Annotated in this window: 93 protein-coding genes and 6 pseudogenes (2 of these 99 only partly in view); 54 read left to right on the plus strand and 45 right to left on the minus strand. The window is 58.3% G+C overall.

The window, feature by feature from the left end; all coding sequences use genetic code 11:
* Together ACA048_RS10915 and gspG are read right to left on the minus strand one after the other, a co-directional pair.
* Nucleotides 1-791: the 5' portion of a type II secretion system F family protein gene (locus ACA048_RS10915; protein WP_497629106.1), read on the minus strand. The gene continues 397 nt to the left of window position 1, outside the view; 791 of the gene's 1,188 nt are visible here — the first part of the coding sequence; it begins with the start codon at nucleotides 789-791; the stop codon falls past the left edge of the window.
* A 12-nt stretch (nucleotides 792-803) separates the two neighbouring features.
* On the minus strand, nucleotides 804-1,238 hold the full coding sequence (gene gspG, locus ACA048_RS10920; protein ID WP_497629107.1) for a type II secretion system major pseudopilin GspG: 435 nt from the start codon (nucleotides 1,236-1,238) through the stop codon (nucleotides 804-806).
* A gap of 195 nt (nucleotides 1,239-1,433) precedes the next feature.
* Between gspG and ACA048_RS10925 the strand changes: the two genes are divergently transcribed.
* The 20 genes from ACA048_RS10925 (at nucleotide 1,434) to ACA048_RS11020 (ending at nucleotide 23,967) form a co-directional block, all read left to right on the plus strand.
* Nucleotides 1,434-2,042: a lytic transglycosylase domain-containing protein gene (locus ACA048_RS10925; RefSeq protein WP_497629108.1), complete on the plus strand. Its 609-nt coding sequence runs from the start codon at nucleotides 1,434-1,436 to the stop codon at nucleotides 2,040-2,042.
* A 206-nt stretch (nucleotides 2,043-2,248) separates the two neighbouring features.
* Entirely contained in the window at nucleotides 2,249-8,080 is a 5,832-nt protein-coding gene (gene mnxG, locus ACA048_RS10930; protein ID WP_497629109.1) for a manganese-oxidizing multicopper oxidase MnxG, read from the plus strand.
* 134 nt (nucleotides 8,081-8,214) lie between these two features.
* Nucleotides 8,215-10,167 (plus strand): YncE family protein, encoded by a 1,953-nt coding sequence (locus tag ACA048_RS10935; RefSeq protein ID WP_497629110.1) that lies wholly within the window; start codon nucleotides 8,215-8,217, stop codon nucleotides 10,165-10,167.
* A 13-nt stretch (nucleotides 10,168-10,180) separates the two neighbouring features.
* The gene (locus ACA048_RS10940) at nucleotides 10,181-10,837 is read left to right on the plus strand and encodes an SCO family protein (RefSeq protein ID WP_497629111.1); all 657 of its coding nucleotides are present in this window, start codon (nucleotides 10,181-10,183) and stop codon (nucleotides 10,835-10,837) included.
* On the plus strand, nucleotides 10,834-11,454 hold the full coding sequence (locus tag ACA048_RS10945) for an SCO family protein (protein ID WP_497629113.1): 621 nt from the start codon (nucleotides 10,834-10,836) through the stop codon (nucleotides 11,452-11,454). The genes ACA048_RS10940 and ACA048_RS10945 overlap by 4 nt, the downstream gene beginning before the upstream one ends.
* Before the next feature lie 9 nt (nucleotides 11,455-11,463).
* Nucleotides 11,464-13,014, plus strand: coding sequence for a cytochrome c/ABC transporter substrate-binding protein (locus ACA048_RS10950; RefSeq protein WP_497629114.1), 1,551 nt, complete (start codon nucleotides 11,464-11,466; stop codon nucleotides 13,012-13,014).
* Between the two features lie 13 nt (nucleotides 13,015-13,027).
* Complete coding sequence (locus ACA048_RS10955) at nucleotides 13,028-13,981, plus strand: peptidylprolyl isomerase (protein ID WP_497629115.1); 954 nt, start codon at nucleotides 13,028-13,030, stop codon at nucleotides 13,979-13,981.
* Between the two features lie 219 nt (nucleotides 13,982-14,200).
* Nucleotides 14,201-14,734 carry a response regulator gene (locus ACA048_RS10960; RefSeq protein ID WP_497629116.1) on the plus strand — a complete coding sequence of 178 codons (534 nt, stop codon included), beginning with the start codon at nucleotides 14,201-14,203 and terminating at the stop codon, nucleotides 14,732-14,734.
* An 85-nt stretch (nucleotides 14,735-14,819) separates the two neighbouring features.
* Nucleotides 14,820-16,526, plus strand: coding sequence for a GspE/PulE family protein (locus ACA048_RS10965; protein ID WP_497629117.1), 1,707 nt, complete (start codon nucleotides 14,820-14,822; stop codon nucleotides 16,524-16,526).
* Nucleotides 16,507-17,310, plus strand: a complete 804-nt coding sequence (locus tag ACA048_RS10970) for a hypothetical protein (RefSeq protein ID WP_497629118.1) — start codon at nucleotides 16,507-16,509, stop codon at nucleotides 17,308-17,310. Before ACA048_RS10965 ends, ACA048_RS10970 begins: the two co-directional genes overlap by 20 nt.
* A 1-nt stretch (nucleotide 17,311) precedes the next feature.
* Nucleotides 17,312-17,857, plus strand: coding sequence for a PilN domain-containing protein (locus ACA048_RS10975; RefSeq protein WP_497629119.1), 546 nt, complete (start codon nucleotides 17,312-17,314; stop codon nucleotides 17,855-17,857).
* On the plus strand, nucleotides 17,844-18,392 hold the full coding sequence (locus ACA048_RS10980) for a GspMb/PilO family protein (RefSeq protein ID WP_497629120.1): 549 nt from the start codon (nucleotides 17,844-17,846) through the stop codon (nucleotides 18,390-18,392). Before ACA048_RS10975 ends, ACA048_RS10980 begins: the two co-directional genes overlap by 14 nt.
* Nucleotides 18,392-18,907 carry a hypothetical protein gene (locus tag ACA048_RS10985; RefSeq protein ID WP_497629121.1) on the plus strand — a complete coding sequence of 172 codons (516 nt, stop codon included), beginning with the start codon at nucleotides 18,392-18,394 and terminating at the stop codon, nucleotides 18,905-18,907. Before ACA048_RS10980 ends, ACA048_RS10985 begins: the two co-directional genes overlap by 1 nt.
* Nucleotides 18,904-20,892: a secretin GspD/PilQ domain-containing protein gene (locus ACA048_RS10990; protein WP_497629122.1), complete on the plus strand. Its 1,989-nt coding sequence runs from the start codon at nucleotides 18,904-18,906 to the stop codon at nucleotides 20,890-20,892. Before ACA048_RS10985 ends, ACA048_RS10990 begins: the two co-directional genes overlap by 4 nt.
* 2 nt (nucleotides 20,893-20,894) lie before the next feature.
* A complete protein-coding gene (locus ACA048_RS10995; protein ID WP_497629123.1) occupies nucleotides 20,895-21,368 on the plus strand; it encodes a type II secretion system protein in 474 nt (157 codons plus the stop codon).
* A 4-nt stretch (nucleotides 21,369-21,372) separates the two neighbouring features.
* Nucleotides 21,373-21,747 carry a type II secretion system protein gene (locus tag ACA048_RS11000; protein WP_497629124.1) on the plus strand — a complete coding sequence of 125 codons (375 nt, stop codon included), beginning with the start codon at nucleotides 21,373-21,375 and terminating at the stop codon, nucleotides 21,745-21,747.
* Entirely contained in the window at nucleotides 21,722-22,261 is a 540-nt protein-coding gene (locus ACA048_RS11005) for a type II secretion system protein (RefSeq protein WP_497629125.1), read from the plus strand. The genes ACA048_RS11000 and ACA048_RS11005 overlap by 26 nt, the downstream gene beginning before the upstream one ends.
* Complete coding sequence (gene csgE, locus ACA048_RS11010; RefSeq protein WP_497629126.1) at nucleotides 22,258-22,650, plus strand: curli production assembly/transport protein CsgE; 393 nt, start codon at nucleotides 22,258-22,260, stop codon at nucleotides 22,648-22,650. Before ACA048_RS11005 ends, csgE begins: the two co-directional genes overlap by 4 nt.
* Nucleotides 22,647-23,066 carry a curli assembly protein CsgF gene (locus ACA048_RS11015; RefSeq protein WP_497629127.1) on the plus strand — a complete coding sequence of 140 codons (420 nt, stop codon included), beginning with the start codon at nucleotides 22,647-22,649 and terminating at the stop codon, nucleotides 23,064-23,066. The genes csgE and ACA048_RS11015 overlap by 4 nt, the downstream gene beginning before the upstream one ends.
* A gap of 31 nt (nucleotides 23,067-23,097) precedes the next feature.
* Complete coding sequence (locus ACA048_RS11020) at nucleotides 23,098-23,967, plus strand: CsgG/HfaB family protein (RefSeq protein ID WP_497629128.1); 870 nt, start codon at nucleotides 23,098-23,100, stop codon at nucleotides 23,965-23,967.
* A 956-nt stretch (nucleotides 23,968-24,923) separates the two neighbouring features.
* Here the strand turns inward: ACA048_RS11020 and ACA048_RS11025 are convergent.
* Genes ACA048_RS11025 through ACA048_RS11040 form a run of 4 tightly spaced genes read right to left on the minus strand, consistent with a single transcriptional unit; the run spans nucleotide 24,924 to nucleotide 30,547 of the window.
* On the minus strand, nucleotides 24,924-26,372 hold the full coding sequence (locus tag ACA048_RS11025; protein ID WP_497629129.1) for a curlin: 1,449 nt from the start codon (nucleotides 26,370-26,372) through the stop codon (nucleotides 24,924-24,926).
* A gap of 27 nt (nucleotides 26,373-26,399) precedes the next feature.
* On the minus strand, nucleotides 26,400-26,861 hold the full coding sequence (locus ACA048_RS11030; RefSeq protein ID WP_497629130.1) for a curlin: 462 nt from the start codon (nucleotides 26,859-26,861) through the stop codon (nucleotides 26,400-26,402).
* Nucleotides 26,862-26,921: 60 nt separating this feature from the next.
* Nucleotides 26,922-29,165 carry an Ig-like domain-containing protein gene (locus ACA048_RS11035; RefSeq protein WP_497629131.1) on the minus strand — a complete coding sequence of 748 codons (2,244 nt, stop codon included), beginning with the start codon at nucleotides 29,163-29,165 and terminating at the stop codon, nucleotides 26,922-26,924.
* A 35-nt stretch (nucleotides 29,166-29,200) separates the two neighbouring features.
* A complete protein-coding gene (locus tag ACA048_RS11040) occupies nucleotides 29,201-30,547 on the minus strand; it encodes a hypothetical protein (RefSeq protein WP_497629132.1) in 1,347 nt (448 codons plus the stop codon).
* Between the two features lie 290 nt (nucleotides 30,548-30,837).
* Here ACA048_RS11040 and ACA048_RS11045 point away from each other — a divergent pair, with 290 nt between their 5' ends.
* From ACA048_RS11045 to ACA048_RS11065, 5 genes are all read left to right on the plus strand, one after another.
* Entirely contained in the window at nucleotides 30,838-32,286 is a 1,449-nt protein-coding gene (locus ACA048_RS11045; protein ID WP_497629133.1) for a sensor histidine kinase, read from the plus strand.
* A 185-nt stretch (nucleotides 32,287-32,471) separates the two neighbouring features.
* Nucleotides 32,472-35,279 carry a multicopper oxidase domain-containing protein gene (locus ACA048_RS11050; RefSeq protein WP_497629844.1) on the plus strand — a complete coding sequence of 936 codons (2,808 nt, stop codon included), beginning with the start codon at nucleotides 32,472-32,474 and terminating at the stop codon, nucleotides 35,277-35,279.
* 44 nt (nucleotides 35,280-35,323) lie between these two features.
* Complete coding sequence (locus ACA048_RS11055) at nucleotides 35,324-36,337, plus strand: SCO family protein (RefSeq protein ID WP_497629845.1); 1,014 nt, start codon at nucleotides 35,324-35,326, stop codon at nucleotides 36,335-36,337.
* Nucleotides 36,338-36,441: 104 nt separating this feature from the next.
* Entirely contained in the window at nucleotides 36,442-37,935 is a 1,494-nt protein-coding gene (locus ACA048_RS11060) for a sensor histidine kinase (protein ID WP_497629134.1), read from the plus strand.
* On the plus strand, nucleotides 37,904-39,334 hold the full coding sequence (locus tag ACA048_RS11065) for a sigma-54-dependent transcriptional regulator (protein ID WP_497629135.1): 1,431 nt from the start codon (nucleotides 37,904-37,906) through the stop codon (nucleotides 39,332-39,334). The genes ACA048_RS11060 and ACA048_RS11065 overlap by 32 nt, the downstream gene beginning before the upstream one ends.
* 3 nt (nucleotides 39,335-39,337) lie before the next feature.
* Here the strand turns inward: ACA048_RS11065 and ACA048_RS11070 are convergent, their stop codons facing one another.
* Nucleotides 39,338-39,724 (minus strand): hypothetical protein, encoded by a 387-nt coding sequence (locus ACA048_RS11070; RefSeq protein WP_497629136.1) that lies wholly within the window; start codon nucleotides 39,722-39,724, stop codon nucleotides 39,338-39,340.
* A gap of 168 nt (nucleotides 39,725-39,892) precedes the next feature.
* Between ACA048_RS11070 and ACA048_RS11075 the strand changes: the two genes are divergently transcribed.
* Nucleotides 39,893-40,702 carry a class I SAM-dependent methyltransferase gene (locus tag ACA048_RS11075; protein WP_497629137.1) on the plus strand — a complete coding sequence of 270 codons (810 nt, stop codon included), beginning with the start codon at nucleotides 39,893-39,895 and terminating at the stop codon, nucleotides 40,700-40,702.
* Nucleotides 40,703-40,713: 11 nt separating this feature from the next.
* On the opposite strand, the gene ACA048_RS11080 is transcribed toward ACA048_RS11075, so the two are convergent.
* From ACA048_RS11080 to ACA048_RS11095, 4 genes and pseudogenes are all read right to left on the minus strand, one after another.
* A complete protein-coding gene (locus tag ACA048_RS11080) occupies nucleotides 40,714-41,022 on the minus strand; it encodes an addiction module antidote protein (RefSeq protein ID WP_007949238.1) in 309 nt (102 codons plus the stop codon).
* Between the two features lie 2 nt (nucleotides 41,023-41,024).
* Nucleotides 41,025-41,310 (minus strand): annotated as a pseudogene (locus tag ACA048_RS11085) (type II toxin-antitoxin system RelE/ParE family toxin).
* A 235-nt stretch (nucleotides 41,311-41,545) separates the two neighbouring features.
* Nucleotides 41,546-42,238 carry an N-acetyltransferase gene (locus ACA048_RS11090; RefSeq protein WP_497629138.1) on the minus strand — a complete coding sequence of 231 codons (693 nt, stop codon included), beginning with the start codon at nucleotides 42,236-42,238 and terminating at the stop codon, nucleotides 41,546-41,548.
* A gap of 14 nt (nucleotides 42,239-42,252) precedes the next feature.
* On the minus strand, nucleotides 42,253-43,047 hold the full coding sequence (locus tag ACA048_RS11095; RefSeq protein ID WP_497629139.1) for a ChbG/HpnK family deacetylase: 795 nt from the start codon (nucleotides 43,045-43,047) through the stop codon (nucleotides 42,253-42,255).
* Between the two features lie 335 nt (nucleotides 43,048-43,382).
* Between ACA048_RS11095 and ACA048_RS11100 the strand changes: the two genes are divergently transcribed.
* The 5 genes from ACA048_RS11100 to ACA048_RS11120 all read left to right on the plus strand — a co-directional run bounded on the left by ACA048_RS11100 (nucleotide 43,383) and on the right by ACA048_RS11120 (nucleotide 48,678).
* On the plus strand, nucleotides 43,383-44,051 hold the full coding sequence (locus ACA048_RS11100) for an ABC transporter ATP-binding protein (protein ID WP_497629140.1): 669 nt from the start codon (nucleotides 43,383-43,385) through the stop codon (nucleotides 44,049-44,051).
* 1 nt (nucleotide 44,052) lies between these two features.
* Nucleotides 44,053-46,524: an ABC transporter permease gene (locus tag ACA048_RS11105; protein WP_497629141.1), complete on the plus strand. Its 2,472-nt coding sequence runs from the start codon at nucleotides 44,053-44,055 to the stop codon at nucleotides 46,522-46,524.
* Nucleotides 46,514-47,578: a lipocalin-like domain-containing protein gene (locus tag ACA048_RS11110; RefSeq protein ID WP_497629142.1), complete on the plus strand. Its 1,065-nt coding sequence runs from the start codon at nucleotides 46,514-46,516 to the stop codon at nucleotides 47,576-47,578. The genes ACA048_RS11105 and ACA048_RS11110 overlap by 11 nt, the downstream gene beginning before the upstream one ends.
* Before the next feature lie 62 nt (nucleotides 47,579-47,640).
* Entirely contained in the window at nucleotides 47,641-47,883 is a 243-nt protein-coding gene (locus ACA048_RS11115; protein ID WP_497629143.1) for a hypothetical protein, read from the plus strand.
* 210 nt (nucleotides 47,884-48,093) lie between these two features.
* Nucleotides 48,094-48,678, plus strand: coding sequence for a hypothetical protein (locus ACA048_RS11120; protein ID WP_497629144.1), 585 nt, complete (start codon nucleotides 48,094-48,096; stop codon nucleotides 48,676-48,678).
* Between the two features lie 316 nt (nucleotides 48,679-48,994).
* Here ACA048_RS11120 and ACA048_RS11125 read toward each other — a convergent pair whose 3' ends face one another.
* The 7 genes and pseudogenes from ACA048_RS11125 to ACA048_RS11155 form a co-directional block, all read right to left on the minus strand.
* Nucleotides 48,995-49,264 carry a hypothetical protein gene (locus tag ACA048_RS11125; RefSeq protein WP_497629145.1) on the minus strand — a complete coding sequence of 90 codons (270 nt, stop codon included), beginning with the start codon at nucleotides 49,262-49,264 and terminating at the stop codon, nucleotides 48,995-48,997.
* Between the two features lie 17 nt (nucleotides 49,265-49,281).
* Nucleotides 49,282-49,515: pseudogene (locus tag ACA048_RS11130) on the minus strand (DUF6124 family protein); the annotation flags it as partial.
* A 644-nt stretch (nucleotides 49,516-50,159) separates the two neighbouring features.
* Nucleotides 50,160-50,474 (minus strand): hypothetical protein, encoded by a 315-nt coding sequence (locus ACA048_RS11135; RefSeq protein WP_497629146.1) that lies wholly within the window; start codon nucleotides 50,472-50,474, stop codon nucleotides 50,160-50,162.
* A gap of 1 nt (nucleotide 50,475) precedes the next feature.
* Nucleotides 50,476-50,754 (minus strand): hypothetical protein, encoded by a 279-nt coding sequence (locus ACA048_RS11140; RefSeq protein ID WP_497629957.1) that lies wholly within the window; start codon nucleotides 50,752-50,754, stop codon nucleotides 50,476-50,478.
* Between the two features lie 33 nt (nucleotides 50,755-50,787).
* Nucleotides 50,788-52,889: pseudogene (locus ACA048_RS11145) on the minus strand (RHS repeat-associated core domain-containing protein); the annotation flags it as partial.
* Nucleotides 52,875-53,609, minus strand: a pseudogene (gene tssI, locus ACA048_RS11150) (type VI secretion system tip protein TssI/VgrG); the annotation flags it as partial. The pseudogenes ACA048_RS11145 and tssI, both read right to left, overlap by 15 nt.
* A 132-nt stretch (nucleotides 53,610-53,741) precedes the next feature.
* Entirely contained in the window at nucleotides 53,742-54,257 is a 516-nt protein-coding gene (locus ACA048_RS11155; protein ID WP_007948242.1) for an Hcp family type VI secretion system effector, read from the minus strand.
* 415 nt (nucleotides 54,258-54,672) lie between these two features.
* Here ACA048_RS11155 and ACA048_RS11160 point away from each other — a divergent pair, with 415 nt between their 5' ends.
* On the plus strand, nucleotides 54,673-55,350 hold the full coding sequence (locus ACA048_RS11160; RefSeq protein ID WP_497629147.1) for a type 1 glutamine amidotransferase domain-containing protein: 678 nt from the start codon (nucleotides 54,673-54,675) through the stop codon (nucleotides 55,348-55,350).
* A gap of 46 nt (nucleotides 55,351-55,396) precedes the next feature.
* Here ACA048_RS11160 and hglS read toward each other — a convergent pair whose 3' ends face one another.
* The 3 genes from hglS to ACA048_RS11175 all read right to left on the minus strand — a co-directional run bounded on the left by hglS (nucleotide 55,397) and on the right by ACA048_RS11175 (nucleotide 59,324).
* Nucleotides 55,397-56,782 carry a 2-oxoadipate dioxygenase/decarboxylase HglS gene (gene hglS / locus ACA048_RS11165; RefSeq protein ID WP_497629148.1) on the minus strand — a complete coding sequence of 462 codons (1,386 nt, stop codon included), beginning with the start codon at nucleotides 56,780-56,782 and terminating at the stop codon, nucleotides 55,397-55,399.
* Nucleotides 56,783-56,899: 117 nt separating this feature from the next.
* On the minus strand, nucleotides 56,900-57,847 hold the full coding sequence (locus ACA048_RS11170) for an alpha/beta fold hydrolase (RefSeq protein ID WP_497629149.1): 948 nt from the start codon (nucleotides 57,845-57,847) through the stop codon (nucleotides 56,900-56,902).
* 22 nt (nucleotides 57,848-57,869) lie between these two features.
* The gene (locus ACA048_RS11175) at nucleotides 57,870-59,324 is read right to left on the minus strand and encodes a flavin-containing monooxygenase (protein WP_497629150.1); all 1,455 of its coding nucleotides are present in this window, start codon (nucleotides 59,322-59,324) and stop codon (nucleotides 57,870-57,872) included.
* A 192-nt stretch (nucleotides 59,325-59,516) separates the two neighbouring features.
* On the opposite strand from ACA048_RS11175, the gene ACA048_RS11180 reads away from it, so the two are divergent.
* Nucleotides 59,517-60,587 carry a diguanylate cyclase gene (locus ACA048_RS11180; RefSeq protein ID WP_497629151.1) on the plus strand — a complete coding sequence of 357 codons (1,071 nt, stop codon included), beginning with the start codon at nucleotides 59,517-59,519 and terminating at the stop codon, nucleotides 60,585-60,587.
* Nucleotides 60,588-61,016: 429 nt separating this feature from the next.
* Nucleotides 61,017-61,319 carry a hypothetical protein gene (locus ACA048_RS11185; protein WP_497629152.1) on the plus strand — a complete coding sequence of 101 codons (303 nt, stop codon included), beginning with the start codon at nucleotides 61,017-61,019 and terminating at the stop codon, nucleotides 61,317-61,319.
* Nucleotides 61,320-61,444: 125 nt separating this feature from the next.
* Here the strand turns inward: ACA048_RS11185 and ACA048_RS11190 are convergent, their stop codons facing one another.
* The 8 genes from ACA048_RS11190 to ACA048_RS11225 all read right to left on the minus strand — a co-directional run bounded on the left by ACA048_RS11190 (nucleotide 61,445) and on the right by ACA048_RS11225 (nucleotide 69,792).
* On the minus strand, nucleotides 61,445-62,314 hold the full coding sequence (locus ACA048_RS11190; protein WP_497629153.1) for an isocitrate lyase/PEP mutase family protein: 870 nt from the start codon (nucleotides 62,312-62,314) through the stop codon (nucleotides 61,445-61,447).
* A gap of 273 nt (nucleotides 62,315-62,587) precedes the next feature.
* Nucleotides 62,588-63,622 carry an arginine N-succinyltransferase gene (gene astA / locus ACA048_RS11195; protein ID WP_497629154.1) on the minus strand — a complete coding sequence of 345 codons (1,035 nt, stop codon included), beginning with the start codon at nucleotides 63,620-63,622 and terminating at the stop codon, nucleotides 62,588-62,590.
* 61 nt (nucleotides 63,623-63,683) lie between these two features.
* Nucleotides 63,684-64,700 carry an arginine N-succinyltransferase gene (locus ACA048_RS11200; protein ID WP_497629155.1) on the minus strand — a complete coding sequence of 339 codons (1,017 nt, stop codon included), beginning with the start codon at nucleotides 64,698-64,700 and terminating at the stop codon, nucleotides 63,684-63,686.
* A 119-nt stretch (nucleotides 64,701-64,819) separates the two neighbouring features.
* Nucleotides 64,820-66,169: an APC family permease gene (locus ACA048_RS11205; RefSeq protein ID WP_497629156.1), complete on the minus strand. Its 1,350-nt coding sequence runs from the start codon at nucleotides 66,167-66,169 to the stop codon at nucleotides 64,820-64,822.
* Nucleotides 66,170-66,226: 57 nt separating this feature from the next.
* Nucleotides 66,227-66,979 carry an N-formylglutamate amidohydrolase gene (locus ACA048_RS11210; protein ID WP_497629157.1) on the minus strand — a complete coding sequence of 251 codons (753 nt, stop codon included), beginning with the start codon at nucleotides 66,977-66,979 and terminating at the stop codon, nucleotides 66,227-66,229.
* The gene (locus ACA048_RS11215; protein WP_497629158.1) at nucleotides 66,963-68,294 is read right to left on the minus strand and encodes a glutamine synthetase family protein; all 1,332 of its coding nucleotides are present in this window, start codon (nucleotides 68,292-68,294) and stop codon (nucleotides 66,963-66,965) included. The genes ACA048_RS11210 and ACA048_RS11215 overlap by 17 nt, the downstream gene beginning before the upstream one ends.
* Entirely contained in the window at nucleotides 68,291-68,935 is a 645-nt protein-coding gene (locus ACA048_RS11220) for a cysteine hydrolase family protein (RefSeq protein ID WP_497629159.1), read from the minus strand. The genes ACA048_RS11215 and ACA048_RS11220 overlap by 4 nt, the downstream gene beginning before the upstream one ends.
* A 2-nt stretch (nucleotides 68,936-68,937) precedes the next feature.
* Nucleotides 68,938-69,792, minus strand: a complete 855-nt coding sequence (locus ACA048_RS11225) for a MurR/RpiR family transcriptional regulator (RefSeq protein WP_489336876.1) — start codon at nucleotides 69,790-69,792, stop codon at nucleotides 68,938-68,940.
* A 341-nt stretch (nucleotides 69,793-70,133) separates the two neighbouring features.
* On the opposite strand from ACA048_RS11225, the gene ACA048_RS11230 reads away from it, so the two are divergent.
* Both ACA048_RS11230 and cobF read left to right on the plus strand, forming a co-directional pair.
* Nucleotides 70,134-70,706 (plus strand): histidine phosphatase family protein, encoded by a 573-nt coding sequence (locus tag ACA048_RS11230; RefSeq protein ID WP_497629160.1) that lies wholly within the window; start codon nucleotides 70,134-70,136, stop codon nucleotides 70,704-70,706.
* Nucleotides 70,706-71,461 (plus strand): precorrin-6A synthase (deacetylating), encoded by a 756-nt coding sequence (gene cobF, locus ACA048_RS11235; protein WP_497629161.1) that lies wholly within the window; start codon nucleotides 70,706-70,708, stop codon nucleotides 71,459-71,461. Before ACA048_RS11230 ends, cobF begins: the two co-directional genes overlap by 1 nt.
* Before the next feature lie 136 nt (nucleotides 71,462-71,597).
* On the opposite strand, the gene ftrA is transcribed toward cobF, so the two are convergent.
* The gene (ftrA, locus tag ACA048_RS11240) at nucleotides 71,598-72,572 is read right to left on the minus strand and encodes a transcriptional regulator FtrA (protein ID WP_497629162.1); all 975 of its coding nucleotides are present in this window, start codon (nucleotides 72,570-72,572) and stop codon (nucleotides 71,598-71,600) included.
* 101 nt (nucleotides 72,573-72,673) lie between these two features.
* On the opposite strand from ftrA, the gene ACA048_RS11245 reads away from it, so the two are divergent.
* Entirely contained in the window at nucleotides 72,674-73,108 is a 435-nt protein-coding gene (locus ACA048_RS11245) for a rhodanese-like domain-containing protein (RefSeq protein WP_497629163.1), read from the plus strand.
* Nucleotides 73,109-73,223: 115 nt separating this feature from the next.
* On the opposite strand, the gene ACA048_RS11250 is transcribed toward ACA048_RS11245, so the two are convergent.
* Nucleotides 73,224-73,868, minus strand: coding sequence for a type 1 glutamine amidotransferase (locus ACA048_RS11250; protein ID WP_497629164.1), 645 nt, complete (start codon nucleotides 73,866-73,868; stop codon nucleotides 73,224-73,226).
* A 245-nt stretch (nucleotides 73,869-74,113) separates the two neighbouring features.
* Here ACA048_RS11250 and ACA048_RS11255 point away from each other — a divergent pair, with 245 nt between their 5' ends.
* The 3 genes from ACA048_RS11255 to ACA048_RS11265 all read left to right on the plus strand — a co-directional run bounded on the left by ACA048_RS11255 (nucleotide 74,114) and on the right by ACA048_RS11265 (nucleotide 77,096).
* Nucleotides 74,114-74,893 carry an ABC transporter substrate-binding protein gene (locus tag ACA048_RS11255; RefSeq protein WP_497629165.1) on the plus strand — a complete coding sequence of 260 codons (780 nt, stop codon included), beginning with the start codon at nucleotides 74,114-74,116 and terminating at the stop codon, nucleotides 74,891-74,893.
* A gap of 200 nt (nucleotides 74,894-75,093) precedes the next feature.
* On the plus strand, nucleotides 75,094-76,206 hold the full coding sequence (locus tag ACA048_RS11260) for a succinylglutamate desuccinylase/aspartoacylase family protein (protein ID WP_497629166.1): 1,113 nt from the start codon (nucleotides 75,094-75,096) through the stop codon (nucleotides 76,204-76,206).
* Between the two features lie 173 nt (nucleotides 76,207-76,379).
* Nucleotides 76,380-77,096, plus strand: a complete 717-nt coding sequence (locus tag ACA048_RS11265) for an alpha/beta hydrolase (RefSeq protein WP_497629167.1) — start codon at nucleotides 76,380-76,382, stop codon at nucleotides 77,094-77,096.
* 3 nt (nucleotides 77,097-77,099) lie between these two features.
* Here the strand turns inward: ACA048_RS11265 and ACA048_RS11270 are convergent, their stop codons facing one another.
* From ACA048_RS11270 to ACA048_RS11290, 5 genes are all read right to left on the minus strand, one after another.
* Complete coding sequence (locus ACA048_RS11270; protein ID WP_497629168.1) at nucleotides 77,100-77,672, minus strand: DcrB/PsbP domain-containing protein; 573 nt, start codon at nucleotides 77,670-77,672, stop codon at nucleotides 77,100-77,102.
* A gap of 79 nt (nucleotides 77,673-77,751) precedes the next feature.
* The gene (locus ACA048_RS11275) at nucleotides 77,752-78,078 is read right to left on the minus strand and encodes a putative quinol monooxygenase (RefSeq protein ID WP_497629169.1); all 327 of its coding nucleotides are present in this window, start codon (nucleotides 78,076-78,078) and stop codon (nucleotides 77,752-77,754) included.
* Nucleotides 78,079-78,121: 43 nt separating this feature from the next.
* Nucleotides 78,122-78,793 (minus strand): glutathione S-transferase family protein, encoded by a 672-nt coding sequence (locus ACA048_RS11280; protein ID WP_497629170.1) that lies wholly within the window; start codon nucleotides 78,791-78,793, stop codon nucleotides 78,122-78,124.
* An 82-nt stretch (nucleotides 78,794-78,875) separates the two neighbouring features.
* Nucleotides 78,876-79,799 carry an aromatic amino acid exporter YddG gene (gene yddG / locus ACA048_RS11285; protein ID WP_497629171.1) on the minus strand — a complete coding sequence of 308 codons (924 nt, stop codon included), beginning with the start codon at nucleotides 79,797-79,799 and terminating at the stop codon, nucleotides 78,876-78,878.
* A gap of 57 nt (nucleotides 79,800-79,856) precedes the next feature.
* A complete protein-coding gene (locus ACA048_RS11290; protein WP_497629172.1) occupies nucleotides 79,857-80,651 on the minus strand; it encodes a hypothetical protein in 795 nt (264 codons plus the stop codon).
* A 164-nt stretch (nucleotides 80,652-80,815) separates the two neighbouring features.
* Here ACA048_RS11290 and ACA048_RS11295 point away from each other — a divergent pair, with 164 nt between their 5' ends.
* From ACA048_RS11295 to ACA048_RS11305, 3 genes and pseudogenes are all read left to right on the plus strand, one after another.
* Nucleotides 80,816-81,349, plus strand: coding sequence for a chalcone isomerase family protein (locus ACA048_RS11295; RefSeq protein ID WP_497629173.1), 534 nt, complete (start codon nucleotides 80,816-80,818; stop codon nucleotides 81,347-81,349).
* 10 nt (nucleotides 81,350-81,359) lie between these two features.
* A complete protein-coding gene (locus ACA048_RS11300; RefSeq protein ID WP_497629174.1) occupies nucleotides 81,360-81,884 on the plus strand; it encodes a DUF3833 domain-containing protein in 525 nt (174 codons plus the stop codon).
* Between the two features lie 76 nt (nucleotides 81,885-81,960).
* Nucleotides 81,961-82,999 (plus strand): annotated as a pseudogene (locus ACA048_RS11305) (Nramp family divalent metal transporter).
* Nucleotides 83,000-83,091: 92 nt separating this feature from the next.
* On the opposite strand, the gene ACA048_RS11310 reads toward ACA048_RS11305, so the two are convergent.
* Complete coding sequence (locus ACA048_RS11310; protein ID WP_497629175.1) at nucleotides 83,092-83,985, minus strand: LysR family transcriptional regulator; 894 nt, start codon at nucleotides 83,983-83,985, stop codon at nucleotides 83,092-83,094.
* A gap of 113 nt (nucleotides 83,986-84,098) precedes the next feature.
* Between ACA048_RS11310 and ACA048_RS11315 the strand changes: the two genes are divergently transcribed.
* Nucleotides 84,099-84,701: an NADPH-dependent F420 reductase gene (locus ACA048_RS11315; protein WP_497629176.1), complete on the plus strand. Its 603-nt coding sequence runs from the start codon at nucleotides 84,099-84,101 to the stop codon at nucleotides 84,699-84,701.
* Nucleotides 84,702-84,801: 100 nt separating this feature from the next.
* On the opposite strand, the gene ACA048_RS11320 is transcribed toward ACA048_RS11315, so the two are convergent.
* Genes ACA048_RS11320 through ACA048_RS11330 form a run of 3 tightly spaced genes read right to left on the minus strand, consistent with a single transcriptional unit; the run spans nucleotide 84,802 to nucleotide 87,395 of the window.
* The gene (locus tag ACA048_RS11320) at nucleotides 84,802-85,983 is read right to left on the minus strand and encodes an acetyl-CoA C-acetyltransferase (RefSeq protein WP_497629177.1); all 1,182 of its coding nucleotides are present in this window, start codon (nucleotides 85,981-85,983) and stop codon (nucleotides 84,802-84,804) included.
* 11 nt (nucleotides 85,984-85,994) lie between these two features.
* Complete coding sequence (locus ACA048_RS11325) at nucleotides 85,995-86,660, minus strand: CoA transferase subunit B (RefSeq protein WP_497629178.1); 666 nt, start codon at nucleotides 86,658-86,660, stop codon at nucleotides 85,995-85,997.
* A gap of 36 nt (nucleotides 86,661-86,696) precedes the next feature.
* A complete protein-coding gene (locus ACA048_RS11330; RefSeq protein ID WP_223512949.1) occupies nucleotides 86,697-87,395 on the minus strand; it encodes a CoA transferase subunit A in 699 nt (232 codons plus the stop codon).
* Between the two features lie 150 nt (nucleotides 87,396-87,545).
* Between ACA048_RS11330 and ACA048_RS11335 the strand changes: the two genes are divergently transcribed.
* Entirely contained in the window at nucleotides 87,546-88,448 is a 903-nt protein-coding gene (locus ACA048_RS11335; RefSeq protein ID WP_497629179.1) for a LysR family transcriptional regulator, read from the plus strand.
* Nucleotides 88,449-88,485: 37 nt separating this feature from the next.
* Here ACA048_RS11335 and ACA048_RS11340 read toward each other — a convergent pair whose 3' ends face one another.
* Complete coding sequence (locus tag ACA048_RS11340) at nucleotides 88,486-89,328, minus strand: NAD-dependent protein deacetylase (RefSeq protein WP_497629180.1); 843 nt, start codon at nucleotides 89,326-89,328, stop codon at nucleotides 88,486-88,488.
* An 88-nt stretch (nucleotides 89,329-89,416) separates the two neighbouring features.
* Nucleotides 89,417-90,463 (minus strand): class I SAM-dependent methyltransferase, encoded by a 1,047-nt coding sequence (locus tag ACA048_RS11345; protein WP_497629181.1) that lies wholly within the window; start codon nucleotides 90,461-90,463, stop codon nucleotides 89,417-89,419.
* 500 nt (nucleotides 90,464-90,963) lie between these two features.
* On the opposite strand from ACA048_RS11345, the pseudogene ACA048_RS11350 reads away from it, so the two are divergent.
* The 3 genes and pseudogenes from ACA048_RS11350 to ACA048_RS11360 all read left to right on the plus strand — a co-directional run bounded on the left by ACA048_RS11350 (nucleotide 90,964) and on the right by ACA048_RS11360 (nucleotide 94,021).
* Nucleotides 90,964-92,293: pseudogene (locus tag ACA048_RS11350) on the plus strand (acetamidase/formamidase family protein).
* Between the two features lie 143 nt (nucleotides 92,294-92,436).
* The gene (locus ACA048_RS11355) at nucleotides 92,437-93,273 is read left to right on the plus strand and encodes an HvfB family MNIO-type RiPP peptide maturase (RefSeq protein WP_497629182.1); all 837 of its coding nucleotides are present in this window, start codon (nucleotides 92,437-92,439) and stop codon (nucleotides 93,271-93,273) included.
* Nucleotides 93,266-94,021 (plus strand): HvfC family RiPP maturation protein, encoded by a 756-nt coding sequence (locus ACA048_RS11360; RefSeq protein WP_497629183.1) that lies wholly within the window; start codon nucleotides 93,266-93,268, stop codon nucleotides 94,019-94,021. The genes ACA048_RS11355 and ACA048_RS11360 overlap by 8 nt, the downstream gene beginning before the upstream one ends.
* Nucleotides 94,022-94,164: 143 nt before the next feature.
* On the opposite strand, the gene ACA048_RS11365 is transcribed toward ACA048_RS11360, so the two are convergent.
* The 3 genes from ACA048_RS11365 to ACA048_RS11375 are packed head-to-tail and all read right to left on the minus strand — an operon-like array spanning nucleotide 94,165 to nucleotide 95,789.
* Nucleotides 94,165-94,341, minus strand: coding sequence for a hypothetical protein (locus tag ACA048_RS11365; protein WP_497629184.1), 177 nt, complete (start codon nucleotides 94,339-94,341; stop codon nucleotides 94,165-94,167).
* Nucleotides 94,342-94,377: 36 nt separating this feature from the next.
* Nucleotides 94,378-95,019 carry a transposase gene (locus ACA048_RS11370; RefSeq protein ID WP_497629185.1) on the minus strand — a complete coding sequence of 214 codons (642 nt, stop codon included), beginning with the start codon at nucleotides 95,017-95,019 and terminating at the stop codon, nucleotides 94,378-94,380.
* Nucleotides 95,016-95,789, minus strand: a complete 774-nt coding sequence (locus tag ACA048_RS11375) for a hypothetical protein (protein ID WP_497629186.1) — start codon at nucleotides 95,787-95,789, stop codon at nucleotides 95,016-95,018. Before ACA048_RS11375 ends, ACA048_RS11370 begins: the two co-directional genes overlap by 4 nt.
* Nucleotides 95,790-97,067: 1,278 nt before the next feature.
* Between ACA048_RS11375 and ACA048_RS11380 the strand changes: the two genes are divergently transcribed.
* The 6 genes from ACA048_RS11380 to ACA048_RS11405 form a co-directional block, all read left to right on the plus strand.
* Entirely contained in the window at nucleotides 97,068-97,403 is a 336-nt protein-coding gene (locus tag ACA048_RS11380; RefSeq protein WP_497629187.1) for a phage holin family protein, read from the plus strand.
* 317 nt (nucleotides 97,404-97,720) lie between these two features.
* Complete coding sequence (locus ACA048_RS11385; RefSeq protein WP_497629188.1) at nucleotides 97,721-100,681, plus strand: RHS repeat-associated core domain-containing protein; 2,961 nt, start codon at nucleotides 97,721-97,723, stop codon at nucleotides 100,679-100,681.
* 554 nt (nucleotides 100,682-101,235) lie between these two features.
* Nucleotides 101,236-104,571: a Tc toxin subunit A gene (locus ACA048_RS11390; RefSeq protein ID WP_497629189.1), complete on the plus strand. Its 3,336-nt coding sequence runs from the start codon at nucleotides 101,236-101,238 to the stop codon at nucleotides 104,569-104,571.
* A gap of 35 nt (nucleotides 104,572-104,606) precedes the next feature.
* Entirely contained in the window at nucleotides 104,607-108,386 is a 3,780-nt protein-coding gene (locus ACA048_RS11395) for a Tc toxin subunit A-related protein (protein WP_497629190.1), read from the plus strand.
* Nucleotides 108,387-108,929: 543 nt separating this feature from the next.
* Nucleotides 108,930-111,659, plus strand: coding sequence for a Tc toxin subunit A (locus tag ACA048_RS11400; RefSeq protein WP_497629191.1), 2,730 nt, complete (start codon nucleotides 108,930-108,932; stop codon nucleotides 111,657-111,659).
* A gap of 33 nt (nucleotides 111,660-111,692) precedes the next feature.
* Nucleotides 111,693-115,343: the 5' portion of a Tc toxin subunit A-related protein gene (locus ACA048_RS11405; RefSeq protein ID WP_497629192.1), read on the plus strand. It continues 117 nt past the right edge of the window; only the first 3,651 of its 3,768 coding nucleotides appear in the window; it begins with the start codon at nucleotides 111,693-111,695; its stop codon lies beyond the right edge, outside the window.

The raw sequence follows: 115,343 nt of genomic DNA on the forward strand, positions 1-115,343 counted from the left end.
CGCGCCAGTTCGTACATGAAGATGCGTTGATGGATCGCCGGGAGTTTTTCGATCAGACGGTCAACGCTCCGACGAAAGGCCGGTTGGCGCTGGAGGAAGGTGAGGGCGACGATGATCGCCAGCAGCCCGCCGAAGAATTCGCCCTGATGCGCGTGGAGGAACATGCCGCTGGTCATCAACACTTGTGACAGCCAAGGCAGGTTCGACCCCAGGCCTTCAAACACCAAGCTGAAGCGCGGCACCACATAGCCCATCAAAAACAACACCACGCCACCGCCCACCACCAGCAACAGCATGGGGTAGATCGAAGCGCTGACGATTTTTTGCCGAACTTCGTCCATGCGCTGGCGATAGCTGACATACCGACCCAGGGCTTCGCCCACGGCACCGGTCTTCTCGCTGGACTGCACCAGCGCCACATACAAAGGGGGAAACACGGCCGACAACTGGCCCAATGCCTGGGAAAACGATTTGCCCTCATAAAGCAAGCGCACCAGCTCACTCAAGGTTTTACGGGCTTGTGGCGCGGATTCTTTTTCGGCCAGGCTTTCCAGCGCATCGATCAACGGTAGGCCCGCATTGAGCAATGTGGTCAGTTCCTGGCTGAATAAAACCAGGTTGAAGGTTTCCCGCTTTTGAAGACGCAAGGCACGCCAATGCCGCTCGGCATGCAGGCTGACCACCCGCATACCCTGGTCTTCGACGATTCGCCGGGCTTCGCTGTGGCCGGGGGCCTCGACGGTCATCGAGACCACACCGGCCTTGCCCACGGCTTTGAGATGAAAGCGCATGGTCTTCCCCCGTTATTGCCAGCTGGTGACTTCGGCGTTCTCGCCTTCGCCGCCGGGCTGCCCGTCTTTGCCCATGGACAGTAAATCGTACTCACCGTTTTCGCCGGGATAGCGGTAGGTGTAGTTACGGCCCCATGGGTCCTGAGGCAATTTTTTCTGCAAGTAAGGACCGGTCCAGTGGGTTTCGTCGCTTGGTGCAGTGACCAGCGCCTGCAAGCCCTGTTCGGTCGACGGGTAATGGCCGACCTCCAGGCGATACAAATCCAGTGCCTTGCCCAGGCCTTCGATTTGCGCCTTGGCAACTTTGACTTCGGAACGGCCCAGTTGGGCGAAATATTTCGGCGCGACGATACCGGCCAACAGCCCCAGCACCACCAGCACCACCAACAGTTCGAGCAGGGTAAACCCGCGCTGAGTACGCCGGGCAAGAAATAGACGTTGTTTCATGATGACCTCACACAATCGGCAGAAGGGTCGCAATAAAGGCTTATGCAATTGCCATGCTCAGCTTTGGGCAACCTTCTGGACTCCCCGTGCCATGGGCCTTCGCGCTTACGGCGCAGAGCTTGCATATGGCTGATTCACGATCGGCCACTGGGGCAATACCCCCAATTTTCGGGGCCGACCAGGGGAGGTAGAACAATGAAAACACTCACCACTGGATTACTCGGATGTCTGCTGCTGACCAGCGTTGCACAGGCCGACGTATTCGTTTCCGTGGACGCCAAGGGCAGCTACGTGCTGTCCAACGTTCACCGTCCCGGCCGCATCTATGAACGGGTCATTCACGAGCCTGCTGCTGCGCTCGTCAGCCTCGATCAGCAGCCCCAGATGATCGCCGCGCAACCCTATGCCGAGCTGGTCTCAGCGGCCGCCACGGCCAATGAAGTGCCGGCTGCGCTGTTGCATGCGGTCATCCGCGCCGAGTCCCGTTACAACGCCGATGCAACGTCCCCCAAGGGCGCTGGCGGGCTGATGCAATTGATGCCCGACACCGCGCGGGAGATGGGCGTCAAGGATGTCTACGATCCCAAGGCCAACATCCAGGGCGGGGCGAAATACCTCAAGCGTCTGTTGACCCTGTTTGACAACGACATAGCCCTTGCGGTGGCGGCCTACAACGCCGGGCCGCAAGCGGTGCTCAGCCGTGGCGGGGTGATCCCGCCGTTCGCCGAAACCCAGCGTTACGTACCGGATGTTTTGCGCCAGTACCGCCGCTTGCAGGGCCTGGCCGTGGATGCGCCGTTGTAATCGAAAACGGCGTGCAGGCATCCCCCAATAGTGGGGAATGATTGCCCCGGCAGAAAAGTGGGGAATAAGTGGGGGATATCCCCCCGACTTATCAAGTCCTCAATCTAACTAACTGAAAAACAACAAAATTATTTGTGGCATGGGGATTGCTGTACCGCACTTGTCGAGAATTATTCCTGTGAGCACCTATCGCGAGGCCCGTGATTATGTCCGGCATACCCCACGCTCATCACTTGGTTAATCTGTTGTTGTTTTTTGCGCCACTGTTTGGCATCGAGATGGCCGAGGCTGCCGCGCGTTGCGAACGCAATCTGGTGGCGAACGTCGTGGCGCTGGATCAGCCGCTGATGTTCAACCGCCTGGGTGCACAGAACGCTAATGGCATGATGTTCGCCCTGCGCCGCGACGTGGTCGATGACAACAATATGTCTTTGGCCCGGGGCGGGGCGGCGGTGCCGGGCAAAGTCTCGCTGCGCCCCGACAAGCGTCCGCGCCCATTGGTGCTGCGTGTGGCCGCCGGTGATTGCCTGACGATCAACCTGCAAAACCTGCTGGCGTATCAAGCCAACCCCGGCAAACACGAAGGCACCGAAGTCGAGGGTGAAGAAGAGGCGGAAGTCGGCAATACCGATGAATTCAAGGTTGATGAACAAGTCACCGACCGCCACGTCGGCTTTCAGGTCAACGGCCTGCAAGCGGTCAACAGCATTGACGACATCGCCTCCTTTACCGGGCGCAACGCCAACACATTGATTCCGCCTGGCGCCACCCGTTCCTACACCTTGTACGCCGAGCGCGAAGGCGCGTTTGCCGCCAGCAGCCGTGGCGCCACCTTCGGCGGTGAAGGCGATGCGGGCAACGTGGCCAACGGTCTGTTCGGCGAAGTGGTGGTGGTACCCAAGGGCGGCCGTACCTATCGCAACACCGTGACCGAAGAAGAGATGCGCCTGGCCAGCGCTGGCCGTACTCCGGCCGGCCAGCCAATTGTCGATTACCAGGCGCGCTACCCGCAGCGTGAGCCATGGATCCGTGAAGGCAAGGCCGGCACGCCGATCATCAACATGGTCGACGGCAATGAAATCATCTCCAGCGAGAGCGACGCGATCGTGATGGGCAGCAACGCTGACGGCAGCTTCCCGCCCTCGACCTATCCGCTGGAAGCCATCGGCAAACGCAACCCGGCGCTGCCAAACCGGCTGGAACCGTTCCGCGATTTCGCTTCGCAGTTCCAGGATGAAACCGCCGCGACTCAGGCATTCCCTGCGTATTGGGCTGACCCGGTGATGGCCCACGTGCTGGAACCGACCCGCGACTCGTTCATGATCAACTACGGCTCTGGCGGCATGGGCGCCGAAGTGGTGGCCAACCGTTTGGGCGTCGGGCCGATGCACGATTGCCTGTCCTGCGCCTATGAAGAATTCTTCCTCAGTTCCCACACCGTGGGGGACGTGGCGATGCTGGTGGACATACCGGCCAACGTCGGCCTGGAAAACATTCGTCCGGGGGAAACGCCACGCGCCGATCAGGTCGGGGTCAAGGCGACCATGGCGCTGTATCCATCCGAGCCGTCGAACGTCAACCACAGCTACATCGGTGACTTCGTCAAATTCCGCAACACGCACAACGGCCACGAGCAGCACATCTTCCACCTGCATGGCCATCAATGGCTGTTCAACCCCAACGACGATAACTCCGACTATGTAGACGCCCAGGGCATTGGTCCGGGCGCCGGTTACACCTACGAAATCGCCAACGGTGGTTCGGGCAACCGCAACCGCGTGGCGGGCGATGCGATCTATCACTGCCACTTCTACCCGCACTTTGCCCAAGGCATGTGGGCCATGTGGCGAGTGCACGACGTGTTTGAAGAAGGCACCAAACTCGAAGTCTCCCAACAAGGTAACGACGGCTATCACAGCAAACCTTACGCCCTGCGCAGCGGTAAACCGGCGGCGGGCGCACGGGCCTTGCCTGATGGCGAGATCATTGCAGGCACGCCAATTCCAGCGGTCGTGCCGCTGCCGGGCAAAGCCATGGCGCCGATGCCGGGCAAAGTGGCAGTCGTGCCGAAGATCAGCCAAACCCTGGTGGCCGGTAATGGCGATGACGATGACGATGACGATGACGATGACGACGGCGAACATCACGGTGGCAGCGGTGGCGCTCAAGCCATCGGCTCCCTGGCCCTGGTCGACCGCAGCGAAGCCAATCGCAATGCCGACGGCAGCCTGAAAAACCCTGGCTATCCGTTCTGGATCGGCGGCATGGAAACATCGGTCGGCCAACGTCCGCCAACCCCGCCGTTGGACATGCTCGACGCCGCCAAGGCGCAATCCCTGAAAACCAGCGGCAATGCCTTGTGGGCCAACCTCGACCCGGCGCAGTCCGGTGGCTGGGATGGCGGTTTGGGGCGCCACTCGCTGGATGGTTTCTCATCCGGTGGTGAGGCGCACACCGTGACCACTTCGCTGGATTTCTCCAAGGAAGTGACCCGGGCCAAACCGATTTACATGCCTGAAGAAGGCACCGAAGTCGAACAGGCGGCCATGGCCTTTCACGCCAAAAAAGAACACGCGAGCTTCGCCGTGCTGCCGGGCAATCAAGTGGTGGCGCGCAACTTCCGCACCAACGGCGCCTTGCCGATGGCGGGTGCGCCGTACTACGAACCGTGCATGGACGACCGGCAAAAACGCCTGACCGCCAGCGCCGGCACGGGCGAGTTCAACAGCGGCGAACGGATCGATGGCCTGTCGTTCACCGGTTCGTCGACCTTCACTGCCGACCGTCCACGCATCTACAAAGCGGCAAACATCCAGTTTGATGCGGTGTACAACAAGGTCGGCTACCACTTCCCGCAAGCGCGCATTCTGGCGCTGTGGGAAGACGCCTGGCCGGTGATCACCAAACAACGTCCGCCAGAGCCTCTGGTGATGCGCATGAACACCTTTGACTGCGTGCAGTACCAGCAAACCAACCTGGTGCCGGCCATCTACGAGATGGACGACTATCAGGTGCGCACACCGACCGACGTGATCGGCCAGCACATTCACCTGCCTAAATGGGACCTGACCGCCGCTGACGGCTCGGCCAACGGCTGGAACTATGAAGACGGCGTGCTTTCCCCCGGTGCCGTGCAAGAGCGCATCCACGCCATTCGTCTATTCAACCAGTGCGAAGGCACCGACCCGCGTGACGGCACGCCGGTCTGCCCGGTTGCCAAGGCGCATCCATTCTTTGGTCAATATGGCCGGGCTGACTGGGTGGGCGCGCGCACGGCGATGCAGCGCTGGTTTGTCGATCCGGTGGTGAACAGCAAAGGCGTCGACCGTGGCCTGGGGACCATTTTCACCCACGACCACTTGGGCCCATCGACGCACCAGCAGATCGGTCTGTACGCCACGGTGCTGGCAGAGCCGGCCGGTTCCACCTGGTTCCACGCCGAAACCGGCGAGCCGTTGTACAGCGGCGCACGCCAGGACGGCGGGCCGACTTCGTGGCAAGCGGTTATTTCTACTGGTGACCTGGACGGCGACGGCAAGAACGACAGCTTCCGTGAGTTCTTCCTCGAATACAGCGACTTCCAGCACGCATATGAAGCCGGTGTGTACGTCGGCGCCGGCCCCAATGGCGTGCCGGATGCGCAAGCCTTCCCGGCCACCGCTGACAGCTTCCGCTACGCGATCAACCCGCCGGTGCGCAACAACGCCAGCAACCTGTTGGAGGGCGTGGTAGAAGTTCAGGGCGGGATGGTTCCGGGCTGCCCAAGCCGGCCTTGCCCACAGGCGATCTCTGTGGATGATCCGGGCATGTTCGTGGTCAATTACCGCAACGAGCCGCTGGCCCTGCGGGTGTACGACCCGAACAAGGTCGGGCCGGACGGCAAGCGCGGCATGCAGACCGATGGCCTCGGCGGCGACCTTTCGTACGCCATGCAAAGCCGTACCGATCGTGCGATTCCAGCGATGAACCTGGCGCCCAACCTGATCACTGCCGCCACCGGCCCCACCGGCGGCACCACGCTGTTCCCGCCGCACATCAACCGTGGCGGTGCGGAGCCGGGTGACCCGTTCACCCCGATGCTGCGCACTTACACCGGTGACAATGTGCGGCTGCGGGTGCATGCCGGCGGTCATGAAGAAGAGCACAACGTGACCCTGCACGGTGTGAAATGGCTGCAAAGCGGTTCCGGCTTCGGCAACAGCTCCAACTCCGGCTGGCGCGCGTCGCAAATGATCGGGATCTCCGAGCAGATGGGCTTCATTGCGCCGGTCTCGATGCTGTCCAGTTCGGCGGCGACCACCGGGGACTATCTGTACTCGATGGACGCGTCCCTGGAAGGTTACTGGAGCGGGATCTGGGGCGTGATGCGCAACTACACTGCGCAACGCAACGATCTGTTCGCACTGCCGAACAACCCGAAACCGGCCGGCATGCGCAACACCGTGGCCTTTGATGGCTCTTGCCCGCGAATCAGCGCCAACCCCAATGGCATCGGCACTCGGCCTACCGTGCAACGCAACTATGAAGTGGTGGCGGCACTGGCCAACGACATCCTCGGCAATCCGCTGAACCTGTCCATAGCGGATCCGGCGGGGCTCGGCCAGCACGTCGGCGGGCCGTTGAACCCGGCGGGTGGCACTCTGGTTTACAACTCCAGAACGGTGAACATTCCTCAGGTCACCGTGACCGATCCTGAAGATGGCGAGACCTTCACCATCGGCGGGCAAAGTGGGCCGCTGCATGATCCGACCGCGATTCTGTATGTGCGCAAAGCCGATCTCGACCCGGCCACCGGCAAGCTGAAACCCGGTGTACCTGTCGAACCGCTGGTGCTGCGTGCAGCGGCAGGTGACTGCATCAACATCACTCTGGAAAACCGCTTGCCAGTGGTCATGCCGGACTTGACCCAGACGGCGGTGATGCAAGGCATGGTCAAGCGTGATCGCAACAGCGGCCAGGGCGCGACCACCTTCAGCAACAACCTCATGCGGCCGTCCAGCCACGTTGGCCTGCACGCGCAACTGCTGGCGTACGACATCACCAAATCCGACGGCGCCAACGTCGGCGCCAACCCGATCCAGACCGTGCCACCGCGCGTGGGTAGCAGCGGTGCGTACCCGACTCGTACTTATCAGTACTACGCCGGGCACCTGGAGCGTGAAGGCAAACCGATCACGCAACTGGGCCGCAGTGTCGACAACATCAACGCCACGGCGGTGGAGTTCGGCGGGTTGAATTTCACCCCGGCGGACGTGATCAAGCAGCCACAAAAAGGCCTGGGTGGTGCAATGAGCATCCTGCCGGTCGGCGCCACCTGGGTTGAGGACGCGCGCAAAGTCAATGCGACGGTCACCGCACCTGGGCAAACCACCTACCGCGACTTCGCGATGGTCTGGCAGAAAGCCTTGAACATTCGCTGGGCCAATGGTCGGCCGGTGGAAGGCATTGCAGCTGAAGGTCAGGGGGTGCCGACCGATCCACAGGACAACTCCAGCATGGCCATCAACTACAAGACCGAGCCGATGTGGTTCCGTTTCGGCCTGGCGCCGGACGCGCCATTCGGTCACGCCAACGGTTACGGTTACGGCGACGTGCCCAACGCGCACATGGCCTACAGCAACGCGCTGGTGGGGGGCGATCCGCAGACGCCGGTGCTGTATGTCAAACCGGGGCAACCGTTCCGCACACACATCTTGATGCCGACCGGTGGCAGCCGCGGTTCGACCTTCCAGCTTGACGGTCACGTTTGGTCGGTCAACCCGTTCCAGTCGGAGAAGAGCGACACCGGCGGTTATCCGATGTGGACGCCTGGCGTGGGTTCGGTGCGGTTTGGCTACAACCCGATGTCGATGTACATCGGCGCCCACGAAAGCATCCTGCCGGCGGCGCACTTCAGCTTCATGCACCCGAGCGCCGGGGGCAGCAATGCGATACCGGGCGACTACCTGTTCCGTGATTACGCGGCTTACGGCAATACCGCAGGGCTTTGGGGCTTGCTGCGGGTGACCAACGAACCAGAACCGGCCCCGAATCCGTAGAAGGATGGCTTGCCTAAACGCCAGCCAGTAAAGAGAAAGAACGAGCGATGAGTCATCTGTGGCAAGGGAGCAAGCTTCCTCGCCACAGGATTAGTGTTCGAAGGCAGGCGCAGATCTGTAAGGGGAGAAGTGGTATGAACAGGACCATCAAAATCAGCGGTTGTGTGGTGGCAGTCGGGGTCGCATTGATTTGCCTCGGCGTCTGGCGCACCGCGCCGCCCAATATGCTGAGCAAAGACGCCCTGCCGGACACCTGGAGCAGCCAGAATCTCTCCCGTGACGGTATTTCGGTGGCGCTTGAAGTCAAGCCGTTGGCCAAGGACGGTGTGCTGCGCGAAGGTGAATTCGCCGACGTGCAGTTCCGGGTTAACGACAGTGCCTCGGGCCAGCCGTTGTCGGGCGTCAATCCCGGCGCCTGGCTCGACCCCGAAACTGTCGCCGCCGACCAGGCTCAGGGCCGCGAGCAAAGCTGCAAGTCGCGGGTCGGGGTGTTCCTCAAATCCAGCATTGGCGCGCGGCCGTTGCTGGACCTCAACAGCTATTTCCTGCTGGTGATGAATCGCGATGCCAGCGTTTCGGTGGTCGACCCGTCGGTGTCGGTGGGGGGCATCACCAGCACCATGACACGGATCAACCTCAAACAGCCGCCGATGGATTGGGTGACCCCGAAGGACAACAAACGGGTGTTTGTGTCGATGCCGACGGCCGGGGAAGTGGCGGTGATCGACAGCGAGCAGTTCAAGTTGCTGGAGTCGGTGACTGCCGGCAGCAACCCGGTGCGTGTGGCCCTGCAACCGGATGAACGTCTGCTGTGGGTCGGCAACAACGCGTCGAAAGCCGACGAGTCCGGCGTCACGGTGATCGACACCCACAGCCTCAAGACCCTCAAACACCTGGCCACCGGGGCCGGGCATCACGAAATTGCCTTCAGCAAGGACAGCCGCTTTGCCTTCGTCACCAACCGCGACGACGGCACATTGAGCATCATCGACATTGCCAGCCTGACCGTGAGCAAACAACTCAAGACCGGCTCGCACCCGCTGTCGGTGGCGTACTCGCCGCTGTCCCAGGCGGTGTATGTCGCCGACGGTAAGGACGGCACCGTGACCGTGGTCGACAGCGCCAGCCTGGCGGTGCGCCGGGTGATCCAGGTGAAGCAGGGCCTTGGGCCAATGGGGTTCAGTGCTGACGGTCGATTCGGCATTGTGCTCAACACGCTGGAGAACCAGGCCTCGGTGATCGACGCGGCCACCGACTCGCTGATCCATGAAGTGGACGTGTCGGCCGAGCCGTACCAAGTGGTGTTTACCAAAGCGTATGCCTATGTCCGCGGACTGGCGTCGGCCAAAGTCACGATGATCAACCTGTCGTCGCTGGGCCAGGGTCGCACGCCGATCAGCCAGGGTTTCGAAGCCGGGCCGCAGCCGCCACGACTGGCCGGTGATCTGCCGCTGGCGTCGAGCCTGGCGGTGTCGCGGGACGACAACGCGGTGTTCGTGGTCAATCCGGTCGACAACACCACCTATTTCTACGCCGAAGGCATGAATGCGCCGATGTCCGGCTACCCCAATCGCGGGCAAGTGGCACGGGCGGCGATGGTCATCGACCGCAGCCTGCGCGAGGTCGAACCGGGGCTGTACAGCGCGCGGATCAAGCTGCCCTCGGCCGGGCGTTTCGACGTGGCGTTTCTGCTCAATCAACCGAACATCATCCATTGCTTCACAGCATTGGTTGAGCCTGACAAACAACTCGTCCAGCACGCTGGCGTGCCCAAAGTGGAGTTCATGCTCGACAAGGCAACGACCGCCATCGGCAGTCCTTACGTGGTGCGCTTTCGCATTGTCGAGGGCAAGCAGAAGGCCCAGCGCAGCGGGGTCAAGGACGTGCAGGTGCGCTACTTCCTCGCCCCGACTTCACGGGTTCAGGAAGTCGCCGCCCTCGACGTGGGCAACGGCATCTATGAAGCTCCGGTGACCCTGGACCAGAACGGCGCGTGGTACTTGCACGTCCGTGCGGCGTCGCTGGGTGCGAATTTTGACGACAAGACTTTTGCCAGCGTGCGGGTTCTGCCCGGCAATACGAACTGAAGAGGACACTGACATGAACCGTTTCGCAAATCGTGGATTGCTGACGTTCTGCCTGTTGACTGCCGGTATCGGTCAAGCCCTGGCGCACTCGGCGGATGAGCATGCCGGGCACGACATGCCGGCCAAAAGCGCCAGTTCCGAAAGTGCCCAGGTCAAATTCGCCGATGTGGCACTGGTGGACCAGGACGGTAAACCGGTGCGCCTGGAAAAGGACCTGATAAGCAACAAAATCGTGGTCATGAGCTTCATCTACACCAGTTGCACCACGGTGTGCCCGGTAGTGTCCTCGATCATGGGCAAGGTGCAAAAGCAGCTCGGTGCGCGGGTCGGCGGCGAAGTGCAACTGGTGTCGATCAGCGTCGACCCGCAGCGCGACGACGCCAAACGCCTGAACGACTACGCCCGCAACTTCCAGAAAGGCCCGGGCTGGAGTTGGCTGACGGGCAGTTCGCAGTCGATCAATGAAACCCTCAAAGGTCTCGGCTCGTTCAGCGGTGACTTTAAGAACCATCAGCCATTGATCCTCGTCGGCGACGGCAACAGCCGTCACTGGACACGCTATTACGGGTTCACCGACCCGACGGTGCTGACCCGTGAAGTCGAGAAACTCAGCGGCCAGCGCAATGCCCACGCCAAACACACCGCCATTGCCATGGAGCAACAGCCATGAGAACACTCACCTTGACCCTCATGTCGATGTGCTTTGGCCTGTTCAGCTTGACGGCGTTTGCCCACGAAGGGCACGAAGAAACCGCGCCGGCAGTGGATGCCGCGCAACCGGCGACTGGCACGCACGACGCACAAACCTGGTTCACCGACACGCCGTTGCAGGACCAGAACGGCGAGACCTTGCGTTTCTACAGTGACGCGCTGCAAAACCGCGTGGTGCTGCTGAACGTGATTTTCACCAGTTGCAACGATGCCTGCCCACTGATCACCCGCAAGCTCAGGGAAGTGCGTGAGTTGCTGGGCGACAAGGCGGATGGCATCACCTTTATCTCCCTTACCAGTGATCCGCTGCGTGATACACCGGCGGTGCTCAAGGCCTATACCTTGAAGCAGGGCGTCGATGGGCCCCACTGGCTTTTTCTTACCGGCGACAAGGCGCAAATGGACCTTGTCCTGGGGCGCATCGGCCAGATTGTGCCGACCCCCGAACAGCATTCAACGCAGTTGATCGTCGGTGATGTGGCAAACAAGCGCTGGAGCAAAATCCGTCCCGATGCCCCGGCCGCCGCCATTGCTCAGCGCTTGCAGTTGCTGACCATGCCCGTGGCCGGTCGCTGAGTGCGCGCCATGAAAACCGCCCTCGTCTTCGGCCTTCTACTGCTTGGCGGCATTCCTTTCGCCACCCATGCGTTAGCGTTGAACCCCAGCGAAAGTGCAGGCAAACGCCTGTACCGCGAAGGTGTGTCAGGGAGTGGTGAAACGGTCATGGCACGGGTCGGCGCCGCCGATATGCTGCTGCCGGCCAGTAGCTTGCCGTGCGCCAACTGTCATGGCGCTGACGGTCAGGGGCGGCCGGAAGGCGGGGTGCGTCCCCCGGACATCAGTTGGTCGCGCCTTTCCAGCCGCTATGGCCAAGAGCAAATCAACGGCCGCGACTACCCGGCTTACACCGAGGGCACGCTGGCCCGCGCCATTGCACAAGGTCGCGACTCAGCCAACAACCGACTCGACCCGGCGATGCCGCGGTTCGTGCTGTCGATGAAAGATCAACGCAACCTCACGGCCTACCTCAAGCGTGTGGCCGAGGACCGCGACCCCGGTTTGACCGCCGACAGTTTGCGCTTGGGTACGTTGTTGCCCAGTCAGGGACCCTTGGCCGACGAGGGCGCCACCGTAGCGGCAGTGCTCAAGGGCAGCGTGGCGCGGATTAATGCGGCGGGTGGCATTCATGGTCGGCAATTGCGCCTGACCATTCTCGATCCTGGCCTGGACCGCGCCAGCGCCGAGTGGGCGCTGGACCAATTGATCGAGAAAGAACAGGTGTTCGCCTTGATCGCACCGCTGGCACCGGCGCTGGACGCGGACCTGGCGGTGCGTCTGGAACAGGCGAGGATTCCGCTGATCGGGCCGCTTTCGTTGCAGGGCTCGGCGCAGGCCAGTCGGCAAATTTTTGAGCCGTTGCCGGGGCTGCGCGAACAGCTGATCGCCCTGGCCAACTACGCCGCGGCCAGTTTGCGTGTGCTCCAGGGGCCGACGCTGATTACCTACCCGAACGAACCGAGCCAACGGCTGGCGGCGCAAAACCTTGGTCAGTACTTGCAAGATAACGCCTGGAAACAGGTGCGTCTGCAAGCCTACGACGAGGCACAAGACGAACTGCCGCTGGGCTCGCGGTCGGTGTTTTACCTGGGCAGTGGCAGCGGCTTCAGTCGACTGGCCGAACGTCTGCAAACGGCGGGGCAGCTGCCTTATCTGTTCGCTACGTCGAATCAGGTGGCCGGTGAGGTGTTGCAAGTGCCCAGTGGATTTTCCCGTCGGTTGTTTTTGGCCTACCCGTTCGTGCCCAGTGACTGGACGCTGGCCGGACGCCTGGCGCTGACGCAGTTGCGCGAAAAACAGGGGCTTGGCGCTCAGCACGCGGTGCTGCAAGTCGGCGCCTTCAGCTCGATGCAACTGTTGAGCGAAGGCATGAAGCAGGCCGGGCGCGACGCCAGCCGCGAGAAGCTCATCAGTGCCCTGGAGGGCCTGCACGATTTCGATACAGGGCTGACCCCGCTGCTCAGCTTTGGCCCGGGTCGACGCCTGGGCTTGAGTGGAGCACATGTCGTGACGGTAGACCTGCCCGACCAGCGCTTTTTCCTGGTTGCCCCCTACAAACCCATTGCTGTCATGCCTTGACCGGAGGCCGATCATGAAACTCAACACTGTGCTGATACTGCTGACACTGTGGGCCCCGGTGGCGTTCTGCAGCAATGGGCCGGCCGCTGCGCGGGTCAATGGAGAAGAGATTTCCGAGTTTCGCCTGGAGCGCTATTTCGCCGAATTCCTCGAAGATCAGGGCAGGGCTGTGGGCAACATTCGTAACCCCAAGGCCTACAAGCAACTGCGTCAGAAGGCGCTGGATGCATTGATCGACAAGGAGTTGTTGTGGCAGGAAGCGGTCAAGCGCGGCGTGGTGATCAGCGATGCCGACGTGCAAAACCAAGTCGCCCAGACCCGGCAAGCGATCGGCGGGCCCGACGTGTTTGCACGCCGGCTCCAAGACGCCGGTTTCGATGAAGCCAGTTTTACCGAATACACCCGCCGTGAGTTGGCGGCCCAGCAGGTCTTTGCTGACCTGATCCAGGTGGGCAAGCCGGATGAAAAACAGGTCAGGGCATTTTACGAGCAACACCGCGCCGACTTGAGCCGGCCGGAAGAAATCCAGGCCCGGCACATCCTGATCAAGGTGCCCCAGGGGGCCGATGCCGCCACAGTTGAAGCGGCACGGCTACGCTTGATAGAAATGCGCGTGAAAATTAGCCAGGGCGAAGACTTTGCCAGCGTTGCCCAGGCCGGCTCCGAAGACGCGACTGCCAGCGAAGGCGGGGACCTGGGCACTTTCCCTCGTGGGCGCATGATGCCGGAGTTCGAAGCAGCGGCTTTTGCTCTGGCGCCGGGTGACGTCAGTGAGCCGGTGCGCACGCCACTGGGTTGGCATTTGATTTATCTAAACAACCACTGGGATGCGGCCGATGTCACAGAAACGCAGGGGCTTGAAATGGTACGGGCGTACCTTGACCGACAGGAACAGACTCAGGCTCGCCAGCAAGTTTTGGCGCAGCTTCGATCAAGCAATCGAATCGAACGGATTGATGATGATTAACGCTTGCCCCCCCAATAGTGGGGAAAGCATCATTGCAAATCCTGGCGCTTCCCCGTTTTTGGGGGACGGGGATCGTGAGCGAAAAAGTTTTATCATGAAAATCAAAGAGATGTTCCGGTCGAAAACCGGCTCTCAGTCTGGCATGAAGTGTGCATTAGCCTAATTAGGGCGCGTACTCCCAGGCACGAATATCTGACCTGTGGTTACAAGGAGTCGACCTTGTTGAACAAAATACTGGTTGTTGAAGACGAAAAGCTGCTTGCACAAAACCTCCAGGATTATCTGGCGGCGCAAGGGCTGGAAGTCCTGGTAGCGAACGACGGTGCGAAGGCTATCGGCGAAGTCGAAAGATTTGCACCCGATGTGATGGTGTTCGATTACCGCTTGCCCGATATGGAAGGCTTTGAGGTGCTTGATGCCGTCCGCCAAAACAGGAAGTGCCACTATGTGCTGATTACCGGGCACCCAACCGCTGAAGTATGTGAGCGGGCCCGGCAACTGGGAGTCAGCCATATCCTGTTCAAACCGTTTCCTTTGGCGGAATTGGCCCGTGCAGTCTGTGACCTTTTAGGGATGAAGCGCGAACCCAAAACGGGCGTAAGCACTTCCGAAGGATTCGTCGAACGACGCCAGAGCAGGACCGAGAGTTTCCCGCTGCAGTTGTACGACGGTAGTTGGGTGCTTGCCGATCGCCGAAAAAAAACTTCGGCCTCCATGGCGCCAGACGACGAACAACTGCTCACCGGGGAGTAATTGGCGCGACAAGACGTTCCGGCACACGCCGCAATGACTCGCCGCGCCGACAGGGCTTAAAGCCCCGGGTGTTGGAGAGCATTTCATGGACCGTCTATCCCTTGCCGTCGAACCGGCGTTGTTGGACTGCGTACCGTCTCGTTTTTCCAGTGAGCAATTAGCCCAGGCCCGCGCCCGCGCCGCCAGTTCCGGCGAACGGGTACTGGAAGCCCTTGGGGTATTGTGCGAACTGGCCCCGATGCCCTTCATCCAGTGCCTCGGCACAACCCTGCATTATCCGGTGCTCGACACCGACAGCCTGTTCAAGGCCATCCCGGTATTCGACCGGGTCACCCTGGCCCAATGCCTCAAGCGCGAATTCATCCTGCTGCGTCACGAGGATGCGGTCATTGGCGTGTTTGCCGACCCCTTTGAAACGGCGCGCCTGGCCTGGATCGACGACTGTCTGCACGGTGCTCCGCTGTACCTGGTGCATGCCGACGACCTGAAAGCCTACCTGGCGCGTCACGAAGAGAGCTTCCACGCGGTGGAGTCGCTCAACGCCCAATCCGACACCGGCGTCGAAATCGACAACCTGCAAAGCCTGTCCCTGACCAGCATCAGCGAAGACGCCAGCGTCGTCGTCAAACTGGTCAACTCGACCCTCTACGATGCCTTGAAAATGCACGCCAGCGACATCCACTTGGGCACCACCGGCAGCGGCCTGGTGATCAAGTACCGGATCGATGGCGTGCTGAACAACATCAGTAAAATCCAGGGCAACGAATTCGCCGAGCAGGTCATCTCCCGGGTCAAGGTCATGGCCGAACTGGACATCGGCGAAAAACGCGTGCCGCAGGACGGTCGCTTCAAGATCGGTATCAGCGGCCGGCAGATCGACTTCCGGGTGTCGATCATGCCGAGCATTTTCGGTGAAGACGCGGTGCTGCGGGTCCTCGACAAACAGGACCTGGCCGACAAGGTCAGCGGCGTGCAGTTGCAGGCGCTGGGCTTCGAAGAGGAAACCCTGCGCCAGTTGCGGCGCCTGGCGGCCGAACCTTACGGCATGGTGCTGGTGACCGGGCCGACCGGTAGCGGCAAAACCACCACGCTGTACGCGATGATCACCGAGATCAACCACGGCGTGGACAAGATCATCACCATTGAAGACCCCGTGGAATATCAACTGCCGGGCGTGCTGCAAATCCCGGTCAATGAAAAGAAAGGCCTGACTTTTGCCCGTGGTTTGCGCTCGATCCTGCGCCATGACCCGGACAAGATCATGGTCGGTGAAATCCGCGACCCGGACACCGCGCAAATTGCCGTGCAATCGGCACTCACCGGGCACTTGGTGTTTACCACCATCCACGCCAACAACGTGTTCGACGTGATCGGTCGTTTCACCCAAATGGAAATCGACCCTTACAGCCTGGTGTCGGCCCTCAACGCAGTGCTGGCGCAGCGCTTGATCCGTCTGGTCTGCGCCAGTTGCAGTGCACCGGTCACCCCCACCGACGACGAGTTGCAGGCGTCGGGTCTAGATCCAAAAGAAGTCGGGCACTACCACTTTGTGCATGGCAAGGGCTGCGGCCACTGCCGGGGTACCGGTTATCGCGGGCGCAGTGCGATCGCCGAGCTGCTGCACCTGGACGATGAGTTGCGGCAAATGATTGTAGAGCGCCAACCCATTTCGAAAATCAAGGCCCACGCGTGCAAACGCGGCCTGCGCCTGCTGCGCGAGTCGGCACTGGAACTGGTGCAACAGGGGCGGACTACGCTCGAGGAGATCAATCGTGTCACTTTTGTCTCGTGATCGTTATGTCGCCGTCCTCGGCGCCAGTGGTGTCGGCCTGGGCCAGCGCAAGGGCAGCGAAACCCTGTGGCTGGGCAGTGTCGGCTTTATTGACGAAGGCTTCCATGCCTGGGCAGTCGCCCTCGAAACCCTCGACCGTTTGCTGGGTGAACACGCTCATGCCGGTGCGGAGTTGAGTGTGGTGATTTCCGGGCACTTCAGCCGTTTCTGCCTGGTGCCCTGGAGCGAAGCGATCAGCACCCCCGACGAATTGCTCGGGTTCGCCCAACTGTGCTTCGAAGACCTTTTCGGTGTCCCGGCTCAACCCTGGAGCATCGTGCTGTCGGCCGAGCCTGCGGGTTACGACCGGATCGCCACAGCGCTGCCGCAAGACTTGCTGACGCGCCTGCGCAGCCTGGTCAGCGGTCGCGGCCTGCGTTTGCGTTCGGTGCAGCCGTACCTGATGACCGCATTCAACCACTTCGACAAGAGCTTTGACGGTGGCGACTTTCTGTTTGTGGTTGCCGAGCCGGTGCGCAGTGTGTTGCTGCTGGCACGGGAAGGGCGTTGGGTGGCGGTGCGTTCGGTGGGCAGCAGTGACAGCGATGCCGCTCTGACCGCACTGATCGGCCGTGAAAGCCAATTGCAGGCCTCCACCAGCGAACGGCCGTTCAATCTCTACCTGCATGCCCCGGCGCGCATCGACTCACACCCTGACGTGCCCGGTGTGCAGTTGCGCACCCTTGAAGAAGACCAGACATCCGTACGCGACAGTTTGTACGTCATGTCTCGGGCGGTGGCCTGACATGCGCCCGCTGATGCTCGACTTCCAGCCGCGTCGCCGTTCCGGCCCATTGGGCTGGAGCTTGCTGGGCAGTGGCGTGGTACTGGCGCTGGTGTGTTTCGTCGCCCAGCAGCACCTCGACGAACAGGCCTCGCAACAGCAAGGCCATTTGCAGCACGCCCAGCGTGCGCTCACCGGCGACACCGGCAGCAAAGTCACCTTGACCCCCGCCGAAATCCGCGAACAGGCACAGAACCTGGCCGAAATGCGCAAAGTCTCCCAGCAACTGCGTCGGCCTTGGGAGCGCTTGTTCGCCATGCTCGAAGCCATGCCGCGGGAAAACGTCGCCTTGCTGACCCTGACCCCGGATGCTCGCAAAGGTCAGGTGCGCATCAGCGCCGAGGCGCGGGATCTGGAAGCCATGCTCGAATTCCACCAACGCCTGGAAGCCAGCGACGAGCTGTCCGACGTGTCGTTGCTCAGCCACGAAATCGTCGCCAACGTGCCGGAACACCCGGTGCAATTCAACCTGTCGGCCAGTTGGGAGATCGGCGATGCGAATCCCTAAATTGATCATCCACGAATACCTGCAAGGTCTGGGGATTCCCGGCCTGGCTGGTATGGCGCTGCTGCTGGTAGCCCTGGTCTATGGCCTGGGCGGCTTGATGCCGGATTGGCAAACGCTGCAACAGCTAAGCCAGCAGACCCGTGAAGCCGGCGAGTACCTGGCCAAGGTTGAAGACGGCAGCGTCGCTGCCCCGGTAGTGCCGCAACGTCAGCTCGACGACTTCCGCAGCAAATTGCCGGCGCAACCTCAGGCCACCGTGGCCATCGACAAGATCTACGCATTGGCCGCCCAGGAACGCATCACCCTGTCCCGTGGTGAGTATTCGCTAGGCATCGACCCCAAGACGCACCTGGCCCGCTACCAGATTCTGCTGCCGGTGCGCGGCAGCTATCCGCAACTGCGGCGCTTCCTGCACGCCTTGCTTGGCCAATTGCCGGCGGTGGTCGTGGAAGACATGGAGTTCCAGCGTAAAAAAATCGCCGACACCGACCTGACCGGGCGGATCCGCATGACCCTTTACCTGTCGAGGTCATGATGAATACCAAGCGCGTATTGAGTTGGGTGGCGTTCTTCGGCGTGGCCGCGGGGCTGGCCTGGGGACCTCAATACTTCCAGCAAACGGAGGAGGGTGAGGGGACTGCTGACGTGACCACCCCGGCCAAAGGCAAAACCGGCGGCGCGCTGCCGGCGGTATCTGCCAAAGGCAAACCGGCAGCGATCAAGGACCTGAGCCCGTCCGGGGACCTGTTCGGTGCCCGCAGCTGGAAGCCGGCACCGACCCTGGCCAGTGTCACCGAACAACCCGTCAACCAAACCCCGGTGGTCCAGGCCCCCAGCGTACCGCCGATGCCTTTCCAGTTTATTGGCAAGCTTGATGACCATTCCGACTTGCAAGTGTTTTTGCAGAGCGGCGAAAAAATATACGTCGTACGCAAAGGGGATGTGATCGACGACATCTGGCGGATCGAGCGGATTTCCGATGTGGAACTGAGCTTTGTCTATTTGCCTCTGCATTTGTCCCAGACTTTGTCTGTGGGGAGCGAGCAATGAACCAATCCCGTTTGCTGTTGAGCGTCTGCATCGCTGCAGCGCTGGCCGCGTGCAGTTCGGCGCAGATCGCGAACAAGGAAGGCTCCGAGCTGATCGAGTCGGGGCAGTACGAAGCCGGCCTGGCGCGTATTGAAGAAGGGTTGCGCGAAGACCCTCGCAGTACCGAGCTGCACCTGGCCCTCACCAGCGGACGGGCATTGGCAGTGACAAATTTGCTGTCCGAAGCCGATATGGACCGTTCACAACGGGATTTCCCCTCGGCGCGCTTGGAGTATGGCCGGGTACTCAACATCGAACCGAACAACCGTCGCGCCCAGGATGCGCTGCGCCAACTCGACTACCTGCGCAGCATGGATGAAAAACTCGAACTGGCCCGTGGCGACTTGCGTCGTGGCGACATCTACGGTGCCGACCGTCAGGTCAAACAGATCCTCGAACTCGACCCGAATAATGACGGCGCTCTGGAACTGCAAGCCAGCATTCGCCTGGTGCAGAGTCGCAACGTGGTCCCGTATCCACAACTGCGCACCCGTCTGGACCGTCCGGTAACCCTGGAGTTTCGCGACGCCAACCTGAAAACCATTTTCGAAGTGCTGTCCCAGGTGGCCGGGTTGAATTTCATATTCGACAAGGACCTGCGCCCGGACATGAAAGCCACGATCTTCGTGCGCGACGTGCGCATCGAGGACGCCGTGCAACTGCTGCTGCAACAGAACCAGCTGCACCAGAAAGTGGTGAACGAAAACACCTTGCTGATCTACCCGGACTCGCCACAGAAGCTCAAGGATTACCAAGAGCTGGTGATGCGCACGTTCTACCTGACCAGCATCGATGCGAACACCGCGCTGAACATGATCAAAACCATGCTCAAGACCCGCGACGTGTTTGTGGACGAGCGCCTCAACACTTTGACCATGCGCGACTCCGAAGACGCCGTCCGCATGGCGGAAAAGCTTCTGCAATCACAGGATCAGTCCAACCCTGAAGTGGTGCTGGAAGTCGAAGTGATGGAAGTGGCCCGTCAACGGATTCTCGACCTCGGCCTGCAATGGCCGAACACCTTCGGCGTGATCAACACCGACGGCTCGCCTGTGACGATCCTCGATCAACTCAAAGGCATCGACTCCAGCCGGATCACCATTTCGCCGTCGCCGCAAGCCAAGATCAACGCGCAAGACAACGACATCAACACCCTGGCCAGCCCGGTGATTCGTGTTACCAACCGTGAACAGGCGCGCATCCACATTGGTCAACGCGTGCCGATCATCAGTGCGACCTCGGTGCCGTCGACTCAAGGGCCGGTGATCACCGAAAGCGTCACCTACCTCGATGTCGGTCTGAAGCTCGAAGTGCAACCGATCGTGCACTTGAATAACGAAGTGGCGATCAAGATCGCTCTGGAGGTCAGTAACGCCACGCCGCTGGAACCGACCCGCCAGGGCACCATTCCGGTTCAGGTCGATACCCGCAACGCCCAGACCACACTGCGTCTGCATGACGGCGAAACCCAGATCCTGGCCGGTCTGGTGCGTAACGATCATGGCAGCACGGGTAACAAGATCCCGGGTCTTGGCGACATTCCAGGCCTTGGCCGGTTGTTCGGCAGCAACAAGGACACCGTCGGCAAATCGGAGCTGGTGCTGTCGATCACCCCACGGATCGTGCGCAACCTGCCATACCAAAGCCCTTCGGACATGGAATTCCAGACCGGAACTGAAACCAGCATGCACGTCCAGGCGCCGGATCGTGGGATGCAAACTTCGATTCAGCCTCAGAGCAACGAACAGCAGGTGGCTGGCGTGACCACCCAAGTGAGCGGCGGTCGGCCGGTGGCTGGCGTGACCACCCAAGTAAGCGGCGGTCGGCCGGTGGCTGGCGTGACCACCCAAGTGAGCGGCGGTCGGCCGGTGGCTGGCATGACCACCCAAGTGAGCGTCGGTCGGCCGCTGGCTGCCACCACCCAAGTGACCATCGAGAAGCCTTGATCATGAACGCCTCGCAACGTGGTTTTACCTTGATCGAAGTCGTCGTGACGCTGGCCCTGATCGGCCTGCTGGCCAGCATGGCCGCGCCGCTGACCGAGACCATCGTGCGCCGGGGCAAAGAGCAGGAATTGCGCACGGCGCTGTACCAGGTTCGCGACGCCATTGACGCCTACAAACGCGCCTTTGACGCCGGTTATATCGAGAAGTCGCTGAACAGCAACGGTTATCCACCCAATCTTCAAGTCCTGGTGGAGGGCGTGCGCGATGTGCGCAGCGCCAAGGGCGCCAAGTTCTACTTTTTGCGCCGCGTACCCCATGACCCACTGACGACGGTCAAGCGTGACGACGAAGGTGGCTGGGGCTTGCGCTCATATGACAGCACGGCTCAGAACCCGCGCGACGGTGAAGACGTCTTTGACGTCTACTCCAAGGCCCGGGGCAAAGGGCTCAACGGCATCGCGTACCGGGAGTGGTGAGCATATGCGTCGGGAAAAAGGGTTTACCCTGTTGGAACTGATGGTGGTCATGGCAATCATCGCGACGCTGATGACCATCGCCTTGCCACGCTATTTCAACAGCCTCGAAACGTCGAAAGAAACCACGCTGCGCCAGAGCCTGTCGGCCATGCGCGAAGCACTGGATCACTACTACGGCGACACCGGACGTTACCCCGATTCGCTCGATCAACTGATCGAGCAGCGTTACTTGCGCACCGCACCGATGGACCCGATTGCCGAGCGTAAAGACACCTGGGTGCTGGTCGCGCCACCGGATGGCGTGGCGGGCGGGGTGGCCGATATCAAAAGTGGAGCCACAGGGAGGGCGCGTGATGGCAGCCTTTATTCCGAGTGGTAAGCCTGCCGACGAGGCGGGGTTCACCTACCTGGGCGTGCTGTTTCTGATTGTGGTGATGGGCATGGGCCTGGCCAGTGCCGGTGAGTTGTGGGCCACCGCTTCGCGCCGCGATCGGGAACGTCAGTTGCTGTGGGTCGGCACCCAATACGCTCAGGCACTGCGCAGCTATTACCGCAGTTCGCCAGGCCTGGCCCAGTATCCGAAAGAGCTGGCAGACCTGCTTCAGGACGAGCGTTTTCCATCGCCAAAACATCATCTGCGCCAGCTATATCCGGACCCGATTGGCGGCGGGGAATGGACATTGATGCTCGGTTTCGACGGGCGCATCACTGGTATCAGCAGCCCCTCGACGGACACGCCGCTCAAGCAGACAGACTTTCCCAGCCAGTGGTCGGACTTCAACGGCATGGCGAGCTACAAAGACTGGCAGTTCGTGGCCGAGAAGGCCTTCCTTGACGGCACGTCGGGTCCGCCGAAAAGCCAGTCGACACTGCCTCAGGCGCTATCGCCATGAACAGGCACTGGCTCGCGGCCCTGATCCTTGCGTGTGTGGCGTCCTTCGCCAGCGCCGCCGAAGAGGACGAAATGCTCGGTTTCATCGTCGATGACACGATCTCGCACATTGGCCACGACTTTTACTACTCGTTCAGTGAACGACTGCGCGCCACCAGCCCGATGGATTTCAACCTGGTGGTACGCGAACGACCTTCGGCACGCTGGGGCAGCCTGGTGACTGTGGAATATCAGCAACGACTGGTTTATCGACGCTTCCTGCCGCCGAACACCGTGGACCTCAAAGACGACGCCTATCAGGCCGCCGATTGGGTTCGCGGGCAAATTGTCCAGCGCAAGCTGGAGGCCTTGTTGCAGGACACAACGGACCTGGAGAGGGACGAACTATGAAAGCAAAAACGTTCTGGCAGCGCACCGGCATTCTACTGCTCGGGCTTGGAAGTGGGGGCCTGGTCCAAGCCACGGAACTGGTCTATACGCCCGTCAACCCCTCGTTCGGTGGCAACCCGTTGAATGGCACCTGGCTGCTCAACAACGCTCAGGCGCAGAACGACTATGACGACCCGGACCTGAACAACCGCACCGCCGTGGCCGGCACTTCCGCACTGGAACGGTTCACCAGTCAGCTTCAATCGCGCTTGCTAGGGCAAGTGTTGGACAACATCTCCTCCGGTAACTCGGGGAGCCTTTCTACTGACGCTTTTATTGTCAACGTTGTCGACGATTCGGGTGCACTGACCATTGAAGTGACCGACCGAGCGACCGGTGAAATTTCGGAAATCCAGGTTAACGGCCTAAACCCTTAATGGGGTTTTTGGGGCGATGGGGAGTAGGGATATGAAAAAAATAATAGCGCTAGGGCTGATGTTGGCGACATTGCAAGGTTGTGGTCTGCGCGAGCCAGTGTCGGCCGAGCAGGACAGCGAAACCCCGACCCTGACACCACGGGCGTCGACCTATTATGACTTGCTGAACATGCCACGACCCAAGGGGCGGTTGATGGCGGTGGTGTACGGCTTCCGGGACCAGACCGGTCAATACAAACCGACCCCGGCCAGTTCGTTTTCTACCAGCGTGACCCAGGGCGCGGCGAGCATGTTGATGGATGCGATGCAGGCCAGTGGCTGGTTTGTGGTGCTGGAACGGGAAGGGCTACAGAACCTGCTGACCGAGCGCAAGATCATTCGCGCTTCGCAGAAAAAGCCCAATACACCGGTGAACATCCAGGGGGAGCTACCTCCGTTGCAAGCGGCGAACATGATGCTTGAAGGCGGGATCATTGCCTACGACACCAACGTGCGCAGCGGCGGGGAAGGGGCGCGCTATCTGGGGATCGACGTGACCCGGGAGTACCGTGTGGATCAGGTCACGGTCAACCTGCGGGCAGTGGATGTGCGCAGTGGCCAGGTGTTGGCCAACGTCATGACCAGCAAGACGATCTACTCGGTGAGCCGTAGTGCCGGGGTGTTCAAGTTTATCGAGTTCAAGAAGTTGCTGGAGGCAGAAGTCGGTTACACCACGAACGAGCCGGCGCAATTGTGCGTGTTGTCGGCCATCGAAGCGGCCGTCGGGCATTTGCTGGCGCAGGGGATTGAGCGGCATATGTGGCAGGTGGCGGGGGATAATTCGCCTGATAGCAATGCGACGCTCGACCATTACCTCACTCAGAACAAGGTTGTTCCTGAGGGTGAGGGTGAGAAAGAGTGAACCGAGGCGGCCTTCGGGCCGACCTGGCTCCCCCTCGATGGGTGAGAGCTGGCTTGTCGGGTCGCCGCATCGCTGCGAAGGCGGCCTGACAGCCGACCAATTTCTTTCAGGTGTACATATCCATTTCTGCGGTAACGGCCACTAATGGTTTCGCTCTTACAGCGAGTCCCTTTTGTCAAACGCCACAAAAGGAACCAAAAAGGCTCGCCCCGAGCGTCCGGCCCCTCGCCTGGGCTCGGCGTTCCTTCGCTCCGGTATCCATCCGGGGACACTGCCCTCCACTCAGCCTCCCGAAGGGGCGGGTGGATCAAGATCAAGAGCTGAAGGCGAGCTAACGCTCGGCCTGTTTAGTGGTGAGGAGCAAGGGCTGTACGCCGATCTATTGTGGGAACTGCCTTGCCTGCGAAGGCGGCCTGACAGCCGACCAACATCTAGCAGATGTACATCATTTCCCTGTAGGAGTTGGCTTGCCAGCGAAAGCGACCTGACAGCCGACCAATTTCTAACAGATGTACATCATTCCCTGTAGGAGCTGGCTTGTCGGGTCGCCGCATCGCTGCGAAGGCGGCTTGCCAGCCGATCTGATTTTTGTGTTTAAGCATTTGTCCGCAGCAGCGGTGTGCGGCTATATCACTTGGCGTCGTTACCTGCAACAACGCCGGAAGCCGCCGGCTTGTGCGGGTTTGCGCTGATCTCTATCGTTTGTGGGTCGCTGCCAATGCAGCGGCCGGGGCTGGAATCCCGATGTATAAACGGCGCCAAAGCGCCCTGAAAGTTTACTTACAGGTGCTGCTGCATGACCTTTAATGGCCAATCCGGCGGAAACTACATCGTGTTGACGGAAGACCTCAGGGCGTGAAGGCGGCTTCACTGCCCCCCTCATCTTCAGCAGAACCAGACAAACAAAAAAAACCGCGACCCTCCCCCAAAGGTCGCGGTTTTTTTATGCCGCGCGATTATTGCTGTAGCACTGTTGCCTGGTTGGCATTGCCATACTGCTGCACGGTGGCCATTTGGGTTATGCCGCTTTGATCAACACTGGCAACGTTGCCGTTGCCGCCCTGGGTCACATAAGCCACGTTCATGGTGTCCGCCTGTTTGACGGTGATCATGTTGTCGCTGCCATACACCTGTGTGGTGTACGCCTGGTTGTCAGAGCCGGACTGGTTGAAATCGGTGCTGTTGCCAGAACCATTGCTGCTGCCTTGCGCCAGGTTGGTGGTGCCACGCTGGTCGGCGATGAGGATGTTGTCGCTGCCGTTCTGGTCGAAATACAGCTCGTTGTAGGAATCGGCCTGGCTGACCGTGGTTTTGTTGCCGGTGCCGGTCTGATTGGTGGTCATGACGTGGCCGACGCCGTTCTGGGTGAAGTTGGCGACGTTGTCAGTACCGTTTTGATTGACGGTTGCAGTTTGAGAGCTGCCGAACTGGCCACCCGCTTGCGGACCTTTCCAGTTGCTGGCATAGACCTTGTTGCCGTCTCCCACCGAGTTGGCGGTGAGCACATGGCCGTCGCCGCTTTGGTAGGTGAAATGCACGTTGCCTGTGCCCTCTTGGTAAAGCGCAACGGTCGAGCCGAAGGAATCGAACTGGTCGGCATAGATCGCATTGAGGTCGTGGACTTGCAGCACCGTCGCCACGTTACTTTGGCCGAAGCTTTGGTCGACCACGGTTTCGTTGGTATCTCCGGTCTGAGTGATGGTGGCCTGGCTGTTGAGCTGGCTGTCTTGCCAGACTTCGGTGCCGTTCCCATTACCATTCTGGTTGATGGTCAGGGTACCGCCATTGCCATTGCGCTGGTCGCCATAGGCATAGTTATCGTTGCCACTCTGGTTGATGCTGATCTGGCCGCCCACGTGGAAAACCTGTTCGGCGGTGCCGTAGTTGGTGTTGCCGAACTGGAAGACTGTCGCGTTGTTCCCGACGCCCAGTTCGATCTGTTCGATGTTGGCTTCGTTGTTGTCGCCTTGCTGGAAGGTCGTGGCGGTCGTGCCGTCCTGACTGTCCTGATAGACAAGCGAGAAGTTGCCGTTGCCTTGCTGCTGTTGCAGTGCCTGGCTGGCGCCGACGCCAATCGATTGGCTGGCATGGCTGGTGTTGAGCGTGCCGGCCTGTTGCTGGGTGATGGTGCTGCCGTTTTCGAACAGTTGCTCACCGTAAGCGGCGTTGTACTCACCGTTCTGGGTCTGATCGATGGTGCTGCTGGCGTTGTCCTGCAACGTCGCCGCATCGTTGCCCGTACCGGTTTGCTGCTGAGTGGATGTGCTGAAACTGGCCGCGGTCTGTTTCACGTTGGCGATGTTGGCATCGCCATTCTGGTTCTGGATGGACGTGCTGTCGTCGGCCATCGCCTGGGCACTGACGATAACCAGGATCGCAGCGGTAAGGGGTGTCAGTCTGAACATGATGGAACCTCCAAAGTGGTGCAGTGCTTAGCGATATTGTTTGACCGAGACGCTCATGCCGTTTCCGGACTGGGTCACGGCGCTGGAAAGCCCCGTGCCGGCCTGGTCGATGCTGGCGTCGTTGTTATTGCCGTTCTGGGAAATCTGCGCGCGGTTATGGCTGCCGGTTTGGGTGATGTCGGCGTTATTGCCGTAACCCTGCTGGTTGATCATTGCCATCAGGTCGCTGCCTTGTTGCAGGATGTAGGCTTCCTGGTTACTGCCCGACTGGACGATGGTGCCGAGCAACGACTGACCGTTCTGTTGCAACAGCGCAATGTTGGCCTGGCCGTTCTGGTCGATCAGCGCGTGCTGGCCAACCGGGGGTGGTAACTCTCCCAGGTCGCCACCGGGGCCCAGGTCGTTGTTTTCCATCAAGTCATCGGCGCGCACGCCCGCACTGCTGCAAAGCAGAAGCAGGCAGAGCAGGGTGGCGGTCGAGATTTTCATGGTTCAGTCCTTTGCGATGAGGCCGGCCCCACCCACCCGATTGGCGGGTGGGGCGAAGGCTCAGTTCGAGACCACCGACACCGTGCGTACGGAGCCTTGGGACGAGCTGATGGTGGCGGTCGGGTTAGCCGATGGGACCACCGTGGTGATGTTGTTCACCGTCAGTCTCCAGCGACCGGTCACCGGCACCGTGGTGGTGCCCAGGGTTACCAGCCCGGTGGGGGTGGTCACCTTGATGGTGATGGTGTTGCCGGTGACCACCGATGAGGTGCCCGCAAAGTCCCAGGTGAAGCGGTTGTTGGAGCGAGCCGACACCGTTGCCGTGGTCACCGCGAAGGTTTCCGCAGCAGGCCTTGGCGAGACTTGCACCGTGACCGTCGCCGGCGTCGACGAGGCGCCGAAGCTGTCCCGGGCGATGTAGGTGAAGGTGGTGGTGAAGGCCGTGGTTACCGTGCCTGGTGGGGTATAGGTGATGACGGTGCCGTCAGTGCTGACGGTGCCGCGACCGGCCGCCGGTTGGGTCACGATGGCGGCGCTGAGCGGCACGTTGCCTTCCGGATCGGTGTCGTTGGCCAGCACGTTGATGGGAATCGCCACGCCCAGGGTCGAAACGGCATCGTTGACCGCAGTCGGTGGCCGGTTAGGCGCCACAGTGATGGTCACCGTCGCTGGCGTGGTCGAGGCCAGGCCTTTGACGTCTTGCGCCTTGTAAGTGAAGGTCGCGGTCAGCGGCGCGTTGACAACGGCTGGCGGGGTGTAGACCACCGCTGTGGTGCCGCTCAATGCCACGGTGCCTTGCCCGGCAGCCGGTGGGGTCAGCGCCGTGATGCTCAGTGGCGTGTTGCCGTCCGGGTCACTGTCGTTGGTCAGCAGGTTAAGGGTGACCGGCACGCCGAAGCCGGTGCTGCCGGTGTCGGCGACGGAAAGCGGCGCCTGGTTCTCACCGGTATCCGGTGCATTGCCGACGACCACGACTGGCTCGGTGTCACTGCCGCCTGCAGCGGATTTGATCGTCACGGTGGCGGGTGGCTGGGCCAGGTCGGAGACGGTCAGGCGTTGCAGGGTGCCGGACTTCGACAGACGTCCATAGCCCTGAGCGACCATATCCGGCACGGCTACTTCGTCGCTAGAGGAGGCTTCGATCAGCAGGCTATGATTGCTCCAGTTGTAGCGAGCAGTCTGGATTTTCACCACGTCAGAGAGCTTGCGCGACACCGCTGTAGGGCGGGTACTGCCCGTCGGGTTGGTGGCGGTGACCACCACGACCGGAGGCACGTTGCCATTGAACTGATGCTGAGCGAAGAACAGCCCTTTGCTGTCGCCTGTCAGATTGGTCAGACATGGTGAAAGCGGTGGGCCGGGTACGAGGGCGATGCTTTCGCGGAAGCATAGCGTCGAGCTGAGGTCCGATTTGGCAAAGATTTCGACCCGGGTGTTGCTGCCTGTACCCGATGGAGTGCGGCGATAGGTGGCGCGGTCAATTTCCACTGGTGTTGGCGTACGGCTGTCGAGCACTTTGCCGGACAGGGTGAAAAGGTTGGCCTGGATGGTCCCGGCGGGCCCCTGGATGCGTACGAAGTTGGTGTTGTTGGGGCTACCGGTCACGGCTTCGGTGAGGTTTGGATCCCCGACGAAGGTTTCGATGGCGCCGGTGTCCGGGTTCACTTCCGTATAAGGGCCGTTGACGCTGCGCAGGAATGGCCCGATGGCACCGTTGACCGCGCCGCTGAATACCCCGGGCGCACCGACGCCGACGTCTCTGGTGATGTTGATCGCACGACGGCCGGGGGTGGTGACGTTGACCGTTTCGACGCCGTAAGGGTGGGTGATGGTGTAGGTGCCGGCGACGGGGATGTTGATCCGCATACGGATCCGCGCAAAGCTGATCTGATCACCGTCGAGCGGGTTCCCGCCGGCAAATGCAGCCTCAATCCCGGCGACGTAGGCGTCCATTCCGTAACCGGCGGCGTTATTGGGAATGGTGGTTTCGGCGAGAAACCAGAACGCTTCGTCTGGCCAGTTATCCGGGAACACCATCGGCTGGGTGTCATCGAAAATTCCCGGGGTCGGCAGCAAGGTACACATGTAGGCCGGTGGCACAGAAGCCGCCACCCGCGAGCTGGCGGCTCGGGACTGGCACAATTCCATCGACAATAGATTGTTGTCCTGATACCAGATCGGGAATTTCCCGGAGGCAAAGGTGTAAGGGCCGGGGTCGACGGCAGCGAGTTGCGCGAAAGCACTGCCGGACAGCGATAGAGTCAGTCCCAAGGCGTTGAGCGCCAGGCGTGGCCAATTGTTCATGATGCCTCCTGATGAGGATCTGGGCATGTGAGCGTTCATTGCACGATGACCACTTCTTCGGTATCGCTGCCGCCATTGGATGACGTCACCCGAACCTGGGCTGGCGGAATCGGTGTGATGCCGGTGGCGAGGCTTTTCACTGCGCCGTCGCCACTGAGGGCGCCGATGGCGACCCCGGTACCCGAGGTGGCGGTGAGCACGGGTGGCGAGGTTTCATCACTGGTCGAGGCGACGATGGTGATTTGTCCGTTGCTCAAGCTGTACTCGGCCCGGGAAATCACCACCAGGTCAGTCAGGGGCATGGGCAAGATCGTCGGGGTGCTGCTGGCGATGGCGAGATGGTTGTCGGCGGTCACTTGTAGGGTGCTCGGCAACGTCGGATTGTTCGGCGACTGCGCGTACCAGTGGCCGGTGGAGTCCGCTTCGGTGAAGTTCAGTACCGGGTTATTGCTGTCCAGGGTCACGCTCGCGGGTGGAGGCGGAGCCATGACGAAGACGTCCTGTTGGGCCACCGGTACGCTTTCGCCAGCATGCCGTGAGTAAGTGCTGCGCTGGGCGATGACCGGAGTTGGCCGGACCACGCTGGACAGCTTGCCGGATACGGCAAAGAGGTTGGTGCGCAAGTCCAGGCCATTGGGACCTTCGATGCGCACGAAGTTAGTGTTGAACGGGCTACCGGTGACGGCTTCGTTGAGGTTCGGGTCGCCGACGAATTGTTCGGCGGAACCGGTGACCGGGTTGGTCTCGGTGTAAGGGCCGTTGACGCTGCGCAGGAACGGTCCGACATCGCCCTTGAGCGCGCCGTCATAGGTTTTCGCTGCGCCGATGCCGATGTCGCGGGTCATGTTGATCGCCTTCCGCCCGGGGGTATCGACGGTGAACACTTCGACGCCGTAGGGGTGGGTGATGACATAGGTCCCGGCAGTGGGCACGTCGACGCGGATGCGGATGCGCGCAAAGCTGATCTGGTCGCCTTCCACGGGGTCGCCGCCGCTGAAGGCTGCTTCAACCGCAGAGACATACGTCAGGTCGATGCCCCTGGTCGCATCGACGATGGTGGTTTCACCGGTCGCCCAAAACGCTTCGTCGGGGAAGTTGGTCGGGAAGACCATCGGTTTGGTGTCGTCGAAAACACCGGGTGCGGGGATCAACGAGCACATGTAAGTCGGGGCGCCCGGTGCACTGGCAACCCTGGAACTGACAGCCTTGGAAAGGCACAGGTCGAGGGTGCGTCCATGGGTATCCTGATACCAGGCGGCGAAATTACCGTTGGCGGGCAGGTAGGGTCCAGGGTCCACAGCAAACAGCGCCGCCTGGGCAGCGCCTTGGGCCAGAGCGGTCACGACCAGAGCGATCGTGGTTTTGGACAGTAAAGGGTGCATGTGTATTCCCTCTATCAGAAGACCTGCTCCTTGGGGGGCGAGTCAGTTGACAGGGCTTTGGCAACTTCCATACCAACTTTGAAAAACGTCTGCACAGGCCCGTAATGAAGGGCCTGTGGCATTGCTGCGACTAAAACGTGGCGGGCGCCGAAGCGGGCGACTGCCCCCAGTGTTGGGGGCAGATGGGGGCGGTGGGGTCGGCGGGGAAAGATGGGGGGGCAACACCGAAAACGGGGCAAACATCGCGCAGTGGGCTATAACCCTATATGGGAAGCCGGGGAACCACGTCCATGAATATCCAAGCAACAGCCCTTCAAAAAGAAGAGGGTGATATTCGCCTTAGGTCGCGCAAACAACCGTTCAATCTGCTGCGCTGGTTTTCGCTGATCAGCATGGCGGTGATCGGCACGGTGGCCGTGGCGCTGGGCGCAGTGTCCACGCGTTTTGTGATTACCGAGAGCGTGCAGCGCGATGCGTTACTGACGTCGCAGTTCATTCAAGCGATCGCTTCAGCCGAGGTACGCCATGTGTCCATTCCCAACGTGCGGACCATGGGCGAGTTGCTCGACCCGCGCAAAGACAAGGATTTTCCCGACGTCGATCCGATGGCCCGTGCCAGTGCCCGCGGTGAGTTTCTCGACCATATCGAACATTTGCCCGATGTGATCCTGGCTAACATCTACGCCCCGGACCGCATGGTGATCTGGTCGACCAATCCGGAGTTGATGGGCACCACGATCCATTCCGACGAGGACCTCGATCACGCGTTTGGCTCCAAGTCTCCGGTGTCCGCCAGCTATCACAACTTGGACAAGGGGAAGATGGAGCAGAAATTCATCACGCCACCGGACTACATCTTCATTGAGAATTACATACCGATGTTCGATGCCGACCATGAAAACGTCACCGCGATGGTCGAGATCTACAAAGAACCCAAGGACTTGATCGACCGCATGGAGCGAGGCCTGGCAATGATCTGGCTGGCCACTGCCCTTGGGGGAGGGTTGATCTACCTGGGGCTGTACTGGATCGTGCGGCGGGCGGCGATTCTGTTGGAAACGCAACAAAAGCAACTGATCACCAACGAAACCTTTGTCGCCCTCGGAGAGATGTCTTCGGCGGTTGCCCATAGTCTGCGCAACCCGTTGGCGACCATTCGCTCCAGTGCCGAACTGGCGCTTGAGTTCGACAGTGGCCCGGCCCACAAAAACATCAACGACATCATCGGTCAGGTCGATCGCATGTCGAAATGGGTCCGGGAATTACTGCAATCCTTGCGACCGCTCAACGACGAAGCGGAGTCGGTGAACCTGGTCGCGTGCTTGCATGACAGTCTTCTGGCCTTCGAACATCAGATCACCAAGGCCAGGATTCACGTGGTATTCGAGCCGAAGGAGACGCCGATGGTGCTGAGCCAACAGGTGCAGCTGACGCAGATTATCAACAGTTTGATGGCCAATGCCCTGGAGGCCATGGACAAGGAGGGCACATTGACCCTCGCGCTGGAAGCGATCGATCCCACAGGTATTTGTTTGATCGTCAGTGACACCGGCAAAGGCATGAACGAGGAGCAGCGCAGCATGGCGTTCCGCCCGTTTTTTACCACCAAGCAAGGCGGGCTGGGCGTCGGGCTGGTGCTGGTGAAACGCATCATGGAGCGTTTTGGGGGTGGGGTGACCCTGGACAGCCGCGAAGGCGAGGGCACTACTGTCCGTATGTCGTTTAAACGAATTCCCTGACAATGGGTATGAACTTTCCCCGCTAGCGGGTGTCAGGCCCCAGTTGTTTTAGCAGGATGTGGCACATTGATGTTTATAAGCCATTGTTTTGCTAAGTGTTAATACTTTTGAATAAATCTGTTACAAATTTGGCGAGGTCTTTGCAAATCCCACATCACCCCTTCACAAATTCGAGGCGGTTGATGATGGACAGAAACGCGCGTTATTCCCTCAAGTGGATTGGCCTGCTGACGCCACTGAGCGTCCTTTTGACGATGACGCTGGGCACAGCGAGTCTGCGTGCCAGTCCGATTGATGACGAGCGACAGCCTGAACCCTCCGACCCTTCGGCGTACTACGACGAACCGGCTGACGAACCCGCGGCGTTGAACGCCATTTTGACCATGCCTGAGGCCAACCAGGACGCCTTCGATTTGCCCGATGGCAACAAAGGCAACCGTGACGAGACGCGTATAGAGAACGCCTTGCCGCCAGCGGTGCAGACCAGTTACAACTACCCCACCAATGGCAAACCGAGCCCGTTGTATAACGCTCAACCCTTCACTCAGCAGTTGGTGCTGTTTGAAGAGTTCGGCCCGGAAAAACTCGACCCCACCACACCGGCGGCGCCCTTGGGTTTCCCACCGGCGGCGGTTGGCCCGTTGCCACAACAAGACCCGACCAATGCGGCTCGCAGTGCGCCACCGAGCGCGGCACTCGATGCCTTCCTGCGTCAACCGGGGCTGACGCCGTTCCCCAGTCAGTTCTCCAACGTGGTGGACCGCAACCCGTGGCAGGCGCAGATCGAAGTATTCCTCAACCGCCATATCGGCTCGTCGGCTGAAGGTCGTCCGCCAGGAAAGGGTTGGTCGCATCAGCGCTGGAACGAGTTCTACCCGCAATTGGCCTACAAAACCGTGCAAACCGGGGCGAGGCTCAACAGCGGATGGCGTGACAGCCTACAGATGCACCACTACGCCGTGGGCGAGTTTGGCCCTGGTGGCCTGTATCACAACGTCGCCGGTGTGCCGGCCACGGATGGCACCTCCAAAGGCGTCGATCCGCGTTTCCACCCGAACATGCCGGTGCAGAACCACAACTCGGTCTGGACTTTCGACGGCACCCTGCCGCCAAAATTGCTGATGGTGCGTTACGGTCAACCGGTGTTGATGCGCCACTACAACGGCTTGCCGATCGACCCGGCGGCTAACATGGGTTTTGGTTTGCACACCATCAGTACCCACGAACACAACGGTCACGCTCCAGCGGAAAGCGATGGCTATGCCAACGCGTTTTTCTTCCCCGGGCAGTATTACGACTATCGCTGGCCGATCCAGTTGGCCGGTTACGACACCATCAACACCGACGCTCATGATCCACGCGCGGCATTCCCTTGCTCACCGGGTGAAACCCTGTGGACCAACGACGTCAGCCCTAGCCGCAAGACGTGTGAGAACGGCACGATCAAGATCCGTGGCGACTGGCGCGAAACCATGAGCACCCACTGGTTCCACGACCACATGCTCGATTTCACCGCGCAGAACGTCTACAAGGGCAACGCGGCGATGATGAACTACTACAGCGCCCTGGACCGTGGCAACGAGTCGGTGAACGACGGCGTCAACCTGCGTTTTCCTAGCGGCAGCGCCTTACCGTGGGGTAACCGCGACTACGACGTCAACCTGGTGTTCGCCGACAAGGCATGGGATCAGAGCGGTCAGCTGTGGTTTAACCCGTTCAACACCGACGGCTTCCTCGGTGATCAGGTGCTGGTCAACTGGCAGTGGAAACCGACGCTGGATGTTCGCGCACGCAGCTATCGGTTCCGCATGCTCAACGGTTCGGTGTCGCGCTACTTCAAACTGGCGCTGGTGCGTGAAATCAAAGGCACCAGTGGCGAGTTTCAGGGGCCAAAAGGCTCGGGTGTGTCTTATGCCCGCGTGCCGTTCCACATGATTGCCAACGACGGCAACATCATGGAGCACAGCGTGCCATTCGACGGCACCATGGACCTGGACGCCGACGGCGATAAACAGAACCACAATGCAATCCTGCCAACTCAGGGCATTGCCGAGCGCTTCGACATCATCGTCAACTTCGCCAAAAACGGCATTAAACCAGGGGACAAGATTTTCTTCGTCAACCTGCTGGTCCACGACGACGGCAAAGGCCCGAAAGAACCCGTCTCCCTGGCCGACGTGCTGTCCGAAAAATACCTGGCGGTGATCAAGCAAACCAGCAAAGGGCCGATGTGGGACAAGGGCGACCCGGCGGTGGGTAAGGTGTTGCAACTCAATGTCAAGCCCTACACTGGTCAGGACCTGGCCATGGACCCTGCAGCGTACGAACCGGCCAAACCGGGTAAAGCCGAAGGCCTTGTGATGATCCCGCTGAAGATCCATCGCGACAATGCGGCCGACAAGGCGGTGCTGGCTCAGGCACGTCACCGGACCTTCACCTTCGGCCGTTCCGACGGCACCGATGAAGCACCGTGGACGGTCAAGACCGATGGCGGCTTCGGCTTCCACATGGACCCACGTCGTTTGAACGCCGCGACCCAACTGGCCAACGGCCCCACCGATGCCGGGGCCGCCGGTTTCGGCACCCTGGAGGTGTGGAACATTAAGGCCGGCGGTACGGGCTGGAGTCACCCAGTGCATGTACACTTCGAGGAGGGGATTATCCTCAGTCGCGGCGGCAAGGCACCACCGGAATGGGAAAAATGGGCACGCAAGGACGTATACCGCATCGGTTCGGAAAAAGACGGTCTGGACAGCGTAGAGATGGCCATCAACTTCCGCGAATTCGCCGGGACCTACATGGAGCACTGTCACAACACTCAGCATGAAGACAACTCGATGCTGCTGCGTTGGGACATTGAGAAACCGGGGCAATTCCAGTTGATGCCAACACCGCTGCCAAGCTGGGATGGTGTGCGCTACGTCAGTTCCGCCGCACTGCCAACCTACAAAACCGGTGACGGCGTTGGCCCTAAAGTGACGGTTAAACAATGAAACGCCGCGAGGGAGCCGAAATGAACATGAACATGAACATGAACATGAACATGAAAACGCCGCGCTCCCGCGCCCTGGGCATGCACCTGATATTGGTACTGGTCAGCTGTCTGCTGGCCAGTCAGGTGCTGCTGGCCCATGAAGGTGTGCTGTCGCCGACGCAGGAGGCGGCGACACCTTGGGGCGGCGACTACTTCCCCAATACCCTGCTGACCGACCAGGACGGTCAGCAGGTGCATTTTTTTGATGACTTGATCAAGGACAAGGTGGTGGTGATCAACTTCATCTTCACCACGTGCAGCGACTCCTGCCCACTGGAAACCGCGCGCCTGCGTCAGGTGCAAAAGCTGCTCGGCGACCGCGTTGGCCAGGACATCTTCTTCTATTCCATCAGCATCGACCCGTTGAGCGACACACCCGAAGTACTCAAGGCCTATGCACAACGCTTCCAAGTCGGGCCAGGCTGGAAATTCCTCACCGGGGAATTTGCGGATGTCACCGAGCTGCGCAAGAAACTCGGGCTGTTCATTGAAGGCGTCGACAACGGACGCAGCAAGGACCACAACCTGAGCCTGATCGTCGGCAACCAGACTACGGGTCGCTGGATGAAAGCCTCACCGTTCGAGAACCCGTGGATTCTCGCCGATCAGCTGGCCAACACCTTGCAGAACTGGAAAAAAGCCAGCACGGGAGAAAGTTACGTCAACGCTCCGGAAATTCGCCCGCCGAGCAATGGCGAAGAACTGTTCCGCACCCGCTGCGCGTCGTGCCACAGCCTGGGGCCGATGGACGGGCAGGGCATCGGCATGCGCAGCATCGGCCCGGACCTGATCGGCGTGACCCGCCAACGTGACCCGGCCTGGCTCAATCGCTGGATTCGCGAACCGGACATCATGTTGAAGGAGAAAGACCCGATTGCTATGGATCTGTTTGAACGTTACGACAAAATCTCGATGCCCAACCTGCGTCTGGATGAGAAATCTGCGCAATCGATTATGGAATTTTTGCAGGAAGAAACCGATCGCCAGCAACCGTTGCAAGCAGTGCAGGCGCAATAGCGGCTAAATAATATCATCGGCTCAGAGACAGACGTGTTCAATGCCACCTACACTGATCGGTGACATGGCTGAACAGGCTTGATGCGAGCATTCAGGACAACCCTATGCCGATACTGGAACAACAAAAAGAACCGGCGCCGGCCACGCCGGCAGCAACGGGCCAGATCCGGCGGAGTCAGTTCAATCTGCTGCGTTGGTTTTCCGTGGGCAGCTTCTTGATCATCGCTGCAGTGGCGTCGGGGCTTGGCTATATTTCTACGCGGTTCGTCGTTATCGAGAGCGTCGAACGCGATTCGATGCTGACTGCGCAATTCATTCAGGCCATTGGTGATGCCGAAATCCGTCATGCGACGATCAGCCCGAACAGAACCATGGGCGAAATGCTCGACCCGCGCCTGGACAACGCCTATCCCGACGTGCCCCCGGCAACCCGCGCTGGTGCGCGTGCTGAATTTCTCGATCATGTGGAGCATCTGCCAGACATTTTGCTGGCGACGGTGTACGCGCTGGATCGCACCGTGGTCTGGTCGACAAACCCGGAGCTGATCGGCACGCGCATCGAAGGCGACAAAGAGTTGGACGAATCATTTGAAATGAAAGAAGCGGTGTCCACCAGCTACCACGAGATCGACGATGAGCGTCCCGAACAGAGACTGCTGCGCGAGCCGGAATACCTGTTCATCGAGAACTACATCCCGATGTTCAATGCGGACAAAAGCAAAGTGGTCGCCATGGTCGAGATCTATAAGGAGCCGGTGGATCTGGTGGAGCGCATCCAGCGCGGTTTCAAGGCGGTCTGGCTGGCGACAGTGCTGGGCGGTCTGGCCATTTACCTGGGGTTGTTCTGGATTGTGCGCCAGGCCTCAATGTTGCTGAAGAGTCAGCAAAAACAATTGATTACCAATGAAACCTTTGTCGCCCTGGGGGAAATGTCCTCGGCGGTCGCGCACAGTTTGCGCAATCCGCTGGCCAATATTCGCTCCAGCGCCGAGCGGGCCCAAGACATCGCCAGCCAGAGTGCGCAAAAGAACATCGGCGACATCATCCATCAGGTCGATCGCATGTCACGCTGGGTTCGGGAGTTGCTGGTGTCGTTGCGACCCATGAATGACGACTACGAAACAGTCGAGCTGGTGCTGGCCATCGATGACACCCTGAGTGCTTTCGAGGCGCTGATCAAACGTTCGAACGTGGAGGTGCACTTCACGCCTAAAACGTGCCCACCGATCGTCAGCCAACAGGTGCTGCTGACCCAAATACTCAATAGCTTGTTTGCCAACGCCCTGGAAGCGATGCCCAAGGGCGGCCACCTGACGATTGATATCGAACAGCCACACGCCGGCCAAGTGCGCATGATTCTCAGTGATACCGGCAAAGGCATGACCAAGCAGCAGCAACAGATGGTCTTCAAGCCGTTTTTCACCACCAAACAAGGAGGGTTAGGTGTAGGCCTGGCCCTGGTCAAACGAATAATGGAGCGTTTCGAAGGCTCGGTCGAACTGACCAGCCAAGAGCAGGAAGGAACCCGCGTCTGTCTCAATTTTAGAGTGGCAACGGGAGGGGAATATGGAGCGCAGCATATTGCTGGTCGAGGATGACGAAATCCTCGCCGAGAATATACAGACCTATCTGGAGCGCAAAGACTTCGAGGTGACGGTCTGCCACTCTGCTGAAGATGCACTGGTGCAATTAAGTACGTTCGCCCCCGACGTGGTGCTGACCGACAACTCGTTGCCGGGCATGAGTGGTCACGATCTGATCCAGAAGCTGCGCGTCAGCGCGCCGGACCTGAAAGTGATCATGATGACTGGCTATGGCAATGTCGAAGATGCCGTGGTGGCGATGAAGGAGGGCGCGTTTCACTACGTCACTAAACCGGTGGCGTTGCCCGAGCTCAAGCTGTTGCTGGACAAGGCGCTGGCGACCGATCGCATGGAGCGCACGTTGTCGTTTTATCAGGAACGTGAGGCGCAGAAGTCCGGCGTGCAGGCGTTGATCGGCGAATCGGGGCCGATGAACTACCTGAAAAATACCATCGCCCAGTTGCTCGACGCCGAGCGACGCATGGCCAACACCGACCTGCCGCCTGTGCTGGTAGAAGGTGAAACCGGCACCGGTAAAGAACTGGTGGCTCGGGCGCTGCACTTCGACGGCCCACGCAGCAAAGGCCCGTTCATTGAGTTCAACTGCGCTTCGATCCCCTCCAACCTCGTGGAGTCGGAACTGTTCGGCCACGAAAAAGGCGCCTTTACCGACGCCAAGGACCGCCGTGTCGGCCTGGTGGAAGCAGCCGATGGCGGTACGCTGTTTCTCGATGAAATCGGTGAGATGGACTTGCTGTTGCAAGCCAAACTGCTGAAGCTGCTGGAAGACCGGACCATTCGTCGAGTCGGTTCGGTGAAGGAGCGCAAGGTCGATCTGCGTGTGATCAGCGCCACCAACTGCAACCTTGAACAAATGGTCCAGCAGGGCAAGTTTCGCCGTGACCTGTTCTTCCGTCTGCGGATCATTTCCATCAAGGTGCCGCGCCTGTATGCCCGTGGCGAAGACATTCTGCTGTTGGCCCGGCATTTCCTGGCGGTCCATGGCAAACGCTATGGCAAGCCGAACCTGCATTTCAGCGATCAGGCTGAAGAACTGCTGCTCAGCTACAGCTGGCCGGGCAACGTGCGCGAGTTACGAAACATGCTTGAGCAAACGGTGCTGCTCGCCCAGAGCGATACCATCGCCGTTCACCAGTTAAACGTTTGCCTGAGCCTGGTGGATGACCCGCCGATGTATCAGCATGAGCCACAACACCATGAGCCGCGCCCGGTCTACAACGGCACCGAGTCGATGAACCTGCCCGAAGTCGAGCGCGACATGGTGCGCAAGATGCTCGACAAGACCGACTGGAACGTCACCAAGTCCGCTCGGCTGTTGGGCCTGAGTCGCGACATGTTGCGCTACCGGATCGAGAAACTCGGCCTGGCACGCCCGGATAAACGCCAGTGGTAGGCCTTACTGCAACATCGGGCCCTGACGACTGAGGCACTCGAGTGTGCAACTCGGGTCGAGGACTTCCTCGTTCACGTACACGCCATGCTCGGCATCGTACGTGCGGATGAACACCCGAACGGAGGCGTCGGCGAGCGTCGGCAAGCGTGAATCGTAGAACACGTGCTCGCTTGAAATCGGTATGAACTCCTGGGGCGAGGTCGGGATGTAGGACCCCGGCGGTATTATGTTCATGGAGGGTGGAACGGGGTGGGCGAAGGGTTGGTCGGCCCCGTAATAGTTGAATTCACTGCTGTAATCGGTGGTAGGCGTCATGCGGTCGTCTGCGTGGGCGGCGCCTGCAACAACCAGGCAAACAGTGAATAGCAGCGTCAGATCGGTTTTTTTCATGGCAACACCTGTGTCATCGGTTTTCGCGCAATTCCCCAAGGCCATTAACTATAGCTGTCGTACGGGCACGCGTTCGTCGTGCCCGGATTACAAGTTTCCAACAGGTTTTTTTTACAGGCTGATCTAGACTCGTGCCGGTCAAACAAGACCCGAGTTCTGGAGCGTGCAATGGAAATGCCGACAAAAGAAACAGCCATCGCCAGCAACCGCGAGGCGTGGAACGATTCCGCCCGACACCACAAAAACACCCGCGAATGGCACGAGATTTTGAGCGCCGTGGGTCAGAGGGATTTTTCCTGCCTGGATGCGACGTTGACCGGCGTGCTGGAGCAGGTGGGCGTTAATGGCAAGGACGTGGTGCAACTGGGTTGCAACAACGGCCGCGAAAGTCTTTCGCTGTATGCGTTGGGTGCCCGTAGCGTGGTGGGCGTCGATCAGTCTGACGCGTTTCTCGATCAGGCCCGGGAGCTGGCGTCGCACTCGGCTTATGCACCCGAGTTCATCGAGGCGGACATCCATCATTTGCCGAGCGCGATGCACAATCGTTTTGATGTGGCCCTGATCACCATCGGCGTCTTGAACTGGATGCCGGACATCGGCGAATTCATGCGTCACGTCGCGCAAACCCTCAAGCCCGGCGGTGCGCTGGTGATATACGAAACCCACCCGTTCCTGGAGATGTTCGATCCTGAATCAGCTGATCCGTATCGCCCGGACAGCTCGTATTTTCGCAGCGAGCCGTTCGTGCAGAACCAGCCGATCGTCTACGAAGGCAAGGTCGAACAACAGGCCGCCGCGTCTTACTGGTTCGTCCACACCTTGGGCGCCATCTTTACCGGCGCCCTCGGCGCCGGCTTGCAAATCAGCCAGTTCAAGGAATACCCGCACTCCAACCGTGAGGAACTGTATGACCGGTATGAGCGGCAGGCGGCGCAATTGCCGATGTGTTTTACGTTGGTGGTGAAGCAAGCAATTTAACCAGAAGACTCTCAGTGAGCCGAGTGATTTACCGAATGACCTGGCTGAGCGCAGAGATCAATTCCAAGGGCATGAATAACCTTCAGGACCGTATCAAAACGAGGTTTTGCACCCGGCGCGAAAGCCTTGTACAGGCTTTCGCGCCCCATACCTGAGTCCTTCGCTATTTGTGTCATTCCTCGTGCTTTTACCACGTAGCCGATAGCACGAAGAAACTCCTCGTTGTCGCCGTCGGCAAGCACTTGGGAAAGGTACTCGCTGATAGCTTCGTCGCTGTCCAGCAGCGCCGCCATATCGAATGAAGTCAAAGTCTGGCTCATGTTTAAACCTCCTTTGCCAATTTTTTCGCCCGCCTGATGTCAGCGGTTTGCGAAGATTTATCTCCACCGGCTAACAACACAATGACAATGTTGTTTCGCAGGGTGAAGTAGACCCGATAGCCGGCACCTACGTCCACGCGCATTTCGGAAACACCATCACCAACGGATTTGATATCGCCCAGATTGCCCGCAGACAATGCGGCGAGCGATAGCTGATTTTGCCCGCAAGTCGCGAATTGAGGCATGCCATGCCTCAAAGATCATAGTTTGTTGAATGAGATAATTCATGGCTCAAATGTATCCATTTGGATACGAGAGAGCAGTCAGGCGGTTCCTTGGCTACATGCGTTTTTTCCGAGGGGGGTGTAGGCAGCATGACTCATATGACTCATATGACTTATCGCGAGCAGGCTCACACATTTTGATCTTCATCAGGCACAGATTTTGTGTCCGTCGAAGATTCTTTGTGTGCGAGCCTGCTCGCGAAAGCGGCGTCACTGACGCCGCTGCACTCAATTGAAAATCAAGCCTGCGCCGCACTCGTCACCACCGGGCGGCCCGGTTTGCGCAACGGGTCCAGGCGCGAGCCGGTGTAGCGGGTTTCGCGGTAGTAGCGCCACCGTCCGAACAGGCCATCGACGTGGGTTACGCGGCCCTGTTCGTGGTAACCCATACGGATGTGCAGTTTGAGGGCCGGGATGTTGTGGGTTTCGCAAACGACCACCACCTTGTTGCACCCCTGCGCCTGCATCGCTTCCCACAGGGCGACTTGAATATCCATCGACAGGCTGGTGCCGAAATAGGCGCGGGTCATTTCGCCGCCGAATTCGAAGAACTCGCCAGGTTTGACCGGGAACCAGCAGCCGTAATAGTGACGGTCGTGATAGTCGCGGGTGCTACCCCAGATGAACCCACACGCATGGCCGTCGTCGTCCAGGTACATGTGTCCGGTGTGACCTTCGGCGGCGAGTTCGGCCATGGTGCCGACGCGGTCACCAAAATGCTGGGTGAACGCTGTGGCGTTTTCCGGGGTGATGGTCACTTGGCGCAAGCCGGAACAGGGCCGCAGTTTGTGCGGCGGTACCGGGCTGACCAGGTCGCGCTCCATCCACAACAGTTCCCAATGGAAAAACACGTAGCGCTTCCACAGTGTATTGAATGTGCGGCTCAGGCCTTTTTGTTTGATGCGCTTGCGAAGCTTGTCGAGTACGTTCAAAAAATAGCGCGGTTTTATTCCAGAACGGCCTCTGCACGCTTGGTGAAAGACTTGCCCAACACGTCGTAGGCAACTCGCTGCACCCCCGGCAAACGCTGCTCCAGCAGCGCGCTCAATGACTCTCCATGCTCGAGATAGGCATCGCCAAAATCGGCGCCGAGCTGATTGGGGTGCGCAACGATTTCCAGGAGCCCATCACTGGGCAGCGCGGCATTGCGCAGATCAACCGGGGTGCAAACGTAGTCGGCGGTGGCGCCGGCCAGGCGGTTTATACGCCTATTAAGCAGTTCCTTGAACACGCGTTTGGGCAGGCTCAGGTTTTGCCCCAGATTGCGCGCCAGCCGCACGGGCACCCCTTGACGGGCAGCGAAGCGGGAAACGATTTCGCTGATGGGCCAAATGTTGTGCACCTGTTGATGGGAGTCGAGATGGCTGGGTTGTACGCCGTTGTCCAGGCAATGTTGCCATTGCGCTTCCAGCTCTTCGAGCACGGCCTCACGATCGGGGCGACTGAGCCAGAGCTTGTGGCGGGGCAGGTTGAGGTCGAACACGCCGGCTCTGTCGCAGAAGATGATTCGACCCAGAATCGATTGGCTCAATGGCCGTCCGTAGGTGAGGTTGAAGTGCAGCCCGATCCGGCCTTCAAGTAATGGGTGTTGGGCCATGAGGCACGCTGCTTCGAAGGCTGGCATGTTGGCCATGGCGGTAGCGGAACTGATAATCCCGGCTTGGAAAGCTCCCAGGATTACCGCGTTTTCGCAGGCATTGAGCCCGAAATCATCAGCGTTGACTATTACTTGGCGAGGCATATTCACCCTCCACGGTTTATTTGTGGGTGCTGGCACTTTGGTGGCAGGCACAGCAGCAAGCGTAGACGTAATGGCTGTCTTGGCACGCCGGGCTCGCCACTTTTGCTGCAAGGCCTTGAGCCGCTAGCGCAAAGTCAGCGGTGCACAGCGAAATGCGCCATTCCAATTCTGCAGCCCTAAGGTCAGGTCGCCGAGGTTGGGACAGGTTCATGCGCCATTCCACCCGAGTTTGGTCCAGCGGACAGGGTTCCGGCCTGGCCGGGCGGCAATGGTCAACGGACAAAAACCATGCAAGGCCGCTATCCTTGCTTCACGCTTCTTAAATGGGTTTACCCATGCTTCAGGTCCAAGGCGTCTTCAAAAGTTACGCCACCCCGCAAGGTCCGCTGCCTGTGCTGCAAGGCGTCGACCTGACGCTCAAACCCGGCAGCAGCCTGGCGCTGATGGGCGAGTCGGGCAGCGGAAAAAGCACTTTGCTGCACCTGATTGCCGGGCTCGACAAGGTCGACCAAGGCAGCATCCGCAGCGGTGAACATCGGCTGGAGCAAATGACCGAAGCGCAATTAGCCAACTGGCGGCGCATCGAAATCGGTCTGGTGTTTCAGCAGTTCAACCTGATCGGCAGTCTGCGGGTCGAGGACAATCTGGCCTTTCAGGCTCGGTTGGCGGGGCGTCATGATCCGCGCTGGCAGGCGCATCTGGTGCAGCGCCTGGGCTTGAGTGATGTACTGCGACGCTATCCGGAGCAACTGTCCGGCGGCCAACAGCAGCGAGTTGCGCTGGGTCGCGCGCTGGCGTCAAAGCCGAAACTGCTACTGGCCGACGAACCCACCGGCAGCCTCGATGAAGCCACCAGCGACGAGGTGCTGAAGCTGCTCCTGGAATTGCTCGACGACACGCCCACCACATTGTTGATGGTCACTCACAGTCCACGGGTTGCCGCGCGGCTGGCGGAAAAAGTGGTGTTGCACGGTGGTCGTCTGGCTGGCACGGACGAGCGCTGAGGTGCGGGTTTTTCGCGAGACGCTACGGGCGCTGCTCAGTCATTGGCGGCAGCACCCGGTGCAGTTTTTCAGCGTGCTGACCGGGCTCTGGCTCGCCACCAGTTTGCTCACCGGCGTACAGGCATTGAACAGCCAGGCGCGGGAAAGCTATGCCCGGGCCAGTCAGTTGATCGGCGGCGAACCGCAGGCCAGCCTCAGTGCGCCCGGTGGCGGGACGTTTTCTCAGACGTTATTTGTCGACTTGCGTCGTGCCGGTTGGCCGGTGTCGCCGGTGCTGCAAGGTCGAGTCATCCTCAAGGGGCATGAAGAGCAGCGCTTGCAGCTGATGGGCATCGAGCCGGTGTCGCTGCCGGCCGGTTCCTCGGTGGCAGGGCAGGCGTTGCCGATCGAGCAGATTGTCGAGTTCTTCAGTGCGCCGGGCAGTACCTGGATCTCACCGCAGACGTTGGAGACTTTGGGGTTGCGCGAAGGTGAACGGCCGACAAGTTTGAGCGGTGTCGCATTACCGCCGCTGCACATTCAAACCGACATGGCCCCCGGTGTGCTGCTGGTGGACATTGGCTTCGCTCAGCAGATTCTCGGTCTGCCGGATCAACTGTCGCGTCTGCTGTTGCCCAAGGATTTCAGCGTTCCGATACCCGACACGTTCAAGGATCAACTCCAGCTCAAGACCAGCGGCGAGGAAAATAACCTCGCACGCCTGACCGAGAGTTTTCACCTGAACCTCGACGCCTTGGGTTTTCTGTCATTCGTGGTCGGCCTGTTCATCGTCCACGCGGCCATCGGTCTGGCACTGGAACAACGCCGGGGACTGCTCAGAACCCTGCGCGCCTGTGGCGTCAGTGCGCGAATGCTCATCGCGTGTCTAGCGGTTGAGCTCGGTGGTCTGGCGCTGATGGGCGGCCTCGCCGGGGTGGTCAGCGGCTACCTGTTGGCCAGCGTATTATTGCCGGACGTTGCCGCCAGCCTGCGTGGCTTGTACGGCGCCGAAGTGGCGGGGCAGTTGAACCTCAGCCCCTGGTGGTGGTTCAGCGGTGTCGGCCTGAGTTTGCTCGGCGCATTGCTGGCCGGAGCCAACAGTCTGCTGCGCGCGGCGCGTTTGCCGTTGCTGGCACTGGCCGATCCGCAAGCCTGGCATCAGGCTCATGCGCGGTGGTTGCGGCGCCAGGGTTGGGTGGCGGCGACGGCGGCGGTGATTGCGCTAAGCGCCTTGATCTGGGGCGACAGCCTGGCCAGTGGATTTGTATTGATGGCGGCGCTGTTGCTTGGCGCCGCATGCGCGCTGCCCGTGGTGCTTAATGCCGTGCTCAACCTCGTCTTGCAGCGCAGTCATTCAGTGCTCGGCCAATGGTTTGTCGCCGATTGCCGGCAGCAACTGCCCGCCCTGAGCCTGGCCTTGATGGCGCTGTTGTTGGCTCTGGCGGCGAACATTGGCGCGGGCAGCATGACCGCCGGTTTTCGCCAGACCTTCAGCAACTGGCTCGAACAGCGCCTGACCGCCGAGCTTTACGTCAATCCGCAAACCCCGGCTCAATCTCGTGAGCTGGAGACCTGGCTCAAACAGCAGCCGCAAGTATTGGCGGTACTGCCTAACTGGCAAGTGTCGATCCAGCTGCAAGGCTGGCCGGCAGACGTCTTTGGCGTGATCGATCACCCGACCTATCGCCAGCATTGGCCGTTGCTGGAGGCCGTGGGCGATAACCCGTGGGATCGCCTGGCCAAGGACGACGCGCTGATGCTCAGCGAACAACTGGCCCGGAGGCTGAAGGTGCGGCTCGGCGATCACCTGACCATTCCCACGCCGGGCGGTCCGTGGTCGCCGCGCATCGTCGGGATCTACGCCGACTACGGCAACCCCAAGGGCCACCTGCTGGTCAACGTCAGCCACCTGCTGCGCGGCTGGCCACAGCTGGCGCCCACTCGTTTTAATCTGCGCATTGAGCCGGCATCGATCCCATCGTTCGTCAACGCGCTACAGGCTCGCTTCGCGCTCGACGACAGCCGCATCGTCGATCAGGCGCGGCTCAAGGGCTGGTCGACGCAAGTCTTCGAACGCACCTTCTCCGCCACCGCTGCGCTCAACAGCCTGACCCTTTGTGTGGCGGGCGTGGCGTTGTTTATCAGCCTGCTGACCCAAAGCCAAAGCCGCCTCGGGCAGCTGGCGCCGTTGTGGGCGCTGGGCGTGACGCGCCGGCAATTGATGCTGCTCAACCTCGGGCAAACCTGGTTGTTGGCGGTGTTGACGTTGGTGCTGGCGTTGCCGCTGGGGATCGCGCTGGCGTGGTGCCTGGATGCGGTGATCAACGTCCAGGCGTTCGGCTGGCGCCTGCCGTTGCGCGTGTTTCCGGTGCAACTGTTGCAGTTGATGGGGCTGGCGCTGTTCGCGACGTTACTGGCGTCGGCGTGGCCGTTGTATTCGCTGTATCGCACGCAACCGGCGGACTTGCTGAGGACGTTTGCCCATGAGGATTAAGCTCGGTCTGATGCTTGTGGTTTTGTTGAGTGGTTGCGACAACTCGGCACCGGTTGAGAAAGGCTTCGCCGGTCTGGGTGGCGAGGCCTCGGCGTTTACGCCGGTGGTGCCCGGTCGAGTGTTCAGCTTCCCGGCGGATCACGGGCCGCATGACGGTTTTCGCATCGAGTGGTGGTACGTCACCGCCAACCTCAAGGACGAGCAGGGCCACGAGTTTGGCGTGCAATGGACATTGTTTCGCAGTGCCTTGAACACAGCGCCCGAGGTGGCCGGCTGGGGCAATCGGACGATCTGGCTGGGGCATGCGGCCGTGACCTCAGCGACGGTGCATCACGCCGCCGAACGCTATGCCCGTGGCGGCGTCGGTCAGGCGGGTGTGAGCGTGGCGCCGTTCAATGCCTGGATCGACGATTGGCGTTTCAGCAGTCAGGGTTCTGATCTTTTATCGGATCTCCAACTCAGTGCGCGGGACAAGGATTTCGGCTACCAACTGCACCTGACAGCCACCCGTCCGCTGGTGCTTCAGGGAGATAAAGGTTTCAGCCAGAAATCCGAACAAGGCCAAGCGTCGTACTACTATAGCCAACCGTTTTTTCAGGCCAGTGGCTCGCTGGAAATCGATGGCAAGACCTATCAAGTCAGCGGCCCGGCCTGGCTCGATCGCGAATGGAGCAGCCAGCCGCTGACCGCCAACCAGACCGGCTGGGACTGGTTTTCCCTGCACCTGGACAGCGGCGAACAGGTGATGCTCTACCGCATGCGCAACAAGAACGGCGAGCCTTACCTCACCGGCACCTGGATCGATGTGCAAGGACAGACTCAACCGTTGCACGCCGGCGACATCCGTCTCACACCCCAAGACACCGCGAAGGTCGCTGGCCGTACGATGCCCGTACGCTGGTCAATCAAAATCCCTGGCAAGCACCTCGACATCACCCTCAATGCCCTCAACCCCAACGCCTGGATGGATTTGCGCATTCCGTATTGGGAAGGGCCGGTGCAACTGAGCGGCAGCCATGCGGGGCGGGGCTACCTGGAAATGACCGGTTATTGAACCGGAACTCTCGGCAGATCAACGTCCTCCTACGTTAACAAGCCCGTTCACAGGAACCCGCCATGAGCGACGACCTCAAACCACCAGACCTTGCCGCGTGGCAGCGTCTGTTCGACGACAAGGCCTACTGGCAGCAATCCCCCGACGCCCATTACGCCGAACTGCTGCGGGTGGCCGACGACTTGCTGGGGCAGGGCGACATCGACCTCGAACAGTGGCAAGACTTGAAGGCCATGGCCAAGCAATCGCATAAAAACTCGCCGGCCGTGAACGTCGCCCGGGAAGTTGACGATCCGCAGGCCTGAGGAGGCCCCGACGAACGCGAAATTGATGCCCTGCGCGCCGCCTGGCTGACCTGGCGCAAGGAAAGTGGAAAAAGCACCGACAACGACGAACCCACTGCGCAAGAAACTGCCAAAACTTCTTGAAGAACGTCTATGCTCATTGGCACACATCGCGCTGACGCCTGTGCCAGAGCGGTTTGCTGCCATTTATTACCAAGGAATGTATCGCCTATGAAACTCCACGCACTGACCAAAGCCATCACCCTCGCAACCTTGCTGTCTGCCGTTAGCCTTGGCGCCATGGCTGAGGAGATTCCGCTGTCTGCTGACGTGGTAGAGGATCAGATCTCCGCGACAGTTGTTTCGGTCGACGCCGCAAAACATCAGGTTGTCCTTAAAGGGCCTGAAGGTAATGAGGCTACTATCCAACTGACTGACGAGGCGAAAAACCTTGGCAAATTGAAAGCTGGCGATCAGGTCGACATCCAAGTGGCTCACGCTGTCGTATTCGCCCTCGACACCGACGTCGACAAGGGCCTGCCAGGCGCCGCCGAACGCACGGGCGAAGTTCGCACGGCTCCGGGTAGCTCCAAACCGGGCGGCGAAGCTTACCGTCAGGTCCAGGTTCAGCTGAAAATCACCCACATCGACCTGGCGAAAAATCAGCTTACCTTCGAAGGTCCGAAGGGCAATAAAAAAACGATTGACGTCGTAAAACCTGAGGTTCAGGCCAAACTCAAAGACCTGAAAGTTGGGCAAAGCGTTGTCGTCACGTACACCGACGTACTGAAAGTGACCACTAAATCCAAAAGCTGAGGATTGACTGTATAGACTGATTGTTCTTGTATAACTTTTTTGTACAAGAACAATCAGCTTTAATGTTCTGGTTGGTGAGTTTTGGTGAAGGCCGAATAGTATTTCGATCGACATTCACTTAAACATTATGTATATAAAATTTCATCTTCGCCTCGCGGACATATTTGCAAACTTCTATTAAAATTCCTTCGTTCGCCCAGTGTCAGGGCTCTTTACCAGTGCATGGATTGCCGAGGCCATTACACTGGGCGGACACCTAATAGAAGGGCTGACAGCGAATACACAAAAACGGGCGATCGTAGGATCGCCCGTTTTTTTATTCAGCTTGTGCCTGTAAGCGTCGGCCGACAACGTCCAGCAAGTCGCTGCCGTCGCGTAGTGGAATTGCAATTACCCGGGCGAAGTCCTGAAGTAGCGCGTTGTCGCCCTTGAGCGAAGCACCCAAGGATAGAGTTTCCACCAGTTGAGTCACGCTGTGGATTTGGTATTCCGCCGTGTCGTGCAACACGTCGAGGGGCGCTTCCGTATCAATCAGCAGAGATGGGGTCAGGCAGTCGATGCCGGTGATGGGCCTGTATCGAGCCATGGCTGAACCTCCTTCTCTCAAGATTGGGTGCTTTGTGGGGCTTCGGATGCGTCGCCAGGAGGGTCGAGATTGTCCAGCGCACGGTTGACTAACAATTCGCCCACTAGCGCCAGTTGCTGGATTGATAGCGCGAGGCTGCGGTGTGAACCCTCGAGTTCACAGGCCAGGTCAGTGGTGAGGACGTTGAGTGAAGCGAGGGTTTCACAGGCGTGACTTAACAGGGTTTCGGTGTTGATGTTGGGCAGGATGGAACGCCTTCTTGGCTTGAACAGGTGCTGATTATTGTCCCTTGCCCCTTCACTTCAACCGCTGATGCACCGTGCTCACTTACATTTTTACCCACCACCGCTATACCGATGAAAGGCTCTTTGTATGGGATGTCAAGCCCGTAGATGTGCATGTCGGATTCGTTAAGCTGGTCAGTTACATCGCCCTGCTGCTGTTTTTCGCCATTTGACTTTGTTAACTTGCAGCAAGCAACAGTTCCACCTGATTTAGGGGGTTGGACTGAAATGACTTCGTTGTTTGTAATTTTTTAGTTGAATATAAATAAGTCTCCCCGTCCGGATTGTTTTTAACGAATCCGAAACCGATATTCTGGGCGCTGCTGACGTAGAAGAAATAGTCAGAATGATGAATAGCACATGTTTAATGTCCATCTGTAGACCCGTGCGGAAGGGCGGAAACAAGATTTCGCAGGTGTCCAACTTGAGAGCGCAACGGACTACCGATTTCAGTACTGCCGGGAGTCGCGAGGTCAATGCAAACGCGGTATTTAGAAGGCTCAATTTGATCGTGACGTTGTAGTCGGTGATCACTTATAGCGAGCCCAGGTAATCGATCTGTTGGTAGAGCGGCTCTACTCTGAGCTCGGATTTTCGTCCCTGTTTTTTGTTTAATAAGAAAATCTCGGATTGAAGACCGTCTGGCCTTTGCATGGAACTAACTCGCTGACCTCAAGTTTAGATTGTGAGCGCAGATAATCTAAAGCTTCTTTTGATGTCAAAAAGTTCTTGGTTTCTTCTTTTAAGAACTCTTCCATAGCTATCTTTGAGTCATAGATTTCACTTAAGTATGTTTTGTATCTTTCTTCGTGCTTTTGTACCGCAATTGAAAGCCAGAGGGTGTCATTTTCAGAATCGATCTTCCCCCGGCATCCCACCTGTTTGCCAGCTTCGATCCATTCGATTATTTTTTCATCCGTATGCATGTCACTCCCCGGTGATGTTGATAACAACTTTTGTGCCGTCGTCTCTTTTTATATTGATATGTGGGTGCTCCCCATGAGCATCTTCAAGTCCATGTCCTCGAACTCTCCCTGTTTTCGGATCGATTGCATAGTCTTTATGGTATGCGCGTCCCTTTTTAAAACGCTCCAGTTTGAACTTTTTCCGTTCTCCGGCCGCATCTTGGGATCCCACTCCCCGTACCTTTTGATACCCTGGAAAGGCCTCGTTAAGTAGCTGATCTGCCTCGCGTTTTGTTTTCACGTTTACCGTCGTATTTTTACCGCCCGTCCTCAGTCTCTCCGCATTCTTTGAGAGTTTTGGCGTAGATGGGGCTGGTGGACTGGATTCTCGTGTATCAACTCTTGCCTTCGTTGCTGGATTTTCAACACCGATGTCAGGTTTACACGCATCCCCTCCCGGACAAGTTTCAACCCCAACGGGTCCACCCACCCCGTAGGGTTAGGCACGTACTGGTAGTTGTTCAACCCACCCGCAAGCTGGATCGGATCCGGTGTCAAAAACCGTCCAGTGCCCGGATTGTAGTAGCGATGCCGGTTGTAATGTAAGCCTGTCTCCGCATCGAAGTACTGCCCCTGAAATCGCAATGGGTTGTCGATTTCGGCAACATCGAGTGCAGCAAGATTGCCATAAGCGCGATATTTCGCAGACCACATGATCTCGCCGCTGTAGTCAGTGAGCTCCTGCGGCGTACCCAGATGATCGAGCTGGTAGTAAAAAGGCGTCGCCTTCAGTGGGCCTTCGCCATCCAACATCACCAGCGGACGGAAACTATCCGGTTCATAAATGTAAGTGCGATAGCGGTTGTCAGCGCTTTCAGCAATCAGGCGTTCGCCTTGCCACAGGAATTCGGTAGTGCTGCCATCGACGGTTTTTTCGATTCGTCGGCCGAAGGCGTCGTACTTGTAGGACGCGACGCTGCCACCGGGCAGGCTGGCGCCGATCAGGCGATGCTGGCAGTCGTAGCGGTATTCGGTGACGAGTTTCTGCCCGGTGCCGCGACGTTCGCGGGTCAGGTTGCCGTAGGCGTCGTAGTCGTAGTGGCGGTCGCCCTGCATCAGCAGGCGGTTGCCTTTGACGTTGGCCAGGTTTGCGCTGGCTTGGTCGCCTTGACCCAGCAGGTTGCCGGCAGGGTCGTGGGCGAAGCTTTCCGGGGTGCTGCCACGGACGTTGATCAGGCGGTCCAGCGGGTCGTAGTGGTAGCTGCGATTGCCTTTGCGGCTGTCGTCGATGCCGGCGAGGTTGCCGTTGGCGTCGTAGGCGTAGCGACGGCGGAACAAGTTGCGTTCCTGCTGGCTGACGGTGTGCGCCTGCAATCGGCCTTGTTCGTCGTATTGGTACTGGCTGAGCAGCAGGCCTTGCTGGCGCTGAAGTTCCTGACCCCCGCTGAACTGGTGGGTGGATAGACGCGAGCCGTTGAGGTTGATGCTGCTTAGTTTTCCGCCGCGCTGGTGACGGTAATCGAGCTTGCTGCCGTCCGGGAGGCGACAGTGGCTGAGTTGTCCAACGCTGTCGTACTCGTAGCGCAGGGTGCCCCAGCCTTGGTGTTCGGTGATCAGGCGGTCTTGTATATCGTATTCATAGGCCAGCGGCCAGTTGCCGTGGTCGACGTTTACTAAACGGCCAAGGGCGTCATAGCTGTAATGGATTTCCTCGCCATCAGCCAGCGTTTTGACCAATAAGCGGCCAGCAGCGTCGCGCTGGTATTCAGTCGTCAGCTCGCTACCGTCGTCGCCGAACTCGGTTTTCTTCAGCAGTTGGCCGTTGAGGTCGTACTCGTAAGCGGTGCGACGACCATCGAAACCGGTTTCCTGTTGGATCAGGCCGTTGGCGTGGTAGTCGAGGTGGTAGTGCTCGCCACGTTCGTTTTCGATTTCGGTCAGCAGCAGGCGCGAGTTGTCGTAGCGGTAGCGCAATTGGCTGCCGTCTGGGTTTATACGGCGGCTGAGCAGGTGCAGGCCATCGGCGTATTCGTAGCGGGTAATTCGGCCCAATTCATCACGCTCAGCGGTGACGCGACCGTAAGGGTTGTAGGTGAATGCACGTGTCGCGCCGCCGGGCAGGGTGATTTCCGCAAGGCGATTGGCGGCGTCCCATTAGTAGTGGGTGATCGCGCCGCTTTCGTCCTGACGGGTAATCTGCCGACCCAAGGCGTCGTAACGGTATTTGCGCTGGCCGCCGTCCGGCAGGCTTTCTTCCAGCAGTTGACCGAGGTTGTTCCAGCCCAGTTGATGGCGACTGCCATCAGGGTGGCGGATTTCCAGCAGGCGGCCTCGCTGGTCGTAGCTGTAGTGGGTTGAGTTGCCCTCCGGATCGATTTGTTCGGTGATGTCGCCCTGATCGTTGCGCCAGTATGTCCAGCTCGCCGGCCCACGGTTTTCGCTTTCCAGGGTCAGGCGCGGTTTTTCGAAGCCGTAGTCGCGGCGGGTGGTGCGGCTGGTGCGGGTTTCCAGGCGCAGGTCGAAGCGCTTGATCACCGGGTCGTTGGCGACCATGCCGGAGTCTTGCTGGTAGGCCACGGGTGCGAGTTTCGGGAACACCGTCTGGTCATCGCCGAACACCAGTTTGTGGGCCGTGGCGCTGTGCTGGAAGTGGTAGTGGATACCTTCTTCCTCGCACAGGCGCTGGATGAATTGCAGGTCCGATTCGTCGTACTGAACGCAGTAGATACGCTCGGGATAAATCGCCCCGACGTTGAAGGCGTAGGCGTTGCTTTGAATGCCGTGCTCTTCGAGGACCTTGCCGATGATTTTCGGCACGCTGAGGTTCTGGAAGATGGGCTGGTTGATGCGGTGCGCCAGGTACGACAGTTGCGGGCGCAGGGTCACCGCGTAGCGGGTCAGGCGTTTGCCGGAATCACCTTGGGCGGCGCGGTAGATCTGGCCGTGAATGCCGCTGCCGTCCGGCGAGAGCTGCAGGAAGGCCGGTTTGTGCAGCAGGGTTTCGAGGTCCAGGGACGGCTGCTCACTGACCAGTTCCACCTCAAACATGAACGGTTGGCTGATCGCCTCCCGACCTTGCAAGGACAGTATCTGCAAATCGCTGGAGAGACCTTCGATGGTCAGGGCAAAGTGAGTCTGATTGGCCGGCGCGAACATCCCTTGTTCCTCGTGCAGTGCTGCGGCGTGCGCCAATAGCCGAAGAAGGCATCAGCAGACGCAAAAATTCTGGAAGGGTGAAAACAACATCGACCAGCAGAGCTGGCCGATGCTTGAGACGGTCGGCCTGGATCAGGCGACCGGCAGACGCCAGTCATCGGAACCCGAAGTACCGGATACTTCGTGGGTCCAGGTGATTTTGCGGTAGGTGAATTGCACTTCTTCCAGGTGCGTGAAGTGCGAGTTCGACGGGTCCTGGCAGTTGTGCATTTTGTTGTTGATGGCGACGATGATGGCGTCTTCCAGTTTGGTGGTGTAGTAGTGCTCTTGGGTACCTTGAGCCGAGGTGCGATACCACTGGATAACGATTTCGCTCATGCGCTCGCCGGAGGTCAGAGCGGCTTGCAGCAGTGGCGAGGACTTGTCGTAGACCTTGGTGATAACCACTGGCTTGTGAACGCGCTGACCGGTTGGCTGGCCGGACTGCGGGTCACGCGGGATGATCACGTCGTGGCTGAAAGCCTGAACCATGACCTGGTCTTCGTGGCCTTCCTGGTAGGTGTTGCCAACCGAGTCGGCGGTGAATGCGCCGGCAGTGATCAGACCTTGTTTCTCGCCAGTGACGGACATGTACGCTGGTGTAGCCATGGATGTGCTCCTTGCTAAAAAATTAAGGGTGCCCGGGAGGCGATATCGCCCGGTGGGTGCCATACGCTAATCAAGGTCCGTGCCAAAAGCGGTGAAAGCCATATAGATCAATTGGTTGGCGTTGGTTTTCGGCCGCTGTAAGTTTTGTCGGCGAAGATCCCTAAGGAATGTGCGCAAGAACTTGCACACCACTGCGCAACTTCTTGCGCACTCGGCTGGAGGGCGCGTCTGGCCGGGCGATCAGCATCCAGGCGGGACCTTTCTGTAGGAGAGGTGCGCAACTTCTTGCGCATAACGGCATTGCGCCACCCGTCAAAGACAACCTGCATCCGGTGCAACGAATCGACCGGCCGCAGGGTCCATAAAAACAGCGCCGTCGAGCGACCGAACAACCCTGAACCGGAGTGAGAACGACATGAAAATCCTGATGGTTTTAACATCCCACGATCAATTGGGTGATACGGGTAAGAAAACCGGCTTCTGGCTGGAAGAATTCGCCGCACCGTATTTCGCCTTCAAGGACGCCGGTGCTCAGCTGACCCTGGCCTCGCCCAAGGGCGGCCAACCGCCGCTAGACCCAAAAAGTGACGAGCCGGGCGCGCAAACCGGGGCGACGGATCGGTTCAACAAAGACTCTGCGGCTAAATCCGCATTAGCCTCTACTGCGCTGCTGAACAGCGTGAGGGTCGAAGATTACGATGCGGTTTTCTATCCGGGCGGCCATGGCCCGCTGTGGGATTTGGCCGAAGACACCTTTTCGATTGCGCTGATCGAGGCGTTTATCAAGGCTGGTAAACCGGTCGCTGCGGTCTGCCATGCGCCGGGCGTATTGCGTCACGTCAAAGGCGCGGATGGCCAGCCATTGGTCAAAGGCAAGCGCGTGACGGGTTTTACCAACTCGGAGGAAGAGGCGGTGCAGTTGACGAACGTCGTGCCGTTTTTGGTGGAGGACATGCTCAAGGAGAAGGGCGGGATTTATTCCAAGGGCGATGATTGGGCGAGCTATGTACTCACGGATGGATTGCTGATCACCGGTCAGAACCCGGCGTCGTCCGAAGCTGCCGCCGAGGCGTTGCTGACGAAACTCCGCTAAACCTGTAGCAGCTGGCGCAGCCTGCGCCAGCTGCTACAAGTGTGCTTTAGATCGCGTGGCCCAACGTGGCATAGCATTCCTCAACCGAACGCCGCTGCGTCTCGGCATACAACCCCAACTCATCAATCGTCGATCGCCCCAGCGCCTGCTCAAACGCCTGCTGGTTCGAATGCACGCCATAGTGGGTTTGCGCCGCGTCCCCCAGGTTCGACTGGAAAATCCCTGCTGCGCTTACCGGCAGAAAATCCTCATACACCAGCGGTTCAACCCGCAAATAGCCGCCGTCGAGCAAATCCTCCAGCGACAACGAATCCTGCGCAGCCGACTCCCGGCCTTTTTCCGTCACGAAGTAGCGAAAGTACGCCAGTTCCTGTCGGCGCAAACCTTCGTATGTGTCAGGGAACTCGCCAAAGTGTTGCACCATCAGGGCGTTGTAACGGGCGGCATTGGCTTCGTTGGGGAAGTCTTTCAACTCGTCCCGTGCGGCATTGAGCAAGCGGTCGTACAGCGCCCGACCTTTAGGCGTCAGTGCGGAGCCACGTTGTTCGATTTCACCAAAGCGCGCGCTGTGACTGCCTTGGGTTTCAGCTTGATCGGTGAAGGCAACCGGCTCGTCCAGCGCCTTGAAACTGGTCTGGCGCAGCAGGATCGGGCACTGACGGCGAGGTGGGCCTTCGATCACCGCTTTGGGGCTGATGCCGTGGGCCGGCATTTGCGCCTGGACGATGTCGATGTCCAGTGTGCGCGGCGTCAGGTGGTTGATGTGCGGGCCTTTGAAGGCCACGACGTCGGCGATCAGGCGATGCTGGGCACTGAGTTTCTGGTATTGCTCGGCTGTGACGGTGGCGCTGTGGTGCCAACGGAAGGTTTCCAGCGCCTGTTCGACGAAGTGCTGCGCCTCGTTTTCAGTAAGACCTTCCTCGGTTTCAGCACGCTCGATCAGGGTCAGCGCTGCCGGGGTAAAGATCTGGCGTTTATCCAGCACCGACTGAGCGAACGCGCGCAGTTCCAGGTCTTCGATCAGTTCCAGGCGCAGCAGCGAGGTGAACACGCGAAACGGGCTGACCTGCAACGCCGCTTCGTGCACCGCGCGAAACGCCGTGGAATGCACCGGCACGCCGGCCGGGGTCAAGTCGTAATAACCCACCGGTTGCATGCCCATCACCGCGAACAAACGGGCGAGGGTGGCCAGTTCTGTGGCGGTGCCGACGCGGATGGCTCCGTGACGTTCAAGGTCCAGGCGCTCGATTTCACCGGTGCTGTTCAACCGACGGGTGATCTGCGGGTCGTTGTCCAGCACGTATTGGTTGGTCTGCTCCACCAACTCCATCAGCGCGCCGTACAACGGCACTTCTTCGCGGTACATGTCTGACATCGCTTTGGAGAAGCGTTGGCGGATCAGGTCAGGGCTGACGAAGCGTGGCTGGCTCATGAAAAAAATTCCTGGCGCGGTGACGTAAAGGATGTGCGAAAAGATCGCAGCCTTCAGCGCCGCCGACAAACGAAGAATCTTACGAACTTCATTCTGCCAGGGACTGCTTGCAGGGTCCTACAAATGGGAACGGCTTTGCGTGCGTAGCGATCCCAAAAATTCACGGTACAACCGTGCCGTATTCGCCGGCTGTTCGACCATCGGCATGTGGCCACTGTGATCCCAGATATGCACCCGCAAATCGACGATGCCTTTGCTCCAGACCGCCACACTGCTGACGTCGATCAAACGGTCTTTGTGCCCCCACAGCAACAGCGCCGGGCACTTGATGTCAGCCAGTTTCGGCTCCATCGGCGGGCTGGCGCGAAAGTCGTTGAAGATTTCTTCCAGTTCATCGCGGCTTTGCTCATAGCGATGAGCAAAGGCGTCCAGCACCACGCCGGGCACCCACGGCGGTTCGGCCATGGTCATGGCGTAGAAGTGTCGGAACTCTTCCCGTGAGTGAATCAGAAACGGGTTATGCCCCTTGGCCAAATGCCGCTCCAGATCACTGGCCTCGGGCGCGGTGACCCCGGCCGGGTCGATCAGCGCCACGGAGGCGATCCGGTCCGGGTACGTGGCCGCCAGCCACGCCGCGATGTAACCGCCCATTGAATTGCCGATCACATGCACCTTCTCGACTCCGCAGACATCCAGCAACTGGATCATCCGCTTGGCTTGCAGCGGGATGTCATAGCCGCCGCCCGCCTTGAAGCCGGTTTCGCCATGACCGGCAATGTCCGGAATGATGACCCGATAATTACCGACAAAGTGGCGGGCAAAGCGCAGCCAGAGGTTTTTGTCGGCACTGTAGCCGTGCAGCATCAGCACGCTGCTGGACGCCTCATACGGCCCGCCTTGCCAGGTCGAGACGGTCATCTCGTTAATGGGCACGACGATTTTGTGCAGCCGATACAGCTTGGCTTCAATTGCCATGTTCAAGTCATACAGCCAATAACCGATGGCCGGATAGTTCAACCAGCTCCAGGCCACGACAACCGCGATAATGACAACGAATAGAAGCATCGGATGACTTCCTTTAACGTGATCAGGACAGGATGTGGTCGGCGGGTTTCAAAGCCCGGGTCAATCGGTGATAGCTGAAACTGAACCCCGGAAACATGGCAATTACATGACCGCTCTTGCTTTGGTACCAACTGTGGCACCCTCCGGACTTCCATACGGTGCGCTCCATTTCACGGTGGATCATTTCAGTGTAGGTACGTTCCGCTTCGGCGCGTACTTCAATGCTGCGTAAACCTTGGGCTTTTAACGTACGGATGCAGTCGAGGATGTAATTCATCTGTGACTCGATGATGAACAGCGCCGAGGTGTGGCCAATGCCGGTGTTGGGGCCGGTGACGATAAACAGGTTCGGGAAGTCGGGCAGGCTGGTGCCCAGATAAGCCCGGGGATACTGCGCCCAGACGTCCTTGAGTTGCGTGCCGTGTTTGCCGGTGACCGGGTAGGAAATCACCCCGTCGGTGGCGTCGTAACCGGTGGACCAGACGATCAGGTCGAGGTCGATGTGCTGGCCGTCCTGAGTGACGATGCCGGTTTCATCGATGGCGGCGATGCCTTGTTCGCGACTGTGCAACGTCACGTTGGGGCGGCCGAGTGCCGGGTAGTAGGTGCTGGAGATCAGCACGCGTTTGCAGCCGATGGTGAAGTCCGGTGTCAGTTTTTGGCGTAATTCGGGGTCCGGCACCTGACGCTTGAGGAAGCGCAGTGCGTGTTGCTGGACCATGTGAATGGCCGGTTTCGAGTATTTGAAGGCAATCACCCGGGTTTCGAACTGCCAGTAGATCATCCAGCGCAGCAGTTTGTAGGCCGGTTTCAGGCCCAGCAGCCAACGCTGAAACGGGCCAAATGCGCGGTCCGCCCTTGGCAGCACCCAGTGCGGCGTGCGTTGAAACACGTGCAGGTGCTCGACGTCCGGGGCAATCGCCGGGATCACCTGCGCGGCACTGGCACCACTGCCGATGATTGCCACGCGTTTTTGCCGGTAATCGTAGGAATGGTCCCAGTTGTTGGTGTGAAAGGTCTTGCCCTGAAAGCGTTCCATGCCCTCGAAGTGCGGGACAACGGGTTGGCTCAACGGCCCTGTCGCGTTAATCAGAAACTGCGCGTAAAACGTGCCTTTGGTGCCGGTATGCACTGCCCAGCGTTTGCTGGCGTCATCCCATTCGATCCGTTCGACATTGGCTTCCAGTTCGACCTTGTCGCGCAGGCCGAAGTGTTCCACCACGTACTGGGTGTAGCGGTGCAATTCCGCCTGTTCGGCGAACATTTGCGTCCAGCGATAGGGCGCAAAGGACAGCGAATACAGCGGCGAGGGCACATCCACCGCCGCGCCGGGGTAGGTGTTCTGGCACCAGGTGCCGCCGAAAAAGTCCCGTCGTTCCAGCAGGCGAAAATCGTCGATGCCAGCCTTGAGCAAATTGATTGCCGCGCACTGACCGCCAAAACCGCTGCCAATGATCAACACTTGAAAAGTCTGCATGGGCCTCCTTTTTTATGGTTATTTATTGAACCCTTCCTTCATGTATAGCCAAACATTGACGACTCGCGTGGTGGCAATACCCTGGTATTCAGCCCGCTCGCCGGTGATGGCTATTTAACGTCGCCCTGATAGACTCTCAACGCACCTGCAACCCCGGTGTTATCAAGTTCCGTTCAGTGGCGCAGAGGCCCTATGGGAAATTCGGGAGGAAAAGGACTTTCATTGGCCAGGAGGCTCTATGCGTCGCGAACCTTGGGCCTGGCCTTGGGATTGTTGTGCGTGAGTGCCGCGATGTACCCACTCGATCCGGCGCCGTGGGTGTGGGGGCTGGTGGTGTTCAACGGCGTGTTCTGGCCGCACGTTGCCCATCAGTGGGCGCGACGGGCCAAGGTGCCGTTTCACGCCGAGCACCGCAACATCCTGGTGGATGCCTTTCTCGGCGGTTTCTGGGTGGCGGCCATGCAATTCAATCCGCTACCCAGCGTTGCAACGCTGTCGATGATGGCGATGAACAATGTCGCCATTGGCGGCTTGCGTTTCCTGTTAGTAGGCTTCGTCGCGCAGATTCTCGGGATGGGGGTCGGAGGGCTGGTGTTTACCCCGACCTTCATCCCGTCGACGACACCGTTGCAAATGTTCGCCTGCATGCCCCTGCTGATTGTGTATCCCTTGACGCTGGGCTGGCTCTGCTTTCGCCAGGCCACCACACTTGGCCGGCAAAAGCGCGAGTTGCTGGCCCTGAGCCGCACCGACAGCCTGACCGGCCTGTTGAACCATGGCGCCTGGAAGGACCAGCTGGAAATCGAATTCCAGCGTTGCCAACGCGAGCAGGGCGGGGCGATTGCACTGATCGACATCGACCATTTCAAAATCATCAATGACACCTACGGCCATGTCGCCGGGGACATCGTGTTGCGCCAGCTGAGCAAGATGCTCAAGCAGAACCTGCGCGCCACCGATGTTGCCGGGCGTTATGGTGGCGACGAGTTCTGCGTGATCCTGCCCGACATGCCGTTGAACAGCGCCGCCGCGACGATGGACGCCTTGCGCGACCGTTTTGCCACGTTAGGTTACGAGCAGAGTCCGGGGTTGAAGGTCAGCTTGAGCATTGGTCTGGCAGCGTTTGACCCGACGCATACCGACGCAACCTTGTGGCTTAACGATGCGGATCAGGCGTTGTATGAAGCCAAGACCACTGGGCGCAATCGGGTGATTTGCCGCATCAATGGCAAGCCGTATCACGAACTGCTCGACTCGGTTTAACCCTTCACCGCCATTCCCCTGTGGGAGCGAGCCTGCTCGCGATAGCGTCTGATCATCCACATCATTGCAAGCTGACCCACCGCCATCGCGAGCAGGCTCGCTCCCACAAGGGATCTGCGCACGCATGAGGCGCACAACTTTCCAAGACGTTTCCTACAACGTACCCTGTTGCCGCGTTTCGGTATCGACCCCTATAGTTCGGGCTCGCGGAAAACTCCGCGAACGACCTTGGCCGGTCGGATACAGGAACGTCCAGCTTCCCGACACCGTTCAGGCAATTAACGCTTGATACATCGTGTTATGGCGGCTGTGCGTGGGACACCTTCGGGTGTGCCGGAGTCCTGTAACCGGTCGGCCAACCCGCGTACGGCCGCCACCTTTTTCGTTTGGCCGCGAAAGGTGGTTGCTCTAATTACAGGAGTTACAACAATGCACGACCAAGTTATGCCTCGCTACCTCCCCATCGACACCTACGACGCCGAAAACCCGGTGCTCTTCATCAATACCCACAAAGAACTCAGCGACCTCGCAGCCTGCGCGGCGCATCGCTTCACGGTGGTTCGTGATCTGGCGGACACCTTGTCCAGCCTTGGACTCAAAGGTATTTCAGACTGTGATCTGACGCGTGTGACCGGGGCGGTGCATCTGCTGATGCGTGAAGGGTGCGCGATACTGGATGTGATTCAGGCGCGGGCGTTGCAGCGGGAGGAGGGGTTCAAGGCTGCAATCTAGCGGTGTTGCAACCGGCCTCTTCGCGGGCAAGCCACGCTCCCACAGGGGAATGCGTTTCAAATGTGGGAGCGTGGCTTGCCCGCAATGGCGTCAGCCCAGGCAATACAGCTAAACCAGCTAAACCATCACTCCTTCACACGCATAAACTCTTGCGCCCAACGAATGTAATCTTCTGGCTGCGTATAGGTATGCGTCAGTTCCGTAGCGCTCAAGTCCGAGGCCTGGGTAAAGATCTGTCGTTGCTCGCGCAAGCTGTCGTACGTCGCCTTGATCGCCGCGAAGTAAGCACCATGACCATCAATGGTCACCCGTACACCCAGCTCGGCCAGGCGTTTGTCGTCGCGCAGCGCCGGGTTGCCATAGGTGACCAGCATCAGCGGCACGCTCAGGTGTTCGGCGATTTTTTCCAGTTGGTCGAAGTCCTGCACACCCACCATGCAGATCCCGTCTGCGCCGGCCGCTTGGTATTGCTGGGTGCGGTTGATGATTTCCTGGATGGGCAGGATGCCGGCGTTGGTGCGAGCGATGATCGCCATTTCCGAATCAACCCGGGCTTCCAACGCTGCGCGGATCTTGCCCACGCCTTCCGCGACCCCGATCAAATCGGTGGATTTACGGCCGAATTGCGCCGGCAGCAAGGTGTCTTCGATGGTCAGTGCGGCGATGCCGGCGCGTTCAAGTTCGACGATGGTGCGCATCACGTTGAGTGCGTTGCCGTAGCCATGGTCGGCGTCGGCGATGACCGGCAATTGTGCGACACGACCGATGCGTGTGGCCTGTTCGGCGAACTCGCTGAGGGTGATCAACGCAAAGTCGGGAGCGCCCAGCACCTGCAACGATGCGACGGAGCCGCCCAGAATCCCCACTTCAAAACCCAGGTCAGCCGCAATGCGGGCCGACATCGGGTCGAAGACCGAAGCCGTGTGGTAACAGATGTTGGAAGCGAACAGTTCGCGAAAGTTACGGCGCAAATCTTGATGGGAAAGCCTGGACATACGAGTTCCACCACTGCAATGGGAATGGAAGGGCTTGAGCAAAAGTGTCAACGCCGAAGGAACAAAAGGCTATCACGCGGACGATGAGAAGATGATGACGAATTTTGCACTGGCAGGATCACGCCCATCCTGTGGCGAGGGAGCTTGCCCCCGTTCGGCTACGCAGTAGCCGTAAAATCAACAAATGCGAAAAGGGGGCAGTTTTGGGGCTGCTCCGCAGCCCAGCGGGAGCAAGCTCCCTAGCCACAGATATGGGGAGGTTTCAGAATCCGGTTATGCGGCCAGAGCCTGTCTCTGTCGATTCAGCAGCGGCACCGCGCGCACCGAGTTGCCGGGTTGCAGTTGCAGGCGTTTGGCGGTGAGTCGGTCGACAACCAGGCTGTTGCCGACCATTCGAGCCTGGGCGGCGGTAATGAGGCAGTTTTCCAGGCGGCGGTTATAGATCAGCCACACCGGCGCCTGTTCGTCGGGCGTGCCGATGGCCAATACCAGCGCCTGGCTGTCGCGCACGGTGCGGATGTTCGACACGGGAGCCTCAATCACCGGCCCGGCGTCGAAAATATCGATGTAACCCTTGTGGGCAAACCCCTCGGCATTGAGGATCTTCATTGCCGGCTCCGTGTTCGGGTGTGCTTTGCCAATCACGGCCTGGGCCTGTTCAGTCAGCAGACAGGTGTAGAGAGGTTGGCGCGGCATCAGTTCGGCGATGAATGATTTGCTGCCCAGCCCCGACAGGTGATCGGCGTGGCTGAACTCCATCTTGAAGAAATGCCGGCCCAGGCTGTCCCAGAACGGTGAACAGCCCTGCGCGTCGGCACTGCCACGCAGCTCGGCGATGAGTTTGTCGCCGAACAGTTGCGGGAACTCGGCAACGAACAGCAGGCGTGCCAGCGACAGTAAGCGACCATTTGTACCCAGGCGTTGATCGTGCCGCAGAAACAGCGAGCAGAGTTGCGATTGGCCGGTCATTTCGTTGTTCAGAAACAAGGTCGGAATCTGCCGCTCAATCCCCAGGTCCGGCGAAGCGCTGACGGTCAGCCCGACCCGATAGTTGTACCAAGGGTCGCGCAGGCCTACGGCGCCGGCCAATGCACTGATGCCGACCACGTGCTGATCGTCATCCTCCAGCACAAACAGGTAATCGGCATCCGCACGCTCGACCTGTTCGGTGAACGTCCGCTGGGCCCAGCGCACCCGGTGCGCCAGGCGTTCCTCATTGGCAGGCAGGGTGGTGAACCCGGGGCCGGCTTGTTGCACCAGATCCATCAAGGCGGGCAGGTCGGTGACGCTAACCGGGCGGACAATCATGATGCTGCTCCTTCTTCGCACTTGTTCGGGCGCTGTCGTTGGGCGCGGGGCCGGGTGGTGCTCACAGGGCGATCAGCCGGATCGGACTGCCATCGGTCACGTTCAGGGCTACGCACATGTCGGCGCTCAACCCCACCGGTTGCCCGGTTTGGACATCCAGCTCAGCGACGATCGCGCGATAACCCTTGAGTGCGTCGTTACTGACCAGGTAACGACCGCGCGTATCGATGGGCGAACCCGTCTGCACTGTGCCGGTCACGCTTTGGACGATGGAGAGCACGTTCGAGGTGCGCGCATACAGGGTCGGGCCACCGTCGAACAGGTCGATGTAGCTGTTGGTTTCAAACCCTTCGCGCTCAAGAATATCGAAGGCCTCCTGGCCGTCGGGGTGAATCCGACCGATACAGTCCTGCGCCGCCTGGGGCAGCATCGGCACGTAGATCGGGTACTGCGGCATCAGTTCGGCGAGGAAGGTCCGGGCTTCCAGGCCGCACAGTCGTTCGGCTTCGGCATAAGGCAGGTCGAAAAAGTGTTTACCCAGCGCATCCCAGAACGGCGAATGCCCGTCATCGCTGCTGTAGCCGACGATTTCGGTGATCACCGCTTCGGCAAATCGCTGTGAATGGGCGGCGATGAATAGCAGCCGCGCCCGTGACAGCAACTCCGAAAACGCGGTGCGCACCAGCGGGGCGTCGATGTGAAAGCCGCGCAGCAAGGTGTGACTGTTGAGGTCCTGGCATAACGACAGCGCCGGGACGCCATGTTCGATGTTCAGTTCCCGGGAGGCGCTGGTGAAGTGGCGGTTGCGCAAGCTGTAGAACGGCTCGTTGAAACCGGCGGTGGCCAGGATTTCCGAGCACCCGACCAGGCGCCGGGCCGTCAGGTCCTCAAGCACGAAGAAGTAGTTCTCCGGGCCATGCTCCTCAACGTCTTTTTCGAATGAGGCGCAGGAATCGACAATTCTGCTGCGCAGGCGCTCGGTGTCGTCCGGCAACGACGTGACGCCTACCAGGCTGTCGCGTGCCAGTTGTTGTAGCTGGGGCAGGTCGGTTAACTCGACTGGGCGTAAGACCAGCATGGCTGCACTCCTGTATCAAAGGGCTCGGTGCAGTGCACCGAACCTGACTATCACTGTCGGGTTCCACGCGTGAAATCAGCGGTCGCCTGATTTGTTGTCAGACGCCGCCCTTTTTCTTGTCAGCCGTTGCTCGGGTCGGACAGCACGGTGCTGGCGCCCGGTTTGTTGAGGAAAAACAGATACACCAGCCCCAACGCAATCCAGATCAGGCCCAGCTTCTGTGCATCAATCCCCATGTTGTACATGATTGCCGCGACGATGATAAAGCCAACCGACGGGCAGACCAGATGCCGGATCACCTGGCCGGACTTCTGCCGACGCCAGTAGTAGTTAATGACCGTCAGGTGCAGCAACATGAAACCGCTCAACGCACCGAAGTTCACCAGCGAAGTGAGGGTATCGACCGAATTGATGAACAGATAGCAGATCACCAGTGATAGCACCGCCACCAGGTAAATGCTCAGATACGGGGTGTTGTGTTTGGGGTGAATCCTGGCCAGCACTTTGGGCAGCTTGCCGTCCCGGGCCATGCCGAACAGCAGGCGCGATACCGCCGCTTGCGAGGTGATCGCCACCGCCACGCCCCAGGCCAGGGCCGTGGCCACGGCGGTCAGGGTTGCCAGCCAACTGCCGGCGGCGATGTCGGCGATTTCATAGAACGCGGTGTCGGCGGATTTGAACCCCATACCCGCGGCGAGATCCGTGGCAATCCAGGTCTGCACGACAAAAATAGCGCCCATCACCAGCAGGGTGATCAACGCAGCCTTGCCGACGCTACGGCCCGGGTCGCCTTTGATTTCTTCAGCGAGGGTGGAAATCGCATCGAACCCCAGGAACGACAGCACAGCGATCGACACCGCTTGCATCAGCAGGGCGAAATTGAAGGTCTCGGGGTTGTACAGCGGCGCCAGCGTGAGCTGACCGTTACCGCCGCCGTTGTGCAGTGCGTTCCAGGCGTAGAACAGGAAGATCCCCAGCACCACCAGTTGCGCCAGCAGAAACACGATATTCATGCGTGCGGTGAAGGTAATGCCCCGCAAGTTCACAAAGGTCGCGCTAACCAAAAACGCGAGGATGAAACCGACTTTCGGGATGTCCGGGTAAAGGTGATTCAGCGCCATCGCGGCATAAACGTAGAGCAGCGGTGGAATCAGCAGGTAGTCGAGCAGCATCAGCCAGCCGGCGATAAACCCGACATGGGGGTTGAGGCCCCGTTGTGCGTAGGAATACACCGAGCCTGCAATCGGAAAAGCCCGGGCCATGCTGCCGTAACTGAGGGCCGTGAACAGCATCGCAACCATGCCGATGACGTAGGCCAGCGGCACCATGCCCGGTGCCTCCGCATTGACATAGCCGTACACGCCAAAGGGCGCGATGGGGATCATGAAGATCATCCCGTACACCACCAGATCGGTCAGTGTCAGGCTGCGTTTCAATTCTTGCTTGTAGCCAAATTTCTCAACTTCCATGAGGCCCTTCTCCTTGGGGTATTAGCAGCGGCTGGCTGCGAGTTTGAAGCAACCGGTTTACAACAGTGGTGCCAGGTAGTCGGTCCAGCGACTGACGTTTTCAGGCGTGCGCAACAGGTCGTTGCGCACCTCGATCAGCACCGCCTCCAACCCGCGCGCGTCGCCGTGCACGGGGACGGTCATGTCGCCCAGCGGGTTGATCTTGTACGGTTCATTGGCGGCGACCTTCAACGGGTGTTGACTCAAGCCATCGATCAATCGTTGGGCATAGTCCTTGGCTTCGCCAAACAGCACACCGGCTTCCAGCGCTCGGGGTTGGCCGTGGTAAACCGGGGTGAAGCTGTGAATGCCGACCAGCCGCACCGGCCGGCCTTGTGCGAGACGTTCGTCGATCAAGGTTTGCAGTTGCGAATGAAACGGCTTGAACAGGCATTGCCGGCGGTACTCGCGAGTGGCCTCGTCCAGCTCCCGGTTTCCCGGAATCGGATAAATCTCACTCTGGGGCGCAATACTGTCCGGCGCTTGCAGCGGGCGGTTAAGGTCAATCAGCAACCGCGAGTAATTGGCCGCCAGCAACGTCGCACCCAGCGCATTGGACAAACCCTGTGCCAGCGCCAGGGCGCCGATATCCCAGGCGATGTGCTCGCGGGCCGCTTCGTGGCCAAGGCCAAGGTCATTGAGTGCGGCCGGGATAAACCGGCTGGCGTGCTCGCACACCAGAATCAGCGGGTGCTCGCTGGCTTCGCGGCTCAAGGTGAAGGCCGGCTCGGTGAACAGCCCGAGTTCAGGAAATTCAGTACAGGCGTGCATAGTGCTCACAGAGTTCGGCGGGCGACAGCTGTTCCGTCAGCGTCAACTCCTCGGATTTAAGGGCGAAGTAGGTGTCCAGTAATGCACTCGGCAAGGCTTCGATCAGCGCCTCGCTCTGGCGCAGGCAGTCCAGCGCCTGGGCAAGGGACGCGGGCAGGGCGATGATGCCGCGGGCCTGGCGTTGCTCTTCGTTGAGGGCGTCGGGGACTTCATCGGTGATCGCATTCAAGGCCAGGCGCTGCTCGATGCCCAGTCGCCCGGCGATCAGCAGCGCCGCCATCGCCAGGTGTGGCGAGGCCGTGGCGTCCAGGGCGCGAAACTCCACGTTGTATTGTGCCGCCACCGATTTGCCGCCCAGGTTCACAGTCGGGCAAATGCGCAGCGCCGCTTCACGGTTGCGTTGGCCAAGGCAGGCGTAGGACGCACTCCAGTGATGAGGCTGCAATCGTTCGTAGGACACCGGCGTCGGCGCCGTCAACGCACACAGTGCAGGCAAGTAATGCAGGATGCCGGCGGCCCAGTGCTGGCCGAGGGTCGACAGGCCATTGGTGGTGCCTGCGTCGTACATCACCGGTTGAGCGGCCAGGTCCAGCAGGCTGACATGCAGGTGCACGCCATTGCACACCGCGTGCTCGGATGTCTTGGGCGCGAAGCTCACGTCCAGGTTCATCTGCCGGGCGATTTCTCGGGTGATTTCGCGCACGTTCACCGCACGATCCGCTGCAGCCACACCGAGGGCCGGGCGACAGGTGATTTCGTATTGGTGTTTGCCATATTCGGGCAGAAACATCTCAGGTTCGACGCCACCGGCACGCAGGGCACTGAGCAACCAGCCACCGAATTCGGCGCCCTGGCGTTGAGCCTCAAGGGAGAACGCGAGGTGTTCTGTCGCGCCGCTGTTCAGGTTGAATTCATGCTCAAACGCCGCGTTGACCAGCAAGCCCAGTTCGGCGCGATAACGCTCGACTTCATTGCGCAACAGGGTGCGCGGGCAAGCGCCCCACGGGCGGCCATCGGTTTCGCGGATGTCGGCGTGAATGAAATCCAGCACCGGGGCGGTGTCATCCGGGCCATTGTTTACCGTCACCCGGCTGCTGACGTCAGGGATCAGCCGCAAATCGCCATAAGCGCCCCACGGGTTGGTGGAGGCGATGATGTCTTGGGGCGTCAATGCGCTGTTGGCCGGGACCCAGCCGCAGCCCGCTGCCAGGTAGTGTTCGAGTTCGTCCGTGGGAAACGAGCGACCGCGTGTTACACCGATCAGGTCAGTGGTAACGAGGGTGGTCATGGGCAGCGGTGAAAGGCGTGCGCTCATGCCGGCATCTCCTGCAACCGGTCAAGGACGGTCCGGGTGTCAGTGATCCAGCAGTAGCCTTTGATCGCATTCAGGCAGGCGTGATGGCGGTCCGGCGTGTAAGTCGCGCAGGCATCCTCTACCAGCGTCACCAGATAACCGCGGTCGGCGGCGTCACGCACCGCCATGTCTACGCATTGGTCGGTGACGATGCCGGCGATGACCAGATGTCGAGTGTCAAGGTTGCGCAGCACGTAGTCGATGTTGGTGGAGTTGAACGTCCCGGAGGAGGTCTTGGGCAAGACGATTTCGTTCTCTGTGGGTGTCAGGTCTTTGATGATTTGCGCTGGCGGGCTGCCCTTGGGCACGTGCATGTCCGAGAGTTTGTGGTCCAGCGAGCGGTCGCGGCCATCGGCGGTGAGGCTTTCGATGATCGTGTGCAGCACGTTTTGCCCGGCGCTGCGAAAGGCACTCAGCAACCGGCGTTGATTGGGCACCACCTGCATGTGGGCGCGAGTCAAAAAGTACTCGGCGTCCGGCCCGTTGAGGTGCGGGTCGAATTGCGGTTCGAGCCAGGCGCGCTGCATGTCCACCAGCAACAACGCGGTGTGGTTGGCGGTAAACGGCAGGTCCCGGGGTGAGCGATGGGGGAGCGTAAACATCCTTATTTATCCTCCAGCAGGTGGGTGTCAAATTCGCCGCGCAGGGTGTCGATGCCTTCCAGGCGATCGGCCAGGTCAGGGCTGCGCAAAGTCAGGCAGGCGATCAACGCCTCCACCTGGGCGAGCGCGGGCACCATAGTGTCGAAGGCCGACACCGATTCCACCGGCGCACTGATGATCAGGTCCGCCATCTCCCGCAGCGGTGAAGCATAGATGTCAGTGAACAACACCACCCGGGCGTATCGGCTCTTGACGGCGCTGGTCAGCCGCAAGGTACGCGACTGGTAGCGGCGATAGTCGAACACCAGCACCACGTCCTGACGCTGCACGTCGAACACTCGGTCCGGCAGTTGTGCGTTGTCTTCCAGGGCAAAACAGCCGGGTCGCAACAGGCGCAGGTGGTTGAGCAAATAGTGGGCGAGGAAACTGCTGAAGCGCCCGCCAAAGCAATGCACCTGATGGCGGGTGTCGAGCAACCACTCGACGAGGATCCGGATGTCTTCGGGCTGGGTCAGCGCGTGGGTATCCACCAGCGCCCGATGGCTGCCCTCCAGATAGTGACTCCAGGCATCGCCTTTTTGCAGATGGGAGCGCGGTTGCAACTGGGCGCTGGGGGACCGCAAGCGATGGTCCATGTCGCTGAGCAGGGCCTCCTGGAAATCGGCATAACCGCTGAAACCGAGTTTCTTCACCAGCCGCACAATGGTGGGATCGCTGACACCGGCGTGTTCGGCCAAACGTGACATCGGACCGAGTCCGTTACGGGGGTACTGGTCCAGCAAGGCACGTATGACTTTGCGTTCCGCCGGCGTCAATTCCAGGCCAGCGTCGGTAATCAGGTCTCTAAGGGTGGGCATCCGGGCTCCTGCTGGACGGGTGTGTCGGTTTCATTTCATAAATTGCTAAAACAGTATTTGTGTAGCGGACTCTACAAGTCTAGTGAATTTTTTCGTGATTTTTTCGAGCCCAAAAACCGGGCGAAATCCCTGTGCTACGGGGGCTACACGGAAGTCGACAGCGCTTGTAGGACATCACCTATAACCGTGTCGGATATTGCCGAATTTCATCGGCTCACTGGGCCGGTAACCCGTGCTTGCCGATTAAAACGAAACGCCCTGAACCGGGCTTCTTGCGGCACAATTGGGCAACTATTTGCGGCGTGTTGCCGTTTTTTGTTTCATCGACAGGGTGATCATCCGTGCAAGCAACCCGTTTGACTCTGATCTGTCATGCGCGAACCGTCGCACAAAAATTGGCGCGTTTTCCTACAAATGAACCGTTGGAAATGGATTGGCAATCGGCGCAGGGTTCGCGTCGTCACGTGTTTCAGCGGACACCGCGTTTACTCTGCGGACCGGAGTTGCGTACCCGGCAAACGGCCGCTTTGTTTGGCGATGAGGTTGAAGTCGTCGCGGCATTGAGGGATTGCGACTTCGGACAGTGGCATGGCGTATCCATTGATGACTTGCAAACATCGCAAGCCGAGGCGCTCCAGGCCTGGCTCGATGACCGGAGCTCGGCGCCGCATGGCGGTGAATCGGTGGCGCAACTGGGGCTGCGCGTGGCGCAGTGGCTGAAAACCCTTGAGGCGACACCGGGGCACATTGTTGCGATCACCCATCCGTTTGTCATACGCGCCGCACTCACCCACGTGTTGCAGGGCGCGGCGTTCAACCAGATCGACGTTGAACCGTTGTCGGCCATCGAATTGCGGTTCACCGGGCGCTGGCGCCTGCGATTGCTCGGCACTGATGCCCAAGGAGGGCAGTGATGAGAACGCTGCTGGTCATCGGCATCGGCGCCGGCAACCCGGACTACATCACAATGCAGGCCGTGAAGGCGCTGAACTGCGTCGACGTGTTTTTCCTGATGGACAAGGGCCAGAGCAAAGACTCACTGATCGACCTGCGGCGCGAGATCTGCGAGCGCTACATCACTAATCGCGACTACCGCTTCGTCGAAGCCCACAGCCCGGAGCGTGAACGCGGTGAGGTGGACTACACGACCAGTGTCGAAGACCTCAACCTTGCCAAGCAGTTGACCTTCGAGCGACTGATCAACGAGGAAATGACTGACGACCAGTGCGCCGGTTTCCTGGTGTGGGGCGATCCGTCGCTGTACGACAGCACGATCCGGATTTTGCAGGCGATCCTGGCCTCGGGCCACTGCGTGTTTGAGTTTGAGGTGATCCCCGGCATTACCAGCGTCCAGGCGTTGGCGGCCCAGCATAAAGTGCCGCTCAATCGCATTGGTCGCTCAATTGAAATCACCACCGGGCGACGGCTGGCGGCGGGGCAGGTGAGTGATACAGACAGTGTGGTGGTGATGCTGGATGCGCAGGATGCCTACCATCAAGTGGCGGATCCGGAGACCGAGATTTACTGGGGGGCTTATTTGGGTACGCCGGATGAAATCCTGATCAGCGGCAAGCTCAAGGATGTGGCGGATGAGATTGAGCGGGTGCGCAAGGCGGCTCGATTGGCGAATGGGTGGATTATGGATACCTATTTGCTGCGTAAGCCCTGAGGCCGGCGGTGTCTGGGCTGACGCCATCGCCAGCAGGCTGGCTGGCTCCCACAGGGATTGTGTTGCACCGCACATTCAATGTCCCACAGGAGACCCAATGTGCGAGCCTGCTCGCGACGAGGCCCCCAAACACACCTCAAATGGCAGCCTTGACCCCAAGCCCAAACCGCTCCCGATACACCGACGGCGGCACGCCCACCACCCCGCGAAACGCCACTCGAAAACTCTCCACGGATCGATACCCGCATTGCTCGGCAATCTGATCCGTATTCTGCCCAGTGCTCTCCAGCAACTCCCGGGCCCGCGCCAGTCGCTCATGCTGCAACCACGCTTTGGGCGGCATCCCGGTGGCTTCTGTAAACCGGCGCAGAAACGTCCGTTCACTCATTGCCGCCTCACTCGCCAGTTCCCGAACCTCCAGCGGTTCATGCAAGCGCTGCCGCGCCCATTGCATGACGCGTGACACATCGCTGCGTGGCGTCGGGCTGACCGGTGTCGGAATAAACTGCGCCTGGCCGCCGGTGCGTTGCGGTGACATCACCAGCCGTCGCGCTACCGAGTTTGCCACGTGCGTGCCGAAATCCCTTGCCACCAGATGCAGGCACGCATCGATGCCCGCCGCGCTGCCGGCTGAGGTAATCAGTTGGCCGGAATCGACATACAACACGTCCGGGTCCACCAGAATATTCGGAAAACGTTCAGCCAGTTCGGTGGTGTAGCGCCAATGGGTGGTGGCGCCGTGTCCGTCCAGCAAACCGGTCGCCGCCAACACAAAAACGCCGGAGCAGATCGACAGCAATCGGGCCCCGCGCGCATGGGCCTTTCGCAGGGCGTCGAGCAAGTACTCGGGCACTGGCGCGTGGCGGTCGCGCCAGCCAGGAATGATGAGGGTCCGGGCGTCTTCGAGCAGTTCCATGCCGCCATCGGCCAGCACCTGAATCCCGCCCATGGCGCGCATCGGCCCCCGATCCACGGCGACAATCCGGTGTTCGTACCACGGGAAGTCGAACTCGGGCCGCGCCAGGCCGAAAATCTCCACGGCGATGCCGAACTCGAAAGTACAGAGGCCGTCGTAGGCCAGAATCGCGACCAATCCAGGGGTAGGCTGCATTTGGCGTAAAGTTCCCGGTGAGTGTCTTGTGCGCCACTGTAGCGGCAAGTGTCGGGCGGATAAAGTCTTCTCACACCCACCCGCACTTTGGAGTACAGCCCATGACCAGCCTGGTTCGCGAAATTCCCGCCGCCCCTTCGGCCATCGCCCTGATGCATTTCAGCAACCGTCTGACCTTCGAAACCGACTGTTCCGACGTCCACGGCAGTCAACAGGCCGGCGAGGTGGATTTTGTATTGGTGGATGTGCGTGGTCCATTGGCGTTCGAACGGGGTCATGTGCCGGGCGCAATCAACATTCCGGGGCGACTGCTGACCGCGGAAGGTCTGGCGGCTTACCCGAAAAGCAGCTTACTCGTGGTGTATTGCGCGGGCCCGCATTGCAATGGCGCCAACAAGGCCGCGGTGAAACTCGCGGCGCTGGGTTACCCGGTCAAGGAAATGATCGGCGGGGTGACCGGGTGGCTGGATGAAGGGTTTGAATTGAGTGTGGCGGTGCAGCGTCCGGCCAATTCCGTCCTTGGTTGCGAATGCTGACTCACAGACAAAGGTGATCAACTGTGGCGAGGGAACTTGTCGGAACGCCGCACCGTCCCGACAAGCTCCCTCGCCACAAAAGCCCTCTCACCACAAAGCCCTCGAATCCAGACGTTCAACGAGAGGCTGAGCTTGCCGCCCACCACCCATCCAGCGTCGCCTGCAACCAGTCATTAACGGCAGCATAAGCGGCGCTGTCCTGTTCACCTCGAGGTAACGGTGATTCCTCGGCAAAGTGTTCATTCAGCATCGCCACTGACTCGGCATTCCACTCCGGATGGAACTGCAACCCCACCCGCGTCGACCCTACGCGATACATCTGCTGCTCACATTGAGCGCTGCTGGCCACTAACTGTGCTTGAGGCGGCAGCTCGATCGCGTCTTCGTGCCACTCCAGCACCTTCAACAATTGCCCATCGTCGAACGTCACCGTGGTCCAGCCGGTTTCGGTTCGATCCATCCGCCGCACCTTGCCGCCCAGACTCAACGCCAGTAACTGTGCCCCCAGGCAAATCGCAAACACCGCCGCGCCCTGTTCCAGACTGCCCGCCAGCCACTGCCGTTCCGCCTCCAGCCACTGTGGCCCGGCGTTGGATTCATAAGGTCCACCCAACACAATCACCGGCGCCGCACTCACGGGTGGCAATTGACCGAGGTCAGCGCGAAAGACGTTCAACGTCAGGCCTCGGGACGTGGCCCAGTCAGCAATCGCACCAGGCCCTTCGGCGGGGTGGTGCTGGATCAGATTGAGTGTTGGCATCAGGATTCTCTGTCGTTTTTGCTTGTAGGTTTTGTCTGAAAAAAGGGCTTGTCCTACAGTCTTTGCACCGCCGTGGCGCACGTTTCAAGGGACTCTATTACACCAGCCACTTTTCTATAAGTAATTGTCGCTTCAACACAATTTGCCCGCCGGCAGCCACTCTAGACTGCCGACCACTTCGGTTTTCACCGGCCGAAAGCCAATCGTAAGCTGCCAATAAAAGCCTCCGCACACAGGAGTTATAAATGAAAAAGCTAGTGATGTTCGGTGCCTTGGCACTGTCGATGTTGTCCCTGACCGCTGTGGCCGATGACGCCAAGCCGATCCGCATCGGCATCGAAGCCGGTTACCCACCATTTTCGATGAAAACCCCTGACGGCAAACTCACCGGTTTCGACGTAGACATCGGCGATGCGCTGTGCGAGCAGATGAAAGTGAAGTGTACGTGGGTCGAGCAAGAGTTCGACGGCCTGATCCCGGCACTGAAAGTGAAGAAAATCGACGCGATCCTGTCGTCCATGACCATCACCGACGACCGTAAAAAGAACGTCGACTTCACCATCAAGTACTACCACACCCCGGCGCGCTTCGTGATGAAAGAAGGCACCGACGTCAAGGACCCGCTGACCGATCTCAAAGGCAAGAAAGTCGGTGTGCTGCGCGCCAGTACCCACGACCGCTTCGCCACTGAAGTGTTGGTGCCGGCCGGGATCCAGCTGGTTCGCTACGGCTCCCAGCAGGAAGCCAACCTGGACATGGTCTCTGGCCGCGTTGACGCGCTGCTGGCGGACTCTGTCAACCTGGACGACGGTTTCCTGAAAACCGACGCCGGTAAAGGTTTTGCCTTTGTGGGCCCTGAGTACAACGATCCGAAGTACTTCGGTGGCGGCGCCGGCATTGCTGTGCGCAAGGGCGATACCGCGCTGGCTGACCAGTTCAACGCCGCTATCACTGAAATCCGCGCCAACGGCAAGTACAAGCAAGTGCAAGACAAGTACTTCAAGTTTGACGTTTACGGCGAGTAATCACGCCGTTCAAAAAAGTGGCAACCGTTGACGCGGTTGCCATTTTTTTTGTGCATTCTCTCTAGCAAAAGAGAACCTTGTAGGCGTGAGCTTGCTCGCGAAAGCGGTGGGTCAGTTAAAAAATTTCCGACTGATCCACCGCTTTCGCGAGCAAGCTCACTCCTTGTATGTTTTTACCGCTCAGGCATCAGGAGTTCACCATGCAACGCATCGACCATTCACTGCCCTGGAGCCACTTGGGCACCGAACGTACCCTCAGCGTGTTTCGTTATGGCGCGGGCACGCGTAAGGTCTACGTCCAGGCCAGCCTGCATGCGGACGAACTGCCGGGCATGCGCACGGCATGGGAACTCAAAAAGCGTCTGACCGAACTCGAAACCCAGGGCCAATTGCAGGGCGTGATCGAGCTGGTGCCGGTGGCCAATCCGATCGGCCTCGATCAGCACCTGCAAGGCAACCACATGGGCCGCTTTGAGCTGGGCAGCGGCAAGAACTTCAACCGTTCGTTTGTCGAGCTCAACGCACCGGTGGCCGCGTTGATCGGCGACCGATTGGGCGACGATGCGCAGGCCAACATCGCATTGATTCGCCAGACCATGGGCCAGGTGCTCGATGGCTTGCCGGCACCGGCCTCGCAGCTGGAAGCCATGCATCGCTTGCTGTTGCGCCATGCGTGCGATGCCGACATCACCCTCGATCTGCACTGTGATTTCGATGCGGCGATTCATATCTATGCGTTGCCGCAGCACTGGCCGCAGTGGCAATCGCTGGCGGCACGGTTGAAGGCCGGCGTGGCGTTATTGTGTGAAGATTCCGGCGGCAGCTCGTTCGACGAGTCGTGCTCTTCGCCGTGGTTGCGTCTGGCGCGGGCATTTCCTGAAGCCGCCATTCCCCCGGCCAACCTGGCGACGACCCTGGAACTGGGCAGCATGGGAGACACGCGGGTTGATCAGGCTCAGGCCAATTGCGAGGCCATCCTCGGTTTCCTGGCCGAGCAGGGTTTTATCAAAGGCACCTGGCCGGTGGCACCGAGCGAATGCTGTGAAGGCATGCCATTCGAAGGCACCGAGTACCTGTTTGCGCCGCATCATGGCGTGGTCAGTTTCCTGCGCGATGCCGGTGAATGGGTGGAGCGGGGTGATGCGCTGTTTGAAGTGGTTGATCCGTTGAATGACCGGGTGACCACGGTTCGCGCCGGGACCAGCGGCGTGTTGTTTGCGATTGATCGCGGGCGGTATACACAGCCGGGGACGTGGCAGGCGAAGGTGGCGGGGCGTGAGCCGATTCGGGTTGGGAAACTCATCAACGATTAATCCGAAATCTCTGGTGCCTCATAGGGCCATCGCGGGCAAGCCCTGCTCCTACAGGGAATGCATTCTCCTGTAGGAGCCGGGCTGCCCGCGAAGGGGCCATCAGCAACACCTGATGTATCAAGCCTCACAGTGCTAGGCTCCACCCGAATCCTGTTTCCTGTGAAGGAAGGCTAATGTTGAAATTGCTCGCTCTACTGACACTGCTGGCATCCGTCACTGTCCACGCTCAATCCCTGCTGCAAACCGATCTGCCACTCAAATACCTGGAGCAAACCAACGCTGATACGCAAAACCAGCCGCTGGTGATTTTCCTCCACGGTTACGGCAGTAACGAGCAGGACCTGTTCGGCATCAAGGATGATCTGCCCGCGCCCTACACCTATCTGTCAGTGCGCGCGCCGATGACCATGGAGCAGGGCAGTTATCAGTGGTTTCGCAAAAAGGGCGAGGGGGCCTATAACGGCGAGACCGACGATTTGAAGACCAGTAGTCTGATGCTGTTGGATTTCATCGCACAAGCGGCGAAGAAATATCACACCGAACCGGAAAAAGTGATCCTGGTAGGGTTCAGCCAGGGCGCGATCATGTCCTACGAAGTGGCGCTGCGCCACCCCGAGGCGGTCGGCGGGATTGCGGCGTTGAGCGGGCGGGTTCTGCCGGTGCTCAAGTCCGCGCTCAAGCCGGATGAAAAACGCCAGACCCTGGCAATTTTCATCGGCCATGGCAAAGAGGACAACCGCCTGCCGTACAAGGACGGTACAGACGCCAACATTCTGTTGCAGAGCCTGTCACTCACGCCCGAGTTTCATGGCTACGAAGGACTTGGTCACTCCATCAGCGCGGCCGAGATTGAGGATTTGAACGCCTGGCTGCAGCGCCTCAACCCCTGATGCTTACTTGCTGGTGACGATTTGTTTAATCAACGTTTCGTGCGCAGCCATGTCGCCAGGACGGGAGATGACCTGAACCACGGCCATGCGGTTGCCGGACGCCGCCATCAGCGTAGTGTTGAGGGTCATGCCGCCACCTTGTGTGGCTGTACTGTCAACCTGACGCAGCCCCAACCCTGTCGCTTTTTGCGTCAGGCTTTTTTCGCTGAGTTTATTAAAATCCGGCAGGGCCTCGCGTTGTGCGGCTTCAAAATCGGCGGCCGTCCCATCGAGAAACGCGCCGTCGTTGTCTTTGACGGTGACGTCTTTCGGGAGGTTGTTTTCAGCGGTGATCACCACGGTCTTGGTGCTGTCGTTGGTGTACATGGTGCCGATCGCGCCGTCCGGGCCGGGCGGCAGTGTGTTGGCCGAAAAGCCATTGGGCAGGGTGAATGTGAACTTGCCGTCCAGCATCGAGACTTTCTGCGTGGAAGAAGTATTGCTAACAGTGGCCGTGGCGGCCTGTGCATTCAACGCGCCCAGACTGGCAACCGCTGTCAGCAACAGGACAACGGCTTTTTTACTCAACAGTGACATGCAAAAAACTCCAGGGATGATCGCGCTTTGAGGGCGATCATCCCATGGAGTTTGTGAAGCATTCCAGCGCGGCAGTGCTTTACACCTCGCGGCGCGACGGATAGCTGTTGATCACGTCAAGAAACTCGATCCGCCGATCCTCGGCCAGCAACTCCGGCAACAGCGCTTCGTACACCTGGCGATAGGGCTTGCTCAGGTGACGGGCGATGAAGTCTTCCTTGCTGCAATTCCAGGTTTCGTACAGCACCAGAGTATTCGGGTCGTCCTGCAACTGATGGACCCAGGTGTTGACGAAATCCGGTTCGGCGGACATCTGGTGCACCACCTCCAGCAGCCGTTCCCTGGTTTCGGCGAAACGTTCGGGTTTGGCCGGCAGGTAAACGATAAACGCAACTTGATCACTCATTTCATCACCTTCGAATGCTGGGGTTGGAACCGGATCTGGAACGTCAGGCCTGGTTTTGCGGGAACAGGTTGCGACGGGTTTCTTCGTCGAACTCGGCCTTGAGCACCAGTTTCTCTTTCAAACCCTGGGCACGCTGGGCGGCAGGGCGGGCGCTGATTTCGTCGAACAGGCGCTTGACGTTCGGGTACGCCGCCAGGCCGTTCTCGCCGAGGATGTACGGCGCGTAGTTGGCCCAACCCCAGAGTGCCATGTCGGCGATGCTGTAGGTGTCGCCGGCCAGGTATTGCTGATCGGCCAGGCGCTGGTCGAGTACGCGGTAGTGACGTTCGACTTCCTTGAGGTAGCGGTTTTTTGCGTAGGGCAGGTCTTCCGGTGCGTGGTGCAGGAAATGCACCGCTTGACCCGAGAACGGCGACAGGCCGGTGGCGATGAACATCAACCACGACAGCAATTCGGCGTTGCCGGCAGCGGTGGTCGGCAGGAAACGCTGATGTTTTTGCGCCAGGTGCAGCAGGATGGCCTGGGAATCGAACACCGTGGCGTCGCCATCGACCAGGGCCGGAACCTTGGCGTTCGGGTTGATCGCCAAAAAGGCTGGCAGATGTTGCTCGCCTTTGAAGGTGTCGACGCCGATCAATTCGTAGGGCGTTTGCAGCTCTTCAAGCAGCAAGGCAACTTTCATCGGGTTTGGCGAAGGGTGGAAAAAGAATTTCATGGTGTAGGCCTCAGTCGGGTTGGTTTTGAACTGAGGCTGATGTTGAGGGAAACCTGTTCGATTGACGTACGAGGTAGTTGCTTTACTCGTTCGACGTTATCGAACGTGTTGCGACAGACTTCTCGGTGGATCGCGTAGTGGCAATCACCGCGCCGCCGATGATCAACAGCGCGGGCACGATCAGGATCGGACCGGCCTGGCTGTCGCCCACGGTGATCAACAGCAGCGTGGAAATCAGCGGCGCCAGGTAGGAAAGCGCCCCCAACGTCGCCAGACTGCCGTGCTTGGTGGCGTGGTCCCAGGCAAAAAACGCCAGGCCCACCGGTCCCAGGCCAAGGCAGGTGATGGCGGCCCATTGACCGGCATCCGGCCAGACCGTGGTTTCAAACAGCAGATGGCAGATCAGCCCGCCGACGGCCACCAGACCGCAAACGCCACCGATGGTGTTGCTGGGCACTTCGCTGAACCGTCGATTGAACACCGAATAAACGGCCCAGATCAGCGCACAGCCAAACGCCGCGAGATACCCGGCCACCGGCATCGCCGCACCCGCCGCCGGTGCATGTTGCTGCATGATGAAAGCGGTGCCGGCGAGCCCCAGCAGCGCGCCGAGCATCTGCCGCTTGTGCAGCTTTTCCCCGGCCGAGAATGCCGACAGCAGCACCAGCAACAGCGGCCAGAGATAGTTGATCAGGCTTGCCTCAGCCGCTGGCGCAGCCTTGAGCGCGAAAAAATACAGCGCGTGATAGACGAAAATCCCGCTGAACCCGGTCGCCCAAACGGCCCAGGGTTGTCGCCAACTGCTGAAGCCAGCGATGCCGCGTCGCCCCAGAATGACCACGCTCGCCGCGAAGGCCACGCCGAAACCGAGTGTCATCAGCTGAAAGGGCGGAATACCTTTGGTGAGGGTGGTCAGCAGCGCGAGGCAGGACCAGAGGAATATGGCAATAACGCCGATGGCGGTGGCTGAACGGGCAGTGCGCACCTGGAGCGTGGCGTGATTCATGTCTGGTCCTTCAGCACGGTGAACGGGCGACATCCTGGCCCGCAGCTGTAAAGGAGCTTAGCGGTTGATCGCGGATCGTCCAGGCTGAGTCGTCGCCTTGACCGGGCGTGCCAGCAATTGCCGGGTGACCCCGAGCATCGCCACTGATACCGCGACGCCGAGGGCGAACGCGCTCAGCCCCATGTGCGGCAACGCCAACGCCAACACCAGACAAAACGCCGCGAACGAATACATGCCCGTGGCCGTGGCACGCAGCAATGCGGCGGTAAACGCCGGGCCACGGGTTTGCTGGGAGAACACCGCCATCACGCTGCCCAATACCGGGAACACCGCGAGCAAGCCACTCCAGCGTTCGCCGACGGTGCTGGCCAGCAGCGTGACGGCGAGGGTGAGCAGGGCGCCGGCAATCATGCGCAACAGCAATTTATCGGACTTCGGCGCCGGGCCGGATACAAGCGGCTGCACCTTGGGGAACAGGTAAGGCGCGGCGAGCAGCGCGGTCGCAGCGGCAATGACCGAAAACACCAGGGACGGCGGGATCAACGACAGGATGACAGCCACCAACGCCCAGACGGACAGCGAAACCACCAGCGCCAACGGCCAATCCGCGCGCTGGGCAACCTGGGCATAGGTCACGCAGAAGGCAATCATCGCGAACATCGCCGACAACGCAGCCGTTGCCGATTGGGCGGCAAACACTTCGCCTTGCTCAATGGCGAGGAACAACAGAATCGGCCCGACCACCACCGGTAACCCGGACAGCCAGCCGGCCACGCTGGGGCCCCAGCGTTTACCGGCCAGGGAGATCAGCAACAGAAATCCTGGAATCACCAGCAGTTTAAGCATCAGCACGCACGCGTCTCCGACCTGAGTGGGGCGCTAACGTTAGCACTGCGAACGTAGGATTGCTTTAGGAATGAGGAGATTTTGTATACAAAGCTTACGGCTCAAATAGTTGTACAAAACCATGCTTTGCGTATAAGTTTTTAGCAGGTGCCCAAGGTGAAAAGAACGCAATGAACAGACTCCGATTACGCCTGCACCATGGTGTGTTGTTGCTGGGGTTGGCAGGCACCCAGGTCTTGGCCAATTGGCAGGAGGCATTGCCCGGTGCGCAGATTATCGGCACCGGCGAGTTTCGGGTGTTCGGGTTCGATGTTTACAACGCTCGGCTCTGGAGTGCGGGCCGGCCCTTGTCGCCGGACCAGCCGTTTGCCTTGGAACTGATCTATCAGCGCAGCATTTCCCGAGATGATCTGGTACAGGCCAGTGTCGATGAAATCAAGCGGTTGTCCGGCGCCTCGGTCAGCACTGAGCAACTCGAGCGCTGGAAGGTGCAGATGCAACAGTCGTTCGTCGATGTAAAAGCCGGCACCCGCATTACCGGCGTTTATTTGCCTGGGCAGGGCGCGCGGTTCTTTGTCGGCCAGCAGCCGCAACACGACGTGAAAGACCCGCAATTCGCCCGGGCCTTTTTCGATATCTGGCTCGACCCACGTACACGTAATCCCGAGTTGCGCCAGCAGTTGCTGGGCAGCGCCAAGCCTTGAGGTGAATGACATGCTAAAGAATCTGCTGCTGGTGTTGTGCGTCTGCCTGGCCGGTTGCGGAGTCGATGTGCAGCGCTACAGCGAGCAAAACCCCAAGCTCGATCTACCCGGGTTCTTCGTCGGGCGAGTGGATGGCTGGGGAATGTTCCAGAAGCGCTCGGGCGAGGTGATCAAGCGCTTTCATGTGCTGATCAACAGCCGAATGGACGGCCAGAACCTGATCATGCATGAAGCCTTTACCTACAGCGATGGCACCAGGCAGACCCGAGTCTGGACGTTGTACCCAGACGGCCCTGGCCGTTGGCGCGGTACGGCCGGCGATGTGGTCGGCGAGTCCCACGGTGAGGTCGCCGGCAACGCGCTGCACTGGGGCTATGAACTCAGTCTGCCGGTGGACGACAAGGTCTACCAAGTGCATTTCGACGACTGGATGTACTTGCTGGACGAAAACACCATGGCCAATCGCTCAGCCATGACCAAGTTCGGTGTTGAGTTGGGCCAGGTGACAATGTTCTTCCGCCGCCACGGCGCCTGATACACGGGTATTTGCCCTTGGGCGCATGGGCTGAAACCTCTAAGCTGCGCTTTTCGACCTGTCGACGGATGTTTGCGTGAAATTCAGCTTACCCAAAGTCGCCACGGCGCCGTTCTGCCCGCCGGAAGTGGCCGGCACTGTTGCCGTTGATCCGCGCGCATCGTTCTTCCAGCGGTTGCTGCGCTTTGCCGGGCCGGGTTTGCTGGTGTCCATCGGCTACATGGACCCGGGCAACTGGGCGACCGCGATCGAGGCCGGTTCTCGGTTTGGCTACAGCCTGTTGTTTGTGGTGTTGCTGGCGAGTCTGGCGGGGATGGTGGTGCAGTGCCTGTGTTCGCGCCTGTTTTTTCGTCGAATTGCTGCTGATCAAACCTTACTGGCCGGATGTGGCGCGCGGCTTTACGCCGTCACTGTCCGCGATTGGCGATGCCGCGCCGCTGTATCTGGCCATCGGCATTCTCGGGGCCACGGTGATGCCGCATAACTTGTACTTGCACACTTCGATTGTGCAGACCCGAATGATCGGCAAGGACCTCGCCAGCAAGCAGGACGCAGTGAACCTGGCGCGCATCGACACCATCGGCTCGCTGGCGCTGGCGCTCCTGGTCAATGCGGCGATATTGATCCTCGCGGCGGCCGCGTTCCACAAGACCGGGCATACCGACGTGGTGGACATCCAGGACGCCTATCACTTGCTTGATCCGCTGGTGGGCGGGGCGTTGGCGAGCGTGTTGTTCGGCGTGGCGTTGCTGGCGTCGGGGCAGAGCTCGACCTTTACCGGCACCATCGCCGGGCAGGTGATCATGGAGGGTTTCCTGAACCTGCGGATTCCATGCTGGCAACGGCGCTTGATCACCCGTGGGCTGGCGCTGATTCCGGCATTCATCGGGGTGTGGTTGATGGGCGACAGTGCGATTGGCAAGTTGCTGGTGTTGAGCCAGGTGGTGTTGAGTATGCAATTGCCGTTTGCGTTGTATCCGTTGATTCGCATGACCAACGATCACGCGTTGATGGGGACGTTTGTGAATCGCTGGCCGACGCGGGTGTTGGCGTGGGGGTTGTTTGTGGTGATCAGTGGGGCCAATTCCTGGTTGATCTTGCAGTTTCTGGGGTGACTGTCAGGGCCTCTTCGCGAGCAAGCCCGCTCCCACATTCGATCGCGGTCAAATGTGGGAGCGGGCTTGCTCGCGAAGAACGATGACACGGTCTAGTGCTGAAACGCTTCGACCACAAAATCTATGAACACCCGGGTCTTGGCCGGCATCAATGTCCGGCTCGGGTAGTACAGCGAAATCGGTCCCGCATCCGCGTGCCAGTCGGGCAGCAAGCGCACCAGTTCGCCACGCTGGAGGTGGGCGCTCACGTCCGGCATCACCAGCAGCGTCACCCCCAAACCGAGCAGCGCCGCTTCGCGCATGGCCGCCGGGTCATTGAGCACGATGGTTTCGCTCAGATTGACCGGCGCCTCATGACCCGCGCCATTCTGCATGGCCCACTGACGAATTCGCCCGGTGCGGCTGCCGCGCATCACGATGCCGTTGAATCGGGACAACTGCGTCGGATCGTCCGGTAACGCTCGTCCCGCCAGATAAGCGGGAGACGCCACCGCCACCACATCCGCCGCTGCCAGCGTGCGCGAGACCACACCGGGTGTCAGTTCGAAGCCGCCGCCGATGGCCGCGTCGTAGCCTTCGGCAATCAAATCCACGGGGCGGTTTTCGAAGTGCCATTCCGGTTTGATCAATGGATAACGCTCAAGGAAGGCCGGCAGCAATGGCAGCACATGGCCGATACCAAACGTCGGTGCGAGGCTGACTTTGAGCACGCCGGCAGGCTCGCCCCGGTCGCTGCTCACTGCATTGATTGCCGCCTGCAACGCCTCCAGATTGCCGCCAATGCTTGCCAAAAATCCCTCGCCGGCCTCGGTCAGCGACAGCTTGCGGGTCGAGCGCTGGAACAGCCGCACACCGATGTTTCGCTCAAGCATCGCCACGTTACGACTGACTGCAGCGGGCGTCAGCGCCAGCAAGCGTGCTGCCGCGGAAAAGCTGCCGGTTTCGGCGCTACGTACAAAGGACTCAAGATTGGCGAGGGTTTCCATAGGCGGCACCTGCTAGTAATGCTTGAAAATCATTCAAAGCATTACCGGCTAATCAAGCGCTAATGGCAAGCGCAGTATTCACTCCAACGACCCCCCCCTCGGAGTGAAAATTCATGAACACTATCGGAATCATCGGCGCCGGTGCCATCGGCGCAGCCTTTGCCAGAGCCCTGTCGCGTCAAGGCATCGAACTGGTCATCGCCAACAGCCGCGGACCGCAAACCCTGGCTTCGCTGGTAGAAGAACTCGGGCCAACGGCGCGTGCCGGAACCCGCGAGGAGGCTGCCGCACAAGCTATCGTGCTGGTCGCGGTCAACTGGTCGAAGTTGCCGACCGCGCTCGCCGGTCTGCCGGATTTTGGCGGACGGATTGTTATCGACGCCAACAACTCAATCGAGGCGCCGTCGTTCAAGGCGGTGGATTTGCAGGGGCGCACCTCCAGCGAAGTGTTTGCCGAATGGGTGCCCGGTGCGCGGGTAGTGAAGGCGTTCAATCACCTTCAAGCGCGTTTTCTGGAAAGCGATCCGGCAGCGGAGGGCGGGCGGCGGGTGCTGTTTCTCTCGGGTGATGATGCCGATGCGAAAGCTCAAGTGGCGGCGCTGATCGAACAGCTGGGCTTCTTCGGGATTGATCTTGGGGAGTTGAGCATCGGGGCGCGGCTGGTGCAGTTTCCAGGCGGTCCGCTGCCGGTGCTGAATCTGGTGAAATTTGCCTGATGGCCAGACAAAAAGAACCCGGTGCGACGTGAGTCGCACCGGGTGTTTTGCCAGACGGCGAACAGATATTCGTGGGTCCCCGCGCCGTCTGTTGAACGCTTTACGCCCGTTCGATCGCCAATGCCACGCCTTGACCACCACCGATGCACAGGGTGGCGAGGCCTTTTTTGGCGTCACGCTTGATCATTTCATGCAGCAAGGTCACTAGCACGCGGCAGCCCGATGCACCGATCGGGTGACCCAGCGCGATAGCGCCGCCGTTGACGTTGACTTTGTTCAAGTCCCATTCCAGGTCCTTGGCCACCGCCAGCGATTGCGCGGCGAACGCTTCGTTGGCTTCGATCAGGTCCAGTTGATCGATGGACCAACCGGCTTTGCTCAGGCAACGGCGTGTGGCCGACACCGGGCCGATGCCCATGATTGCCGGGTCAACGCCTGCGTTGGCGTAGGCCGCGATTGTTGCCAATACCGGCAGGCCGAGGGCCTTGGCTTTGTCGGCGCTCATCAGGATCACGGCGGCGGCGCCGTCGTTCAGCGACGACGCGTTGCCTGCCGTCACCGAACCGTCCTTTTTGAACGCCGGTTTCAGCTTGCCCAGCGCTTCAGCGGTGGTGCCGGCGCGCGGCTGTTCGTCAGTGGCGAAGGACAGCGGATCGCCCTTGCGCTGAGGAATCAGGATCGGCGTGATCTCATCGACAAAACGCCCGGCTTCGATGGCAGCGGTGGCTTTTTGCTGGGAGGCGGCAGCGAAGGCGTCCTGTTGCTCGCGGGTCAGGCTGTACTTCTCGGCGAGATTTTCGGCAGTGATGCCCATGTGGTAATCGTTGAACGCATCCCACAGGCCGTCGCTGATCATGGTGTCGACGATTGGCGCGTTACCCATGCGCAAACCGGTGCGCGCACCCGGCATGACATAGTTGGACAGGCTCATGTTTTCCTGGCCGCCGGCAATGATCACGTCGGCATCGCCGCAGCGAATCGCCTGGGTGGCCAGGTGCAGGGCTTTGAGGCCCGAACCGCAGACCTTGTTCAGGGTCATGGCCGGCACGGTGAACGGCAAGCCGGCCTTGATTGCGGACTGGCGCGCAGGGTTTTGCCCGGCGCCGGCGGTCAAGACCTGGCCCATGATCACTTCATCGACCTGAGCCGGATCGAGCCCGGTTTGCGCCAGCAGCTGGCGGATCACCGCAGCGCCCAAATCAACGGCGGACACACTCGCCAGCGCACCCTGGAAACTGCCGATGGCTGTTCGGGTGGCGGCAACAATAACGACGTCTTGCATGGACTGATTCCTCACTGGGCAGCGAACTGCATTTCCGGTACATGATCGGGGACGATCAGTTTACCCGCGGTCTTGGCGATGATTTCCTCAACAGTGACGCCAGGTGCGCGTTCCTTGAGGACAAATGCGCCATTTTCGATTTCCAGGTAGGCCAGGTCGGTCAGCACACGCTTGATGCAACCGGCGCCGGTCAGCGGCAGGCTGCATTGGGTCAGCAGCTTGGACTCACCGTCCTTGGACGCGTGAGTCATGATGACGATGATGTTGTCTGCACCCGCCACCAGGTCCATGGCACCGCCCATGCCCTTGACCAGTTTGCCGGGAATCATCCACGAGGCGATGTTGCCTTGCACGTCGACTTCAAAGGCGCCCAGCACGGTCAGGTCGACATGGCCACCGCGGATCATGGCGAAGGATTCGGCCGAGGAAAAGATCGAAGCGCCGGTTCGTGCGGTCACGGTTTGTTTGCCGGCGTTGATCATGTCGGCGTCGATGGTTTCTTCAGTAGGAAAAGGACCCATGCCCAGCAGGCCGTTTTCCGACTGCAGCATGACTTCCATGCCTTCAGGGATGTAGTTGGCGACCAGGGTCGGAATGCCGATGCCCAGGTTGACGTAGAAGCCGTCCTGCATTTCGCGGGCGACGCGTTGAGCCATTTGTTCGCGGGAAAGTGCCATTGTTGTTATTCCTTCATTCGGTCCGGGGGCAGGGGATCACTTACGCACGGTGCGCTGTTCGATGCGCTTCTCGAACGTGCCGCAGATGATCCGGTCGACGTAGATGCCAGGGGTGTGGATCTGCGCCGGGTCCAGCTCGCCGGGTTCAACGATTTCTTCGACTTCGACCACGGTGATCTTGCCGGCGGTGGCGGCCAGCGGGTTGAAGTTCTGGGCGGTGTGGCGATAGATCACGTTACCGAAATGGTCGGCTTTCCAGCCTTTGACGATGGCGAAGTCACCGGTGATGGACTCTTCCATCAGGTACTTGCGGCCATGGAATTCGCGCACTTCCTTGCCGTCGGCGACCGGGGTGCCAACGCCAGTCGCAGTGAAGAACGCCGGGATGCCGGCGCCGCCTGCGCGCATTTTTTCAGCGAGGGTGCCTTGCGGGGTCAGGACCACTTCGATGGCGCCGCTGAGCAGCTGCTCTTCGAACATCTTGTTCTCGCCGACGTAGGACGCCACGACTTTGCTGATCTGCCGGTCTTCCAGCAGCACGCCAAGGCCAAAACCGTCGACGCCGCAGTTGTTGGAAACCACGGTGAGGTCGCGGGTGCCTTTGCGTTTGATCTCGTTGATCAGGTTTTCCGGGATCCCGCACAGGCCGAAGCCGCCGGCGATCACGGTCATGCCGTCTTCAAGACCTGCCAGAGCTTCCTCGTAGGAACTCACGCGCTTGTCGAAACCTGCCATATGCACCTCTTTTATTCTTTGTGGGCGGCTGGCTAGCCGAATGGGAGGGAGTGTCTCGCTGTTGTATTCATTTGTTAAGTTGATTTTTAAGGTGGATTGATAGATAAAACTCACCAATCGATCATCCGTATTGCGTTGGAGCCACCGGCCATGACAGTCAAGCAGATCCGCGCCTTCCTGGCCGTGGCCCAGAGTCTGAGTTTTGCCGTGGCCTGCGAGCGCCTGCACCTGTCGCAATCGGCGTTGAGCCTGACCATCAAGGCGCTGGAGGAGGGCCTGGGCGGGCGCCTGTTCACCCGAAACACACGCAACGTGGCGTTGACCGCCGAGGGCGAATCGCTGGTGCCGCTGGCCCGCCGGTTGATCGCCGATTGGGACAATGCCGAGGACGAACTGCGCCAACGCTTCACCCTCCAGCGCGGCCGCGTGACGCTGGCGGCCATGCCATCATTTGCCGGCAACCTGCTGCCGCCGATCCTCAAGACGTTCCGCGCGCGTTATCCCAAGGTCAACGTCACGGTAAATGACGTGATCAACGAGCAGGTGCTGGAAATGGTCCGTGATCGCCAGGTGGAACTGGGCGTGGCGTTTGAGCCGACGCAGAGTTCGTCGTTGGCGTTCACGCCGTTGTACATTGACCGGTTCGTGGCCGTCGTGCCGAAGGATTCGCCGCTGATTGAGCTTGATGATATCGACTGGCAAACGTTGCTCAAGGAGCCGTTCATCACTTTGCAGCGACCGTCGACGTTGCGGGTGATGCTGGAGGAACACTTGCAGGCGCGGGGGATGAAATTGCCGGTGGAATTTGAAAGTCATCAGTTGGCGACGGTCGGCAGGATGGTCGCCAGCGGGTTGGGCGTGAGCGCGGTGCCCGCGTTGTGCGCCGGGCAGATGCAGGAACTCGGCGCACGGTGCATTACCCTGCGTGATCCGGTGGTGGAACGGGCCATCGGCGTATTGACTCAGCCTGGGGTTGAACTGTCGGCGGCGGCGCAGGCGTTGTTCGATATCCTCAAGGAAGAAAACCTTGGCCTGAGCCTGTCGGCCAGATGAACACCGCTCCCACAGGGGGATTGGGTTTTTTCAGTTGTCAGGTGGTTAGGCGCTGGGCCAGCAGGGGCAAAAGCTGTTCGCACGATCCTTCAATCTTGAAATCCAGAATGTCATCCGCCCGGGTCTTCCCCAGATTCATCGCAATCAATGGTTTCCCTTGATCCACCACCGCCCGGCACAGCCGAAACGCCGAATACGCCATCAACGAAGACCCGACAACCAACAGGCCCGCAGCCTTTTCCACCGCCGCCATCGCCTTGGCCGCCGTCGCCTGCGCCACGTTCTCGCCAAAAAACACCACGTCCGGTTTCATCCGCTCGCCTGCGCAATGCGGGCAATGGGGCACCTGAAACCGCGCTTCAAATGACGGATCCAGCAAGGTATCGCCATCCGGCGCTTGCACCGCATCGACCCCGACCAGGTAAGGATTCTGCGCTTCCATCAATAACTGAATGGCATCCCGTTCGCTGCGTATCCCGCAATCCAGGCACAGCACCCGGTGCAGGCTGCCATGCAGTTCGATCACATCATGGCTGCCGGCCTGATCGTGCAGGGTGTCAACGTTCTGGGTGATCAGGCCGCTGATCTGCCGGGTGCTTTGCAAACTGGCCAACGCTTCGTGCGCGACGTTCGGTTGCGCCAGGTGCACGCGCGGCCAACCGAGCATGGCCCGTGCCCAGTAGCGTCGACGTGATTGCGGGGTAGATAGAAATTCCTGGTACATCATCGGTTGCCGGCCACGTCGCACGCCTTGGTTGTCGCGGTAGTCCGGAATGCCCGACGGGGTGCTGATACCGGCGCCGGTCAGCACCACAAACGGCTGGTCAGCCATCAATTGCCGAAGCCGCTCGAGTTGTTCGCGCAGGAGCCTGTCGAGCATATTCAACACTCCGGGGAGGGCCTTGAGTGTGTGCAGCGTAGCAGACCGATCACCCGGACAGCGCGCCTGTCCGGGTGCTGACCGGTGGTTATTTACGCGCTTCCAGAATCAGGTTGAACGGTGTTTCAGTGGCGCGCCGGAACGTCTTGAACCCCGCCTCGGTGAAGACCTTGCGCAACCGCGCTTCACCGGCTTGGGCGCCGAGCCCGAGGCCGACTTCCTGGGACAGCGAGTTGGGCGTGCAAATGAACGTCGACGCCGCGTAGAACAGCCGTCCCACCGGGGTGATGTTGTCGTCGAGCGAGTCGTTGGCGAAGGGCTCTACCAGCAACACCGCGCCGTCCGGTTTCAGCGATTCAAAGGCATGTTTGGCCGCACCCACCGGGTCGCCCATGTCGTGCAGGCAGTCGAAGTAGCAGACCAGGTCATAGTCGGTGCCGGGGTAGCTCTTGGCGGTGCCCTGGAAGAACCGTGCCCGTTCGGACACGCCGCCTTCTTCGGCGCGCTGGGTGGCGACTGTGACGGAGGGTGCGTGGTAGTCGAAACCGACAAACCGCGAGTTCGGGAACGCCTGGGCCATGATCACCGTCGAGGCGCCATGCCCGCAGCCGATGTCCGCCACTTTGGCGCCAGCCTCCAGCTTGGCCACCACGCCGTCCAGGGCCGGCAGCCATTCGGCGATCAGGTGCGCTTTGTAACCGGGCCGGAAAAACCGTTCGGTGCCGCTGAACATGCACGGATGGTGATCGCCCCAGGCCAAGGCGCCGTCGCCGCGCATGGCCTTGACCAGTTTGTCCTTGTCATGGAAAAACGACGCGACCACGCCGATACCACCGGCCACATAGACCGGTGAATCTTCGTTCGCCAGCGCCAGGGCTTGTTCTTCGGGCAGGCGGAATTGGCCGTCGAGGTGTTCCATGTAACCGGAAGCCGCGTGGGCGCTGAGCCATTCGCGCAGCAGGCGCGGGTTGCAGCCGGTTTTGTCGGCGAGGGTTTCAGGGCTGATGGGCTGACTGTCGGCCATGGCCCGGTACAGACCGAGCTCCTCGCCGAGGATGACGTTGGCGAGCATCGCCGCGCCGCCCATGTCACTGACCAATTTGCCCATGAAATCATTAAGTCTGGCCTCGTCCATCACGTGTGCTCCTTCAGCAGGATCACGGTCCAGAGGCAGTATTTATCGAGGCATTCGCTTCTGGGCGGTGGTCGTTGGAATGAACAGGACGCCAAGCACGTCCTGGGTGCATTAAGTTTAGTTCGTGGCCTGTGTGCCGCGGCCTGGAGCGACGAACCACCATTTCCCGAAATGACACTAAACCCCTGTGCGAGCCTGCTCGCGATAGCGGTGGACCCGTCACCGTCCATGTTGAATGTAAGTCCCTATCGCGAGCAGGCTCGCTCCCACAGGGAATTTGTGTTCTCACAGGGGATTGAAGGTGTGTATCGCACTGTATCTAACCCCGCTCCCGATACAGTTTTCCCTACTGCGGGGCACTGCCGAACACAGCCCGGATACAAACCTGCGATGAACTGTAAAGGCCGTCCAGCACCCGAACACCGGTTCTGCCCAGGCATCTGATGGTCGTCGCAACAGGCGGCCGTCTTCGCTCCTGACTCCGTGAAGGGAACCCCCTGATGACTACGCTTCAGACTGAAACCAAACCCGTCAATCGCCTGCGCGTCGACCATTACACCCAAGGCATCATCGGCCCAAGCCAGCCCATGCTCGGGCCGCTGGCCGACGGTGGCACGCTGATCACCGGTACGCCGCCGGGCTGCTGGGGGCCGATGATTACGCCGGCCTTCGAAGGTGGCCACGAAGTGACGCAACCGGTGGCCATCGCCGGTGCCGAAGTCGGCGATGCGGTGGCGATCAAGATCAAAAGCATGCGCGTGACCTCGCTGGCGACGTCATCCGGGGTCATGAGTTTTGTCGAGGGGCGCTACAACGGCGATCCGTTCGTCTCCAAATTCTGCTCCAAGTGCGGCACCGACCATCCGGCGAGCCACGTCGAAGGCATCGGCGAAGATTCCATTCGTTGCAACAACTGCTGCGCCGAAGTCAGCGCGTTTCGTTTCAGCCACGGTTACGTGATCGTGTTCGATGCGCAGAATCAGGTCAGCCTGACGGTCAATCAGGACGTCGCCAACCAACTGGCCGTCAATGCGTCCGAGATGTCGGCACTGCCGGAATTCGCCGCCCAGCATTCGATCCTGTCGCTGGCCCGCGCCGATATCCCCGGCGTCGCCGCGCACATGCGGCCGTTCCTCGGCAACATCGGCACCACGCCGTCCCGTGACTTGCCCGACTCGCACAACTGCGCCGATTTCGGCCAATACCTGATCAACGCGCCGCACCGTTTCGGCATGACCCGCGAAGAACTGCACGCAGCGAAGACCGATGGCCACATGGACACCAACTCGATCCGCGCAGGGTGCGTGCTGATCTGTCCGGTCAAGGTGCCGGGCGCCGGGCGCCGGGGTGTACATGGGCGACATGCATGCCCAGCAGGGCAACGGCGAGATCGCCGGGCATGCCACCGATTGCTCCGGGGAAACCGAAGTGCAGGTGGAAGTGATCAAGCACCTGACGCTGGAAGGGCCGATCCTCCTGCAAAACCTTGATGACCTGCCGCCCATGGCCCGGCCGATGAATGCCGAGCAGCGGCAGAAAGTCCGCGAACTGGGCGAACGCTGGGGTCAGCATGAGATCGAGCAGAGCGGCCCGATCACCTTCATCGGCAGCGGCGAGAACCTCAACGTCGCGGTGGAAAACGGCCTGAAACGCGCCGCTACGGTCACTGGCCTGGCGTATGACGAAGTGCTCAACCGCGCGACCATCACCGGCTCCATCGACATCAGCCGCTTGCCCGGCACCGTTCGCGTGACCTTCCTGTGCCCGATGACCGTGCTGGACCAGATCGGCATCGGTCATCTGGTGCGGGAGAAATACGACCTGGCGTAATGCCAACCCACGGGTCTGTACCGAAGTGTGTACAGACCCTTCACTGATACATCCGCCGCGAATTCTGCCGTAACCGAACACAGCCCCGATACAGCGCTTCGATTAACTGTGATTCGGTTACGGCAATCATTGAGATCGACACCATGCAGACCTCTTCATCAACCAAGGCCACCGTCGGGCTCGGCCTGCGTCGCGGCTTAATGAAAGACCTTCAGGCCGCCCGCACTGGCGATTTCGACTTTCTGGAAGTCGCGCCGGAAAACTGGATCGGCATCGGCGGCGCCCATGGCCATGCGTTGCGCGCCCTGGCCGAGCGTTTCCCGTTGTCCTGTCACGGCTTATCGTTGTCCCTCGGCGGGCCGGCGCCGCTGGACGTCGGGTTTCTGCAAGAAGTCCGGGTGTTCCTCGACCATTACCGGGTGCCGCTGTACAGCGAACATTTGAGCTATTGCAGCGATGACGGTCACCTCTACGACCTATTGCCACTGCCGTTTACCGAAGAAGCGGTGCATCACGTGGCTGCGCGCATCCGTCAGGCCCAGGACATTCTTGGCCGGCGGCTGGCGGTGGAAAATGTCTCCTACTACGCCGCGCCGCAGCAGGACATGGACGAGGTGACCTTCACTAACGCGGTGTTGCGCGAGGCCGATTGCGACCTGTTGCTGGACGTCAACAACGTGTACGTCAATTCGATCAATCACGGTTTCGATCCGCACACGTTTCTGGCCGGCATCGACTCTGGTCGGGTGGTGGCGATGCATGTGGCCGGGCACTTCGATGAATCCGACACTTTGAAAATCGACACCCATGGCGCCTCGGTGAAACCGGTGGTCTGGTCGTTGCTGGCGCAGGCCTATGCCCGGTTCGGCGCGCAACCGACGCTGCTGGAGCGGGATTTCAACTTCCCGGCGTTTTCCGAATTGATGGCCGAATTGCAGACCATTCGCCGCTTGCAAACCGAGGGGGTGAACCGTGGATAAGCCTAGCCTGTTTGAACAACAAACCACCCTGGGCCGCTACCTGCGCGATCCCGATCACTGCGCGCCGCCTGGTGAAATGAATGCCGCGCGGGCGCAGGTGTATCGCGACCTGATTTTCGCCAACCTGTCGACGTTGCTCAGCGGGACGTTTCCGGTGCTGATCAAGATACTCGGTGATGAACAGTGGCGCACGCTGGTGCGGATTTTCCTGAGGGACTACCGCGCGCGCACGCCGAAATTCGGTGAGATTGCCCAGGAGTTTGTCGAGTTTCTCGCGGCAGAACCGCAGGCATTGAGCGAGGGCACATGGCCGCCGTTCATGGTGGAATTGGCGCATTACGAGTGGGTCGAGATGGCGTTGCAGCAATCTGATGCCGAGCCGTTAGCGCCGAGTGATGTAGCGTTGATCATGGCGCGGCCGTTGCAGGTTTCGCCACTGGCGTGGCCGCTGGCGTATGGCTGGCCGGTGCAATTGGTGGGGCCGGACTTTCACCCCGAGGCAGCACCCGCTCAACCGACTTTATTGCTGGTGCGGCGGGCGGAAGACTGGAGCGTGAAGTTTTCGGAGTTGAGCCTATTGGCGTGGCGGTTGTTGCAGCGTATTGCGGAATTTCCCGAGCTGAATGGGCGTACGCAGTTGGAAGGGCTGGCGGTGGAGGCAGGGATGGCCGGGTCGCCGGAGTTTATGGAGAGCGGGGTGGCGTTGATGCGGCAGATGCATGGAGAAGGTGTTTTGGGCATGGCATGATCGTGCCCTTGCGAGCGACACTTCAGACCTTCCCTAAAGCTGAATTGGGCAGTTTTCAGCTCAGTTTGCTTCCTTGAAGAACCGTAAAAAGGCGACAAACCTTGCCGGTTTGCCGCCTGATGAGTCTCTAAGCGAGAACCGCCTTAGCCGTTTTGTGGCACATTCCTGATTTCCTTGATTGCGTGGATATTACCCACATTGAATCGCAAAAATATGCCCTGGCACGGCTCCACCAGGGCGGTTTTTACCGGTGTGTTAATCACTTTGGTTCCGGCATGAAGCAGCGGAGTTTCGTTCCAGTTGGTCATTGGCTTGCTCATACAAATTTCCTTTTTTGACTGATTGGGCTGCTATGGCTACCCACGTTGGAGCAGGGACAGCGTTTGTTCAAAAAGCGCTGCTTCCTGCGTAGCGATGCCGGGATAAGTCGGCACGTAGTTTTCGTCGAAGCACCAGGCCTCTTCGGTTTTTGTCGCCTGCCGAGGATGAATGATCAAACTCAGTGAAGCGGACAATGTTTCAGGTGGGAGTTGCTTGTGTATTTCATACAACGGCGCCATGTGCAGAACATGACCCGGCGCAAGTTTTAAAGTGCGCTCCTCACCCAGTGAAGGTTTTATTCCGGCTTGCAACGGTGCGCGATCAAGGATTGTTCGCATGGTTGTTGTATAGCCGTCGCCACTGTAACCCACTGCATAGATTTCAAAGTCGTGGGTGTGGTTCATGTGATAAATGAAAGTTTCGCTTTCATCCTGTGTAATGATCGGTGACCAGAAGCCCAGTCGCACCGTGAATAAGTCCTCGTTATGCAATACAAATGCGTAAGGGTTGTAAAGACTATTGCGAGTGCTGAATCCATTTTTTTGGAGGTTGCTGTAAAGATGCTCGCTCAGTAATGTGCGGTTGTTCGCCAATTGTACTAAGTCATCAATGATGTTTGGTACATCCCGTTGCAAGTCATAACGTGCCATGCGCTCAACGAATGTACTGAGTTTCATACGGCCTCACTGTATAGATCCAGCAAATGATCCAGGCGACGGTTTTGCAATTGGCGCAGCAGCGGTATGTAATGCAACGCGATCTGTCGATCTTTCTGATAAATCATTTGAAATGCTCGCCAGGCAACGGCAGGGTGGTAGTGATAGATCAGCTCTTCGGCCACCTTGCCAGCCTCTGGATCCTGCGCCGCTTCAAGCAATTCAAGGCTGACGAGATAGCGCGCGGCGCTGTCGTCATGGGGGAACCAGGCGATTTTGCATAATGACTCACGGTCAAACACACTGATGTCGGCACTTCGATGAGGCAGGTTGATACTGCCGATAAATGCTTGATCGCCTTCGCCTGGCGGATTGCAGTCGAACAATGTGTTGCGACCGTCAATCACCACGGGATTGCCTTCACTGACGGTCACGCTGTCTTTTATAGTTAACCGCTCCTCTGTGACACTGTACGGCTGAATCGTAAAAGACTGATGATTGATGGCAAATAAAATGCTGTAACCGGGCACTGAGTAAAGTGCGGAGGAATTCGAAGTATTTGGAATCTTGATACTGATATTGCCGAAGTCATTGCAGTGCAGAGTCAGTGTGTTTGTGTGCGGGTTGACAATATCCAGGAGCGCAGCGCGACGCACGTTTGTATCGCTGGGTTTTTCCTGGTTGTCTAAGGTGGCCAAGAGTTTTTTGACTTCCGCTGTCATGTCCAGTTTTTTTATGATCGCTACTATTTTTTCAGGATTGGTTTCTTGTGAAATAAGTGTGGTGATCATGGCGTGGCTTCGAGTCATTATTTTGTTGCTGAAAAGTATTACGCCCGGTTTCAAATAGGGGCAATCACATAGTTGTTACTAAATGTTGTTTTTGTTTTTATGGGGGGTCGACTCGATTGCTCGGCGATAGAGTAGTCAATATAGCTTTCAGGAAAGCAAAATCAGGGCTGCGTACCGTTGGCGTCTTGTGCCGTATTGCATTAATAAGACGGGGTAAATCTACGCTGTTGGAATCTATAGGGATCGGAATCTATAGGAATCCGATTTAAATGAAATTTTCTCAAAAGAGGGAAATTCACTTTGTTCATACGAATACTGCATTGTCATTTCAGAGCGTTGTGAATGCCGTGCAATGGAGAGGTTTTGTGTTCGTGGGTTGCAAATAACAGTTTTGAGAAGTTTTGACTTTGTACATTCAGGTTGGCAGGCATGATTCTACGCTTCGAGTTGCCTTGGGCAAATCTGAGCTTTCTTCGCTGAACTAATCGATGACGGATCGCTACGCCTGGACATCCCCAGAGACCGTGAAGGTAGCTTCGATCCTATCCTTGACGATCGTCCACTTGATCCGCAACAACGTTGATTACGCGGCGTTTTGCGGTTCTGTACGGAGATCGATTCATCAGGCAGCCTGTGAAATGAAGGCCTGTCTGACAGCAGGTCGTTACCGGCCGGCACACAAAAAATTTGCCACCGGTTAACTGATTTGTTAGTTAGCCCTTGATCAGACGAGCCTTGCCATGCCTATCGACATCCAAAGGGCAGTAGCCTTCCCTGGGATCGAGAGAGGGCCCGCTAGCCCATCGCCGATTGCAACAGCGAAAGGGTGCAAACAGCTTTCCTGGTTGCATAGAACCCCACCAGCACATGACCCCCACCCAGATTCTTGTCATGGCCGCCATGGATTCGAAAACCCGCGTTATTTAGTGTCACTCGCTTTGGGTCTGACAGCATCCGGTGTAAGTAGCGTTCTGCCAGACCTCACTGAACTAAAATAGTCTGCGAGCCTGATCAGGAAATCTCAATACCAGTGATTCAATTCCCGTCGCGTCCAAAAGACTAGTCTGCATTGTTTTTCGTCCGAAGTAAGGGGGGAGTATTAGCGATATAGTCCACGTTCCCGTCATTGTAGAGCGATATCTGCATTGCAGAAAATCTAATCCGCTTGCCGTAAATCGACGGTGAATAGGAGTCTGAAAACATATAGTTAATGGACGTGGCGTAGGAGGGTAGTTAAAACGTTGGTAGTGCTTGTTTTTTAATGAAATGGTGAAAAGTATGAATGATGATGATCCGTTATCCGGTTTTTTTAGTTCGTGGGTATACGTTGTCATCGCCGCCACAGGTGGAGTGATTGGACACATGATGCGCAAGCTCGGTGCTCGTCAAACAATAAAACTTGGCGAGACGGCGTTACAAGGGGTTGGCGCAGCATTCGCGGGGTATCTCGTGCTGTTGGGGTGTCGTTCTGCTGGTGTTACACCGGAAGTTTCCGGCGTCATTATTGGGTTGTGTGGTTGGCTGGGGGCGGATGCGACGCTGATGTTGTTGCAATCCTATATTTATAAAAAGCTGAATATCGGAAGCGCTCAAGATGGTGGCGAAAAAAAATAGAAACTTTGGTATGAGCTTTGTCGGTCATCAATAATGCAATTTATTAACGAGGGCGATATGTTTGTGGGGGGTATTCATCCAAAGATTGGCGTGGTCATTCGTTGCTCCTGTTGCTAGGGCTAAAGTTTTGGTTTCAGGTCTTTGCTGTGCTCTGGCAGCGGGCAGTTTTATAAGAAAGACACAGGGCTGGGTTGAGTGCGGCTTTATCAGTACTTAGTAGCCAGCGCGCATGGTTTCCTAGATAGAACACTTCCAAAGTGTTGACTAAGTGTTGTGATCGGATCGTGTTGCTTTAGTTGCGGATGATAAAAAAGCACATGCTTAAAGAGGTCATGGCGCATGTCGATTTTCCCCTTGAGGACTTCACCATGGGTACTGTTTCCAACCAGGCCACCGCCGAGCTCTGCCACGGCACCCCGATGGTGGCAATCATGGACAACCGTGGGTTGTCCGTGCGCGCGCTGGAGTTCAATCGCAACCTTGCCGGCGAAGCGGTTCGTACGCTGATTGCCCGGCAAACCTACACCGTCACCGGACAGCCTTTGAGTCACTTGGACGCGCGGTTGTTTGCCGCGCAGGCAGGCAATCCGGACGTGGTGCCCAACTTCCGTTATCACTGCTCGTTGTCCGGCCAGGTGTTGCGCAGCCAGAGCCAGGACGCGGGCAATCAGGTGACGCTGTTTGACATCGTCGCCAGTCCGTTTTGGCAGCAAGGCAGCCGGGGTCAGACCAGTCGCTTCGACTATGACGAAGTGCATCGCCTGACCACGGTGCATGAGCGCGATAGGTCGACGGAACCTGAGCGTATCAGTGAGCGCCATGTCTATGGCGAAGGGCTGGTCGAGGCCGTCGCGGGCAATTGTCGGGGGCAACGGGTGCGAAGTTATGACTCTGCCGGGCTCACTGAAGCGACCCGCTATACCCTGAGCGGACAGCCGCTGCACGGGGGGCGCCAGTTCTTGCAAGACCCACTGGCGCAGAGTGACTGGCAAGGGGAGGAGGCCCAGTGGCAGGCATTGCTGGAGACCGAGCGCTATTCCAGCCGCCTGGACTACAACGCACAAGGCGAGGTGTTGCGCAGTATCGATGCCCGCGGCAATCAACAGCACCAGTCCCTTGACGTGGCGGGACAGTTGGCCAGCAGTGCCTTGCGCCTGGCCGATGGCATCGCGGAGCGTCCGATTCTGGTCGCAATCAGTTACAGCGCCGCCGGCCAGGTGTTGCAGGAGCGGGCGTTCAATGGCGTGGTCACCGAGTACACCTACGAGGCGCAAACCCGGCGCTTGAGCCGGCTGCGCACGACACGGCCGGTGCAGAGCGGGCGCAACACGCTGCTGCAGGACCTGAATTATTGCTTCGACCCGGTGGGCAACATCCTGTCGATCACCGACGCCGCCATTCAAACCCGGTATCACAACAACCAGCGCATCGAACCGGTGAACAGCTACGGTTACGACGCCCTGTACCAGTTGTTGAGCGCCACGGGCCGGGAGAACGCCAATGCCAGCCAGCAGGGGCCGGTTTTGCCGACCCCTGAGGTGCCGATCGCTACGGACCCGAACCAATTCAGCCAATACACCCGCCTGTACCGGTACGACGATGGCGGCAACCTGACGCAAATACGGCACCAGGGTCGGCAGCATTACACGCTGGATATGCTGGTCTCGCCGAGCTCCAATCGCGCGGTGCGCCAAACCGGGCAGCTGTTGCCGGCAGAAGTCGAAGGGCATTTCGACGCTGGCGGCAATTTGATCGAACTGGCCCACGGGCAACCGATGAGCTGGGACGGGCGCAATCAATTGCAGCGGGTCGCCCAAGTGGTGCGCCCGGGCGGTGAGGACGATGCGGAGTATTACCAATACGACGGTGACGGCGCCCGCGTGCGCAAAACCACCGACAGCCATAACAGCACGTTGCTGCGCCGTGCCCAGGTGCTCTACTTGCCGGGACTGGAGCTGCGCCGGACCCAGCGCTTACAAGGCGCCAGCACCTACACCGAGGAAGAGTTGCATGTCATCAAGGTCGGTTCGGCCGGCCGCCAGCAGGTGCGGGTGCTGCACTGGGAAACGGACCAGCCTGAGGGCATCCCGAATGACCAACTGCGCGGCAGCCTGGACAACCAGCTGGGTTCGAGTCTGCTGGAACTGGATCAGCAGGCCGACATTCTGACGCTGGAAGAGTATTACCCCTACGGCGGCACGGCGGTGTGGTCGGGCAAAAATGCCAGCGAAACGAAATACAAGTTTGTGCGGTACTCGGGCAAGGAGCGTGATGCAACGGGGTTGTATTACTACGGTTTCCGTTACTACGCGGCGTGGTTGGGCCGTTGGTTGAATCCGGATCCGGCGGGGACGGTGGATGGGTTGAATCTGTTTCGGATGGTGGGCAACAACTCGATCAACTACATGGACCCTGATGGTCAAAACCGGATTTCTAAAGAGTTTGTATGGTCCGGCCATATGAAGGCTCTTGAAGACGCCTCGAGAAAAGGTAATTTCGCCGTCAGCTTCAGGTCGGCAGGCAAAGCGACACTGGATGCTTTGGCGAAAGGTGCCGCAGCGAAAGGGCATAACATACTCGAAAAAACCATCAAAAAGAGTTCTATCGAGAATGCGTATGGGGCTGAAAAAGCGCCCAGTGTGCTGGCGCAAGTAAAGTCGGCTGGAATTGAAGGGTATGTCGGTCACTGGGACAAGACGGGGTTGGTCGGTATTTATCTCAGCGGTGAAAAAGAACTTGACCAGCCCATCTATCCGGTCGATGTTAAAGATCTTGAAGGCAGCCTTGCTTCATTAAAGAGCCAGGAAAATTGGTCGGCGACCCCCTTCACAGGGGACTATGACATGCATGACCTTATTACATTCCGAGGAGCAGGGCGGCCACGTACAGTGTTGACGGATTCAAAAGAGGAACAAGGCATTATTGATATGATGAATAGGCATGTCGCAGCGGTCGATCTCAATAGGCCCTTTGACGTTAAACAACGAAATGTAATAAGGCACGGACCTCAAGTTAATTTCTTGTCCCATATGGTGGCTTCTGAATCTGATGAGGTTACTCTCTCCGAAGGTGTACTAGGGGCGGTGGCGCGGCCGGGAGAATTTCCTGTGGCCATGCTCGACAGAGGGCGGTGGACAGTTTTAGAAAATATAGAACAGTTGGATTCGTACTATACAGGTGTCGGCGCACGAATTAAGGAAAGTTGGAAGCCAGGAGGTGTTCGAAATTTCAAGGGTGATAAAATTGTAAATTTGGGGCGGAAACCTTACCGCAGTTGATGATCCGCCAGGCTATATAAACTGTAAAGCTCAGACCTAATCTGACAGTTACCGGGTTTTTGACGGTGACTGTCGGGTCTATTCAGCTAGCTGGATTCTCGTCTTTGAACTATTCCACGTCGATGACAGCCTCATCGAATAAACAGTGGTCATTCATATGGCTAAATTGGCAGCGCAGTAAACCGAATCTAACATTCAGTCTGTAGGCAGAGCGGGATGATGCTCGCTTCGATATGTAGCGAGTAACAACCGACTCTAATCGCCGCAAATATACATAGCACTACGATTTCAGACCTTTTGTTTTTTCTCTCGTCTTTATGTTTTATAAAGGACACTGCAAAGGTGTTAAAACATTATAGAGAGGCATCGCAATGCGCTGGGCAGGCTTGAGCCCTCAGCGTCGGTTTTCTTGCGGGCCTATCAAGTTTTTTATCGATCTTGCGAATGATTTGACTCATTAAGTTTCGTACTTTCTGCGTGCTGGCTCGTCTGTCCATGGCTGACAGCGCACTGCACTTCGGTTTTCAATAGAGAAAATTTCTGGGAATAATACTATGAACGAGTCTTTGTTGCGGTCGCTACAAATATCCACGGAAAGCGAAGTGGCACTAAAGCAGCTTGACGAAAAGGGTTTTAGTTCGATATTCGATATTGTTAAAGAACCACTTGAACAATTTTGCTGCACGATGGAAGAACTGTCTGGAGAGCAGGCTGAACTGATTCATGCGGCAGCGTGCAAGCGAGTCGAAGCCCTGGAGAGTATCCATCGAACACTCCGCTCTCGTAATGAACCGGTCATGCAAAGCATTCCAAAATTGGGCATTGCACCATTTCCGCAGGAGCTACAAGTGGCGATGGGGCGCTCGCTGGGTGGCGCCGTAGATTTTGATGATCTTTTTGACGAGCGTTCCGGCGCTGGCTACGCGGAAGTAACGTCTATTCAATCGCTGTTCTCGCCGGGACGCTACTTGGTTGAGCTTTATAGGATTGCCCAAGGTCTTCACTCCGACAGCAGCCCGCTGCATATAGATAATCGTCGTCCAGATATCAAAAACCTAATTTTGGATGAAACCAATCTGGTTAAAGAAATATCGACACTCGACATCTTGAACGAGACCTTGTTGAAAGGCATGCAGGCATCATCCGGTGCTCCTGACCTGCAGACGCTGGAAACTGTCTGGTACCCGATGACACTGCCTTATCACGACAATCTGGTGCAGGTACGTAGTGTGTTGTCGGCGAACAAACTTTCACTGGTGGCGCTCTGGTCCGCGCTGGCCGATGATCAGATGACCGCCTTCAACGCCTTCTTAGAGTGGAGCAGTGGCTCACTACTTGCGGACGTCACGCCGTCGCCGAGATCGCGAGAGCAACTGGAAATAGCACCCGAGCTTTACTCTTTGCTGGTTAACTCTGCCTCTAATGAAGCGGCAGTGAAACGTCATTACAACCTTGCTGCGCAGGAAGATATCGCCGGGAAACTCAAGTCGGTCGATGAATTTATCGCGCGTACCGGGCTGTCTTTCAATCAGCTGATCGGCATGACAGCTCAGGCCGACTACTCGGGCAATGTTGTCGCCAATCTCATGAGGTCGGTGTTCTGGCGCTATGGTGACATTGAGCCTGTTAACGTCGACGTATACGGGCAAACCTATCTATCGGATGTGAATTCAGATCCCGCCTCTTTGCTCGTTTGCACGGCTGAGGCAAACAAGCTTGAGCTGAAACTGTCCGGCGATAGTAAGGTGATTTTCTGTGATCGTGCACAGCGACTCATTCGCCTTCAACGCCAGGTCGATCTCGAATTTCATGAGCTTGATTGGTTGATCATGAATGCTAATCGGGCTCTCCACAAGGAACAGGTGTTGCGCCTTGATTCGCAGGTGCTGAGTACCCTTGCCGAATTTACGCGTCTGTCGACTAAGTACGGAATCTCCTGTGACGAGTTCTGCTGTTTCCTTGGCGACATGAATACCTACGCTCGCCAGTCCGAACAGAGCCTATATCAACGGCTTTTTACCTCGACGATCGATAGCACCACCCTTGCTCTGAACGCCACGCTCAACTTTGACTCTGCAGTACACAGTGCTCAAACCGCCATCGTTTGTGGGGCACTTAAAGTCTCGGCGGATGAGCTCCAGAAGATGGCCGGGCTGGCCTTCGAAGGTGCAAGCCTCACCGCGGTAACCATGAACTCGACGCGTTATGCGCAACTCTACCGATTGGCCATGATTCCACGCATGCTCGGTCTGAGTTTTACCGAGGCGGACCTGCTCTGGGAGTTGCTCAATCCCGGTAAAGATACAGCCAGACGAGTGGCCCGCGAGGCCACGCTGGATACGCTAGAGATTATTCGGCAAACCGAAGCGGTGCTTGCCTGGATGGTCGATAATCAGTTGGATGTTCGCATCGCCCTGAGTATGACTTCCGAAGTCTACAGCTCTGTCCTCACGCCTGAGCTACACAACTTTACCCACAATATTTACACGTCCCTTATCAACGATAGTGCGGCGTCAACTCGTCAGGCTAATGCACCACTCTCCCCAAAACTTCAACAAAGGTTGTACCAAGCCATTGCGCCCGCGTTTAAAAGTAAATCCAATATTATGGCGAAATTGCTGCAATGGCAGGACTCATTCTTCCGTATGCCTGATGGCATAACGGCCTATGGCCTCGGTGATTTCTGGGCAGATGTGAAGCGAGTTCATGGTAATGAACCCGCAGAGGATGCTTCGCAAGCCTCGGCCAACATGGTTCGTTACAGCCAAGGCATGGCGCAATATGCCCTGATTGCTCAGTGGGCCGATTTGACCGAGCAAGACCTGAACTTGATTGTCGACCAGGCCGGATTCTTCACTTTGGTGAGCATCAGCAGTAGCGTTGGCGATCTATCTCCCGGGAGGAGTGGAGAGGTCACGTTTACGTTTAGTGAGGATCCTGGAAGTTCCTTCACTGCGAGCAATGTCGTCTTGAACAATGCCACCCTAGGGCCTATCAGTGGTACGGGCACATCCCGAACAGCCACCGTTACCTCAAACGCTACGAACATTATCAGCAACGGCAGCTTTACCGGAGGCGCTACGGGGTGGGGCACCAGCGGAACGGTTTTTCTTCACGGCAATGGCCATATGACCTTCGAGAGTGGGGCTTCAGTGAACGGTGTCATCCAGCAGAATGTGACGACGGTCGAGGGGGAAACCTATGTCGTGCAGTTTTGGGTGCGCGGTCATAACAACACCTACTCAGCCTGTAGGGCGACAGCCCAGGCCTTGGACGGTGCGACGGTGCTTGGGTCTTTGGAAACCGCCGCCTTCGCTGCCGCAGCCACGGTCAAGTTTACCTTTGTCGCGACCTCGACGACGACAACCATCAAATTGATTGAAACCAGAGACGACTCGAGTAATGAATATTATTTCGATGATTTTGTCGTAGCTCGCGTGCCGACAGTGACTGTGAGGAATAGCGCCTTTATGGACTTGGCCGCAAAGCCATCCATGCCGTTACTTTTGCGCATCGCACGACTTAAACAATGGTTACTGCGAACCGTTGTTCCGGCTTCCGAAGCTATCGACTATTTCGAAAAGGCTAATCAACCCGGTCAGACGAGTACCAAAGCCATTGACGCATTGGCGATGATCCATGGCTGGGATTCGAAGAAAATAGCGCTGATGAACAGCGCTCTGGTTAATCAACAGACCTATTCAGCCTTTCCAACCTGCTTCGACGACGTTTGTCATCTAGAAACCTGGATGCTAGCCAGTGCGCACTTGAATGTCGGAGGCAACTGCATTGACCAGCTTTATAGAATGTCTAAATCAAAAGTCAGCGCGCAAGAGTCAGATTTGATTCGTAGTGTTGCCGAGCAATTAACGGCCACGATCAAACACTAACTCCGTTGTCACTGTACCAATGCCAGGAGCATGCCATGACTATTTCCACCGCAATCAATGCCATCCAGACCGCGCGACGCGATGCGCTGGTTGACTATTACACCACTTACTGCATTCCCCCAAGTGAACTGGGAGACGGGACTTCCTTGAATCAGCATGTTAATAGCGCTGAAGAACTCTACGAGTATTTGTTACTCGACACCCGGATTGGCCCGGAAGTCCTGACTTCTCGGGTTGCCGAAACCATTTCCAGTTTGCAGTTGTACATTAATCGCTGCCTGAGGGGGACTGATCCGGATGTGAACAACGCGTCTGGGTCGACTATGGTTGAGCAATCCAAGCCAGGCCGCTTTCTTTATGACTGGCCGGATTACAATCAGGTGTATTCGACGTGGGCGGGTAAGGAGCGTTTGCAGTATTATCCTTCTACTTATATCAGTCCTAGTTTGCGCTATAGCAAAACCGAACTATTTAAATCCCTCGAAGAGACCATTAACCAAGGACGCATTTCTGACAGCCGGGTACACGCAGGTTTCCAGCAATATTTGTTCAGTTTCGAAACACTCGCCAACCTGAAAACCATCAGCGGCTATCAAGCTGGGACGAATGCATCGGCTGATAGTCAGGATACCCTCTACTTTATTGGTCGTAGCCAAAATGCCCCCCACAACTATTACTGGCGTAGTTGCAACATGGCTGTGCGCAGCGATAAGAACTCGCTTACGGGTGGTGCGTGGTCACAATGGTTAAAGATCAATGTACCCACCGAGGAGGCCTTGGATAATATGATAAGACCTTGTTGGTTTAATCAGCGGTTATATATTTGCTGGATTAGCCGAACGGCAAAGAATGGCGTCGGTAGCAGTAATGTGACGATTGAATATGAATACTTCAGTAATATCTGGTATTTGCAGGGTGATGGTGTGTGGATTTCTTATAAAAAGGAGAGCCTTCCACGTAAGCCTTTGAAGTTTTCGCTTGTTAATAATATGTTTGCGGGAAAATTAAGGTTTTTAGATGAGTCTTATGCTCTTGGGGAAAAAGACTTTGTTTATTCCGATGCTGCGCTGTTTGAGGATAAGGCAAAGGAAGGAGATGTTCATGAGTTTCATAAGTTAAATACGGTGGTGACGGTAGGTTTTGTTTCTGGCTCGACTATTGAGTTGCGCTATAAACATGCCGCGATCGCTGTAGTTCGTCAGTTTGATCATAATAGCGGTGTTATTGATGAGGTAAGTTTTCAAGTCGGAAATAATAGTGAGTTTGTTTATGAGTTGAGTGGTCGTACTAGGTATTTTGAGGTGGTGTTGAGTATTGGTGGTGTGTTGGAAAGTCAAAAGATTCATGTCTACATGGGTTATGATTTGCCATTGTTTGGACGACTTTTTCATTTGGCTGGAGGTCTATTGAAGTGCGTGTTGGGAACTTCTGGTGAGTTGGTCGTCAGCAACCTGGAAACTAGCTCGGCACCCTATTTTACTTCGATGTTGCAAAGTGAAGGTGTTGCTGGTCTTTTAAGCTACAACTGTCAGGTTCAGAATGTAGAAGATGGCAATACGGCCCCTATTGATTTTAATAGTTCCTATGGGCTGTATTTTTGGGAGTTGTTCTTCCATAGCAGTTTCCTGATCGCCGACCGCTATCTGACTGAGCAGAACTACGCTCGAGCAGAGCAATGGCATAAATATATCTTCTCGCCGACGGGGTATCGTAACAGTCTAGGCATCCTGGACAGGGTAGAGGAGAACATCCGTTACTGGAACGTGGTGCCGCTGCAAGCGGACCAGGCCTGGAATGCGTCCATTCCCGAGACGGTCGACCCGGACGTCATCGCCATGAATGACCCCATGCATTACAAGATGGCGATTTTCCTCAGCAGTGTGAACACGCTGATCGAGCATGGCGACAATTGCTACCGGATGCAGCAACGCGATTACCTGACCCAGGCGAAAATGTACTACATACAGGCCTCGCAAATGCTGGGCCCGCGACCGGAGATTGATTACACCAACAGTTGGTCCAATCCCACGGTCGCAATGGAGGCTTCTGCCATCAGCCTTCAGCAATCCGACAGCAGCAATGAACAAACTTCCAGTCGCATGGCAACCTTGTTCAAGGCTCATCTGCAAGACGCCAATGGCAGCTTTTTACCCCCTTACAACGCTGACCTGTTGATGTACTGGGACAAACTGGAGGTGCGCCTCTACAACCTGCGCAACAACCTGACCCTCGATGGCCAGCCCTTGGTGCTGTCACTCTTTGCCACGCCGGTTTCACCCACTGCCTTGCAGCTTCAGCACGGCGCGGGCAACGGCGCAGTGGGTGGTTCAGTGCCCGCCAAAAAGCAGCTCAGTGAATTTCGCTTCCCGGTATTGATGGACAAGGCCCGCACGGCGGTGAGCAGCGTCATTCAGTTCGGCAACGAACTGCAAACAGCACTGCTGCAGCGTGACAACGAGTACATGACCCTGTTGGTACAGACCCAGCAGCAACAGATCTCGACACTGACTCAGGAACTTCAGGTCGATAACATCGCCTCGCTGACGTCCGGGGTGACCGCCGCGACAGAGGCGCTGAACAGTGCGAAAACTCGCCTGGCGCATTACACGGGCCTTTACAACAACTGGATTTCCAGCAGTGAGCAGAGTGCCATGGATTTGCGTGTGGCAGCCGGGGCGCTGAACGCCGGCTCGCTGATCAGCAACGTGGTGGGGGCTGCGGTTGAAATGGCACCTAACACCTTCGGGCTGGCGGTAGGTGGATCGCGATGGGGCGGTGCGGCACGTGCGGTGGCCTTTGGGCTGCAAGCGTCGGCGACGATCCTGGAAACTTCGGCCCAGCGACTGGATATCAGTGAGCAGTACCGACGTCGACGCGCGGACTGGCAGATTCAGAAGGAAAGTGCGGAATTCGAAGTCAAACAGCTGACAGCACAAATCCAGTCGCAGAATCAGCAACTGGCGATGGCGCAAAAGCAAAAAGCGCTGTACGCACAGGAACTGAGCAATATGCGTGCGCAGTACAGCCTGCAGACCACACGCTTCACCGGGCTGGAGTTGTTTAACTGGATGTCCGGTCGACTCTCCTCGCTTTACTACCAGTTGTATGACAGCGCACTGGCGCTGTGCCTGACGACGAAAGCTGCGCTGGGACGCGAAATAGGCGATTCCAACGCTGGCAGTCTGTTCACCGCGCCAATGTGGAACGATCTCTATCAAGGTTTGCTGGCCGGGGAAAGCTTGCAACTGGAGCTGCAAAAAATGGAGAACATCTACCTGCGCCTGGACAAACGCGGGCTGGAGATTCAGAAAACCATTTCGCTCAATACTCAAATCACTCGAGCGGGCAGCAGTAAAAGCTTTTCCGTGTTCCTCAACGGGGCGCTTTCGGGCAACCCGGTTGCAGAGGCTGGCGGCGTAGCAATCACGATGCTGAACGACGACAAGCTAGTCATTACGCTGAAGATCGCTGCGCTTGATCTGAACGGCGCCTATGGCAGCACGCATAAGACCGGGCGCTTCAAAAATATCAGCGTTACGTTACCGGCTTTGATTGGGCCTTATCAGGATGTAGAGGCCACCTTGGGGATGGAAGACGGCAACTATGTTGCGCTGTCCCGCGGGCTCGATGATTCCGGCTTGTTTACGGTCGATTTCAACGATCCGAAATACTTACCATTTGAAAACGATTTAACCACCACCGGGACGCTCGTTCTGACGTTCTTCAATGCCGGCACAGGTCAGCAGCAGCGTGAGCTGGTGGAAAGCCTGGTCGATGTCATTTTCCATCTCCGCTACACCCTCAAAGGGGACTGACAGTGGCCGCGTGCCAGGGGCTCAGCCCTTGGCCGCGGAGTAAACCGAATCTAACGTTCAGTCTGGGGGAAGTGATGCCTGGACTGCTCGTTGACATCAATTTCTACCCGTCAAAGTGACATTGAATTATGTCATGGTTATCAAGGCAGATTATTTGTGGGGCAGGACTGCGAAAGGTTCATTGCCGTAGGCGTGACGTCAATCGCTTCGATATGAAACGGGTAACAACCGACTCTAATCGCCGCAAATATACATAAGGCTACGATTTCAGACCTTTTATTTTTTCTCTCGTCTTTATGTTTTATAAAAGACTCTGCAAAGGAGGCAGGTCGTATTTAAGAAATTATCGAGATGAATCGCAATGCGCTGGACGGGCTTGATCTTTCAGCGTCGGTTTTCTTGCGGGTCTATCAAGTTTTTTATCGACCTTTCGAATGATTTGACTAATTAAGCTTAGTGCTTGCTGCGTGCGGGCTCGTTTGTCCATGGCAGACAGCGCAATGCACTTCGGTTTTCAATAGATAAAACGCTGAGAATAATACTATGAACGAGTCTTTGTTGCGGTCGCTACAAATGTCCACGGAAAGCGAGGTGGCAATAAATCAGCTTGATGAAAAGGGTTTTAATTCGATCTTCGATATTGCTAAAGAACCACTGGAACAATTTTGCTGCGCGATGGAAGAGCTGTCTGGAGAGCAGGCTGAACTGATTCATACCGCAGCGTGCAAGCGAGTCGAAGCCCTGGAGAGTATCCATCGAACACTCCGCTCTCGTAATGAACCGGTCATGCAAAGCATTCCAAAATTGGGCATTGCACCATTTCCGCAGGAGCTACAAGTGGCGATGGGGCGCTCGCTGGGTGGCGCCGTAGATTTTGATGATCTTTTTGACGAGCGTTCCGGCGCTGGCTACGCGGAAGTAACGTCTATTCAATCGCTGTTCTCGCCGGGACGCTACTTGGTTGAGCTTTATAGGATTGCCCAAGGTCTTCACTCCGTCAGCAGCCCGCTGCATATAGATAATCGTCGTCCAGATATCAAAAACCTAATTTTGGATGAAACCAATCTGGTTAAAGAAATATCGACACTCGATATTTTGAACGAGACCTTGTTGAGAGGCATGCAGGCATCATCCGGTGCTCCTGACCTGCAGACGCTGGAAACTGTCTGGTATCCGATGACACTGCCTTATCACGATAACCTGGTGCAGGTACGTAGCGCGCTGTCGGCGAACAAGCTTTCACTTGTGAAGCTCTGGTCCGCGCTGGCCGATGATCAAATGACCGCCTTCAACGCTAGTACTTTCAATTGGGAAGGTGGCACGTTAAATCCGATCCTCACAGCGTCGCCGAAAACGCGAGAGCAACTGGAAATAGCGCCTGAGCTTTACACCCTTCTGGGTAGCCTAAGTTCTAATGAAAACCTGGTAAAACGTCATTACAACCTTGCATCTGAGTCTGATATCGCCGGGCAACTCAAGTCGGTCGATGAGTTTATCGCGCGTACCGGACTGACTTTCAATCAGTTGATCGGCATGACTGCTCAGGCCGACTACTCGGGCAGTGTTGTCACCAATCTCATGAAATCGGTGTTCTGGCGCTGCGGTGACAACGCGCCTGCTAATGTCGACGTATACGGGCAAACCTATCTATCGAATGTGAGTTCAGATCCAGCCTCTTTGCTCGTTTACACGACTGATGCAAACAAACTTGAGCTGAAACTGTCCGGCGCGAATGAGGTGCTTTTCTGTGATCGTGCACAGCGGCTCATTCGCCTTCAACGCCAAGTCAATCTCGAATTTCATGAGCTTGATTGGCTGATCTTGAATGCCAATCGGGCTATCCACACGCGTAGGACTATGTGGCTGGATACGCCAGTGCTCAACACCCTTGCCGAGTTTACGCGTCTGTCGACAACGTACGGTATCTCCTGCGAAGAGTTCTGTTGTTTCATCGGAGAGATGAATACTTTCGCTCGGAAGTCCGAGCAGAGCCTTTATCAGCGGCTATTCACCTCGACTACGGATGGCACCACCCTTCCTCTGAACGCCACGCTCAACTTTGACTCTGCAGTACACAGTGCTCAAACCGCCATCGTTTGTGGGGCACTTAAAGTCTCGGCGGATGAGCTCCAGAAGATGGCCGGGTTAGCCTTCGGTACTGCCAACCTCACCACGGTAAACATGACGTCCGCGCGTTTCGCCCAGCTCTACCGATTAGCCATGATTCCACGCATGCTCGGTCTGAGTTTTACCGAGGCGAACCTGCTCTGGGAGTTGCTCAATCCCGATAAAGATACAGCCGGGCGAGTGGCTCGCGAGGCCACGCTGGATACGCTTGAGATTATTCGGCAAACCGAAACGGTGCTTGCCTGGATGGTCGACAACCAGTTGGATATTCGCACCGCCCTGAGCATGACGACGGACGTCTACAGCCCCATCTTCACGCCAGAGTTGCACAATTTCACACACAATCTCTACACGTCGCTTATTGGCGATAGTGTCGCGTCTAGTCATCAGACCAACGAACCGATTTCTCCAGAACTTGCAAAAAGGCTGCACCAAGCCATTGCACCAGTATTTAAAAGTAAACCTAATGTGATGGGTAAATTGCTGCAATGGCAGGACTTTTACTTTCGCACGGCGGATGGTGCTGCAGCCTATCGTCTCAATGATTTCTGGGCCGATGTGATTCGAGTACACGGTACTGAACCGGAAGAGAGTGATTCGCAAGCCGCAGCCAACATTGCTCGTTACAGCCAGGGAATGGCGCAATACGCCCTTATCAGCCAATGGGCCGATTTGACCGAGCAAGACCTGTACCTGATTGTCGACTGTCCGAGTTGGTTTATGTCGGACGCCTCGGTAGAGCCGTCCATGCCACTGCTATTGAGAATTGTACGTCTCAAACAATGGTTGTCGCGAATCGTTGTTCCGGCCTCCGAAGCTTTCGGCTATTTCGAGATGGCTAATCAACAGGGCCAGATACTTGACCAAGCACTTGACGCGCTGGCAACGATCCACGGCTGGGACTCGAAAAAAACTCTTCTTATGAATAGTTATCTGGTTAATCACCAGATCTATCGAAACTTTCCAACTTGTTTCGATGATGTTTGTCATCTGGAAGCCTGGATGCAAGTCAGTGCGCACTTGAACGTCGGCAATAATTGTATTGCCCAGATTTTTGAAATGTCCAGGCCGCAATCAGTCAATGAGGGACAGTCGAATCTGATTCGTGGTGTCGCCGAGCAATTAAGCGCAGCGATCAAGAACTAATCAATTGTCACTATTCAGTATCTGGAGCACATCATGAATAACCAAACCGCCATCAATGCCATCCAGACCGCGCGACGCGATGCGCTGGTTGACTATTACACGACTTTTTGCATTCCCCAAACAGCATTGGGAGATGACACACCCTTGAGCCTGCGTGTTAAAAATGCCGAGGATCTTTACGAGTATCTGCTACTCGACACCCGGATTGGCCCGGAAGTCCTGACTTCCCGGGTTGCCGAAACCATTTCCAGTTTGCAGTTGTACATTAATCGCTGCCTGAGGGGGACTGATCCGGATGTGAACAATTCCTCTGGGTCGACCATGGTTGAGCAATCCAAGCCAGGCCGCTTTCTTTATGACTGGCCGGATTACAATCAGGTGTATTCGACGTGGGCGGGTAAGGAGCGTTTGCAGTATTACGCCTCGAGCTATATTGAACCCGGGCTGCGCTATAATAAAACAGAATTGTTTGAAGCTCTTGAAGAAACCATTAACCAGGGGCGAATTTCTGACAGTCGTGTCGAGAAGGGTTTTCAGAAGTATTTGTTAGGTTTCGAAACCGTGGCGGATCTTGAAACCATCAGTGCTTCGCAGGCTGGGATAAACACATCAGATACTAGTACTGATGTTATTTACTTTATTGGTCGGAGTAAAAATGCTCCCCATAGTTATTACTGGCGCAGTTGCAATATGGCCATGCGCGGTGATAATAAAGAACTTATGGCGGGTGCATGGTCACAATGGTTAAAAATCAATGCGCCCGTCGTGGAAGCATTAGATAACTCCATCAAACCCTGCTGGTTTAAAAATCGACTATACATTTGCTGGATCAGTCAGGCAGCAAAAGGCTCTACAGGCTCAAACGACGTCGTACTGGAATATGAGTATTTCAGCAATATCTGGTACTTGCAGGAGGATGGGGTCTGGACTTCGTTAAAAAAAGACTATCTGGTAAAGAAGCCTCGCAACTTTGCGTTGACCAATGATTTAAGATTAGGTGATTTAACCCTTTACACTACCGAAGGTTTTACCTGGGGTAGTGGTAATCCTGTGTTGTTGGATATTAATTATCCTGTCGGGCGCGCCAAGGTAGGTGATAGCTATGATGTGCCGGGAAGTAATCTGCGACTAACGATCAAGAGTTTGGTCGATAGTTGTATTTTGTTTGAGTGTGTAGGGGAGGGCGTGTTAACTGTGCACTCTCTAAATTATGCCGGCCAATCCCAGGATAACCATGCGGTGGGCGCTGGTGAAGTGCTGTTTCCATTAAGAGTTGACACTAAAGAAATCAGGCTTACTAAGCTGTATGGGTCACAGTCCGCGATAGTGATGGTTTTCAATAATTGGTTGAACTCCAATCATGCTGATACGTGTCATCTGGAAGGCGGGGCATTGAAATTTTCACCCAGCACTGGTGCGGCAAAAACTATTGCCTCGCTAACAACTAATGCGGCATCATATTTTACCTCTCTATTACATCTCGGTGGTGTAAAAGGTCTTTTGGATCACAATGCTCAAAATAGCCGAATTGAATTAAATGCTACAAGGCCTATCGACTTTAACGGATCTTACGGGCTGTATTTTTGGGAGTTGTTCTTCCATAGCAGTTTCCTGATCGCCGACCGCTATCTGACTGAGCAGAACTACGCTCGAGCAGAGCAATGGCATAAATATATCTTCTCGCCGACGGGGTATCGTAACAGTCTAGGCATCCTGGACAGGGTAGAGGAGAACATCCGTTACTGGAACGTGGTGCCGCTGCAAGCGGACCAGGCCTGGAATGCGTCCATTCCCGAGACGGTCGACCCGGACGTCATCGCCATGAATGACCCCATGCATTACAAGATGGCGATTTTCCTCAGCAGTGTGAACACGCTGATCGAGCATGGCGACAATTGCTACCGGATGCAGCAACGCGATTACCTGACCCAGGCGAAAATGTACTACATACAGGCCTCGCAAATGCTGGGCCCGCGACCGGAGATTGATTACACCAACAGTTGGTCCAATCCCACGGTCGCAATGGAGGCTTCTGCCATCAGCCTTCAGCAATCCGACAGCAGCAATGAACAAACTTCCAGTCGCATGGCAACCTTGTTCAAGGCTCATCTGCAAGACGCCAATGGCAGCTTTTTACCCCCTTACAACGCTGACCTGTTGATGTACTGGGACAAACTGGAGGTGCGCCTCTACAACCTGCGCAACAACCTGACCCTCGATGGCCAGCCCTTGGTGCTGTCACTCTTTGCCACGCCGGTTTCACCCACTGCCTTGCAGCTTCAGCACGGCGCGGGCAACGGCGCAGTGGGTGGTTCAGTGCCCGCCAAAAAGCAGCTCAGTGAATTTCGCTTCCCGGTATTGATGGACAAGGCCCGCACGGCGGTGAGCAGCGTCATTCAGTTCGGCAACGAACTGCAAACAGCACTGCTGCAGCGTGACAACGAGTACATGACCCTGTTGGTACAGACCCAGCAGCAACAGATCTCGACACTGACTCAGGAACTTCAGGTCGATAACATCGCCTCGCTGACGTCCGGGGTGACCGCCGCGACAGAGGCGCTGAACAGTGCGAAAACTCGCCTGGCGCATTACACGGGCCTTTACAACAACTGGATTTCCAGCAGTGAGCAGAGTGCCATGGATTTGCGTGTGGCAGCCGGGGCGCTGAACGCCGGCTCGCTGATCAGCAACGTGGTGGGGGCTGCGGTTGAAATGGCACCTAACACCTTCGGGCTGGCGGTAGGTGGATCGCGATGGGGCGGTGCGGCACGTGCGGTGGCCTTTGGGCTGCAAGCGTCGGCGACGATCCTGGAAACTTCGGCCCAGCGACTGGATATCAGTGAGCAGTACCGACGTCGACGCGCGGACTGGCAGATTCAGAAGGAAAGTGCGGAATTCGAAGTCAAACAGCTGACAGCACAAATCCAGTCGCAGAATCAGCAACTGGCGATGGCGCAAAAGCAAAAAGCGCTGTACGCACAGGAACTGAGCAATATGCGTGCGCAGTACAGCCTGCAGACCACACGCTTCACCGGGCTGGAGTTGTTTAACTGGATGTCCGGTCGACTCTCCTCGCTTTACTACCAGTTGTATGACAGCGCACTGGCGCTGTGCCTGACGACGAAAGCTGCGCTGGGACGCGAAATAGGCGATTCCAACGCTGGCAGTCTGTTCACCGCGCCAATGTGGAACGATCTCTATCAAGGTTTGCTGGCCGGGGAAAGCTTGCAACTGGAGCTGCAAAAAATGGAGAACATCTACCTGCGCCTGGACAAACGCGGGCTGGAGATTCAGAAAACCATTTCGCTCAATACTCAAATCACTCGAGCGGGCAGCAGTAAAAGCTTTTCCGTGTTCCTCAACGGGGCGCTTTCGGGCAACCCGGTTGCAGAGGCTGGCGGCGTAGCAATCACGATGCTGAACGACGACAAGCTAGTCATTACGCTGAAGATCGCTGCGCTTGATCTGAACGGCGCCTATGGCAGCACGCATAAGACCGGGCGCTTCAAAAATATCAGCGTTACGTTACCGGCTTTGATTGGGCCTTATCAGGATGTAGAGGCCACCTTGGGGATGGAAGACGGCAACTATGTTGCGCTGTCCCGCGGGCTCGATGATTCCGGCTTGTTTACGGTCGATTTCAACGATCCGAAATACTTACCATTTGAAAACGATTTAACCACC

It is taken from the genome of Pseudomonas sp. LBUM1659 (genome assembly GCF_059716045.1).

Excerpts from the sequence above, each read along its gene's own strand:
- ACA048_RS11325 (WP_497629178.1), bottom strand. The coding sequence starts at position 86,660 with ATGGCACTTTCCCGCGAACAAATGGCTCAACGCGTCGCCCGCGAAATG.
- ACA048_RS11200 (WP_497629155.1), bottom strand. The coding sequence starts at position 64,700 with ATGCTGGTCTTACGCCCAGTCGAGTTAACCGACCTGCCCCAGCTACAA.
- ACA048_RS10965 (WP_497629117.1), top strand. The coding sequence starts at position 14,820 with ATGGACCGTCTATCCCTTGCCGTCGAACCGGCGTTGTTGGACTGCGTA.
- ACA048_RS11220 (WP_497629159.1), bottom strand. The coding sequence starts at position 68,935 with ATGTTTACGCTCCCCCATCGCTCACCCCGGGACCTGCCGTTTACCGCC.
- ACA048_RS11345 (WP_497629181.1), bottom strand. The coding sequence starts at position 90,463 with ATGGACGAGGCCAGACTTAATGATTTCATGGGCAAATTGGTCAGTGAC.
- ACA048_RS10945 (WP_497629113.1), top strand. The coding sequence starts at position 10,834 with ATGAGAACACTCACCTTGACCCTCATGTCGATGTGCTTTGGCCTGTTC.
- ACA048_RS11080 (WP_007949238.1), bottom strand. The coding sequence starts at position 41,022 with ATGAGCCAGACTTTGACTTCATTCGATATGGCGGCGCTGCTGGACAGC.
- ACA048_RS11095 (WP_497629139.1), bottom strand. The coding sequence starts at position 43,047 with ATGCCTCGCCAAGTAATAGTCAACGCTGATGATTTCGGGCTCAATGCC.
- ACA048_RS11055 (WP_497629845.1), top strand. The coding sequence starts at position 35,324 with ATGAACATGAAAACGCCGCGCTCCCGCGCCCTGGGCATGCACCTGATA.
- ACA048_RS10995 (WP_497629123.1), top strand. The coding sequence starts at position 20,895 with ATGAACGCCTCGCAACGTGGTTTTACCTTGATCGAAGTCGTCGTGACG.
- ACA048_RS11025 (WP_497629129.1), bottom strand. The coding sequence starts at position 26,372 with ATGTTCAGACTGACACCCCTTACCGCTGCGATCCTGGTTATCGTCAGT.
- ACA048_RS11035 (WP_497629131.1), bottom strand. The coding sequence starts at position 29,165 with ATGAACAATTGGCCACGCCTGGCGCTCAACGCCTTGGGACTGACTCTA.
- ACA048_RS10985 (WP_497629121.1), top strand. The coding sequence starts at position 18,392 with ATGAATACCAAGCGCGTATTGAGTTGGGTGGCGTTCTTCGGCGTGGCC.
- ACA048_RS11180 (WP_497629151.1), top strand. The coding sequence starts at position 59,517 with ATGGGAAATTCGGGAGGAAAAGGACTTTCATTGGCCAGGAGGCTCTAT.
- ACA048_RS10950 (WP_497629114.1), top strand. The coding sequence starts at position 11,464 with ATGAAAACCGCCCTCGTCTTCGGCCTTCTACTGCTTGGCGGCATTCCT.
- yddG (WP_497629171.1), bottom strand. The coding sequence starts at position 79,799 with ATGAATCACGCCACGCTCCAGGTGCGCACTGCCCGTTCAGCCACCGCC.
- ACA048_RS11100 (WP_497629140.1), top strand. The coding sequence starts at position 43,383 with ATGCTTCAGGTCCAAGGCGTCTTCAAAAGTTACGCCACCCCGCAAGGT.
- ACA048_RS11385 (WP_497629188.1), top strand. The coding sequence starts at position 97,721 with ATGCTTAAAGAGGTCATGGCGCATGTCGATTTTCCCCTTGAGGACTTC.
- ACA048_RS11275 (WP_497629169.1), bottom strand. The coding sequence starts at position 78,078 with ATGAGTGATCAAGTTGCGTTTATCGTTTACCTGCCGGCCAAACCCGAA.
- ACA048_RS11030 (WP_497629130.1), bottom strand. The coding sequence starts at position 26,861 with ATGAAAATCTCGACCGCCACCCTGCTCTGCCTGCTTCTGCTTTGCAGC.
- ACA048_RS11135 (WP_497629146.1), bottom strand. The coding sequence starts at position 50,474 with ATGCATACGGATGAAAAAATAATCGAATGGATCGAAGCTGGCAAACAG.
- ACA048_RS11335 (WP_497629179.1), top strand. The coding sequence starts at position 87,546 with ATGACAGTCAAGCAGATCCGCGCCTTCCTGGCCGTGGCCCAGAGTCTG.
- ACA048_RS10975 (WP_497629119.1), top strand. The coding sequence starts at position 17,312 with ATGCGCCCGCTGATGCTCGACTTCCAGCCGCGTCGCCGTTCCGGCCCA.
- ACA048_RS11330 (WP_223512949.1), bottom strand. The coding sequence starts at position 87,395 with ATGGCAGGTTTCGACAAGCGCGTGAGTTCCTACGAGGAAGCTCTGGCA.
- ACA048_RS11270 (WP_497629168.1), bottom strand. The coding sequence starts at position 77,672 with ATGTCACTGTTGAGTAAAAAAGCCGTTGTCCTGTTGCTGACAGCGGTT.
- ACA048_RS11000 (WP_497629124.1), top strand. The coding sequence starts at position 21,373 with ATGCGTCGGGAAAAAGGGTTTACCCTGTTGGAACTGATGGTGGTCATG.
- ACA048_RS11295 (WP_497629173.1), top strand. The coding sequence starts at position 80,816 with ATGAACAGACTCCGATTACGCCTGCACCATGGTGTGTTGTTGCTGGGG.
- ACA048_RS11400 (WP_497629191.1), top strand. The coding sequence starts at position 108,930 with ATGAACGAGTCTTTGTTGCGGTCGCTACAAATGTCCACGGAAAGCGAG.
- ACA048_RS11245 (WP_497629163.1), top strand. The coding sequence starts at position 72,674 with ATGACCAGCCTGGTTCGCGAAATTCCCGCCGCCCCTTCGGCCATCGCC.
- ACA048_RS11070 (WP_497629136.1), bottom strand. The coding sequence starts at position 39,724 with ATGAAAAAAACCGATCTGACGCTGCTATTCACTGTTTGCCTGGTTGTT.
- ACA048_RS11300 (WP_497629174.1), top strand. The coding sequence starts at position 81,360 with ATGCTAAAGAATCTGCTGCTGGTGTTGTGCGTCTGCCTGGCCGGTTGC.
- ACA048_RS11265 (WP_497629167.1), top strand. The coding sequence starts at position 76,380 with ATGTTGAAATTGCTCGCTCTACTGACACTGCTGGCATCCGTCACTGTC.
- ACA048_RS11015 (WP_497629127.1), top strand. The coding sequence starts at position 22,647 with ATGAAAGCAAAAACGTTCTGGCAGCGCACCGGCATTCTACTGCTCGGG.
- hglS (WP_497629148.1), bottom strand. The coding sequence starts at position 56,782 with ATGAGCCAGCCACGCTTCGTCAGCCCTGACCTGATCCGCCAACGCTTC.
- ACA048_RS11050 (WP_497629844.1), top strand. The coding sequence starts at position 32,472 with ATGGACAGAAACGCGCGTTATTCCCTCAAGTGGATTGGCCTGCTGACG.
- ACA048_RS11175 (WP_497629150.1), bottom strand. The coding sequence starts at position 59,324 with ATGCAGACTTTTCAAGTGTTGATCATTGGCAGCGGTTTTGGCGGTCAG.
- gspG (WP_497629107.1), bottom strand. The coding sequence starts at position 1,238 with ATGAAACAACGTCTATTTCTTGCCCGGCGTACTCAGCGCGGGTTTACC.
- ACA048_RS11110 (WP_497629142.1), top strand. The coding sequence starts at position 46,514 with ATGAGGATTAAGCTCGGTCTGATGCTTGTGGTTTTGTTGAGTGGTTGC.
- ACA048_RS11340 (WP_497629180.1), bottom strand. The coding sequence starts at position 89,328 with ATGCTCGACAGGCTCCTGCGCGAACAACTCGAGCGGCTTCGGCAATTG.
- cobF (WP_497629161.1), top strand. The coding sequence starts at position 70,706 with ATGAGAACGCTGCTGGTCATCGGCATCGGCGCCGGCAACCCGGACTAC.
- ftrA (WP_497629162.1), bottom strand. The coding sequence starts at position 72,572 with ATGCAGCCTACCCCTGGATTGGTCGCGATTCTGGCCTACGACGGCCTC.
- ACA048_RS11390 (WP_497629189.1), top strand. The coding sequence starts at position 101,236 with ATGAACGAGTCTTTGTTGCGGTCGCTACAAATATCCACGGAAAGCGAA.
- ACA048_RS11250 (WP_497629164.1), bottom strand. The coding sequence starts at position 73,868 with ATGCCAACACTCAATCTGATCCAGCACCACCCCGCCGAAGGGCCTGGT.
- ACA048_RS11125 (WP_497629145.1), bottom strand. The coding sequence starts at position 49,264 with ATGGCTCGATACAGGCCCATCACCGGCATCGACTGCCTGACCCCATCT.
- ACA048_RS11280 (WP_497629170.1), bottom strand. The coding sequence starts at position 78,793 with ATGAAATTCTTTTTCCACCCTTCGCCAAACCCGATGAAAGTTGCCTTG.
- astA (WP_497629154.1), bottom strand. The coding sequence starts at position 63,622 with ATGATTGTCCGCCCGGTTAGCGTCACCGACCTGCCCGCCTTGATGGAT.
- ACA048_RS11160 (WP_497629147.1), top strand. The coding sequence starts at position 54,673 with ATGAAAATCCTGATGGTTTTAACATCCCACGATCAATTGGGTGATACG.
- ACA048_RS11120 (WP_497629144.1), top strand. The coding sequence starts at position 48,094 with ATGAAACTCCACGCACTGACCAAAGCCATCACCCTCGCAACCTTGCTG.
- ACA048_RS10990 (WP_497629122.1), top strand. The coding sequence starts at position 18,904 with ATGAACCAATCCCGTTTGCTGTTGAGCGTCTGCATCGCTGCAGCGCTG.
- ACA048_RS11190 (WP_497629153.1), bottom strand. The coding sequence starts at position 62,314 with ATGTCCAGGCTTTCCCATCAAGATTTGCGCCGTAACTTTCGCGAACTG.
- ACA048_RS11170 (WP_497629149.1), bottom strand. The coding sequence starts at position 57,847 with ATGCTTCTATTCGTTGTCATTATCGCGGTTGTCGTGGCCTGGAGCTGG.
- ACA048_RS11310 (WP_497629175.1), bottom strand. The coding sequence starts at position 83,985 with ATGGAAACCCTCGCCAATCTTGAGTCCTTTGTACGTAGCGCCGAAACC.
- ACA048_RS11365 (WP_497629184.1), bottom strand. The coding sequence starts at position 94,341 with ATGAGCAAGCCAATGACCAACTGGAACGAAACTCCGCTGCTTCATGCC.
- ACA048_RS10980 (WP_497629120.1), top strand. The coding sequence starts at position 17,844 with ATGCGAATCCCTAAATTGATCATCCACGAATACCTGCAAGGTCTGGGG.
- mnxG (WP_497629109.1), top strand. The coding sequence starts at position 2,249 with ATGTCCGGCATACCCCACGCTCATCACTTGGTTAATCTGTTGTTGTTT.
- ACA048_RS11225 (WP_489336876.1), bottom strand. The coding sequence starts at position 69,792 with ATGCCCACCCTTAGAGACCTGATTACCGACGCTGGCCTGGAATTGACG.
- ACA048_RS11320 (WP_497629177.1), bottom strand. The coding sequence starts at position 85,983 with ATGCAAGACGTCGTTATTGTTGCCGCCACCCGAACAGCCATCGGCAGT.
- ACA048_RS11260 (WP_497629166.1), top strand. The coding sequence starts at position 75,094 with ATGCAACGCATCGACCATTCACTGCCCTGGAGCCACTTGGGCACCGAA.
- ACA048_RS11155 (WP_007948242.1), bottom strand. The coding sequence starts at position 54,257 with ATGGCTACACCAGCGTACATGTCCGTCACTGGCGAGAAACAAGGTCTG.
- ACA048_RS11205 (WP_497629156.1), bottom strand. The coding sequence starts at position 66,169 with ATGGAAGTTGAGAAATTTGGCTACAAGCAAGAATTGAAACGCAGCCTG.
- ACA048_RS11395 (WP_497629190.1), top strand. The coding sequence starts at position 104,607 with ATGACTATTTCCACCGCAATCAATGCCATCCAGACCGCGCGACGCGAT.
- ACA048_RS11005 (WP_497629125.1), top strand. The coding sequence starts at position 21,722 with ATGGCAGCCTTTATTCCGAGTGGTAAGCCTGCCGACGAGGCGGGGTTC.
- ACA048_RS11115 (WP_497629143.1), top strand. The coding sequence starts at position 47,641 with ATGAGCGACGACCTCAAACCACCAGACCTTGCCGCGTGGCAGCGTCTG.
- ACA048_RS11375 (WP_497629186.1), bottom strand. The coding sequence starts at position 95,789 with ATGATCACCACACTTATTTCACAAGAAACCAATCCTGAAAAAATAGTA.
- ACA048_RS11065 (WP_497629135.1), top strand. The coding sequence starts at position 37,904 with ATGGAGCGCAGCATATTGCTGGTCGAGGATGACGAAATCCTCGCCGAG.
- ACA048_RS11370 (WP_497629185.1), bottom strand. The coding sequence starts at position 95,019 with ATGAAACTCAGTACATTCGTTGAGCGCATGGCACGTTATGACTTGCAA.
- ACA048_RS11020 (WP_497629128.1), top strand. The coding sequence starts at position 23,098 with ATGAAAAAAATAATAGCGCTAGGGCTGATGTTGGCGACATTGCAAGGT.
- ACA048_RS11355 (WP_497629182.1), top strand. The coding sequence starts at position 92,437 with ATGCAGACCTCTTCATCAACCAAGGCCACCGTCGGGCTCGGCCTGCGT.
- ACA048_RS10940 (WP_497629111.1), top strand. The coding sequence starts at position 10,181 with ATGAACCGTTTCGCAAATCGTGGATTGCTGACGTTCTGCCTGTTGACT.
- ACA048_RS10925 (WP_497629108.1), top strand. The coding sequence starts at position 1,434 with ATGAAAACACTCACCACTGGATTACTCGGATGTCTGCTGCTGACCAGC.
- ACA048_RS11255 (WP_497629165.1), top strand. The coding sequence starts at position 74,114 with ATGAAAAAGCTAGTGATGTTCGGTGCCTTGGCACTGTCGATGTTGTCC.
- ACA048_RS11185 (WP_497629152.1), top strand. The coding sequence starts at position 61,017 with ATGCACGACCAAGTTATGCCTCGCTACCTCCCCATCGACACCTACGAC.
- ACA048_RS11215 (WP_497629158.1), bottom strand. The coding sequence starts at position 68,294 with ATGAGCGCACGCCTTTCACCGCTGCCCATGACCACCCTCGTTACCACT.
- ACA048_RS11315 (WP_497629176.1), top strand. The coding sequence starts at position 84,099 with ATGAACACTATCGGAATCATCGGCGCCGGTGCCATCGGCGCAGCCTTT.
- ACA048_RS11075 (WP_497629137.1), top strand. The coding sequence starts at position 39,893 with ATGGAAATGCCGACAAAAGAAACAGCCATCGCCAGCAACCGCGAGGCG.
- ACA048_RS11045 (WP_497629133.1), top strand. The coding sequence starts at position 30,838 with ATGAATATCCAAGCAACAGCCCTTCAAAAAGAAGAGGGTGATATTCGC.
- ACA048_RS11380 (WP_497629187.1), top strand. The coding sequence starts at position 97,068 with ATGAATGATGATGATCCGTTATCCGGTTTTTTTAGTTCGTGGGTATAC.
- ACA048_RS11210 (WP_497629157.1), bottom strand. The coding sequence starts at position 66,979 with ATGCACGCCTGTACTGAATTTCCTGAACTCGGGCTGTTCACCGAGCCG.
- ACA048_RS11040 (WP_497629132.1), bottom strand. The coding sequence starts at position 30,547 with ATGCACCCTTTACTGTCCAAAACCACGATCGCTCTGGTCGTGACCGCT.
- ACA048_RS10935 (WP_497629110.1), top strand. The coding sequence starts at position 8,215 with ATGAACAGGACCATCAAAATCAGCGGTTGTGTGGTGGCAGTCGGGGTC.
- ACA048_RS11060 (WP_497629134.1), top strand. The coding sequence starts at position 36,442 with ATGCCGATACTGGAACAACAAAAAGAACCGGCGCCGGCCACGCCGGCA.
- ACA048_RS10955 (WP_497629115.1), top strand. The coding sequence starts at position 13,028 with ATGAAACTCAACACTGTGCTGATACTGCTGACACTGTGGGCCCCGGTG.
- csgE (WP_497629126.1), top strand. The coding sequence starts at position 22,258 with ATGAACAGGCACTGGCTCGCGGCCCTGATCCTTGCGTGTGTGGCGTCC.